This window comes from Myxococcus sp. RHSTA-1-4, assembly GCF_020037125.1.
In the GTDB taxonomy this organism is placed as follows: Bacteria; Myxococcota; Myxococcia; order Myxococcales; family Myxococcaceae; genus Myxococcus.
The window spans coordinates 1-115343 of record NZ_JAIQDG010000008.1; the positions used below are offsets into that span (position 1 = coordinate 1).

Here is a 115343-nt window from a genome sequence, read left to right on the forward strand (position 1 = left end):
GCGGAGGGACGGGCGGCCCAGGTGCAGCAGGGAGCCCTTTACCTCGCTCCTTGCCCGTTACAGCAACACGCTCCTAGCGGACAGCGCGGCGGAGCACGGGGGCAAGCTCGCTCCGGCACGCCTCGTCGCACTCGGGGAACTGGGTGAGGAAGTCCGCATGCTGCTGGCAGCGCTTCTCGAAGCCGCGCTTCACGCCCGCGTCGGTGAGGCACACCAACCGGACCTCGTCCCACGTCTCCTTGTAGAAGGCCGCCCGCTGAGCGGGGGACATGGCGTTCAGCGCCCGGTTCTCTCCTCCCTGGAGGTACAGCCACACGGTGCCCAGCATCAGCAGCACCACGCCCAGCACCAGTGCCTGACGGAGCCGCTTGTCACCGCTCGGGGGCGCCAGGTCCCTCGAGAAGATGTTGTCCTCGCCACCATCCCCGGGCGGAGAGCCGCCGGCCATCATCCCGTTCAGACGCATATCCCTCCGTTTCACTGCAACACGGGGCCCCATGCCAGCACGACCTTTCCCCGGTGTACACGAGCCGTCACCCACCACGCCCGGGTTGCAGCCTGCAATGTCTGGGGGCCCTGCCGGTTGCGCGATGCGGTGAGCGCGGCGCGTGCCGGCGCGCGGGATGGCCCGGTGGCGCCCATTCCCCCGCGGGACGCCGGGCCCGGCGCGCGGGATGCACCTAGGATTGAGCCATATGGATGCACGGCTGGACACGGCCCCGGTCGCCGGGGAGCGCCCGATGCGGGTGCTGGTGGTGGACGACGAGCGCAACATCCGCGCCACGCTGCGGGTGTGCCTGGAGGGCTTCGGCTGCGAGGTCCGCGAGGCGGCCACCCCCGAGGCGGCCCTGGCGGCGCTCGCCCAGGGGCCTGCCGACCTGGCGTTCGTGGACCTGCGGCTGGGCACCCATAGCGGACTGGAGCTGCTGCCGAAGCTGCTCGCCGAGTCCCCCAACCTGGACGTGGTGCTCATCACCGCGTACGCCACCTTCGACACGGCGGTGGAGGCGGTGCGGCGCGGCGCGCGCGACTACCTGCCCAAGCCCTTCACCCCGGCGCAGATTCGCCACGTGCTGGACCGGGCGCGGGCACACCGGGAGCTGTCCTCGCAGCTGGGGAACCTGGAGGGACAGCTCGCGCAGGCCGTGCCGGAGGCCACGCTGGAGACGGCCTCTCCGGTGATGCACGCCGCGCTGGGGTTGATGGCGCGCGCGGCCGCGTCCGACGCGGCGGTGCTGCTGCGAGGCGAGAGCGGCACCGGCAAGGGCGTGCTGGCGCGGGCGCTGCACTCCATGAGCGCGCGGCGGCGCCGGCCCTTCGTCACCGTCAACTGCCCCACGCTGTCCGAGCAACTCCTGGCGAGCGAGCTGTTCGGCCACATGCGCGGCGCCTTCACCGGCGCGGTGAAGGACCAGCCCGGGCGCGTGGAGCAGGCGGAGGGCGGCACGCTCTTCCTGGACGAAATCGCGGAGATGAGCCCGGCGCTCCAGGCGCAGCTCCTTCGCTTCCTCCAGGAGAAGCAGTTCGAGCGGCTGGGCGAGGGGCGCACACGCAAGGCGGACGTGCGGGTGGTGGCGGCCACCAACCGGGATTTGGAGAAGGACGTGGCCGAGGGGCGCTTCCGCGAGGACCTGCTCTACCGGCTCAACGTCATCGAGGTGAAGCTGCCCGCCCTGAGGGAGCGGCCGGAGGACCTGCTGCCGCTGGCCCGGCGCTTCGTGGCCTTCTTCGCGCGCGCGGCGCAGCGGCCGCCGCCGGAGCTGTCACCCGCGACGGAGAAGATGCTGCTGGCGTATTCCTGGCCGGGCAACGTGCGCGAGCTGCGCAACGCCATGGAGCGGGCGCTCATCGTCTGGCCGGCGGAGGTGCTGGAGCCGCAGGCCTTCCCGGACCGCATCGCCGCGGCGGGCGGCTCGGTGGTGGCGCTCGGAGGGCCGCATACGCTGGAAGAAGTGGAGCGAGAGCACATCCTGCGTGTCATGGCCTCGGCCCCCACGCTGGACGAGGCGGCGCGGATTCTCGGCATCGATGCGTCCACGCTGTGGCGCAAGCGGAAGAAGTACGAGTCGGGCTCCCCCGGAGAGGGGTGAAGTCCCAGGGTGCACCGGGCAGGCAGCCGAGACGGGGCTCTCTCTGGCGGCCGGGTTGCCTGGAGGCAGCGGGACTGGCGGGAGCCACCACGTCTCCGGAGTGAGGAGCGCGCGAGGCCCCGCGCGGCCGGGCCGGTGATTGCGACGCCCCGCGGGCGTGCGGACCGTTCGGAGGCAAGGACCCGAGACAAGGAGCGCACCGTGGACGTCATTGACCTGTTGATTCAGCAGCACCGCGAAGCCGACGCGTTGTTCGAGGCATTCCGGAACGCACAGGACGACACGAGCAAGAAGGAGTTGTGCATCCAGCTCGCGGAGGCGCTCACGTTGCACGACACCATCGAGACGCGGTGGATCTACCCCGTCGCGCGCCGCGTGGTGGGCGATGACAAGATAAACCACTCGGAGGAGGAGCACGGTGAGATGAGGCGGCTCATCGCCGACATGCTCCGCTCCCGGAACGACGCGAACGCCATGGCGTCGAAGGTGGGCGAGCTGGAGAAGCTGGTGAAGAGCCACATCTCGGACGAGGAGCAGAACGTGCTGCCGCAGTTCGGGCAGAAGGTCACCGAGAAGGACATCGGCATGTCCTGCAACGACATCGTCCGCACCGCCTCGGATGTCCGCCGCGAGGAGATGAGCAAGCTGGAGGGACAGGCCACCCTCTGACGGCCTTCTATGTCTCCATCCGCCCTGCCGCGCCCGGCTGCGGCAGGGTGAACCAGAACGTGCTGCCCTGGCCCGGCGCGCTCACCACGCCGATGTCCCCGCCGTGCGCCTGCACGATGTCCCTGGCAATCGACAGCCCCAGCCCGGCCCCACCGGCCGGCGCGCCCGGCGCCCGGTAGAACTTCTCGAAGATGCGCGCCTGCTGCTCCGGCGCAATCCCCTCCCCCGTGTCCCGCACCTCGAAGCGCACCCGCGCGCCCTCGCGCGACACGCGCAGCTCCACCTCGCCTCCCGCCGGCGTGTGTTTCACCCCGTTGCCCACCAGGTTGCCCAGCACCAGCCCCAGCCGGTCCGGGTCCACCTCCACCGCCTCCACGTCCAGCGCCACCTGCCTCGACAGCCGCACCCCTCGCTCCTCCGCCACCGCCCGCTGCGAGTCCAGCGCCGCGTCCGCCAGCTCCTCCGCCGTCACCCGCCGCACCTCCAGTTGGAGCTGCCCCGCCTGGATGCGCGACAGGTCCAGCAGGTCGTCCACGATGCCTTGCAGCCGCTCGCAGTCCTCGCGCGCCGCGAAGAGCAGGTCCGCCTGCTTCTCCGTCACCGGCCCCACCACCCCCTCCGCCACCAGGTGCACCGCCATGCGCAGCGACGTGAGCGGCGTGCGGAACTCGTGCGCCACCGTGGCCACCAAATCGTTCTTCAGCTCGTCGAAGCGCCGCAGCCGCGTCACGTCCTGGAGGATGACGGTGGCCCCCACCACCTCGCCCGTCTCGCCGTACACCGGGCTCCCCCGGGGCAACAGCCACCGGTCCCCTTCCGGCAACCCCACCCGCACCGCCTCCTCGTAGCCCCTCGGTTGATACGCGCCCCGGCCCCCCAGCACGTGCCCGCGCACCCGCTCCAGCACCTCGCGCGCCTCGGGCGCCACGCGCCCCAGCACGTCCCCGCCCTCCTCCAGCGACAGCCGCAGCACGTCCTCCGCCGAGCGATTCACGTTGAGCAGCCCGCCCCCCGCGCCGAACACCACCACCGGGTCCGGCAGGCTGTCGATGGCCGCCTGCGACGCGGCCTGCGCCTGGAGCAGCTCGCCCAGGCTGCTCCGCCGGTACTGCTGGAGCGCCTCCGCCATGGCGTTGAAATCCCGGCCGAGCTGCGCGATTTCGTCCCGCCCCTCCACCACCGCCCGTGTCGCGTAGTCCCCCTTCCCCAGCCGCTGCACGGCCTGCGACAGCACCGCCACCGGCCGCAGCGCCCGGTGCATCAGCGACGTGGAGGCGAACAGCCCCGACACGAAGGCCGCCAGCACCGCCGTCACCATCAGCGTGTTCACCCGGGTGCTCTGCCGCCGCAGCGCCTCGCTCTTGCGCACCATGGCGTCCTGGTTGAGCGCGAGAATCGCCGCCGCCGCCGCCTTCGCCTCGGTGAAGGCCGGCTCCAGCGCCCGGAAGTACGCGCCGCGCGCGGCTTCCGGAGAAGGCAGCGCGAGGAAGGCGTCGTACTCCGCCACGTAGCCCCGCCACGCCTCGCGCAGCCGCGTGGTGGCCTCCACCTCGCCCGGCTCGGTGACGTTGCCCTCCTGCACCCGCAGCTCCTCTTCCAGCGCCGGCCGCTGCGCCGCCTGCTGCGCCGCGCCCCGCTCCCGCTCGCCCGCGACGATGAAGAGCGCGGCGCTGTCCATGCGCTCGAGCTGCTCCGTCATCCGCTGCATGGCCAGCACGCTGCGGTAGTTGTCCTGGAGGATTTCCTGCCCCGACCGCCCCAGGCGAGACAGCGTGAGGACGGCCACCACGCCCACCAGCACCAGGGCGAGCGCCAGCGGCGCCTGCGCCAGCAACAACCGGCCCCGCAGCGTCATGGGCGGCGCTCCTCGTGGGGAGGCTCGAAGGCCACCACGTGGATGTCGAAGCCCTCGCCCTCGCGCAGGAGCCGCACGTCCGCCGCGCGCCCCAGCATCCGCTTCCACCACGGCTGGTGCGAGCGGCCGACGATGATGTGGCCCACCCCGTGCGAGCGCGCGAAGTCGAGAATCGCCTCCACCGGGTCCTTCGCGCGCAGCCGCACCACCTCCGCGCCCAGCTCCTTCGCCTTCTCGATGTTGGCCAGCAGGTGCCGCTGCGCCTCCGAGTCGATGAGGTGCGGCGCCTCGCGCGGCGTCTCCACGTAGACGACGAACCAGTCCGTGTTGAGCCGGCCCGCCATGCGCGAGCCCCGGCGCAGCAGCGTGGCCGCGCGCGGCGGGTAGCTGGACAGCGCCACCAGCACCCGGCCCCACGCCGCGCCCTTCTGCAGGGACTCGTCCCCCGCGCGCGAGGGCTGCCCGGCGGTGGCCCGGTCCAGGCTCTCCGCCACCTCGCGCAGCGCCAGCTCCCGCAGCGTGGACAGGTTCTCCCCCTTGAAGAAGCGCTCCAGCGCGTGGGGCACCTTGTCCTCCGCGTAGATTTTGCCCGCCTTGAGCCGCTCGTGCAGGTCCTCCACCGCCAGGTCCAGGTTCACCACCTGGTCGGCCCCCTTGAGGAAGCTGTCCGGAATCGTCTCGCGCACGGTGACGCCGGTGGTGCGCTCCACCAAATCGTTGAGGCTCTCCAGGTGCTGCACGTTGAAGGCGCCGATGACGTTGATGCCCGCGTCCAGCAGCTCCTGCACGTCCTGGTAGCGCTTGCGGTGGCGGCACACGGGGAGGTTGGTGTGGGCCAGCTCGTCCACCACCGCCACCTGGGGCCTGCGGGCGAGGACGGCGTCCAGGTCCAGCTCCTCCACGGTGACGTCGCGGTAGGTGTACGGCTTGCGCGGCACCGCCTCCAGGCCTTCCACCAGCGCCTGCGTCTCCTCGCGGCCATGCGTCTCCACGAAGCCGAGCACCACGTCCACCCCGCGCCGCTTCAGCGCGTGGGCCTCCTCCAGCATGCGGTACGTCTTGCCCACGCCGGCCGCGAAGCCGATGTAGAGCTTGAGCCGGCCGCGCCGGCCCCGCTCCACCAGCTCCAGGAAGTCCTCCGCGCGCGTGCGCCGCGTCATCGTCATCCCCGGGCCTTCCAGCGGCGGTCCCGGCTCAGGATGCCCACGAAGCGGACAGAATGCATGGGAAGAGTGGCCCGGCCCATACCGCGTCCTCCATCCTCCGCTGGCACGGGCAGCGTCGCGCCAGGATGAACCTCCACCCGCACACCCTCAGCCGGAGGGCCCCCACCACGGTGAACCCACGGGCTCACGGCGCCCCCGGGCCCACGGGCGCCGCGACGCCCCTGGCATCCGCGCCCGTGCCGCCCGAGGGCTCCGCCGGGAGCCGGCCGAACTGACGGTCCATCGCCAGGTTCAGGAGCAGCACGTTGACGCGCGGCTCACCCAGCACGCCCAGGGTGCGGCCCTCTACCTGCGAGTCCAGCAGCGCCAGCACCCGCTCGGGCGCCACGCCTCGCGCCCTCGCCACCCGCGGCGCCTGCCAGCGCGCCGCCTCCGGGGACAGGTGCGGGTCCAGGCCGGACGCCGACGCCGTGACGAGCTCGCCCGGCACCGGGCCCGGCGCGTCCGGGTTCTCCCGGCGCAGGCGCTCTGCGTCGGCGGCCACACGCGCCTTCAGCTTCTGGGACGTGGGGCCCAGGTTGCTGCCCGAAGACGCCGCGCCGTCGTAGCCGCTGCCCGCCGCGGACGGGCGCGGCTGGAAGTAGCCCGCGCGGCTGAAGCCCTGGCCGATGAGCGCGCTGCCCACCACGCGGCCCCGCTCGTCCTTCACCAGCGAGCCGTTGGCCTCGCCGGGAAAGAGGAGCTGCGCCACTCCGGTGACGGCCAGCGGGTACAGCAGGCCCGTGAGCACCAGGGTGACGACACAGGCGCGCAGGGCGGTGACGAGGTGGGAGACCATGATGGATTCCTTTCAGACCAGGCCCACGGCGCCGAGCAGCACGTCGATGACCTTGATGCCCACGAAGGGGACGATGACGCCGCCCACCCCGTAGAGGAGCAGGCTGCGCCGCAGGAGCGCCGCCGCGCCCAGCGGCCGGTACCGCACGCCGCGCAGCGCCAGGGGGATGAGCGCGATGATGATGAGCGCGTTGAAGATGACCGCGGAGAGGATGGCGCTGAAGGGCGACGCCAGTCCCATGACGTTGAGGGGGGCCATCTCCGGGAACACGCCCATGAAGAGCGCCGGGAGGATGGCGAAGTACTTCGCCACGTCGTTGGCGATGGAGAACGTGGTGAGCGTGCCGCGCGTCATCAGGAGCTGCTTGCCCACCTCCACCACCTCCAGCAGCTTGGTGGGGTTGGAGTCGAGGTCCACCATGTTCCCCGCCTCCTTCGCCGCCTGGGTGCCGGTGTTCATCGCCACGCCCACGTCCGCCTGGGCCAGCGCGGGCGCGTCGTTGGTGCCGTCACCCGTCATGGCCACCAGCTTGCCCCTGCCCTGCTCGGTGCGGATGAGGGCCAGCTTCGCCTCGGGCGTCGCCTCCGCCAGGAAGTCGTCCACGCCGGCCTCGCGGGCGATGGCCGCCGCCGTGCGCGGGTTGTCGCCCGTAATCATGACGGTGCGGATGCCCATGGCGCGGAAGCGGTCGAAGCGCTCCTTGATGCCGCCCTTCACCACGTCCTTGAGGTGGATGATGCCCAGCAGCCGCGCCCCGTCCGACACCGCCAGCGGCGTGCCGCCCGCGTCGCCGATGCGGCCCGCCGCCTGCACCAGCTCCGCCGGCACCGCGCCGCCCTGCGCCTGCACGTGCTTCACGATGGCGTCCACCGCGCCCTTGCGGATGCCGCGCGGGTGCGGGTCGACGAGGTCGCAGCCGCTCATGCGCGTCTGCGCGGTGAAGGGCACGAAGGTGGCGTGGTGCGCCTGCAGCTCGTGCGGGCGCATCTTGTAGGTGTCCTTCACCAGCGTGACGATGGAGCGCCCCTCGGGCGTCTCGTCCGCGAGGCTCGCGAGCTGCGACGCCTCCGCCAGCTCCTCCATGCGGATGCCCGGCATGGGCAACAGCTCCGTGGCCATGCGGTTGCCCAGGGTGATGGTCCCCGTCTTGTCCAGGAGCAGCGTGTCCACGTCACCCGCCGCCTCCACGGCGCGGCCGCTCATGGCCAGCACGTTCTTGCGCAGCAGCCGGTCCATGCCGGCGATGCCGATGGCGCTCAGCAGGCCGCCAATCGTCGTGGGGATGAGGCACACCAGCAGCGCCACCACCGCCGTGCCCGACAGCGGCACACCCGAGTAGAGCGCCAGCGGCACCAGCGTCACGCACGCCAGCAGGAAGACAATCGTCAGGCCCACCAGCAGGATGTGGAGGGCAATCTCGTTGGGTGTCTTCTGCCGCGCCGCGCCCTCCACCAGGCCAATCATCCGGTCCAGGAAGGACTCGCCCGGGTTGACGGAGATGCGCACCACAATCCGGTCCGACAGCACCTTCGTCCCGCCTGTCACCGCCGAGCGGTCTCCACCGGACTCGCGGATGACGGGGGCGGACTCGCCGGTAATCGCGGACTCGTCCACGCTGGCGATGCCCTCCACCACCTCGCCGTCGCCGGGGATGAGGTCGCCCGCCTCGCACGCCACCAGGTCGCCCTTGCGCAAATCAGGGGCGGGCACGCGCTCCTCGCGCCCGTCCACCATCCGGCGCGCGGTGGTGTCCTTGCGCATCTTCCGCAGGGCGCCGGCCTGGGCCTTGCCGCGTCCCTCCGCCACGGCCTCCGCGAAGTTGGCGAAGAGGACGGTGAACCACAGCCACAGCGTCACCGACACGGTGAACCACAGGGGCGCGGCGTCCGGGCGGGGCGCCACGAGGTCCTTCACCACCAGCACCGTGGTGAGGAGGCTGCCGGCCCACACCACGAACATGACGGGGTTGCGGGCCACGTCGCGCGGGTGGAGCTTCTTCAGACTGTCCCGCAGCGCGGGCTTGAGAAGCGACACGTCGAGGAGCGACGCCGGCTTGGAAGCTGCGGGGCTCATGGTCAGTAGACCTTTCCGGCCCCGGCGAGGAAGTGCTCGACGATGGGACCGAGGGAGAGGACGGGAAAGAACGTGAGCGCGCCGACGATGACGACCACGCTCACCAGCAGGCCGGTGAAGAGGGTGCCGTTGGTTGGGAAGGTGCCCGGGCCGGCCGGCACCACCTTCTTGCCCACCATCGAGCCCGCGAGGGCCAGCGCGGGGACAATCATCAGGAAGCGCCCGCCGAGCATCGCCAGGCCCAGGGTGATGTTCCAGAAGGGCGTGTTGGCGTTGAGGCCCGCGAAGGCGCTGCCGTTGTTGGCCGTGCCGCTGGTGTACGCGTAGAGGATTTCCGACAGGCCGTGCGGCCCCGCGTCGTTGAGCGAGGACACGCCCTGGGGAATCACCGCCGCCACCGCCGCCAGCCCGAGGATGAACAGCGGGAAGATGAGCACGTACAGCATGGCGAGCTTCATCTCCTTCGCTTCAATCTTCTTGCCCAGGTACTCGGGCGTGCGGCCCACCATGAGGCCGGCGATGAAGACGGAGAGCACCACCATGATGAGGATGCCGTAGAGGCCGGCGCCCACCCCGCCGAAGATGACCTCGCCGAGCTGCATGTTGACGAGCGGCACCAGCCCGCCCAGCGGGTTGAAGCTGTCGTGCATGGAGTTGACGGCGCCACACGACGCGTCCGTCGTCACCGTGGCGAAGAGGGCGGACGCGGAGAGGCCGTAGCGCACCTCCTTGCCCTCCATGTTCCCGGCCCGCGCCACCTGGGCGGCGGAGGCCACGGCCGCGTTGGGCTGGGTCTCCGCGGCGTAGGCGGTGGCCACGCCCGCGAAGAAGAGGACGGACATGGCGGCGAAGAGGGCCCAGCCCTGCTTCGTGTCCCCGGCCATCTTCCCGTACGTGTGCGTGAGGGCGGCGGGGATGGCGAAGATGGAGAACATCTGCACCAGGTTGGTGAGCGGCGTGGGGTTCTCGAAGGGGTGGGCGCTGTTGGCGTTGAAGAAGCCGCCGCCGTTGGTGCCCAGCATCTTGATGGCCTCCTGCGAGGCCACCGGACCCATGGCCAGCGTCTGCCTGCCGCCCTCCAGCGTCACCAACTCCGGGTACGCGGAGAAGTTCTGCAGCACGCCCTGGGACACCAGGAAGAGCGCGTAGACGAAGCAGACGGGCAGCAGCACGTAGAGGGTGCCGCGGATGAGGTCCACCCAGAAGTTGCCCAGCGTCTTCTGCCCCTCCGGCCCCGGCCGGCGGGTGAAGCCGCGCGCCAGCGCCAGCGCCACGCCGATGCCGGCCGCCGCGGAGACGAAGTTCTGCCACGCCAGCCCCGCCATCTGGCTGAGGTAGCTCAGGGTGGACTCACCACCGTAGGACTGCCAGTTGGTGTTGGTGGTGAAGCTGGCCGCCGTGTTGAAGGCCAGCTCCGGGCCCACCGCGCCCAGTCCCTGGGGGTTGAGCGGCAGCAGGTGCTGCAGGCGCTGCAGGAGGTAGACGCTGAGGACGCTGAAGAGGCTGAAGGCCAGCAGCGCCAGGGAGTACCGCACCCAGGTCTGCTCGCGCCTGTCCGCCGCGCCACACAGGCGCAACAGCACGCGCTCCACCGGGCCGAGCACCCGGGGCAGCGGCTGCGAGTCCCCCTCGAAGACGCGGAAGAGATACGTGCCCAGCGGCTTCGTCACCGCGAGCACCAGTCCGAAGAACAGCAGTATCTGCGACCAACCGATGAGCGTCATGGCGGGCCCCTAGAACCGCTCCGGGCGGAGCAGGGCGTAGACGAGGTAGACGGTGAGCAGCACGGACAGCAGCGCTCCGGCGGCGTATTCGAAGGTCATTGCGGGTGCCTCACAGGCGCTCGCAGCCGTGGGTGTAGGCCCACCCGAGCGCGAAGAAACCGACGGTGACGAGGACGAGGACAAGGTCCATTCAGGGCTCCAGCGAGCACGGCGCGGCCACGCCCCCCCGGTGGGAGCGGCTGCACCGCGCGAAAGGGTCAGAAGTAGGCGACGGCCCCGAGCACCACGAGCGTCTCGGAGTCCACGAGGACCGGCGAGCCGTCGGCCTGCGTGTCGTGGCCGGAGAAGACGTCCGCCGTGGAGCGGTCGTGCCGCGCCTCCAGCTTGAGGGTGAGGGGCTCCGCGGGCTTCACCTCCAGGGTGAGGGTGCCCCCGGTGAGCGTCTGCTCCACGCCGGTGATGAGGCCGTCGTCGTCGCGGTAGGCCTCCACGCGGGCGGCCACGGCCACGGGCCCGGTGAGCTGCACACGGGCGTTGAGCCCGGCGGCATACCAGAGCGCCGAGCCGTCCTCGGGAAGGTCCTGGGTGCCCACGTCCGCCGTGGCCGCCAGGCTGAGGGCCTCCGTCACCTTGAAGGTGGCCACCACGTCCGCGAAGAGGCGCAGGCCGTCGCTGCCCTCGGTGCCCTCCTCGCCGATGAAGGTGTTGAAGGCCGCGGACAGCCGCTCGCCCGCGTAGGCCACCTGCGTGCCCAGCGCCTTGCCGCGGTTGTTCTCGCCAATCGTCTGCCAGCCGTTGAGGAGGTGGAGCTGCGCGCTCCACGCGTCATTGAACTTCCAGGTGCCCTTGAGGCCGGCCTGGTAGTAGGGCGACAGCTCGCCCATCCACGAGCGCGTGTACGTCCAGTTGAGCTGTGACTGGAAGGACTCCAGGCCGATGTGGCTGGGATAGAGGCCCGCCTCCAGCGTCAGCGGGCCCGTGACGTAGAACAGCGAGGCCTGCTGGTGGAAGCGCCACACGTCCGGCCCCACCGCGGGGCCCTCGGGCTCGGCCAGGTGCAGCACGTCCACGGAGGTGCCGAAGCCCAGCAGCACCCGGAAGCCCACCGGCCCTGGCTCCAGTCTCACGCCCAGCGTGGCCAGGTTGATGGATGCCTCGTTGTGCCGCTTCGCCGTGGTGCCGGTGCCGGAGATGAAGTTGGCGGAGTCCGCGGGGCGGTTGAAGTTGTAGCCGTAGTAGGTGTCCACCCCGCCCTCAACCCTCAGACGGGAGAGGAGGCTCGGGGACTCGGACCCGGTGGCCTGCTTGGAGGGAGACTCGGCTGGCGCGGTCTGGGCCAGGAGCAGGGCGGACAGCAGGGAGGGAAGCTCGGCGAGGACCATGGCCCTTGCTCCAAGAGCACTCGCTGTACCAAGCCGGGTGAGGTCCAGCTCCCTGGAGTTGCGCGGGGTTGGCCATCCCTCCCACCTTCGCGTGGTTGCAACCTGCACGAAGCGCTTCAAGCGCCCCGTGCGCGGTGAAAGCCCGCCATGCCGCGTTCAACGCGTGCGGGGAGACGGCCCTCCTGGAAGCGGGCTCACCGGCCTCCAGGAGGGGAAGCGGAGAAGCTCAGTCGTTGAGGTCCCGGCAGCAGAGCACTCCGCCGAACTTGGAGCCCGTCTTGGTGACCGTGTAGGCCTCGCACAGGCCGTTGTCGTCCGCGTCCGTCGCGGCGTCGCACGACCACGGGGAGCCCACGCTCGCGAGCCCCGAGCACAGGTTCTCCGAGAACTGGTTGAGGGGTCCGCAGGTGGCCTCGGCCCCGAAGTTGCCGCAGCCGAAGAAGTCGTTCGACGTCAGCGCGGTCTGCTGGCAGCCCTCGGAACAGCTCGCGGAATCGCACTCCGGGCCCGTCGAGGTGCCGTTGGCGCACACGGCGCAGCCATTGGTGCTCTGGCGGGTGGCGAAGAAGAGGGGATTGTCCGTCGGCCGGGTCGCGCCCTCGCAGCCGGTCGGGGAGCGCGCCGCCACCTCGGCGTCACTCGTGCAGACGTGCCATCCAACGGCGCAGAGGTCGGCCACGTTGCACCCGGCGCCTCCCGGACGCGGGCCGTCGTCTCCTCCCTGGCGGTCACAGGCGGGGGTCTGGGTGTCGTAGGTGGCGAGGCCAGGACAGGCCGGGGCCTCTCCCGGGTTCTCCGTGTGAATGCCGGGAATGCGCCAGGCGCCGGCACACCCCGCGATGTCCGGCCAGCGAGAGATGTCACGGAAGCCTTCCCGTTGACGGTCCGCGCAGCCGCTGTCGTCGGATGGGTGGGCGAACCCGGATGGGGCCACCGCCAGAATCCCGCCCGCGACAAGGCCGCCAACCAGCAACACTCTTCGTAACGTTCTCATGAGTCCCCCGTTCGGGCGGGCCTCAAGCCCGCGCCGTGTTTTTTGGGCGCGGCGGAGGATGAGACGCGGGCACGGTCCCCACAACCGCCCCTGGAAGCCGTGTCATCCACCCGGTGGAGGACAGTCACGGCCGCCTTCGGCGAACCCTACTCCACCGTCTGCGCCTGCGACACGCTCACACCGTCCCCCGTCACCGACACCGTCACGGCTCCCGCCTGGATGGCCCGGAAGTAGAACACCGCCTCCTGGTGCGGCGCCTCCAGCGTCAGCGCCCTGCTCTCCCCCGAGACCGGCAGCTCCTCCGTGCACGCGTCATCCCGGTAGAACGTCACGCCCGCGCTCTCGCTCCGCACCACCAACGCGGACGACGCCAGCGCGGACAGGTTGCCCGTCGCGTCCTGGCTCTGCACCACCAGCGCCCCCGAGCACGCCCCTACCGCCACCCGACGCTCCGGCGTGAGGAAGGCCACCCGCGACGCGGCCTCCGCCAGCACGTCCACGTCGAACGTGACGCCCGGCTGGGTTGCCCGGTCGTACCCCGCGCCGCTGATGCGGTTGCGGCTGATGATGTTCGCTCCGCCGTAGTCCGCGATGGCCGCCTGATACGGATAGCCGTTCGTCACCGCCTCGCTGTTCAGCATGTTCTCCACCACCTGGATGCGCGTGGGCTCCGGCGGCGCCCCGGTGCCGTCCGCCGACGACTGCGACAGGTTGATGCCCACGTCGTTGCCCTCCAGCGTGTTACCCCGGATGACGACGTCCTTGCTCAGCGGCGTGCCGCCGTTCGGCCCTCCCACCACCAGGATGCCGGAGGCGACGGTGCCCGGCCCCGTGTACGAGTGTCCCCGCACCGTGTTGCCCGAAACCCGCCCCGTGGCGCCGGAGCCCACCAGGATGCCATTGCGCGCGATGGCGGCCACCGGACCACCGCCGTCCACCGTGTTGCCCTCCACCATCACCTCCACCTTGCCCGAGGCCACGATGCCGCCCTTCTGGTAGCCCGCCACGCTGTTGCGCAGCACGTCCACTCGCACCGAGTCCGCCGCATCCACCGCGTTCCGCACCTCGATGGCCGTGCCCTCCTGGCAACCACCCGTCGAGCCCTGCTGGTGCAGGTCCACCACCTCGCTGTCGGTGATGGAGCCGCTCGCGCCCTCAAGCCGGATGCCGCTCAGCGCGTTGGCGCCATCGTCACACAGCGAGCCCGCCAGCCCGCGCGCCTCCACCCTCGCGTTGCTCACGTGAGCCGTCGCACCCCGGTTGCGCAGCACCGCGCCCTGGAAGCGGCCTCCTTCCGGGTCCACCGCCGTGAGCACATGCCCCGCCCCGTCGAACGTGTGCCCGTCCGGGATGAACACCGTGCTCTCCGTCGTGCAGTCCGCATCCAGCGCCACCCTCGCGTCCGCCAGCGTGACGGAGCACGGAGGGAACTGGCCGCACCGCCGGTCTCCCCAGTCCACCGTGAAGGTATGCGTGGCGCTCAGCCCCGAGGCATTCGTCACCGTGAGCCGCACCGTGGGCGCCACGTCCGCCGGGACGCAGGACAGCGCCGCCCAGTCCACCTCGCCCGAGCCCCCGGCGCGCTCCGGCGCACCGAGCAGTCCCGTGTTCGCCGTCCACGTGAAGGTCAGCTGTTCATTCTGCGGGTCCTCCGCCGTGGCCGTCAGCCGCACCAGCTCCGCCGCCCGCGCGCCCGGTGCCGACTGCGAGGTGGACACGATGACCGGCGGCAGCTTGCGCACCACGCACAGGTCCACCGTGCCCTCGCGCTGACCGCCGAACCCGTCACTCACCAACAACGAGAGCCGGCAGTTGTTGCACGCTCCCTCGGGAAGCGCCGTCGGCGTGAAGCTCGCCTGCGCCACCGACGCATCATCGAAGTCACCCTCGCACGTGGCCGTCCAGGCGTAGGTGAGCGCGTCACCGTCGTCATCCACGCCCACCGCCTGGAGCGCCACCGGCGAGCCCACGCTCACCTCCGGCGCGGGCCGTGCCCCCAGCTCCGCCAGCGAGGGCCAGCGGTTGAAGACGGCCTGCCCTTCGCTCTCGCCACCCACCGGCACCGTGAAGTCCAGCGTGGCCGCCGCGCCCCGCGCATCCGTCACCTGGAGTGTCAGCGTCACCGCGCCCCGCTCCGCCGGCGGCGTCCACACCGGAGCGGCAAGCGTGGCGTCGGAGAAGCTCCCCGCCGGAGCCCGCCATGCGTACGTGAGGGCCTCGCCCGGGTTGGGGTCATGCGCCACGGCGCGCAGCGCCAGCTCCACCCCGGGCCGAGCCACCGCGTCCGAGGCCACCACCGCGTCGATGAAGGGCGCCGCGTTGCCCACGGGCTCTCCGGCGGAGGGGGCCTGGGGCACCAGGACCACGAGCGCCGGCCTGAACCGCACCAGCTCCACGCCCTGGACTTCCCCCCGCGCCACTTCCGCGCCCTGCGCGTCGAGCACCGTGGCCCGCAGCGTGGCGTCCCCGCCCGACGGCATCCCACGCACCGAGCCCTGCCACTGTGAGCCCTGGCCGGACAGCTCCTGGCCGGAGGAGTCCCCCTCGCCGGGCAAGGCCACCACCTGCACATGCGCCACCGACGCGGCGGGCAGCGAGCGCGGCAGCGCCACCACCATCCGCGCCGACGCGAAGGGCTCCAGGTCGATGCCGGGCTCTTCATCCAGATGACAGCCCGCCGCCAGCAACAGGGCTCCAGCCATCAGCGCCAGGCGCGTCGTGTCCGCTCGATGCATGTCACCGTCCTCCGTGCGGGGCCGAGTCACGCCACGATACCGGCAAGCGCCCATCCCCCCAAGGAACCGGCCCCAGCCCGCTCGCCCTCCAGGGCCGCCTCGCGTTGGCCGGGCGACGCTCACGGGCCTCGTGCTGTCCGCCATGTGCACGTGCGCGCGGGTGCGAGCCTCACGGCACTCCACGGGCGTGTCTCCGGTGCTCTCCTGTACGGCCGTGCGCGACCTCGAACATCGCCGGCCCCAGCCCTGGCCCATCCGCGTGGCCCACTGGGTCAACGTGCCGCTGCTCGCCATCATGGCCGCCAGCGGGCTGCAGATTCTCGCCGCGTACCCCATGCTCGGACCGCAGGGCCGTCCCTACGGGTGGTACCCCTTCCAGGGCACGCCGCCGCCCGAGTGGAGCCGGCTCGGAGACTGGCTCGCCGGCGCACGGCACTGGCACTTCGCCTTCGGCTGGTTCCTCACCCTCAACGGCGTGGCGTACGTGCTCTACCTCGCCCTCAGCGGCGAGTGGCGCCGCCGCCTCTTCCTCCCCCGCCGCGACACACGCAACGCGCTGGCCACGCTCGCCTTCTACCTGCGCCTGCGCGGACACGCGCCCGAGCAGGGCCTCTACAACGGACTCCAGCGGCTGGCCTACACGGGCACGCTGGTGCTGGGCGCCCTCTCCATCCTCTCCGGCCTCGCCCTCTACAAGCCCGTGCAGCTGCGAGCGCTCGCCAGCCTGCTCGGCGGTTATGACCCGGCGCGCGCCCTCCACCTCATCGTGCTGGCCCTGTTCGCCCTCTTCACCGTGGGCCACATCCTCATGGTGCTCCTCCACCCGCGCACGCTGGGGGAGATGGTGACGGGCGGGAGGAAACCCGATGCCTAGACTCCTCCGGCCCGCGCGCGGGCTCCTCACCCGGCGCACCGCCCTGCTCGGCGCCGCGGCGCTGACGGCCGGCGCGTGTGACAGCAGCCGCCCTCGCGCCGGCTTCCTCGGCGCCATGGAGCGCTTCAACGCGCGCGTCCAGGGTGCCCTCTTCGACGAGGCTCGGCTCGCCCCGGAGCTGCCGGCCTCGGAGGCCACCCCGCCGGGGGCCTTCCCGCAGTACTACGTCTCCGACAGCGTGCCGCGCGCTCCCGCGGGCTGGGCACTCAAGGTGGGCGGGCTGGTGGAACGCCCGGGCGTGCTGTCCCTGGAGGACCTCCAGCGCCTGCCGCGCACGGAGTACCGCATCCGCCACCACTGCGTGGAGGGCTGGAGCGCGGTGGCCTCCTGGCACGGCGTGCGCCTGCGCGACCTGGCCGGGCACGTGGGCGCGGACGCTCGCGCCGGCTACGTGGAGTTCCGCTCGTTCGACTCCGGCTACCACTCGTCCTGGGACAGGCCGAGCGCCTTCCACGCACAGACGATGCTGGCCTACGGGATGAACGGACAGCCGCTGACGCCGGAGCACGGCGCGCCGCTGCGCCTCTACGCGGCGGTGAAGCTCGGCTACAAGATGGTGAAGTACCTCACCGAGGTGAACTTCCTGCCCGAGCCCACCGGTGGCTACTGGGAGGACCGCGGCTATGAGTGGTACGCGGGCGTGTAGCGCGCCCGCGTCACGCCTTGCTGCCGGCGAAGCCTCCACCAAAGGGCGAGAAGCCCCGCTTGCGCAGCGCCTCGCGCTCGGCCTTCAGCGCGGCCAGGGCCTCGTCGCGGTTGTTGTAGTGGTTCACCGCCGCGCCGTTGATGGCCCCGCTGGTGAGCACGAACATGCGCGTCATCTCGTCCCCGCCGTAGCGGTACGAGCGGTGCGTGTAGCGCTCCAGCACCTCGCGGCGCTCCCGCCCGAAGACGCGGCCGGCGGTGAACTTCACCACCAGCCCGTCCAGGTTGATGAGCAGGTCCACCTTGCCGGGGTACTTCGAGAGGTGCTCCTCCACCTCCCGCCGCCAGCGCAGGACGTCCGCCTCGTTCGTCAGGATGCAGTCCGTGAAGTGAGCGGTGACGACGTCGTTCTGGGCGTCGTACTCGAAGTTCATGCTCCAGGCCATCGCTACTGCCTCCTCCTCGTGCCTCGGATGGCGCTCAAGCCGGCGAGGAGCCGGCGAGGAACGCGGAGACGAGCGCCGCCATCTCCACCGGACGCTCCACCTGCGGGTAGTGACCGGGGCCCGGCAGGTACGTCAGGCGCGCGCGGCGGATGGGCTTCACCACGGCGTCACGCAGGAAGGCCGGGGGCAGGAAGGCGTCGTCCGTGGCCACCACCAGCGTGGGCGCCGTAATCGCGGAGAGCTTGTCCGCGAAGCCACCCGCGGTCCACGCGTCGAAGATGCCCTCGAGGGCCGGCGCGCTCGTGTTGGCCGCGTCCTTCAGCATCTCCTCCACCATCTCCGGCGTGGCCTGCTTGCAGGAGAGATTGATGATGGTGGTCTGCTTCTCGCGGTTGCCCGCCGACGTGCGGAACAGCCCCGCAGCGTCCGGGGGCAGCGGCAGGCCCGCCGCCGGCACCGTGTTCACCAGCATCAGGGCCTCCACCCGCTCGGGCGCCTGCGCCGCCACCCACTGCGCGAGCTGGCCGCCCATGCTGTGGCCCACCACCGTGAAGCGCTTCGCCCCGGCCGCGTCCGCCACCGCGAGCACGTCCTCCGCCAGGCCCTTCAGCGTGTAGCCACCGGCCGGCTTGCCCGACTGGCCCGTGCCCCGGCTGTCCGGAATCACCAGCCGCAGCCCCGTCAGGTCCAGCCGCTCCACCATGGCGTTCCACACCGCGCCAGACACCATCCACCCGTGCACGAGCACCACCGTGCGCGGTCCATCTCCGATGACTCGATAGTGCAGTGAAGTCCCGTCAGACGCGGAAGTCGTGGGCATAAGGTCTCCTCGGTGGACCAGGATAAAACAGCGGTGAAGAAATGTGCAGATCTGAAAGAAGCAAGCCACGAGTCCGAGACGGGAGCCAAGGGAGGACATGTAGGAGCCCGCTCCAGGTGAAGCAACCCGCACGGAGGAGGCGGGAGCGGGCGCGGGAATGACGCGGGCGCCCATGAGGAAACCTGGATGTGGCCGGGCCCCACCCGGGCCGCGGCTCTGGCAGAGTCCGCGCCCTCATGACGGATGAATGGGACGGGACGGGCGGCGCTCCGCCAGGAGGGCCCCGGCGCACGGTGTACTGCGAGGACGCGCTGGCGTGGCTGGAGGCGCGGCCGGTGCTGGAGGGGTGCTCGGCCATCGCGTCGCTGCCGGACGTGTCCGAGTTCCCCTCGCTGACGCTGGCGGAGTGGAAGGCGTGGTTCAAACGCGCGGCGGGGCTCGTCGTCTCGCGTGTGCCGGCGGACGGCGTGGCGCTCTTCTACCAGACGGACGTGAAGCAGGAGGGCGTCTGGGTGGACAAGGGCTACCTGGTGGCGCGCGCGGCGGAGGAGGCCGGGTGCGAGCTGCTCTTCCACAAGGTGGTGTGCCGCCGCGCGCCCGGGACGGTGACGTTCGGCCGGCCGGCGTACTCGCACCTGCTGTGCTTCTCGCGAGGCGTGCGCGCGGACATGGCGAAGTCCACGGCGGACGTGCTGCCGGAGGCGGGCGAGGTGACGTGGACGCGCGGCATGGGCGTGGAGGCCTGCCTCGTCGCGTGCCGCTTCATCCTGGAGCAGACCGCCACGCGCACCGTGGTGGACCCGTTCTGCGGCCACGGCACCGTGCTGGCCGTGGCCAACGCGCTCGGGCTGGACGCGGTGGGCGTGGAGCTGAGCCGCAAGCGGGCTCGCAAGGCGCGCAACCTGCGCGGCGAGTGGAAGGAGGGGAAGCTCGTGCTCGCCGGAGCGGGAGGCACCGGAGCCTCGGAGGACTCCGGCGCGGAGTGAGCACGTCGACGCCGGCCGTGAGCGCGGTGGGCCCCCGCTCGTGACGAGGCGCTACTTCGCCGGCTGAGCCAGCCGTGCCGGGACACCCGCGTCCGACGCGAGGGCCGGCGAGAGCAGCGCGTCCTGGGACACCGCCCCCGGCTCGCGGGCGACGGCCGCCTCCAGCTCGCCAATGAAGGCGCCGAAGAGGCGCTCCTCCAGCGCCAGGGCGTCATCCAGCGAGGCGCCCAGGGCGGTCAGGCGCGCCACGCACGCGTCCTCGATGCTGCGCCGGTGGCTCTGCTCCTCGGTGACGACGCGGCCCAGCTCCTCGCGCACGCTCGGGTGCCGGGAGGCGGCCTTGTAGAGCGGGTAGAGCACCATGGCGCGGCGCTCGATGGCCGTCGTGGTGAGCAGGTAGTGCAGGTACACGTCCGGCGCGCCCGTGCGGGACGTGGCCCAGGCGGCCAGCTCGTGGTCCAGCGCCTGGAAGTAGCGGACCGCGGCCTCCGGGCAGAGCAGGCCCGGAGTCTCCGTTCCGGCCAACTCCACCGCCAGGCGCTTGAAGGCGAAGGCATGGCGCGTCTCGTCCGCGAGGTGGCCCAGCACCTCCAGCGAGGGATGACGGTCCGCCACGGTGCGCGAAATCTTCCGCGCTCCGATGAACTCCATGAGGGACACGGTGTGCAGCCAGCGCGCCTCCACCTGCGGCGTCTGGGCAATCTGGCGAAGCACGGTCTGGATTCGGTCACGCATGGCGCCGCCGTCTAGCGCGCCGCCCGGCCTCACGCGAGCACGAAGACGCGTGTCTGCCCGCCCCAGGGGCAGGGACGGGCGTTTTCACTCCTCGCGAATCAGGGGAGCGGCTGCCGGGCCGCTCGTGTGCGCATGAGGCTCCGGTGTCGGGGTGTTGCGTGCTTGCCTCCCGGGCCCGGTGCTACACAGGGCCTGCTCGCCACGCGGTGCCGGTGCGGACCCGGTGTCCCCCGCGCGACCGCGGCTTCGAGAGGGAACGACCTCATGCTCACGCTGCCCACCACCCTCCTGCTGCTCGCCGCCGCTCCCGCCGCGGGCGGCTCCCTCCGTCTCCACGAGGGCCTGCCCGCGGGCTTCCAGGCCGATGGGAAGCTCGAGGAGTGGAAGCAGCCGCCCTCGCTCACGCTGGGCGCGGCGAACCAGGTGGCGGGCGCGATGAAGGTGGCCTCGCCCGCGGACCTGTCCGCGAAGGTGTGGGTGGCCATGGATGCGCGGGGCCTCGCGATTGCCGGTGAGGTGCTCGACGACAAGGTGCAGCTCACGAATCCGAAGCGGGACATCAACGCGGACCATGTCGAGGTGTGGCTCGCGCTGCCGCGGCCGGCGATGCCGCCGCTGGCCTTCGTCAGCCACCTGGACGAGCACCGCGTCGAGAAGGAGTCCGACTGCGAGAAGGCGGCCCCGGAGGACCCGGCGAAGTGCAAGGCATGGTGGAAGCAGCAGACCGCGCGGCGCAAGCAGCTGCAGTCCGAGCTGGTGGCGCAGTACGGCGTGACGCCGAAGGGCGTGGTGCGCTTCGGTCCGGACAGCACCGTGGGGCAGGCGCGTTATGAGCCCTTCCCTGGCGGCTACCGCTTCGAGGCGCTCATTCCCGTGAGCGCCTTCCCGCGCACGGCCCAGGCGCCGCTGCGCGACGTGCGCGTGCTGGTGGACCTGGTGGACAGCGACGAGGGGGGCGTGAAGCAGGAGACGTTCCTGTCCTCGTCTCCGAAGCGGAAGTTCGGTGATGCGTCCACGTTCCACGCGGTGACGCTGACGAAGCCGCTGCGCTTCGGGAAGTGGCCGGAGCTGCTGGAGTGGTCTCTGAAGGGGCAGCCGGGCGCCTCGTACGCGCCGGGCCCGGACGCGGATGCGCTCGAGGTGTGGGTGAACCCGGCGCAGGCCTACCAGTACGTGCCCGAGACTCCGAGCCCCGACGTGTCCCATGTGAACCTGGCCGACGTGAAGAGCCTGGGGAAGGTGGGCGACGTGGAGCTGGTGTCCGTGCCGGCGAAGGTGGACGACATGGGCAACGTGGAGCGCTGGCTGGTGTCTCGCAAGGGACAGACGATTCTGGACACGCGGGGCGTGGGCGGAGACGCGGTGAAGGTGACGCGGCGGGCGCCGGGGATGCACGTGCTCCAGGTGTACGACGGCCCCAGCAACCCGCTGGGCAGCGGCGCGTGCGGCGCGTGCCCGGTGGTGTACTTCACGCACTTCTCGATGGATGCACAGGGGAAGTTCTCCAAGCCGGACGGCCTGGAGGGCACGGGCGGCCGGACGGGATACCCGGTGGAGTGGACGGTGGACGAGGCCCTCACGCGCATCGAGGCGTTCGACGTGGAGGAGGACGAGGACGGCAAGCACGGCGCGAAGCGGCTCGCCGTGCGCCACACGTTCGATGCGAAGACGGGGAAGTTCACGACGGAGACGTTCGCCGCGCCCGAGGCTCCGGGCATGTCGGAAGACCAGCCGTGACGAGCTGAAGTCGCGCGCTCACGGTGGCGGCAGGGACGCGGATGCCCGCTCCACCGCCTCCGCGGGCGCCTCCACGCCGAGGAACCGGAACAGCTCCGTGGCCACCATGTGCGGCGCGTCCCACATGACGAAGTGCTTCGCGCCCGGCACCTTCACGTACCTCGCTCCGGGGATGTCCCACGCGAGCCGCTCGCCGTACTTCGGTGGCAGGAAGCCATCGTCCTCGCCCCAGAGAATCAGCACCGGCACGCCGAGGTGTCCCAGCCTCGGCGCCACCTCCAGCGTGTGGTTCGTGTTCAGCGACACCGCGTTGCGCACCAGCGACACCTTCCCCACCTCCGTCGCGTACGGCGCCAGCAGCCCCTCAATCACCCCGTCCGGCGGCGCCCTCGCGAAGCCCCCCCTGCGCATGCCCAGCTTCAACAACCGCTGCACCGCCTCCGCCGACAGCTTTCTCACCGCGCCCGGGTGCCCGAGCTGCAGCATCAACTCCAGCGGCCACGCGTCGTAACAGACGCTGTCCATCAGACACAGCCGGCCCACCCTGCGCGGGAAGCGCACCGCGAGGTGCTGCGCCACGCCGCCCCCGACGTCGTGCGCCACCACCACCGCGTCCACCACGCCCAGCCGGTCCATCCACGCGTCCACCACCTCCGCCTGCCGCGACACCGAGCGGTCGAAGCAGTCCCGCCGGTCCGAATACCCGTAGCCCAGCAGGTCCGGCACCAGCACCCGGTGCGTCAGCGCCAGCGCCGGCGCCAGCGCGCTCCACAGGAAGCTCCACGTCGGAATCCCGTGCAGCATCACCACCGGCCGCCCCGTGCCCAGGTCCACGTAGCTCAGGAAGCGGTCTCCCAGCTCCACCACCGCTTGCCGGGCCTGCCACTCGCGCCAGTTCATCGCAGCTCCCCCGCGGCCACCCAGTCCGGTACCAGCCGTGACGCCGCCGGCACCGGGCGCCGCTCCACCTCCGGCGCGTCCAGCGTGAGCTGCGCCAGGTTCAACAGCAGCATCGGCAGCCGCCGCTCCAGCGCGTCCGTCACCCGGAACACCGCCGCCGCGGCCTCGCCCTGTGACGCCACCCACTCGCGGCTCAGCGTCACCCCGTACGGCAGCGCCCTCGCCTCCCGCCGCGCGGACCTTCCCAGCGCCTCGGCCGCGTGGACGAAATCATCCTCGGCCATGCGCGGCTTCAGCCGGCTCCAGGCCGCTTCCAGGTACTCCGGCCACAGCGCCAGCGCGCGGTACTCGCCCGGCACTCCCGGCTGCCCCACCGTCTTCACGATGTCCGCGAACAGCGAGCGCAGCAGCGCGTCGTCGGGCCGCTCGGACACCCACTCCATCGCCGCCATCCTCGCGGGCGCCCCCCGCTCCACCCTTTCCGCCGCACCCGGGACGGCATTCCGCCCCACCGGCTCGGCCACCAGGGCCAGCCGCACCGCCGAGGCCAGGAGCAGCACCTTCGGCTGCAAGGCCCCATACAGCTCCAGCACGCCCCGCACGTGGAAGCGCTGGCTCGGCCCCAGCGTCACCGCGTCCCACGCCCCGAGTTCCTCCCACTCGGCCGCGGCGTCGAGCGCCTCGTCGCGCAGGCGGTCCGCCGCCTCCTCGAAGGCCCGCGTCTCCACGTTCGGCTCCATTGCTTCCCACATCGAAGCGAAGAAGCGCGGGAAGGCCGCCCACAGGCGCAGCGACACGTCCACGCCCGTCACTCGCAGTACCTGCCGCAGCTCGTGGTAGACGCGCTCGACGTCGCCGTCCGCGTCGCGCTCGCTCACCTGCTTTGCTCGGGCCATGCCGGATACCCCCGGCAACGGTGGGCCCGGCACACCCGCGCGGACATCCACCATGCCTGGCTCGCCTGCCCTGGAGGCCGGACGTCAGGCGCACGCATGCACCGCCACGCACCTCACTGCGTCAGGACACCGCCTCCGGCGCCGCCGCCACGCCCGGCTTCGACGTCGCGGCGCTGCCCGCGGACGCGAGGATGACGCAGCCGATGGCCGCCCACTGAATGAGCGTGAGCTGCTCGCGCAGGAACACCAGCCCCGAGAGCGCCGCCAGCGCCGGCTCCAGGCTCATCAGGATGCCGAACGTCCGCGCCGGAAGCCGCTTGAGGGCAATCATCTCCAGCGAATACGGCAGCGCGCTCGACATCACGGCCACGCCCAGCGCCATGGGCAGCAGCGACACGTCCAGCAGCCCGCGCCCCGCATGGGCCACTCCCAATGGACACACGAGCACCGCCGCCATGGCCATGCCCAGCGACGTGGCCGTGCCTCCATGCACGGACGCGCCGGCCCGCTGGCCGAAAAGGATGTACAGCGCCCAGCACGTGCCCGCCACCAGCGCCCAGAAGACGCCCATCCAGTCGAGCGCCTTCGACGTCTCCGAGAGCGGCAGAATCAGCAGGATTCCCGCCATGGCGAGGAACGCCCAGACGAAGTCGATGGGCCGCCGCGTCGACAGGAGCGCCACCGCGAGCGGGCCGGTGAACTCGATGGCCACCGCGATGCCGAGCGGAATGCGCTCCAGCGCCAGGTAGAAGGTCAGGTTCATCCCCCCGAGCGCCGCGCCGTAGACGGCCACCGCGAGCAGCTCCTTGCGGGTGAGCGTCTGCCTCCACGGGCGCCAGAAGGCCAGCAGCATCAGCGCCGCGAAGAACAGCCGGAGCGCCGTCGCCCCCTGCGCGCCGACCAGCGGGAACAGGCGCTTCGCCACCGACGCCCCCGCCTGGATGGAGCTCATCGCGACCAGAAGTGTCAGCACCGCGACACTCACCGGGCTCAACATCGTCCGGACTCGAGACATTGCGCGCACCTTCGCACATCCCGACCGCCCGCCCCATCTCCCTCTCCCTGCTCGGGAAAACCCGGCGCGGCCCCCGCACATGTCCACAGCCCGTCACTCCCCGGCCCCACCGGGTATGCGGAAGACGCTGGACAACACTCCCGCCCCCCCGGGGAGACGACTCGGCTCGGGAGAACCTTGTACAACCCCGAGAGGGGCCACGTGACGGCTCCGTGGGGGGATATCTCAATGGACGGCGGCAACGACATTCACGGAGCGCGCATCGTCAACGTCACCCTGGCCAGCTCGCTGGGGGCCTATCTCCTGCGCACGCAGGAACTGGGCGTGGTGGAGGGCACGGTGGGCGCGCTGGTGCTCAACCCGGCCATCCAGCCGGTGCTGGAGGCGCTGCACCACGTGCTCGCCGGCGGAGAGGTGGAGGTGCGCGTCGTGCGCGCCGGCAACCCGGACATCGTCGAGGAGCTGGGCCGGCGCGCCGCGCAGGCCACCCAGGAAGCCAACGCCCTCAACCAGGCAGCGGGCTTCTATCTCACCGGCACGGTATGAGCCGGCGCAACGCCGTCACGTCGTCGTTCCGCCGCTGGACTCGCTCGCAGGACGCGGCCGAGGTGCTGGCCGCGTCCGGCCTGGGCGCGTGGCTGGTGCTCACCGTGTTCGTGGTGGGCCTGCTGGCCATGGCCGCGTGGGCACCGGGCGCGCGCCTCTTCTTCGGCATTCCCTTCGGCACCGGGCTTCTATGCGCCGCGCCCATGCTGGCCAGTGGCCTGCTCTTCTCCGCCGTCCACCGGCGCCGCCAGCGAATCGAGCCGTGGGGCTGGCTGTGGCTGGCCTTCGGCGTCGCGGCCGTGCACTTCTTCGTCGCCGCCCTCATGGCGCTGTCCGCGCTGCCGGGCGCCACCGTCGTCGCCTCCCTCCTCCTCTTCACCGCCGCCTTCCATGGCCGGCTGCACCGGGTGACGCCGCGTCAGCCCTTCCTCGCCCTGGGCACCGCGCTGGCGCTGTTCGGGGCCCTGCGGCTCCGCGAGAGCGACGAGCACCTGGCCCTCTTCGGCGTCATCGGCCCCGCCGCGCTCACCGCCGAGCTGTACCTGGGTGCCTTCGCCGTGCAGCACGACAAGGCCCGCGCGGACGCGGAGCGCCTGCGCGCCGCCGTGCACGCGCAGCTCCTGGAGCAGCAGGAGCGGGACGTGGGCCGGATGTCCCAGGCGCTGGGCGAAATCCTCGGCTACCACCATGACCTCGACAACGCCCTGCTGAGCGCGAGCAGCGCGGCGGACATGCTGACCGTCATGGGCGTGCAGCGCCACGCGCTCGCGCGCGCCGACCACGAGGAGCTGGTGAAGAAGCTCCACGACAGCCTGGCGCAAATCAAGGAGATGGTGACGGAGATACGCGCCAAGGGCCGGCGCCATGCCGGCACGGACCCGGAGCCCGTGGACCTGCCGCCGGTGCTGGAGTCGGTGCAGGCCAGCGTGGGCCTGCGCTTCCCCGACGTGGACATCCACGTCGAGGTGGAGCCCAACCCGCCGCCCCGGGTGTTGATGCGCGGCGGCGCCCCCACGCTGCGCCGTGTGGTGGAGAACCTGGTGCTCAACGCGTGCGAGGGCGACGGCGAGCACGGCGCCGAGCAGGTGCGCATCCGCGCGCGCGTGGAGCCGCTCAGCGGCCGGCTGGAGGTCGTCATCTCCGACGACGGCCCGGGCTTCCCGGCGGACCACCTCGCCGGCCCCGCCCGGGAGCTGCACACCACCAAGCCCCAGGGCACCGGCCTGGGCCTCTACACCAGCGAGTGCCTGCTGCGCGCCAGCGGCGGCATGTTGCACCGGCAGAACGCGCCCGGCGGCGGCGCCCTGCTGCGCGTGGTCCTTCCCCGGGAGTACCCATGAGCGCCGGAGCCCTCTACCAGGAAGCGCTGCGGGTGCTCCGCCGCATGGAGCTGCCGGAGGTGTCCGAGCGGGACGTGCTCGCCACGCTGGAGGCGGGCCAGCCCGGGCCGCTGTCCCTCTTCTACGAGGCGGGCGCGGAGGCCGGCCTGCCCCGGCGGGTGCTGCTCACGCGCGGCACCGGACTCTTCTTCAGCTTCTGCGCGGGCAACCTCGCGGACGACCTCATCGACGGCGACTGCACCTACCACGCGCAGCCCCTCCGGGTGGGGCCCTTCGTACAGTTCCTCCTGCAGAACCTGGCCTTCGCCACGCTGGCGGGCGAGGACGCCCAGGTGCCGGCGCCGGTGCTGTCGGAGGCCACGCGCACGCTGGCGCTCGCGGCCGGGCCGCAGGCGCTGGAGGTGCGCGCCCGCCAGTGGACGGCCCCCCTGTTCCGCCAGGTCGCCGAGGGCATCGCCGGCCAGCAGTGGGAGGCGTACCTGCGCGTGCTGTGGGCGGGCACGGTGCTGGAGCCACGCGCCGCGGAGGCCGGCCGCGCGCTGGGGGTGGCCGCGCACGTGGTGGAGGACATCCGCTCGCGCGACGTGCGCTTCACCAGCATGCCGCCCGAGGACCGCGACGTGGTGGTGGGCTGGGCCCGCGGCGCCGTGCAGGCGCTGCGCCGGCACGACCTGCGGTGCCTGGACGCGGCGCTGCGCCGCATCGAACCGATTCTCCCGGAGGTGGAGTCATGAGGGCCGAAGCCCCGAAGACCGAGGCGTGGCGCGACGAGGTGACCGGGTACTACGAGGAGAAGACGGAGCGGATTCTCCGCCGCTACGGCCCCGGGCCGCGCGTGCACTACCACTCCGGGCTGGTGGACGCGGTGCCTCCGCCGGGCGGGCCGGAGGAGCAGGTGCGCGCCCAGGTGCACGCCGCCCAGGAGTCACTGCTGGCGGAGCTGGCGCGCGCGGTGGGCCGCTTCCCGGACGGCGGTGACGTGCTGGACGTGGGCTGCGGCCTGGGCGGCGGCGCGCTCTACTGGGCCATGGAGCACCACGCGCGGGTGACGGCGGTGACGAACGTGCCCTCGCACGTGGAGCTGGCGCGGAGCTTCGCGGAGGCCGCGGGCGTGGGCTCGCGGGTGAGGCCGCTGCTGTGTGACGCGCTGGCGGTGCCGGGCCGCGCCTGCTTCGACGCGGTGGTGGCGGTGGAGAGCGCGTGCTACCTGCCGCGCACCGACTGGTTCCGCCGCGTGCGCGCGCTGCTCAAGCCCCGGGGCGTGCTGGCCATCGCCGACTGCTTCCTCGGGAGGCCGGAGCTGGCCGGGCCCTTCGACCGGTACTGGCGCACGTGCATCGGCACGCTCGACGAATACCTGTCCGCCGCGCACGACGCGGGACTGGAACTGGAGGTGCGCGACGACGTGTCCTCGCGCGTGGTGGGCTTCTGGTCCCTCACGCTGGAGCTGATGGCGCACGAGCGGGCGGCCGCCAGCGGCCCGCACCCGCCGCGCGCCCTCTCCGTGGCTGGCCGCGGCGAGTCCAGCCGCGAGCACCTGCGGCTCCAGCAGGCGCTGATGGACGGCGGGCTGGAGTACGGCCTGCTCGTGCTGCGCCGCGTGGGCTGAGGCGCGCGGCGCACCTCTCCCGGAAGGCGGCGCTCGCACGCCCGGCCGGTGACAGGACGGGCGGAAGCTGGGAGGCATCCCGTACAGATGCCGCATGGCGGCACCGCCCCCAGCCTTGGGCCAGTCATTCCACGGGAGGTGGACTGCATGAAGGCACTCAAGCATTGGATGGTGCTCGGGGCCGCCGCGGCGGCCATGACGGTGACGGGATGCCAGAACCGCGGGCAGGAGGAAGGCACCGGCGGCGCGGGCATGGAGGGCACCGAGGGCACCGAAACCCAGGGCACGGGCGGCGCCGGCCAGATGATGGGCACCGACGCGGGCACCGGCGGCGCCGGCATGGGCACGGACGCGGGCACTGGCGGCTCCGGCGTGCTGCAGCAGGATGAGACGGGTGGCACGGGCGCCATCGAAGACGAGACGGAGCCCGGCGCGGGCACCACGGAGCAGCCCCAGCAGTAATCCACTCCGGTCCACGTGAAGCCCGAGGCGCCAGGGTCCGGGAGGTTCCCGGGCCCCGGCGTCCTCGCACGTGCCGTGTCTACAGCAGCGGGGCCAGGGCGGTGAGCAGCCGGTCCACGTCCTCGGGCGTGTTGTAGAGGTGCGGCGACACGCGCAGGTTTTCACCGCGCACACTGACGTGGATGTCCTGTTCCGCCAGGCGCCGCGCCACCGTGGGCGCGTACCCGCCCCGTCGCCGCAGGCCGATGAGGTGCCCCACGCGGTGTGCCTCGGGAGTGACCTCCAGGTGCAACCCGGTGGCGCCCCGGGCAATCCGGTCCGTCAGCGCGCGAAGCGTGCGCTGGACGTCCTCCACGCCCCACGCCAGCAGTTGCTCCAGCGCGGCCGCGGCCATGGGCACGAGCTGGAAGTTGCTGCGCTCGCCCACGTCGAAGCGGCGGGCCCCGGGCTGGTACGCGTCGCGGTAGTCCACCAGCCGCGAGAAGTCCTCGCTGCCCTGGCGGAGGAGCCAGTTCTGCTCCAGCGGCACGCCCTCGCGGTGCTGGGGCGCCACGTAGAGGTAGCCCAGGCTGTAGGGCCCCATCAGCCACTTGTACCCGGCGGCCACCAGGAAGTCCGGCCGCACCGTGCCCACGTCCAGCTGCAGCGCGCCCACCGACTGCGTGCCGTCCACCACCAGCGCCGCGCCCACCTCTCGCGCCCGCGCGCCCACGCGCACCAGGTCCACGTAGGAGCCGTCCGTCCAGTGGCAGTGCGGCACGGCCACCACCGCGCAGCGCGCGTCCACCTCCGCCAGCACCGCGCGCGTCCAGTCCCCGTCCTCCGGGCGGGCCACGGTGACGACCTCGGCCCGCTCGCGCCGCGCCAGCTCGCGCCAGGGATAGACGTTGGAGGGAAACTCCTCCGCCAGCACCACCATCCGCTGGCCCTCGCGCACGCGCAGGTTGGCCGCCGCCACCGCCGTGCCGTAGCTCGCCGACGGCACCAGCGCCACGCCGTCCGTGTCCGCGCCCACCAGCCGCGCGAAGAGCCCGCGCAGCGCCTCCGAGCCGGTGAAGAAGTCCTCCGGCTTCACGCGCCAGGGCCGCGCCTTGAGCCCGAGCGCCGCCTCACCCGCCGCGCGCACGGAGCGGAGCTGCGGGGACATGTACGCGCAGTTGAGGTACGTGACGCCGTCGGGCAACTCGAAGAGGTGACGCTGGCTGGGGATGGGCATGGCGGGCGCGGAGTCTATGGCCGCGCGCACCTGTCTCCCACCCCTGCTAGCGTGTCGCGTCCGGGGCAACAAAGGCGGGAAGCAGCGTGAGCACGCGTCGGTGGATATCGGGGCTGGCTGTCATGGGAGTGCTCGCGCTCCTGGCGTGGGGACTGCTTCGAGGAGGCCGGGGGACCGGAACGCCCACCACTCCCAGGACGGCCCGTACCTCGGGAGCCATGCCCACGGCCCGCGCTTCCGCGGCCCCCGCCGCCCTGCGTTCCGGCGCCGGCCTGAGCATCCGTGGCACCGTGGTGGACTCCCGCGGCGCGCCCGTGGCCGGGGTGTACGTCTCCGCCTCGTCGCCCGAGCCCGGGCAGACGCTGTCCGAGCTGCCCTGCCCCGAAGGCTCGCAGGAGGACTACGAGGACCCGAGGGACCCGCGCATCCGGGACCGGAAGCTCCCCATGTGCATGAACAAGGCGTCCCACCTCGTCATGGAGCTCGTCGGCGCGCGTGAGGGCGAAGCCCCCATCCAGGCCGAGACCACCACCGGCGCGGACGGCACCTTCGTCCTCGAAGGGCTTCCCGCGGGTCCCCAGGCGCTGTGGGCGCTCGGCGAGCACGGCGCGATGGCGCACTCGGGCATTCCCGCCGGCTCCGAGGGCGTGGAGCTGGTGCTGGACGAGGGCTTCCTGCTGAGCAGCACCGTCATGGGCGAGGGAGCCCCCCTGGCCGGCGCCTCCGTGACGCTGCTGAGCATCGAGCCCACGCGCTTCTTCGACACGACCACCGGCACGGACGGCACCTTCCGCTTCGGCCCCCTGCCGCGCGGCAGCTACTTCGTCTTCGCCGCGAAGGACGGCTGGCTCCCGGCGCTCACCCCGTTTGATTCGGAGGGGGTGACGCTCCACCGCCCGAGCCGGCTCTCCGGACGCGTGCTCTCCAACGGAGCCCCGGTGCCGGGCGCCGAGGTGCTCATGGCGCCGGGCGAGGCCATCCCGGGAGACGACGCGCGCAGGCTCACCGCGGACGCGGAGGGCCGCTTCAGCGTCGTGCTCCCCGCAATCGCTCACACGTTCAGTGCCTCGCTCGACGGGCGCTACGCGCTCGCCCAGGTGGCGGCGGGCACCGCCTGGCCGGAGGTGGTGCTGGAGCTGGGCAGCGCCCCCTGCGTCGAGGGCACCGTGTCCGACGACTCGGGGCGGCCCGTGGCGGGAGCCAGCGTGCTCATGTACCCGCCACGGACCTACGACACGAAGCTGCGGACCGTCACCGGCGCGGACGGGCACTACCGCCTGGGCCCCGTGGAGCCCGGGACCTGGGCCCTCACGGCGGAGGCTCCCGGATACCTCGACCTGCCACAGGCCGAGGAGCTGGAGCTCGGCCCGGGCTCGGGCCGGGTGGACCTCACGCTCGAGCGCGCGGTCTCCGTCACCGGACGCGTCACCGACGCCGAGGGCCGTCCCCTCGCCGGCATCCAGCTCGAATTCGTTCGCCCCCTCGCTTACGACTCGGTGGACCTCGACGAGCCGCAGGAGGGCACCTGGACGGATGAAGACGGCCGCTTCGTCGTGGACGCCCCCGAGCCCGGGGACTACCGCATCGACGTCCTCTACGCGCCCCTCCTCGAAGCGTCCTTCCCGGTCCGCGCTCCCTCGCGGGACGTCCACCTCACGCTGCGGCCGGGCGCCTCGGTGGAGGGGACGGTGGTGGATGCGCGCGGCCTGCCGCTGGAGGGCTTCTACGTGGAGCCGCAGGACCCGGAGGGCGAGGAGGACCTGGAGCTTCGGCGCGGCGCGCACACCGACGCGAAGGGCCGCTTCCACCTCCGGGGCGTGAAGCCCGGCCGCTACCTGCTGCTGGCGTCGCGGGAGACGTCAGGGCTCACCCTCCGGGCCTCCCTCCTGGTGGAGCTGGCCGAGGGTGTCCGGACCGATGTGGAGCTACGGATGGCGCCGGAGCGCATGCTGTCCGGAGTCGTCGTGGACGGGTCGGGCCAGCCCGTGGAAGGCGCCTTCGTCCGGGTCCGGCCGCCCCAGGCGGACGCGCCGGTCTGGAAGCGGGAGGGCCGCCACGGCCGGCATGGACCACCAAAGGGCGTCGAGACGGGTCCGGACGGCCGCTTCACCCTGCGCGGCCTGACGGAGGCCGAGTACGACGTCAGCGCGTGGAAGCCCGGCCATCTCCTCGCTCCCGAGCGCTCGACGGGAGGCACCCCGCGGGCGGAAGGGCACCTGCTCCGAATCGGCGCGGACACGGCGGAGGTGCGCCTCGTCCTCGCGCGAAAGGACCACATCGTCGGCCGGCTCGTGGACCCCGGCGGCGCGCCCGTCACCTCCTTCCAGGTGAACCGCCTCCCGGTGGAGGACCCGGGCGGCGCCTTCGCCGTGCCCCGCGACGCCATGGGGGACGAGCCGCTCGTCTTCGAAGCGGACGGCCTGAGCCCGCGGGTGCTCCGGCGGGAGTCCCGTGAAGGAAGTGACGGGGACCTGGACCTGGGCGTGGTGCGGATGAGCCGGGGCCGCAAGCTCCGCGGCCGGGTGGTGGACGCCGAGACGTCCGAGCCCGTCTCGGACGCCAGCCTCCTGCCCCATACCCGCCCCACCGGCCCGGAGGGGCGTTCCCTCTCCCTGCTTCCCATCGGCACGGCGGAGGACGGCACCTTCGAGATTCCCGCCCTGGACCTGGAAGCCTTCACGCTTACCGTGAGCGCTCCGGAGTACCGCGAGCAACAACTCACCCTGGCGCCGGAGCAGGAGGAAGTCACGGTGCGGCTGGACCCGGGCGCCCGGGTGGAGGTGACGGTGAAGGACCGTCAGGGCCGCCCCCGCGCCGCGAGCGTCGAGTTCGATACGGAGAACGGTCCCGGTGCGTCGGCCATCGCCCACAAGGGCCGGCTCGTCCTGCGCGGCCTGGAGCCGGGGCTCTACACGGTGCGGCTGGAACCCGAGAGTCCCCTGGTGCACCGGTTTCCCACCTTCCTTCCCCAGCGCGTGACGGTGCCCGCGAGTGGACACGTCCAGGTCCACTTCCAGGAGCAGGAGGCAGGCGCCGCCAGGTAGGAGGGGTGTGCTGTCACCCCCGCTACACCCGGTGTGGCGTCCATTCGACTCCGGGAGGCAGCCGGGGGCGGGCCGCTGTCGTCCATCCATCGGTGTTGGGGGCTGGAAAATCGGGCGCGCGGACGGCTTCGGGTACGGTGGATGACGCGCCATGCCCTTCAAGTTCGTCCACGCAGCGGACCTGCACCTGGATACGCCGTTCCGGGGGGTGTCCGCACAGGGGCCGCTGCCCGGCCGCTTCCAGGAGTCCACCTTCCGTGCCCTCGCCCGCATCGTCGACCTGTGCCTGCGAGAGCGCGTGGCCTTCCTGCTGCTCGCGGGGGATTTGTTCGACGTGAAGGACCGCTCGGTGCGCGCGCGCCTGGCGCTGCGGCGCGAACTGGCCCGGCTGGACTCGGCGGGCGTGCAGTCCTTCATCGTCCACGGCAACCATGACCCGCTGAGCGGCGACACCGGCACGCTGGGCCTGCCCGCGTCGGTGAAGGTGTTCGGCCCGGACTGGGAAGAGGCGGAGGTGGTGCGCGAGGGCCGGCGCCTGTGCCGGGTGCAGGGCATCTCCTACCCGGACGTGGAGGTGCGGGAGGACTTGTCCGCGCGCTTCCGCCGCACCGGCGACGGCTTCTCGGTGGGGCTGCTGCACGCCAACCTGGGCGGCGCGGAGGGCCACGCCAACTACGCGCCCTGCACGGCGGCGGGCCTGGGCGCGCGCGGGCTGGACTACTGGGCGCTGGGCCACGTGCACACCCGGGCCGAACATGCGCTGCCCGGTGGCGGCGTGGCGGTGTACCCGGGCAACCCGCAGGGCCGGCACGCCAACGAGTCCGGCGAGCGCGGCTGCGTGCTGGTGGAGGTGGAGGACGGCGGCATGCGGCGGCGCTTCGTCCCGGTGGACGCCGTGCGCTGGCACCGGCTGGAGCTGCCGCTGTCCGGCGTGGGCACGCTGGACGGGCTGCTGGCCATGGCGGTGGAAGCGGTGGAGTCGCGGTGCGCGGCGGAGCTGGACGGCCACGCGGTGCGGCTCACCCTCACCGGCCGCGGCCCGCTGCACCGGGAATTGGCCAGGCCCGGCGCGCTGGCACAGGTGGAGACGGACCTGCGCGAGCGGCTGGCCCGGAGCCACCCGCCGGTGCTGTTGGAGTCGCTGCGGGACGGCACCCGGCCGGAGCTGGACTTGGAGGCGGTGCGGGCCGGGGGCGGCTTCGCGCGCACGCTGCTGGAGGAGGCGCGCTTCCTGGCGGAGAGCCCGGAGGAGCTGGCGCGGCTCTGGGAGCAGGAGACGCTGGGCAGCCTGGGCCAACGGCTGAAGCGGCTGGGCGTGGACGTGCTGGAGGCGCCCCGGCCAGAGTGGGTGGTGGGCGCGGGCCTGCACGGCGTGGAGTCGCTGCACGAGGAGGAGGCATCATGAAGCCGGGGCTGCGCATCGACTCGCTGCGCGTGCTGGGCTTCGGCCGCTTCTCCGGCGTGACGCGCGAGCTGGGCCCGGGGCTGCACCTGTTGTACGGACCGAACGAGGCGGGCAAGAGCACGCTGCTGGCCTTCCTGCGCAGCATGCTGTTCGGCTTCGAGAAGAACGGACACCCGGAGCGGTACGAGCCGAAGGGTGGCGGCCCCTTCGGCGGCGAGCTGCGGCTGACCACCGAGGCGGGGGCCCTGCTGGTGCGGCGCGTGGCGGCGGGGCGGCGCTCCAAGGGTGAGCTGAGCGTGCTGGGCCCGGATGGACAGCTCCTTCCGTCCGAGCGGCTGGAGGACGCGCTGGGGCACGTGTCCCGCGAGCTGTTCTTCGACGTCTTCGCCTTCCGCCTGGACGAGCTGGCCGGCTTCGAGCGGCTCACCGAGCAGCGCGGCGCGTCCGAGGCGCTCGTGGCCGCGAGCATGCGAGGCGCGCGCAGGCTGCCGGAGGTGGTGGCGCGGCTGCAGAAGAGCGCGGACGAGCTCTACAAGCCGAACGGTACGAAGCCCCTGCTCAACGAGACGCTGAAGGCCCTGGAGGAGGTCCAGTCCCGGCTGCGCGAGATGGGCGACCGGCCGGCGCGGTACTTCGCGGAGAAGGAGCGGCTGGGCGCGCTGGGCGAGGAGCAGCGGGTGCTGGAGGCGGAGCTGCTCGTGGTGGGCCGTGAGGTGGAGCGCCTGACGCGGCTGGAAGCGGCGCTGGGCGACCTCGTCGCGCTGGCGGAGGCCCGCGCCGAGCTGGAGTCACTGCCCGCGCTGGAGCACTTCCCCGAGGGCGGCGAGGCCCGGCTGGAGGATGCGCTGCACCGGCGCAAGAGCTACCGCGCGGAGGGGGCGAGGCTGGCGGAGCGGCTCGCGGACGTGGAATCGGGACTGGAGCGGCTGTCCGCGCCCTCGCGGGTACGGGGGCGGGAGGAGGCGCTGCGGCTGGCACTGGCCGCGTACCAGGAGCGCTCGGGGTTGATACGGACGCTTCCTGCCCGGCGCGCGGCGACGGTGGAGAAGCGCCGGCAGGTGGAGCGCGAGCTGAAGGAGCTGGGGCTGCCGGTGGACGGGCCCGGGCTGCTGGCGCTGGACCTGAGCGCGAGCGTGCGCACGGCGCTGGAGGAGCTGGCCACGCGGCTCGGCGCGGCGGAGTCGGCGTGCCGGGAGGCCTCGAGTGTTCGAGGCCGGGCGCGCCTGGAGCGGGAGCGGCTGGACGGCGAGGTGGCTCGCGTCGAGACGGAGCTGGCGGGGCTGCCGGAGACGCGGCCGGCGCAGGTGCGCCAGCAGCAGGCGGGCCTGGGGCGGCTGCGCGGGGTGCGCGCGGAGCTGGAGCGGCTGGGCGAGCAGCGCACCGAGCTGCGGCGCCAGTTCGAGGGGGCTCGCACACAGGTGGAGCCGCCGCCCGTGGAGGTGGTGCTGCCCGTGTGGTGGGTGCCGGCCGTCGCGGCGGTGGTGGTGGTGCTCTCGGTGGTGGCGTGGCTGCTGGCGGGGACGGAGGTGGCGGCGCTGTGCCTCACGGGTGGGCTGCTGCTGACGGGAGTGCTGGAGATGGCGCGGCGACGCGTGGAGGCCGCGCGCGCCGCGACGCTGGAGGCCCATGCCGCGCGCCAGCGTGGACGGCAGCAGGAGGAGGAGCGGCTGCGCTCGGCGCTGGCGGGACTGGCGGCACGGGAGGAGTTGCTGCACCGCGAGCTGCTGGCCTCGGCCGCCGAGGCCGGGATGGCTCCGGTGGTGACGGCGGCGGACATGGCGGCGAGGGAGGCCGCGCTGGCGGAGGCGCTGGAGCAGGCAGGGAGGAGGGAGGAGCTGCGGCGGGAGCGGGAGAAGCTGGGCGCGGAGCAGGGACGCGCGCGGCGGGAGGAGCTGCTCGCGGACGAGGCGCTGCGCGAAGCCCAGAGGCGCCAGGGAGCGCTCGCGGGAGAGCTGGCGGGGCACCTCGCCTCGCGGAGCTTCCCGCTGACGATTCCCGCCTCGGCCGCGCTGGCGCTGTGGAGGGATGCCGCGGCGCTCAAGCAGCGGCTGCTGGACGTGGGGACGGAGGAAGCGGCGCTGGCGGCGGATGAGCGGGACTGCGAGCCGGTGCTCACCCGCCTGTGGGAGGAAGCGGCCGATACGATTCTGACCTCGGACACGGAGTGGACGACCGGCTCGCCTGGAAGCGCCGCGGACTCCGGGACGGCGATGCGGTCCTCGGGAACCGTTCGAGTCGTGCCGGGCGCGGCACGCTTCGCGAACACAGCGGACCTGCCTCCGGGCTTCATGGAGGATGTGTCCGCGCGCGTGGCCTCCGCGCTGGAAACCGCGCGCAAGCAGAAGACCGAGAGACAGACCCTGGACGAGCGCCGGCGCGAGCTGCTGGCGGAGAAGGCTCGGCTGGACGGGCTGTGCCACGAGGAGGAGACAGCCATCACGGCCCTGCTGGCCGACGGCGGCGGCACCGACGAGGAGTCCTTCCGCCGACGGGCCGCACAGGCGCGCCGGTACGCGGAGCTCATCCACCGCGCGCGAGAGCTGTCCCTGCGCCTCGAAGCGCGCACGGGAATGTCCGAGCCGCTGGCGAGAGGAGCCCTCCGCGAGACAGGCGGCGAGGAGGGCCTGCGCTCCGCGCTGGAGTCGCGGCGAGCACGACAGGCGGAGGCACAGCAGCGTCAGAAGGACGTGCTCACCGAGCTGGGCGCCCTCCAGCAACTGCTCGAACAATGGGAGAACGATGGCGAGCTGGCGCGGCTCCGCATCCAGGAGGAGGCGCTGAAGGCCCGCGCCGCGGAGCTGGCCACGCGGTACGCGGCGGACCGGCTGGCACTGGCCCTGCTGTCGCGAGCGCGCCGCCGCTTCGAGGAGGAGCAACAGCCCCGCGTGGTGCAGCTCGCCTCCGAGCACTTCTCCGCCCTCACGGGAGGCCGCTACCGCCGCGTCTTCATCCCCACCGGCGAGGAGCGCGAGCTGCGCGTCAGCGACGGTGAGCACGACTGGAGCGCGGCCTCGCTCTCCCGGGGCACGCGCGAGCAGCTCTACCTGGCCTTCCGCCTCGCCGTGGTGCGCGACTTCGGTGAGACACGGGGCGCGCTGCCGCTCATCGTGGACGACGTGCTGGTGAACTTCGACCCGGAGCGGGCGCGTAGCGCCATCCGCCTGTTCGCCCGGCTCTCCGCGCAGCAGCAGGTGATTGCCTTCACCTGCCACCCCTGGCTGCGCGAGGCCTTCGAGGCCGAGGGCGCCCGCGTGCAGGAGCTGGACTCCGGCGCGAGCGCGTCCCAGCAAGCCTCCGCCGCCGTGCTCCAGGCGGGCTGAACCTCCACCAGGGCGGGAAGGCCCCCACCAGGCCCGGTGAACCCAGGCCCCGGGAAGCGCGGCGGCCGGAACGGTCCCTCCTGCCACCACCCGCCGTGAACACCACGGCACGTGACACGCGTCGCGCCTCGACGCGCCCGCGTCCCCGCGCGACGCTGCTCCACTGCGGTGCCAGCGTCGCCCGCGTACGCTCCCGCGTCCTCCGGAAACGCGGCCCGGCACCGGCCGGCGTGTCGGTTCCCGACGCGTCGGTGTCGCCGGTGTACGCACCCGCGTCCCCTCCCGACGCGGACCGGCCGCACCGGTTGTCCGATTCCCCACACCGGCGGCGCGCTTCCCCTCGGAAGCCCCGCTCCGTGCCTTCGGGTTACAGCCCGCGCGGCCCCTGGCAGCGCGATTGCAAACGGTGGCGGCAAGCAGAAACGAGAGGAGCCGCCATGCCCCGTATCGCGAGCACCGAGGTCGTCGTCCCGAAGTCCCTGTCCGTGGAAGAGCGCCAGCGCCTGACGGACGCGCTGTACGCCGTCCACCAGCAGATCTTCGACGGCGTCGAGCGGGAGTCGTTCGCGAAGTACGTGGTGGAGTCCAAGGCGGAGCAGACGTGGATCCAGGTCCACAAGAACGACGAGGGCGACATCGTGGGCTACTTCGCGATGCACGTCTTCGAGAAGCCGCTGAACGGGGTGAAGACGGCGGTGTTCCGGGCCGAGGCGGGCTCGCTGCGGGCGTACCGGGGGGCCAACACCAACACGCGCTTCGGGCTGGCGCTGGTGCTGAAGTACCTGCTGCGGAACCCGGGCCGGCCGACGTACTACATGGGCTCGCTGGTGCACCCGTCCAGCTACTCGCTGCTGGCCAAGTACTGCGGCGACATCTGGCCGCGGCGCGAGCAGCCGGTGCCGCCGGAGCTGCTGGCCTTCATGGACGGGCTGGCCACGGAGTTCGGCCTGGAGAAGGTGGACGCGGCCAACCCGCTGCTGCGGCAGGTGGGCTGGCGCACGCGCGAGTCCGAGGTGGAGCGCGACTACTGGCGGCAGTGCGACAAGCCGTCGGCGCGCTTCTTCGTGGAAGCCAACCCGGGCTACGTGGACGGGCACGGGCTGGTGACGCTGGTGCCGGCGACGGTGGCCAACATCCTGAGCGTGATGCGCGTGCTGGGCGGGCGCACGCTGCGCAAGCCGGTGGACGGCGCGCTGTCGCTGGCGCGGCGGCTGCCGGGCGGCGCGAGGCTGCGGCGCTCGGAGGTGGCCCGGCGGCTGAAGGCGTCGCCGCTGTTCGCGCGCTTCGACACGAAGGCGCTGGAGTCCCTGGCCGCGCGCGCCCAGGTGATGGAGCTGCCGGCGGGCCGCTACGTCTTCCGCAAGGGTGACACGAGCGACGAGCTGTACCTCCTGGCGCGCGGCGCGGCCTACGTGCTGGCGGAGGACGGCGGCGAGGACGAGGTGGTGAACCAGCTCGGCAGCGGGACGGTGTTCGGCGAGATTGGGATGCTGGCGGGTGAGCGCCGCTCGGCCTCGGTGCGCACGGCGGCGGCGTCCACGGTGGTGCGGATTCCTCGCGCCGCGCTGCTGCCGCTGCTGGAGGCGGACGCGGAGCTGCGACGCGGCGTGTGGAGCACGTTCGCGGAGCGGCGCTTCGACGACCTGGTGCGGGGGATGGACCGCTACGCGCACCTGGGCCGCAAGGCGCGGCTCGCGTGGCTGCTCCGGGGCGAGCAGGTGGAGCTGGCGGCGGGAGAGGAGCGGGCGCTGGAGCCGGGCTCGCACCTGCTGATGCTGACGGGCGCGGTGGAGCTGTCGCACGCCGCGCCGAGGATGACGGTGCGGGGCACGCTGCTGCTGGAGGTGGAGCGCCCGCTGCGCGTGGTGGCCCAGGAGGGCACGCGGCTGGTCGTCCTGCCGCGCCTCTCGTCTCCGGAGCTGCTCCGCGCGGTGGAGGCGGGCGACGCCGAGGTCTTCTCGCTGTCCATGGCACCGGTGCGGGTGCCCCGCGCGGCGGCGTGAGCCCTCACCCCCACAGCCGCCGCGTTATCACCTCTTCCAGGTTCCGCTGGTGGAAGACCTCCTCGAAGTCACTGGTCCGCACGTCCGCCGGCAGGCAGTCGTCGAGGGAAATCGCCCGCACCCGCTCCGGCTCCCCGCGCGCCTCGCGCACCGCCGCCTCCAGGGCCCGCAGGTAGTGGCGCGCGGAGCTCAGCGTGCGCGGTGACACCACGCCGCCGTGCCCCTGGATGACGCGCGAGCGGCCCCTCGCCTCCGAGCACGCCAGCGCCGCGTCAATCGCCTCCGGCGCACCGTAGGCGAAGTACGCCATGTTCCCCACGGCGGTATCCGCGGAGAACAGCAGGTCCAGCGAGGGCACGTCGATGTTCAGCGTGCTCGTCGTGTGCCCCGTGTTGGGGAACACCTCCAGCGCGTGCCGCCCCCACTGGAGGTGCAGCGGCCCGGCGGAGACCCGCAGCTCCGGCGCGCGGAAGAACCCCGCCTCCTCCTCCGACTGGTAGCGCTCCGCCCGGAAGGTGTCCTCGATGCGCTCGTGCGCCAGCACCAGCGCCTCCGGGAACGCCTGGAGCGCCGCCAGGTGGTCGCTGAACCCGTGCGTGCAGACGGCCAGTCGCACCCGGGCGTGCAGCTCGTCCTGGACGAAGCGCCGCAGCGCCTCCGCGTCCGCGCGGCTGCCGAGCGCATCCACCATCAGCACGTCGGGGCCGTTCAGGAACAGGGTGGTGTTGGAGGCATAGGCGTCCCCGGTGACAACGAGGACATCCGGAGCAAGGGAGCAGGTCTTCAAGCTCATGAGGCGGACTTGTCCCCAAGTTCTCCACATGAGTCCAACGCATCGTCCGCATGAATCCATGCAAGAATCGAATCGATGATTCTGGACGTGAGGCACCTGAGGCTGGTGGCGGCGGTGGTGGACACGGGCTCCGTGACGGCAGCCGCGCGCGTGCTGCACCTGTCGCAGCCGGCGCTGAGCCACCAGCTCCGCGACGTGGAGGAGCGCCTGGGCGCCGAGCTCTTCCAGCGCCAGGGCCGGCGCATGGTCCTCACCGGCCCCGGGAAGCGGGTGCTCGAGGCCGCGCGCAAGGTGGTGGCGGAGGTGGACGCCGCCGAGGTGGAAATCTCCCGGCTCGCCCGGTCCTCCCAGGGCCTGCTGCGGCTGGCCACCGAGTGCTACACGGCCTACCACTGGCTGCCCGGAGTCCTGCGGCGCTTCTCCGCGAAGCACCCGGGCGTGGAGGTGCGCATCGCCGTGGACGCGACGCGCAGGCCGGTGGAGGCGCTGCTGTCCGGAGAGCTGGACCTGGGCATCGTCAGCACGCCGGTGCGGCACCGCCGGCTCGCGGGCGCGCCCCTCTTCGAGGACGAGCTCCTGGCCGTCATGGCGCCGGACCACCCACTGGCGAAGAAGCGCGCGCTGCACGCGGCGGACTTCGCGAACGAGCACGTGCTGCTCTACAGCATCCCCCTCACGGAGAGCACCCTGTTCCAGGAGGTGCTGGTGCCCGCGGGGGTGACGCCGGCGCGCGTGTCCCGCGTGGAGTTGACGGAGGCCATGGTGGAGATGGCGAAGGCCGGTCTGGGCGTGGGCCTGCTGGCGCGCTGGGCGGTGGCGCCGGAATTGGCGCGCGGGACGCTGGCCGCCGTGCGGGTGACGAAGCATGGGCTGCGCCGCCACTGGCACGCGGCCTGGCCGCGCACGGTGCGCCCCGCGCCCTACCTCACCGCTTTCGTGGAATTGCTGGCGAAGGCCGGGCCGCCGGGACGTTGAGTCACGAACTCCGCTTCCCTCCGGCGCGCCGGGCTGTGGCAGACTCGCCGCGCCATTCGACTCCTACTGTCCATCCTCTTCTGGTCGTTCCTGGCCGTCTCCAGCACGGTGCTCTTCGTGGGCGCCGTGCTCATCTGGCTCGTCACGCTCCCGTTCGACCGGAACGGCCTGGTGCTGCACCTGTACTCGTGCTTCTGGGCGCAGCTCTACTTCTACGTCAACCCGCTGTGGCACCTGAAGGTGGACGGGCGCGAGCGCCTGCCGTGGAAGGGACCGGCGGTGCTGGTGTCCAACCACGAGTCGCTGGGCGACATCCTCGTCCTCTTCGGCCTCTACCGCCCCTTCAAGTGGGTCTCCAAGGCGGAGAACTTCCGGCTGCCCCTCATCGGCTGGAACATGCGGCTCAACCGCTACGTGCCACTGGTGCGCGGGGACAAGGCCAGCATCGCGAAGATGATGGCCGACTGTGAGTACTGGCTGGCGCGCGGCGTGCCCATCCTCATGTTCCCGGAGGGCACGCGCTCCTTCGACGGGAAGGTGAAGCCCTTCAAGGACGGCGCCTTCGCGCTGGCCATGAAGATGAAGGTCCCCGTCATCCCCGTGGTCCTCACCGGCACGGCGCGCACGCTGCCCAAGCACGGCCTGGTGCTGAACGCCACGTCCAACTGCCACGTGCAGGTGATGCCCCCGGTGGACCCGGCCACGTTCCCCGACGTGGCCACCCTGCGCGAGCACGTGAGGGACCTCATCGTCGCGGAGAAGGCCCGACTGGAGGCCGGCCTGCCCGCCACCGCGCCGGCGTAGGCCCCCCGAAGACCCGGGCCTCCACGCCCTGCTACCGTGCGGCGGATGCGGTCGGCGGCGGTCGTCACACTCGGAGTGCTGGCGCTGGGCGCCGTCATCGCACTCGTCTCCCCGTGGCTCCAGGCTCCGGAGTCGCCAGCCCGCGTGGCGCGTGCTCCGGCCCGGACGCTGCCCGGCCCCAGCACGCCCACGCCGCCCCCGCGCGGTGCCCTGTCCCTCCGGGGCCGCGTGCTGGATGCGCAGCGCGCTCCCGTCGCGGGCGTCGAGGTGTCCGCCACGCGCGTCATGCCCGGCGAGTCCCTGTCCCGGCTCCCCTGCGACGCGGAGAGCCCCGAGCTGCCGCTGTCCTCCCTGGAGTGCGCCGACGTGGCGGGGAACGTGCTGATGGAGCTCATCGAGGTGGGACGCGGCGGCGCTCCCGTGCTCGCCCGGACCACCACCGCGGCGGACGGCACCTTCCAGTTCGACGGGCTGCCCACGGGCACCGTGACGCTCTGGGCGATGGATGCCCGGGGCTCCACCCTGAAGCCGAACGTCCCCACCGGAAGCGAAGGCGTGGAGCTGCTGCTCGCGAAAGGCGCAACCCTTGCGGGCCGTGTCGTGGACGAGTCCAGCGCGCCCGTGGCCGGCGCGAAGGTGACGCTCTTCGACGTCGAGGGCTCGCGCTACTTCGAGCTGAGCACGGGCGCGGACGGCCGCTTCGCCTTCCCCCACCTGCCGGACATCCCCTATGGCCTCGTCGCCTCCAGCCCCGGCCTGATGCCGCACTACCTGCCGGACGTCGTCGCGAAGGATTCCGGACTGAGCATCCTCCTCCACGCGCCCCGGCGGCTCGTCGGACGGGTGCTCGCCGGGGACAGGCCCGTCGCGGGCGCCCAGGTGCGGGTGCAGGGCACCTCCCATGTCACCACGACGGGCGCGGAGGGCCGGTTCGCCTTCGAGCCGCTCGCCCCGGAGGAGTACGCGGTGGAGGCGGAGCATGAGGGCCAGCACGGCCTGACGTTCGCGCTCATCGCGGAGCCTGGGGAGACGGAGGCCACCGTGTACCTGGGCCTCCTCTTCTTCGTCGAGGGAGCCGTCCGTGACGAGGCGGGCGGCCCCGTCGCGGGCGCCACCGTCTCCGTCATGCCCCGGAACGACGGCAAGCCAAGGACGCCCTCCCCGTCCGCCACCACCGCGGCGGACGGCCGCTTCCGGCTCGGGCCCCTGAGGCCCGGACGGACCCGCTTCGTCGTGGAGGCCGAGCAGTACCTGGACCTCCAGGAGGTGGTGGACCTGACCTCTTCCAGCCCTCCCCCCACCTTCACCCTCGCCCGTGCAGTCACCCTCGAGGGTGTCGTCACCGATGCCGAGGGCCAGCCCCTGGAGGACGTGCGGCTCGACGCCGCGCCGAAGCAGGAGGAGAAGCCGGCCCCGGAGCCGGAGGAGGACTCCGACACGGACTGGGAGCCGGAGATGGATTGGAATGGGAGCGACCCGTTCTTCGCGAGCTCGGATGCGGCGGGCCGCTTCCGCCTCAAGGTCGACAAGCCCGGACGCTATGTCCTCACCGTCGGCGGCGGCGACCACGTCTCCACGCGGCTGGAGGTGGACGCCCCCGCCACGGGGCTCCGGCTCGCGCTGCGCGGAGGCGGCTCGGTGAAGGGCTCGGTGGTGGACTCGCGCGGCGAGCCACTGGCCGAGGTGAGCCTCCACGTGCGGCTCGGAACCGGGAGCACCGCCCAGACACTGGACACTGTGAGCGACGAGGAGGGGAACTTCCTCCTGGAGGGGCTGCCCCCGGGCCCCCACATGCTGGAGGCCTCGCTAAAGCTCGCGGGCGCCATCCATCGCGCCTCGCGCACCGTGGAAGTACCGGGCCCCGGCACCGTGGAAGCCGTCGTCCGGATGGACACGGGACAGTCCGTGTCCGGCATCGTCGTGGACGAGCAGGGGCGCCCCGTTCCCGACGCCGAGGTGGAGGCCTTCACCTTCTTCGAGAAGTGGGAGTACCCGGGCGGCTCCCCCGCCACGGCGAAGACGGGGCCGGATGGACGCTTCACCGTGCACCACCTGCCGGAGGGCCGGTGCGTGCTGTCCGTCTCGAAGCCCGGGTACACGCAGGACGCGCGCGAGGAAGAATCCCGGCCGAGCTTCCCGGACTCCGCCCGCACCGGGGCCCGCGACGTGCGGCTCACGCTGCGCTACCAGGGCAGCGTGTCGGGACGCGTGCTGCACCCGGACGGAAGGCCCGTGGCCCACTTCTCCGTATACGGAGAGCAGCAGGTCACCCGGGGGACCGATGGCGACTTCCGCCTGCCCGTGGAGCGGCCGGGCCGCCACCACCTGCGCATCATTGCCCCGGGGCTCGGGTCGGCCTACCGGGAGGTGGAGGTCGCGCCCGGCCAGGACTTGGACCTGGGTAAGGTGCGGCTGGACCCCGGACGCCGGGTAAGCGGCCGGGTGGTGGACGCGGAGACCTCCGCGCCCGTGGTCGGAGCCGTGGCGCGGGTGTACCTGTCGGAGGAGCCCCCCGACGCGGAGGACCCGGAGGCGCGGGTCGCGATGCATATCACCTCCTTCGACGGCACCTTCACGTTCGTCATGCTGGAGTCACGCCCCCTGCGGCTGGAGGTGCGGCGAGAGGGCTACCTCCCCCTGCTCCAGCAGCTTGGCGCGGGTGACGAGAAACTGGAGCTGCGGCTGTCGCCCGGGTGGAGGGCACGGTGAGAGACCGCGAGAGCCGGCCCGTGGAGACCCAGGTCCGCCTTCCTCGTGCTCATCCTGGAGAAAGGCGCCCGCTGCCTGGCCTGGAGCGAGGAGCTGGACGTCCCCGCGGAAGGAGAGGTCACCCGCGAGCTGAAGCCGGTACCGCGCCCCGTGCCCGCCACGCGCTGAGCCCGGCGGAGCCCCCACCTTGCGCGGAGGGGCGAAGCAGCGTCAGGCTGGGAGCCATGAGCAACAAACCCAACCTCGCGAACACCGAGGAGCTGGAGCTGGACTGGGGCAGCCGTGAGCAGCGCGCGCCGGCGCAGGGGGGCGAAATCGCCGTCGCGAACGCCGCGCAGCTCACGGAGGTGCCCCCGGCCCAGCCCGGCAAGGGAGCGCCGGGAGACCCGCGCTACATGAGCCACGAGATGCGCGCGCAGCTCTCGGGCCTGCTGGAAGGCCCCTCGCTGCGCATGCGGCAGATGCGCGAGCTGGCGGAGGTGCTCATCGGCTGGGAGTCGAGGAACCAGTACGAGGTGTGCGACGAGACGGGCCGGGTGACGGTGTACGTGGGTGAGTCCGGCGACGGCTGGGGCTCGGCACTGAAGCGGAACTTCTGGCCCTTCTACAAGGCGCGGCTGGAGTGCATGACGCAGGGCGGCTCGGTGGCGCTCGCCCTGGAGCGCCCGTGGAGCTTCTTCTTCGCGAAGGCGAACCTCGAGGCGTGGGATGGCCGGCTCCTGGGCACCCTCCAGCAGCGCTTCACCTTCTTCGGGCGCCGGCTGGAGCTGCTGTCCCCGGGGGGCGCGGTCATCGCCACGGCGGAGGGGCCCCTCTTCAAGCCCTGGACGTTCCGCATCATGCAGCGCGGCGTGGAGGTGGCCGTCGTCCGCAAGCGGTGGAGCGGGCTCTTGCAGGAGGCCTTCACCGACGCGGACACCTTCACCCTGGAGTTCTCGCCGGAGTGCACGGACGGCCGCCTGCGGCAGATGATTCTGGGCCTCGCGCTGCTGGTGGACCTGACGTACTTCGACAACCGGAAGGACAGCTCCCCCGTGGGACCGGGCCTGCAGCTCCTGGACTGGCTGAACCCCTGGTCCTGAAGCCCCCCTGAGCGGAGCCTGCCCGGGCCCCCCGGCCTGTGCTAAATCCCCCGGCCATGTCCACGAGCGATGCGCTGAGCGCAGCAGACCTCGAGCGGCTGGTCCGGGCCGAGGCGCCCGACCTGGCCGAGGCCGTCCTCACCTTCCTGGCCCAGCCGGAGAAGGCGCCCGAGACGCCTCTGCCGAAGGATGCCTTCACCTTCGACAAGCTGCTCCAGACGCTCAACCAGGCCCAGGCGCGCTACGACGCGGAGGGGCGCCGCACCGCCTCCACCGAGGCCTGGCAGCGCTTCCTCTCGCAGAAGGACGTGCCGCTGCCGCCGCGGCTGTCCCTGGCCGGCCTGCTCGTCGGCCTCTACGAGAAGGACACCGACGCGTCCCGCGCGGCCCTCATCGACATCATCCGCCGCTCGGACCTGCGCTTCGGCCTGTGGGGCGGCCTCAAGCGCATCTACAAGCTGGCCGAGGCCCGCCACGACGCGGAGATTTTCGGCGTGCTCGCCTGGCGCTTCGACGTGGAGCGCGGCCGCGGAGGCCACCGCCGCGAGGTCTCCGGCGGCACCCTCACCTACCTGCGCCGCCGCGCGTGGCGCTACCTGCGCCACCTGGGCACCGCCGTGCCGGAGCTGTACCCCCAGTTCGCCGTGGAGGTGCTCCGCCACTACGAGCAGGACCCGTCCTGGTACTCCGTCTGGGTGGCCCACCACATCTGGGCCCACGGCAGCGGCAACTACACGGCCACGTCCTTCCCCATGCAGCCGCCCGCGGACATGGTGAAGCACCGCGCCTTCCCGGACGCGTGGAAGCGCTCGCCGGACGCGCTGATGCGCCTCCTGGACACCTGCCAGTCGGACCCGGCCGCGCGCTTCGCCATTCAGGGCCTGCGCAAGGACCACCCGGAGGTGCTGCGCAAGGTGACACCCGCGTGGCTGGACCGGCTCGCCCGCCGCCCGCTGGCCAGCGCCCATGACTTCCTCGTGGAGACGCTGCAGGGCTCGCCCGAGTTCCACCAGGGCCGGCTGCGCGCGCTCGGCCTGCACGAGGCGGTGCTCGCGCTGCTGATGTCCCCCAGCGACAAGGCCCGCGCGTACGCCATCGAGTACGCCCGTGCCCACGCGCAGGACCTGCCCGCCGAGCGGCTCGCGGAGCTGGTGTCCCAGGGCGCCAACGACGTGAAGTCCTTCGCCGCCGCCACGCTGGAGAAGCGCAACCCGCGCGAGCTGGGCCTGGAGCTGCTGGGCCGGCTGCTGTCGTCCAAGCCCACGAATGCCTTCGCGGCCCGCTCGCTGGAGCAGTCCTTCGACCGCGCGGAGCTGCCCGCCGCCTTCCTGAGGGATTTGTACCTGGGCACCAACGAGCAGCTCAACTGGGTGAAGGGCTTCGTCGCGTCCAAGTACGCCGCCACGGAGCTGCCCGCGTCCTTCTGGAAGGAGCTGCTGGAGGACCCGCGCCTGGAGAAGAAGCCGCACCCGGTGGAGGGGCTCGTGGTGAAGGCGCTGGGTGCGTACCCGCCCGCGGCCATCGGCCCGGAGTGGCTGCTGGACAAGGCGTCGCACCCGCGCATCGGCGGCACGGTGAGCAACTGGCTGATGCGCGCGGACAGCCTGCCCGGGCTGGACGTGGAGCGGGTGAAGGGGCTCGTCTTCAGCACGAAGCACCGGAACGTGGCGCTGGCGCTGCTGGGCAACCGCAAGCTGTTCACCGCGCGCCAGCTCACCGTGCCCTGGCTGCTGGCGCTGGCCCGCCGCGCGGACCCGCAGCTCCACGGCTTCGCGCACCGCTACCTGCTGGAGCACGTGGCCCCGGCGGACTTCAGCGACTCGGGCGACGCCGCCGCGGGCCTGGAGCGCCTGTTCGAGCTGGCGCTGGGCGCGAAGCAGCCCGTGCAGGTGCGCGGCTTCGCGCAGACGTACCTGCGCTGCCACCACCCCGTCATCGGCCCGGAGCAGCCGGAGTCCAAGTCCTACGAGCTGAAGCCGCGCGCGCCTCGCAAGGCGTACACGCCGGAGAAGCTGTGGCCCGCGCTGTCCGACACGCGCGACGACGTGCGCCGCTTCGCCCTGGCGATAACTCGCGCGGAGCTGCGCGCCTGGGGCTGGCACACGCGCGTGTACGAGCTGGCCGACGCCGAGGCGAAGGAGGTCCGCAACCTCGCCTATGACGCCCTGCTGAAGGCGGGCGAGGAGGGCGCGGACGCGCGGCACGTGTTGCAGCCGGAGGAGCTGGACCCGGTGAAGGTGTTCTCGCTCACGGAGAGCACGAAGCGCAGCACGCGCGAGGTGGCGGTGGAGCTGATTCGCCGGCACTACGCGCGGCTGGGCGGCGCCGAGCGGCTCGCGTGGCTGATGCAGAGCGCGGACCGCGAGGTGGGCCTGTTCGCCGTGCGGCTGCTCTGGGAGAAGCACCGCCCCACGCACCTGCCGGAGGGTTGGAGGCCCGCGGGCGCGGAGGAAGCGCCCGTCGCCGGCACGGAGCGCTTCGCCAACGTGGACGCGCTGCGCACCTTCCTCCGGAAGATGCTCTTCGGCCTGCCGCCGGGGCGCGCGAAGGAGGCCCGCGAGGGCGAGGTGCAGCGCCGCCTGTCCGCCAGCGTGGCCAAGCGCCGCGTCATCGAGCTGGTGCGCGACCTGGGCCTGGAGGACGAGGCCTTCGCCCGCGTGGTGGCGCCCGTGCTGGGCGAGTTCACCGGCTCGATGGCCAAGGGCGAGTGGCAGAGCTGCCTCGCCTCGCTGGTGCGGCTCCGCGCCGCGCATCCGGAGGCGCAGCTCGGCGGACTGTGAGGAGCCCGCCTCTCGTGTGAGGCCGCGCAGTTGCCGCAGAATGTGCGGGTCCTGGAAGTCGGGGAGATGCGCCCATGAGAGTGGTTGCGGTAGGGATGAGCTCGAGCCTTGGCCCGGCGACGACCGCCTGCGCCGCATTCCGGGCGGGCATCGTCCGGCCAAGGCCCTCGGAAGAGGTGGCCACCTTCGCCCCTGGTGACCGTGAGCCGCAGCCTGTCTTCGTTCGCGAACTGCGGGGGTCGACCTTCGGATTCTCGGGTGTGGGCCGGCTCGTGGCCATCACCCTGGAGGCGCTGGAGGACCTGGGCACCCGCGTGCCGCTGGATACGCTCGGCCGCGAGGCGGGCGTCTTCCTGGCGCTGCCCGGCTTCGTGGATGGCTCGGGAGTGGCGGCGACCGAGCGGCTGGGACGCCAGGTTCTCGGGAGGGCGCTGGAGGCGCTCGGCGTGTCGTGGCCGGAAGAGCGATGGCGGTTCTTCGGTGGTGGCTCCGCGGGCTTCGCACTCGCGCTGGACGCTGCTCGTCAGGGAATGGAGCGCGGCACCTTCGAGACCTGCGTCGTGGGTGGGGTCGACTCGCGGACGGAGCCGGGCCACCTGCGCTACCTGCTGGCGGAGCGCCGGCTCAAGACGGCGGACAACCCGGTGGGCCTCGTGCCCGGCGAGGCCGGTGCGTTTGTCGTGCTCCGCTCCCGAGGTCCGAAGTCAGCGCGGGGAGCAACGCCCGCGGTGGACATCTCTGCTGTCCGGCTCGGGCACGAGCCACGGCATCGGGGCACCGATATGCGCCCGGATGGTGTGGCGCTCTCCACGTGCGTCCAGTCGGTGCTTGGCGGTCAGCCCTCGGGAAAGGGAGATGTCCTGTTCGTCACGGACCTCAATGGCGAGGAGGTGCGCGCCTGGGAGTGGGGCTGTGCGCTGATACGCCTGCGGAGCGACGGGGTGCTGAAAGGGGATGTCCCTTTCTGGGTGCCAGCCACGGGGTTCGGTGACGTGGGGGCGGCGGCCGGCGCGGTGGGGGCCTGTATCGCCAACCACGCCTTCTGGCGCCGCTACTCGCCGGCCTCCCGGATTGTCGTGGTCATGCAGTCGGACTCGGGAGAGCGCGCCGCGTTCACCGTGTCCTCCAGTGGAACCCCGGAACGAGGAGTCCGTGCATGAGCAGGCCAGGCAGAGGCAGGGGGAATGGCCCGGTGACGCTCCAGGGGCTCGTGCAGGGCCCCTTCGAGCTGTACGGAAAGCCCGTCTCCGACGGGCGACCCAACCTGCGTGACTTCGGCTCCACGCCTCGCGGCACGGGCGAGATGAAGCGCAACGAGCCCCGCAGGAAGCAGGTGAAGGAGACGAGGAAGAACCGCAAGCGGGATGACGGCTCGCGGGAGGCCGCTCCACACGTGGACCCCGGCAATCCGAAGCGAGCCATCCTCGCCAAGGGCAGCAGCTATGCGAGGAATGGAGCAGCATACATCCGCGGCACCCGTCCCTCGGAATACAGCACCTTCCCGCACCTGGGCCCCGCGGCGTTCCAGGCGGATGTGCAGTCACGGGCCAGCATCAGCCAGCCATCCAACTTCAACCCCGAGCTGACCGGACAATCCCTGCCCTACCCGTGGCGCGCCCACCACCTGATTCCGGGCGAGGCTTTCTATACGGAGGATTCCGAAGGCGAGCTCATTTTCGACAAGGAAGAGAACTTCGACATCGTGCTGCAGACGCCCTACGACATCGACCATGGGCACAACCTGATTCTGCTCCCGTCCCTCGCATGGGCCGTGCCCGTCCATGCGCTGATGCAGCATCCCAACAATCACAATGGCTACACGAAGGACGTGATGCACCGGATGAAGAGCATCGACAACCAAGTCGACACTCTGCGCGGAAAGCGCCTGGAGCATGCAGCCATCGTGGCCAACGTGTTCGAGGAATTGAAGAGCCTGGAGTCGGACCTATGGGACGAGCTCCTCGACGAGTCACGGGCAGCCGTCCGTGGAGCCGCTGAGGGCCGACTCCATGATGGCCCCTGGTGCCGGTGGAAGACACAGGAAGGCAGGGAGTATGTCTGGCCTTCACTCTGGTAGCGTCACAACAGGAGGACCGGTGAGCTTCTCGCTACTCTGCGACCGGAATGATGGGGCCGTCCTCGACGCCTATCCGAAAGGAGGCCCGGAAGGGTGGCGCTATCTGGTATCGGAGCGCCTGACGGCCGAGTATCCCTCCGGCGGCCTCCTCACGGGGTTCTCACCCAACTTCCCGGACCTGCGGAAGCTCTACGACTTCGTCGACAACATCCTGGACATTCGCGTCGTCTCAAACCGGGTGCGGCGCGTCATCCTGGAACTGGCGCCCGACGACGTGGAGTTCCTGCCCCTCACCCTGGTCGACCATCAGCGGGACGTCGTCTCCCGTGATTACTTCATCATGAACGTGGTCGCCGACCGGAACGTCATCGACCTCGAGAGCTCCAAGGTCCGGATGAGCCACATCCTCCCGGAGGAGATCAGCCGCGTGTGGCAACTGACGCTCAAGGACGACATTCCTCCCGAAGGCCCCAAGGTCTTCCGCCCCACGCATCTGCGCGGCTACACGATGGTCGACTCCACCATCGCAACCGCGCTGACCCGCGCCGGAGTCACGGGGGTGAAGCTCCTCCCCGCCAACGGCTGGAACGGGAAGTTCCGCTGAGGCCCCCATGGAAATCGACTTCGCCCTTCTCCGGGAGAACGCTGGAGCCGCGGTACCCGTCCTCATCTCGCACATCGCCCCGGACACGGAGCGCGACCGGCTGGTCGAGGAGGTGCGCGAGCTGTGCCGCTGCTTCGTCAACATCGCGGCGGCCACGCTGCTCCTGGAGGGCCGCTCGCAGCCCTTCTTCCTCAACCTCTGCCGGGCGGCGGAGAACTGGCGCCGGCTCCTCGTCCACCTGGAGCAGCGCCAACAGCCGCCCCCGCCTGCCTCGTGGGGCCTCACGCCGCTGGCCGGCGTGGTGGCCGCGGGCCACTGGGAGCTGGCCACGCGGGTGGCGGAGCGGCTGTCGGCGCACAGGCGGAAGGAGGAGGGAGAGTACGCCGTGGAGTTCGCCTGGGCCTCCGCGCTCGGCGGCCTGGTCCTGCACGCGGCGAGAGGAGAGGACCCCACCTCCCGGATTCAGGAACTGGCCCGCGTCTCCAGGGAAGAATGCTGGCCCACGCTGGCGCGGGCCCTCGTGGACGGGGACTCGGCCGCCTTCCTTCCCGCCTTCGCTGACGCCCATGCACTCCACGAAGCCCGCACCGAGAAGCTGGCACGCGGCTTCACCCAGCGGGAGGACCGCTTCGCCGCGCATCGCTATTTGTGGTTCGAGGGACTGGCCCTGCTCCGGCTGGCCCGGAAGCGCGGGCTCGACCTGCCCGCCGAGCGTCACCACTACTGCCCACCCCTGGCCCAGGCGCCCATGACGGAGCCGTACCAGGGAGACTGGGTGGCACGTCTCGGCCAGTCCTCCGTCACCTGATGCTCAGCCCCCACACCTGTCACCACGAGCCCCTGAACCCGCCGGGTGCGGCTACGCTGGCGCCCCATGCTGCTCGATGAACTGTTGAACGACTTCCCCCGCGAGCGCTTCCTGCGGGAGCACTACCAGCGCCGTCCCTACTCCGGCCGGGCCGCGGCGGAGCGCCTGCTCCAGCTCGGCACGTGGGACACCATCGACGAGCTCATCGAGCGCACGGAGTGCGACGTGCTCCTGGCGCGCCAGGACGTGCCCTACACCGGTGAGCGCCCCAGGACGGCGCGAGAGGCCCGGGAGCTGTTCGCGCAGGGCTACACACTCGCCCTCCGCCAGCCGGACCAGCACCACGCCGGGCTGGCACAGCTCGCGCGCACCTTCAGCGCGGAGCTGCACGGCCGCATCAACCTGCACATCTACTGCACGCCCGCCGGCCACCACGGCTTCGGCTGGCACTGCGACCCGGAGGAGGTCTTCATCCTCCAGACCACCGGCCGCAAGGACTACCTGCTGCGGGAGAACACGCTCCACCCCGTGCCCCTCCCGGAGGCCCTGCCGAGCGGCGCCCTGGCCGCGAAGGAGACGACGCCGGTGGAGACGCGCTCGCTGAGCGCCGGGGACTTCATCTACATCCCCGCCGGACACTGGCACATGGCCCAGGCCCCCGAGGAGGCCATCTCCATCTCCATCGGGCTGATGGCGCCCACGCCGCTGGACGTGCTCGACATGGTGCGCGCCACGCTCGCCAGCAACCCCGTCTGGCGCCGGCGCCTTCCCGCCCTGGGGCACGCGTCCGGCCTGGACGACGCGCGCAAGCTGGAGCTGCTCCGCACGCTCTTCACGGAGCTGGGCGGCGAATTGCAACGCGCCCTCTCGGACCCGGGGCTCCCCCTGCGCTTCCTCGCGCAGACCGCCCGGTTCTACCTCCGCGCCGCGGGAATCCGGGGCAGCGGGCGCTGACACCGGGACGGGCGGTACGCGCCCCACGAGGCTCGAGCCGCCACGGCGAAGTTCTTCGAGCGCTGGAGCACATGGACGCCCGAGCTGCACGACACACTCGCCGCCCGCATCCGCGAGGCCCAGGGCGCGCGCTTCCGGCGGGTGCGCTACGGAGCGCTGGGCGAGAAGTGACGGTGGCCCGTCACGCGCGCGCCAGCTGCTCCCGCACCAGGGCCCGCAGCACGTCCGCGGCCAGCGGTTTGAAGAAGCACCGGCCGGGAGGCAGGCTCTCCAGGAAGGCGCGGGCCTCGGGGGTGAAGGCGCCGCCGGTGATGAAGACGACGCGCTCGCGCTGGTCCGGGGCCACCTCCGCCAGCCGCTCGAAGAAGGCCGCGCCGCTCATCTCCGGCATCATCACGTCGCAGAGCATCAGGTCGAACCGCTCGCCATGAGACAGGCGCTCCAGCGCCTCCTGGGCGCTCGACGTGCTCTCCGCGACGTACTCACCCGCGAGGATGCGGGCCACGCCGCGCGCCACCAGCGGCTCGTCGTCCAGCACCAGCAGCCGCGCCCGCCGGGGCGCGGGCGCCAGCGCCTTCGGGGGGGGCACCCGCCTGGCTTCCTCCGCCCCCTCGGGCGCGGGCGGGAGCACCACCCGGAAGCGCGTGCCCTTCCCCAGCTCGCTCTCCACCTGGATGTCGCCCCCGAGCACGCTGATGATGCCGTGGCAGATGGACAGCCCCAGCCCCGTGCCCACGCCCACCGGCTTGGTGGTGAAGAAGGGGTCGAAGATGCGCTTCAGGTGCTCCGGCGCGATTCCGCTCCCCGTGTCCGCCACCTCCACCACCGCGCGGCCCTCCGCGTCCGTGAAGGAGGAGAGGGCTATTTCATGGCGCTCCGCGTGTCCGTCGGGAATCGCCTGCGCGGCGTTGACGAGCAGGTTGACGAACACCTGGCCCAGCCGGGCCTCGTTGGCCATCACCCTCGGCACGTCCCCCAGCGACAGGCGGATTCGCGCCCGGTGCCGCACCTCGTTGTGGCAGATGGACACCGCGCTCTCCAGGACGCGCCGCACGTCCAGCGGGTGGGTGGTCTCCTCGTCACCTCGGCTGAAGGTCTTCAAGTCCCGGACGATGTGGCGCACCCGGCCCGCGCCCTCGCTCGCGTCGCGCAGCGCCTCGGCCAGCGACTGCAGGAACGACACCTGCACCTGCGTCACCTCGCCGTTCGCCTCCGCCAGCAGGGGCTCCAGCCGCTCCAGCACGAACTGCTGGTTGCCGATGACGTAGGAGAGCGGGTTGTTGATTTCGTGCGCCACGCCGGCCGCCAGGGTGCCCACGCCGGACATCCGGTCCGCCAGCCGCAGGCGCTCCTCCATGCGCCGGGCCTCCGTCACGTCGCGCGCCACGGAGACGGACGCCACGCGTCCTCCGAAGCGCAGCATCACCCCGCACACCTCGGCGAGCGCCACCGAGCCGTCGCGCCGGACGATTCGGGCCAGGCGCTCCGGGAGCAGCTCGCCCCGCAGCACCGCGTCCCGCCGCTCGTTCCACAGGGTGCGCTCCTCTTCCGGCATGTGGGCGGCCATCGGCTTGCCGGCCAGCTCCTCGAAGCGCTCGTAGCCCAGCAGCTTGAGCGAGGCCTCGTTGGCGTAGACGGCGCGGTCGTCGTGGAAGATGGTGATGGCGACGGGCAGCCGGTCGATGAGCCGCCGCAGGCTGCGCTCCGCCTCGGCGGACGTATCCAGCGCCGACTTCAGCTCCGCGTTGGCGGTGGCCAGCTCCCGCGTGCGCTCCTCCACCCGCGCGCTCAGCTCCAGCGCGCGTGCCCGCAGCCGCCCCACCCGCCAGCGGTACGTGCCCAGCGCGCCGCCCGCCACCACCAGCCCCACCGTCATCAGGAAGCCCGGCGCCTCGAAGAAGCGCGCGGGGCGGACCAGCACCACGCCCGTCTCCACGGGGCCCCAGCGCCGGTCGGTGGACTCCGCCCTGACGCGGAAGCGGTACTCGCCCGGCGGAAGGTTCGTGTAGTTCATCGAGCGCCGCGTCCCCGCCTCCGTCCAGCCCGGCTCGAAGCCCTCCAGCCAGTAGTGGTAGCGCACCTTCTCGGGCGCCACGAAGGTGAGCGCCGCCCAGCGCAGCTCCACGTCCAGCACTCCCGGCGGCAGGCCGTGGGTGATGTCCACCGGCTTCCCGCGCGACAGCACCTCGGTGACGTGCAGCGGCGGAGGGGTGCGGGCCCGGGGCTCGGACGAGACGGGCACGCGCACCGCGCCCACCACCGTGGGGAACCAGACCTCGCCCGCGCGGGTGCGCAGGCTGGCGGCGTTGGAGTAGCTGTTGCACTCCACGCTGCGCATCCCCTCCGAGCGGCCATATGTCACCGCATGGACGCGGCTCACCCTGCCGGCGAAGAACTCCGCCAGCTCCGCCTTGTCCACGCGGAAGATGCCGCGGTTGCTGCCCATCCACAGGCGGCCGCGGCCGTCGTCCACCACGGACAGCAGGTTGTTGGCCGGCAGCCCGTCCCGGCTGCGCACCCGGGCCACGCCGCCGGCACTCACACGCGCCAGGCCGTCATCGGTCGCCACCCACAGCGTCCCCGGGTCCTTCGAGTCCAGCTCCAGCCCGCTCACGTCACGCCCCGCGAGCGCCCGCTCCGGCCCGTCCTTGCGCAGCACCCCGCTCTCGTCCAGGAAGTCCAGCCCCGAGGCCGAGCCCAGCCACAGCCCGCCCCCGGGCGCCTCGCGCATGTTGGTGATGTTGTCCCTGGCGAGCCCGTCCTGTGACGTGAAGACGCGCCACTGGCCGTCGCGGCGCCGGGCCAGTCCGGCCCGCGTGCCGAACCACATGGCGCCCGTGCGGTCCTGGAGGAGGGAGTACACGCTGTCGCTCGGCAGTCCCTCGGCGGTGGTGAGCCGCTCGAAGCGCCCCTGGTGGAAGCGGGCCGCGCCCACGCTGGTGGCCAGCCACAGCGCCCCCTCCCGGTCCTGGAAGATGTCGGAGATGCGGCCCGGCGGGGCGCCCTCGGCCGCGCCGTACACGGTGAGCTGCCCGTCCTTCCACCGGTGGAGCCCGCCGCCGGAGGTGCCAATCCACACCGCCTCCTCGCGGTCCTCGTAGACGCTCCACACGAAGTCGTCGACGAGGCCCTCGGGCTTGCCCACCACCTCCAGCTCGGGGCGGCGCAACTGGTGGAGGCTGGCGGAGAAGGTGCCCACCCAGAGGCTGCCCTCGACGTCCTCGAGGAAGGACACGACGTGGGCGTTGGTGGGGACGCCCCGCGCCGGCGTGTAGCGCCCGCGCTTCAGGCGGCCGAAGCCCTCCGCCTCGGAGCCCACCCACAGGCCTCCGTGGCGGGACGCGCGCAGGGCGGTGATGCGGACGGGCGCCTCGGGGGGCGCGGGCTCGAAGCTCCCGGCGGCGGTGCGGCGCCACAGCCCGCCCGCCTGCGTGCCCACCCACACCGCGCCCTCGCCGTCCGGCGCGAGCGCCATGACATGGTCCAGGGGACCGGGGGGACTCATGCGCTCGGCCAGGCCCGCTCGCACCCGCCACAGCCCCGCCGTGCGGGTACCCACCCAGACGCCGCCCTCCGCGGGCGCCAGCGCGCTGATGTCCTGGTTGCCGAGCGCGTCCACGTAGACCAGCCGGAGGCCGTTCCCGGTGCCCGCCACGTAGGCGAGGCCATGGTCGGTGCCCACCCACAGCGTGCCGTCCGGAGTGCGCTCCAGGGCGGAGACGCGGTCCCCGCGGAGCCCGGAGCGGGTGGGCAGGTGGGAGAAGGTTCCGTGGGAGATGCGCACGAGGCCGCAGCCGCCGGTGCCCGCCCACACGGTGCCGTCCGGCGCGGCGGCCAGGGCCATTATCTCCTCGCACGGCAGGCCCACGGACTGGTCCAGCACCGTCCAGGTATTGCCGTCGAAGCGGGCCAGGCCCTCCTGGGTGCCCACGAAGAGGTGCCCGTCGGGCGCCTGCGCCAGCGCCAGCGCCGAGCTCTGCGGGAGCCCGTCATCCAGGCCCCAGACGCGATGGAGCGCGCCGGAGAGCGGCACGTCCGCCTCCTCGGCCCGGGACGCAGGCGCCAGCAGCGCCGCGAGCATGGCGAGTGTCACGAGGTGACGCGGCGTCACCTTCGACCTGTGTTGCGCGAGCAAGGAGTGCGGCCCCCAACGGACAAACGCGGGGAGCCTACCCCATCCCGGGGGCGCCCACCCGTGACCGCCCGTGTCATACGCGCGGCGGGGGACCTCCAGCGTGGGAAGGAGGTGGGCCGGGGTGCATGGCTCCCGCTTCGCCTGCTTCGGCCTCGACCTCCTTCTCCACCGCACGCCTCACAGTGCTAAGAAGGGCCTCCCGTAAGGAGCGTCATGCCCGTCCTCGCCATCGGCAACATCGAGAAGGTCCGTGCGCTCGCGGCCAACGCCCGCATGCTGCTGGTGGGCGGGGCGCGTGCCTCCGCCGCCAGCCGTGTCACCGCGTACGAGCCGGGCTCCAACAAGGTGCTCTGGAGCACCGAGCTGCCCTCCGCCGTGCTCGCCCTCGCCCTCTCCGGCGAGCGCTGGGCCGCCGCCGGCGCCGACGGCTCCCTGCACTTCGGCACCCTCTCGGACGGCAAGGCCGACTTCCAGCTCCACGGCGTGCACCCCGGCGGCGCCACCGCGCTCGCCTCCAGCGCGGACGGGAAGCTCCTCTTCAGCGCCGGCGCGGACGGCTCGGTGCGCGCCTGGGACTGGGAGTCCACGCGCAAGGTGCATGACTGGAAGGCCTCGCCCCAGCCGCTGCGCGCCGTGGCGGTGGACCCCTCCGGTACGTACGCCGCATGCGGCGGTGACGACGGCGTGGTGCGCTCCTTCACCGTGGCCACCGGCGCCCGGCGCGACATGCCCGGCCACGAGGGCGCCGTGCGCGCGCTCGCCTTCACCCCTCGCGACGGGCGCCTGGTGTCCGGCGGCGACGACGGGAAGCTGCGCATCTGGTACCTCGTCGGCGCGGTGGAGTTCGAGGTGCGCGGCGACAAGGACTCCGGCCATGCCGGCTCCGTGCTCGCCCTCCTCTTCCCGCCCACCCCCGCCGCCGAGCCCGGAGGCGAGGAGCCCTCCGACCGCATCTGGTCCGCCGGCAGCGACGGCAAGGTGAAGGCGTGGCGCCTGGACGAGCGCCGCAAGCCGCGCACGCTGGACTGCGGCAGCAAGCCCGTGGGCGCGCTCGCCTTCATGCCTCCCGCCAACGCGCGGCAGGCGAAGCAGATGCTGGGCTCCGTCTTCGCGGCCGGCGAGGACCGGCGCACGCACCGCTTCGGCATCGCCGTGGACGGCAAGCCCACGGACGACCACGACACCTCCCAGCACGGCTTCGACCTGCTGACCGAGTCCCTCAAGGCGGGCCGCCCCAAGCGCGAGTCCGCCGTGCGGGAGGCCGCCGCGCTGGAGGAGACCGAGGCGCTCGACTTCGTGCTCCAGGTGCTCGGCTCGGACAAGGACGCCGAGGTGCGCCGACTGGCCGCGCAGGAGCTGGCCGCGAAGGGCCGCACCGCCGCCCGCCCCAAGCTGCGCGAGCGGCTCAACGACGACCACCCCATGGTGCGCAGGGCCGCGCTGGAGGCCCTGGAGAAGCTGGAGACCGAGTCGCCCCTGGCCGCCCCGCGCGCCGCGCTGGACTCGCGCTTCGCGGACATCCGCGTGGCGGGCCTGGAGCGGCTGGCGAAGCTGGGGGGCGTGTCCCCGCTGGTGCCGGGCCTCATCGCCGGGAAGCTCGCGGACGGCGAGGCCGCCGTGGGGCTGGCCGCGCTCGACGCCCTCTCCGAGGTGACGCCCGGAGGCAGCACCGAGCCGCTGCGCACCGCCTTCGAGCGCGGCCCCGCGCACCTCGAGGTGGAGGTGCTCATCCGCGCCGCCGGGGCCGGCCTGCTGGGCCACCCGCAGCTGCAGCCGCTGGCGGCCCGCGCGCTGGATGACTCGGACGCGGACGTGCGCCGCGTGGCCTTCACGGTGCGCGTGCTGGAGCGCCGCGCCCTGGCCCACGCGCTGGAGTCGCGCGACGAGGACTTCGCCCGCGCCACCAAGGACGTGGCCCGCCGGCTGGCCCAGCGCGCGCGCCGTGCCCAGGGTGTCACCGGCAACACGCCCCTGACTGACGCGGAGGTGCAGACCGCCCGGGACCTGCTGCCCGCGCAGGGCGCCGTCGGTGGCCCGCTGGCCGAGTCCGACCTGGAACCCCTGCTGGCCGCCATGGCCTGCCGCACGCCGGACACGGCGGTGCGGGGGGCTCGCGGCCTGGCGCAGCTCGGAGACGCGCGGGCGCTGGGCGCGCTGCTCCAGCTCTCCCGCGAGCCGGACGCCGCCATCCGCCGTCAGGCCGCCACCGCCCTCCAGGCCCTCCAGGACCCTCGTGCCCGCGAGCGGCTGGTGTGGATGCTGGACGACGCGGACGCGGACGTGCGCGCCGCGGCGCTGGAAGCCGTGGTGGCGCTGGACACGGACGCGCCCCTGTCCGCCGCCGAGGCCGCGCTGCGCTCCGGCCACGAGGACGTGCGCGTGCGCGGCCTGGACCGGCTGGTGAAGCTGGGCGCGGCGACGCAGGGCGCGGAGCCGCTGCTGGGTGACGCGCTGGAGGACGAGTCCTCCAAGGTGCGCGGCGAGGCCTTCCGCACGCTGTGGGCGTGGAACGAGAAGGAGCCCCAGAAGGCGCTGGACCGCGCGCTGGCCGGCCGCTTCCCGGACCTGCGTGGCCGCGCGGTGGAGGTGCTCTCGCAGCGCGGCACCGAGGACTGGGCGCTGGAGCGGCTGCGCAAGTCCGTGGAGGACCGCGACGCGGGCGTGGCCATGTCCGCGTACGACGCGTGGGTGAAGCTCGCCGGCAAGGAGAAGCCGGAGCCGCACCTCGCGGCGATTGCCTCCACGCACCCGTCCCTTCGCATCGCCGGCGCGAGGGGCTCCGTCCACGCGCCCGTCGAGACACTGCGCTCGCCGCTGCTGAAGCTCGTCCAGGACGAGAACGTCGAGGCCGCCGTCGCCGCGCTGGAGGCGCTCGACAAGCTGGTGCCGAAGGAGAACGGCCCCCTGCTGGCGGGCATCGCCTCGGCGTCGCTGCTCGTGCGCGTGCGCGCCGCGGAGCTGCTGGCCCCGCGCGGCGCCGAGGACATCATCGAGCCGATGCGGGTCCTCATCACCGACAAGGACCTGGAGCGCCTCTACCCGCCCGCCCTCCTCAACCCGCTGCGCATCCGCGCCTCGCGGGCGCTGGCCTCGCTGGGCTCGCGGCGGCTGCTCAACTTCTTCGCCACCGTGCTGCTGCCGCACGACCTGGGCGACATCCAGGAGCAGGGCGCCCGGGGCCTCGCCACCGCCAGCCGCCGGGGTGACGAGGGCTACCTGCTGGACGCGCTGGGCCACGCCAACGTGGCGGTGCGCTCATGGGCCGCGGACGGCCTGTCGCGCCTGGGTGACACGCGCGCCCTGCCCGTCCTCACCGGCAACCTCCGCAACGACCACCTGCCCATCCGCCTCGGCGCCATCCTCTCCTTCGCGGCCCTGGGCTCCGAGGGTGACGGCGGCCTGCTGCACGGCCTGGAGGACCGCGCCCGCGAGGTGCAGGAGATGGTGTTCGCCATCGTCCTCGCCCGCGACTTGCGCGCCAGCCGCCGGGGCGAGCCGCCCGACCTGCTCACCAGCGCCCTCTCCAGCGGCAGGCCGGAGGTGCGCTACGCCGCCGCCCGCGCGCTGGAATTGCGCACGGAGGCGGACGCGTACCGCGCCCACCTGGTGGAGGCCCTGCTGCCGCCGCGCCCGGAGAAGGCCGGAGACATGAAGGAGTGGCCCGCCGAGGAGGACCGCGCGAAGCGCATGGTGGGGCTCGCCGAGGCCCTCTCCAGCGACCAGCCCGAGCAGCGCTACGCGGCGGCCCAGGTGCTGCTGCTGCGCAACAAGCCGCTGGACTACTTCCGCGAGGCCCAGAAGGTGGCCCGCCCGCGCACGCTGGAGGCCCCGTGGAAGCCGGAGACGGCGCCCGCCGCCTCGCCCGTGCAGGCCACGCCCGCGAAGAGCTGGCTGCGCCGCCTCTTCTCCGCCGTGAAGCCGGGTGTGCCGGAAGCCTCGCCCGAGGCGGCCGCCACCGCCGAGCGGCAGCACCTGCGCCGGCTCGCCTTCGGCGCCTACGTGGGCCTCTTGCGGCAGGTGTCCGCGGGTGATGATGAAGGCCACCGCGTGCGCCGCGACGCGGTGGACCGCGTGGTGAAGCTGACGCAGGAGGGTCATGCCGGCACACCCGCCGCCGTGGCCGCCCTGCTGCGCGCCCTGGAGGACCCGCACCAGCTGGTGCGCAAGGCGGCGCTGGCCGGCCTCAAGGAGCTGTTCCCCGCCGGCAGCGACGAGCCGCTGTCCCTCGCCCTGGCCTCGCTGTCCCCGGACGTGGCCCGCGCCGCGCTGGACGAGCTGACGGAACGCGGAGACGTGGCGAAGCCGCGCATCACCGCCGCGCTCAACTCGCCGCTGGCGGACGTGCGCCGCTATGCCTTCGAATTGCTGGAGAAGCTCAGCCCGCCCGGCAGCCTGGAGCCGCTGCTGGCCGCGCTGGGCAGCGAGCACGCCGACCTGCGCGTGGGCGTGATTGAGCGGCTGGCCGGTGCCAATGACCCGCGAGTCACCGAGGCGCTGGGCCGGGCCATGGCCAGCGAGCACGAGGACCTGCGGCTGCGCGCCTCGGAGCTGCTGGCGTGGCGCGGGGATGACCGCGCGGTGGAGGTGCTCGCCGCCTTCTTGCGCTCGGAGAACGCGGCCGCCGCGAAGCGCGCCATGGAGGCCCTGGCCCGGCTGGCCACGCCCGCCGCCGTGGGCGCCCTGTCCGCCCGGCTCCAGGCCGCCCCGGATGCCAACGAGCGGCAGCGGCTGGTGGTGGCGCTCGGCAATACCCGCCGCGCCGAGGCCCTGGACGTGCTGGCCCGCCGGTGCCTGGAGGACGAGTCCCCCGCCGTGCGCGGCACCTGCGTCACCGCCGCCATGAATGTCGCCGGCGCGGACGTGAAGAAGCGCGACGCGGCGCTCGCGGTGCGCTTCCTGCGGCAGGCGGTGAAGAGCCAGGACGTGGCGGTGCGGCAGGCCGCCGTGCGCGAGCTGGAGTACGGCACCGAGGCCGGCCAGTCCGAGGCGCTGGTGGGCCTCTTCGCGGACCGCGACGTCACGGTGCGCGCGGAGGCGGTGGCCCGCTACGCGAAGCGCGTCATCGAGCACGGCGCCAGCGTGGAGCCCCTGGAGGAGGTGCTGCGCGGCGGCGCCCGCGAGCTGATGCTGCCGGCCGCCGAGGGCGTGGCGCACCAGGGACGCGCCAGCGCGCTGCGGCCCCTGCTGCTGTACGCCCGCGCGGGCGAGGACGGCCAGCGCGAGCGCGCCCTGCTCGCCCTGGGCACGCTGGGCGACGCGCGCGCCCTCTCCGAGCTGGAGACGGTGGCCGCGGGCGGCACGCCGGAGGCCCCGACGGAGCCCTCCATGATGGCCGCCGCCATCGAGGGCCTCGGGCGCCTCGCCTCGAAGCTGCCGGACGGTGAGGACCGCCGCCGCGTCGAGGAGAAGGTGGAGGCCGCCGCGGTGGAGGGCACCAGCCTGGACCTGCAAGCGGCCGGCATCCGGGGCCTGCGCGCCATCGGCGGCGAGCGCGCCCGGGTGAAGCTGGAGGCGCTGCTGGGTGACTCGGGCACGCACCTGTACGTGCGCACGGCCGCGGTGCAGGAGCTGGCGAAGCTGAAGGACCCGGAGTCGGAGACCGCCCTCGCGCTCACCCTGGACGCCCCCGAGCAGGACCTGCGCCGCGAGGCCCGCAAGGCGCTGGACGTGCTCTTCCCCAGGGAGCGCACGCGGGTGGAGTTCCACGCCGTGGCCAGCCGCTTCCCGGACATCTCCGAGCCGGCCGCCGCCTACCTGTCCGACGAGGGAGACCCGGCGCTGCTGGTGCCCCGGCTGGCCACGCTGTCCAACGTGGGCCTGCGGCTGCGGCTGCGGCGGGGACTCGCCCGGCGCGGCGCCCTGCCCGTCCCCGAGGCCGTGGCGCTGCTGGGCCACGACAAGCCGGAGGCCCGCGAGGAGGCCGCGCTGCTGGTGGGCACCTGGACGGGTGAGGCCCGCGAGCCGGGCGCGGTGGACGTGGCCGCGCTGTCCCGCGCGCTGGTGACGGCCGAGCGCCGCACCGCCACCGAGTGGGCCGCCGCGCCCGCCCCGAAGCGCGCCCCGCTGTCCGCCGCCTGGGAGCGCCTGCTGTGGGCCGGCTCCCGGCTGGGCGCCGCCGCCCTGTCGGACTCCGCGCGCACCCTCCTCCAGGGTGGCGAGGCCGGAGCCCCCGCCCGCGTGCGCCAGGAGGCCGCGCGTGTGCTGGGCCGGCTGGGCACCGTGGAGGGCACGCTGCAACCGAAGGGTGCCGCTCCGGCCGGGCCCGTGCTGTCCCATGACAAGGAGCGCGCCGCGGCGGCCGAGACGCTGCGCGCGGCGCTGGGCGACCCGGACGCGCGGGTGCGCGCGGCGGTGGCGGACGCGCTGGCGAAGCTCGCCCCCGAGCGCGCCGCGGCCTGGGCGCTGGAGGTAAAGCCCTTCGACCCGGTGGCCCTGGGCCCCACGGGTGACAGGCCGGCGCCGGACGCGCTCACCACGTCCGAGGGCCGCCGCCTCGCGGTGCCCGCGCTGCTGGGCACCCGCGCCGAGGAGCCGCTGCTGGCCCTGGCCCGGAGCGCGAAGGCCGACGTGAAGCCGGACGCCTATGCCGCGCTGGGCCGGCTGGGCACGGACACGGCGGCGAAGCTGCTGCACGACGCCGCCTTCGACAACTCGCAACCCGTGGAGCTGCGCAAGGCCGCCTGGCGCGCCCACAAACGTGCACGCCGCGCCGCCGAGCGCGCCCGGAAGGAAGGAACCCCGTCGTGACGACCGCCACCCGTCACCCCGTCGAGCTGCGCTACGCCACCGCGAGCGACGTGGAGGCCGCGCCGGACGCCTCGCGTGTGCTGCTGGCCCTGGAGGGCTCTCGCGGCACCGTGGGCGTGCGCGGCCGAGTGCGCGACGCCGCCCTCTTCCGCGACGTGCTCGCCGCCACCTTCGGCATCCTCGCGTCCGACTTGCGCTACCGGGGCAAGGACCGCACCGCGTACCTCGCGTATCTGATGAAGCAGGGGAAGCGGGCCAGCGCGCAAATCTGGGAGGCGCAGAAGGCCTTCCTCGACAACGCGCTGGAGGGTGAGGAGAAGAAGGACGCGGTGCTGGACCCCGTCCTCACCGTGGACCCGGACAGCGTGTCCCTGGAGGTCTTCTCCCGCGACGAGAGCGCCTACGCGCGCCTGTCCCTCGACAACGCCCTCTTCGAGGGCCGCGAGGCCGCGCACGGCTCCACCTTCCTGGACGTGCCCCCGGAGCTGCCCGCCCGCGTGGACCGGCTGCGCACCTACATGCCCGTGTCGCTGGAGGCCCACGTGGCCCTGCCCGCGCGCCCCTCGCAGCCTGGCCGCGAGCCTCGCAACGTGGAGGTGCCGCACGCGTGGCTGCGCGGCTTCCTCCAGGTGCAGTCCGCCGCCACGTTGCCGGCGAGCACGTGCCGGCTGGCGCCCATCGACCTCTACAACCTCCTCTTCGCGCTGCGCACGCGCAAGGCGAAGAAGGCCCCGCGCGCCCTGCGCTTCGAGCTGGTCCCCGGCGCCCCGCCCCGGCTGGTGCTGGAGCCGTGGGAGCTGGTGCTGGAGTGCCACGGCGGCACGTACACGGGCAGCGCGCCCGCGGTGGTGCGCACCTTCGGCCGCCAGCGGCTCGCCGCGCTCGCGCGCCTGCTGCCCCACGCGCACTCGGTGCGGGTGCAGCTCCTGGGCCCGGGTCTGCCGGTGTTCTGGGTCATCGACATGGGCGCGGCCACGCTGACGCTGGGCCTCACCGGGTGGACGGAGAGCGGCTGGTCCTCGGCCGCCGCCTTCGACGCCCTCATGCCCCGCGCCGTGCCGGATGGGCTGGCGGAGAAGCTGCGCGGCCGGCTGCTCGCGGAGGGGCCCCTCTCCTTCGACACGCTCGTCGCCGGAGCCGGAGCGCCGAAGGAGTCCGTGCGCGCCGCGCTCCAGCTGGAGTGCCTGCGCGGGCGCGTCCTCTTCGACCTCGCCCGGGGGGAGTACCGCCCCCGCGAGCTGATGGCGGCGCCGGTGGACGAGGCCGTCATCCGCTACGGCAGCGAGCGCGAGGCGCGGGCCCACCGCCTGCTGGGCGACGGCGGCCCGGGCGCGGGCGAGGTGAAGCTGACGAAGGTGCACGAAGTCGTGGGCGAGGGCACCCGCATCCACGGCGAGGTGGTGGACCGGGAGGCGGTGCGCAGCTTCTTCCCCAGCTTCATGCTGGACGTGGAGGGCCGGCTGAAGGACGCCTCCTGCGGCTGCCCGCACCACCGCCGCTCCGGGCTGCGCGAGGGCCCCTGCGAGCACCTGCTGGCGCTGCGCCTGGCGTACGGGCGCCGCCGCGCGGAGGAAGAGGCGCTGCGCAAGACGCCCGAGGGCCGCAAGCTCATCCGGGCGGAGACGCGCTCCTACGTGCGCCGCGACGCGGAGAGCGGCCTGGAGACGGTGTACCGGGTGTCCCTGGACGGGCAGGTGGTGGCGGTGGAATGGGGTCCGCGCACCGGCGAGTCCCGCCACCAGCGGCTCTGGTTCGACACGGATACGGAGGCGCGCACGGCCTACTTCGCGCGCCTGGAGAAGCTGGCGGCCGACGGCTACATCGACGCGGCCTCGGCCTTGGTGTAAACCTCTCACTCACGGCCCGGCCGCCTCGGCGCGGCCGGCAGGACAGGAGCGACGGAACGACGACGGAATGCGCTTCACGCGCGAGCAGCCGAGAGAGGTCTGGAGTGCATCAGCCTGAGCGCCTCGAGCGCGGGAGCGGTGTTGCGCCGCTCCGGTTGGAATGCAGGACACTCTCCGCAAGGTAGCCTGTTCTTGGCTCTCTCCCTCCTAGGCACTGCGCCCGGGGTGGGTAGCTGAGCCAACGACGCGAACGCCGTTTACCCACCCCGGGCGCAGTGCCTAGGAGGGGAGAGCCGGTGAGGCTACCGTGCCCCAGGTGAGATGGTGGTGCCTTCCCGGCCTCCCTCGACTGCTCGCGCCACGCCCCGTCCCATGCCGCCGCCCCCGCCTCAGGTACTGACATGACCGCCAGGCTGGAGTCGTTCGTCCCCGCAGCTTCGCCGCAGGCCGTCTCCACTCCCGCGCCCTCGGCCCCCGCCGCCAACGCCGTCTCCCAGCGCGAGGTGCGCCGCGCCGCCCACGAGGCGCTGCTCACCCGCTGGAAGGCCATTGCCGACGCCGGTGGCGCCGACTCCTGGGTGCAGGGGCAGCTCGTCTCCCGAGGCCTCGCGGTGGCGGACCTCGACTTCTCCCGCGCGTCGGAGAAGGAGAAGACGGCCTGGAAGGAGAAGAAGAAGGCCGAGGCCACCGAGCGCCGCGCGCTGGAGCGCCAGTCCCACGAGGCGTGGAAGGCCACGCACGTCTCGCACCTGGGCGCGGGCGTGCACTGGGAAGAGGACGCGGGCGCCGACAAGTTCGACGTCGCGGCCCGCGAGGAGCGCGCGAAGGCGAACGGCCTGCCCGAGCTGGGCTCGACGGAGGCGCTGGCGAAGGCGCTGGGGCTGAGCGTGTCCAAGCTGCGCTGGTTCGCGTTCCACCGCGAGGTGGACACGGGCACGCACTACGTGAGCTGGAAGATTCCGAAGCGGGACGGCGGCTCGCGCACGATTACGTCCCCCAAGCCGGAGCTGAAGGAAGCGCAGCGCTGGGTGCTGGCGAACGTGGTGGAGAGGCTGCCGGTGCACGGGGCGGCGCACGGCTTCGTGGCGGGGCGCTCCATCCTCACCAACGCGCTGGCACACCAGGGCGCGGACGTGGTGGTGAAGGTGGACCTGAAGGACTTCTTCCCCTCCGTGACGTGGCGGCGGGTGAAGGGCCTGTTGCGCAAGGGTGGACTTCCGGAGAGCGCGTCCACGCTGCTGGCGCTGATGGCCACCGAGGCGCCTCGCGAGGCGGTGCAGTTCCGCGGCAAGCTGCTGTACGTGGCGAAGGGCCCGCGCGCGCTGCCGCAGGGGGCGCCGACGTCGCCGGGAATCACGAATGCGCTGTGCCTGCGGCTGGACAAGCGGCTCTCCGCGCTGTCGAAGCGGCTGGGCTTCACGTACACGCGCTACGCGGACGACCTGACCTTCTCGTGGACGAAGGCGAAGCAGCCGAAGGCGAAGCGCTCGCAGCGTCCGCCGGTGGCCGTGTTGCTGTCGCGGGTGCAGGGCGTGGTGGAGGCCGAGGGCTTCCGCCTGCACCCGGACAAGACGCGGGTGGCGCGCAAGGGCACGCGCCAGCGGGTGACGGGGCTGGTGGTGAATGAAGTGGCCGACGGCAAGCCCGCGGCGCGAGTGCCGCGCGACGTGGTGCGCCGGCTGCGCGCCGCCATCCACAACCGGGAGCAGGGCAAGCCGGGCCGCGAGGGCGAGTCGCTGGACCAGCTCAAGGGCATGGCCGCCTTCATCCACATGACGGACCCGGCGAAGGGCCGCGCCTTCATGGAGCGGCTGTCGAAGCTGGAAGCGAAGGAGCAGCAGCAGCCCCCGGCGGCGTGACGCTCAGGGCGTTGCCGGAGCCTCCGTCTCCTGCTTCAGCAGCGCCTCGTCCAGGAAGGCCCGAAGCCTGCGCGGGTACTCCTCGGGCTCCGTGGCGACGAAGTTCCCGTGTCCCGCGCCTTGGATTCGCCACGTCCGCGCGTACTCGCGCACCTTGGCGAACAGCTCATCCGCGAGCGGCTGCCCGGACTCCTCCGTCCCCATGACGATGAACAGCGGCCGGGGACGGATGCGCTCCACCGCGTCGATGGTCCTCACCTCGTCAATGGCAATCCCGCGCCGCCAGAACGGCACCAGCGCCCCGGACTGCGACACGAAGCCGAAGCGCCGGAAGTCGTACGCCGCCGCCAGCCACAGCGTGTTGAACGGCGACAGCAGCACCACCGCGCGCACGCCCGGGTCCTTCGCCGCCACCTCCGCCACCGCGGCCGAACCAATCGAGAAGCCGAGCGCCCCCACCCTCTCCGGGTCCACGTCCGGCTGCGCCCGCACGAACTCCAGCGCCGCCGCCACGTCCTTGCGCTCCTGGTCCCCCCACGTGGACGTCTGCCCCTCGCTCTCCCCGTGGGCGCGCAGGTCGAAAAGCAGCACGCCGTAGCCCGCGTCCTTCAGGATGCGCGCCTCCGGCAGCAGGTCCGCGCGAGTCTGCGACAGCCCGTGCGCCATCACCACCGCCGCCCGGTTCCGGGACGGCACGTACCAGCCTCGCAGCGCCAGCCCGTCCGGCGTGCGCAGCGTCACGTCCCGGGCCTCCGCGAAGTCCGCCGGCTTCACCGCCCGCGGCTTCGGGTAGTGGAAGTACGCCTCCGAGTGCCGCAGCGCCCGGACGAACACGGCCGAGGCCCCCAGCAGCCCCAGCGCCAGCACCCCACCCAGGACCCACCGCCACTTCATGTCCGCCTGCCCTCCATGACACGGCGCACGGCCGTCCGTCCGCTCCGGGCGCCATTGGTCAACGTCGTGCAACCCAGTTTACACTTCGCCCGAACTTTCACAGGGCCGGCAAAGGACCGGCATACCAGGGGTGCTGTGGGGAACTCCAAGACGGTTTACGACGCGGTGGTGGTGGGCTCGGGGGCATGCGGCGGTTGGGCCTGTAAGCAGCTCACGGAGGCGGGACTCCGGGTCCTCGTGCTCGAAGCCGGCCGAGGCCTCCGCGCGGACAAGGCGCTCTGGATAATGCACCGGCTGCGCCAGACGCTGCTCCGCTACCACACGGAGTCGGACACGCGGCGCAAGGAGCGCCAGCAAATCCAGTCCACCACCTTCGCGTGGCCCTTCCACCCACACGCCTTCGTGGACGACGTGGACAACCCCTACACCACGCCGGAGGGCCAGCCCTTCACCTGGATTCGCGCGAGGCAGGTGGGCGGACGCACCTCGGTGCGGGCGCATGGGCGCCAGTTCTACCGGCTGTCCGACTTCGACTTCAAAGCGGGCAGCCGCGACGGGCAGGGCCCGGACTGGCCGCTGACGCTGGCGGACCTCGCGCCGCACTACGAGACGGTGGAGCGGTGGATGGGCATCCGCGGCAACACGGACGGGCTCCCCAACCTGCCCGACTCCATCTTCGCCGAGCCCATTCCCCTGACGCCCGCGGAGCTGCGGCTGAAGGAGCGCGTGGAGCGCCGCTGGCCCGACCGCCGCGTCGTCGCCCGCCGCACCGCCAGCGCCCCCGTCACCATGCCCGCCGCGCTGAAGACGGGCCGCCTCACGCTGCGCACGCACGCGGTGGTGAACCAGATTCTCCACGACGCGAAGACGGGCCGCGTCACCGGCGTGAGCTACCTCGACGCGGAGTCGGGCAAGTCGTACGAGGCCCACGGCCGCATCGTCGTGCTCGCCGCGGGCACCATCGAGTCCGCCCGCCTGCTGCTCCACTCGCGCAGCAGCGCGTTCCCTGACGGGCTGGCGAACTCCTCGGGGCTGGTGGGCCGCAACCTGATGGACCACACGTACCTGCTGGGCATCGAGGCGAAGATGAACCTGCCTCCCGAGCAGCAGCGCAAGGAGCACAGCTGGGCGTACATCCCCCAGTTCCGCAACGTCACCACGCGGGAGCAGGGCTTCGTGCGCGGCTATGGCGTGCAGGTCTTCACCTTCGACGACAACTGCCACTTCGTCCCCTTCGGGGAGATGGTGCCGCGCGCGGAGAACCGCGTGACGCTGAGCCCCACCGTGAAGGACCGCTGGGGCATCCCCGCCGCGCACATCGAGTGCAAGCACTCGGCGAACGAAGTGAAGATGGTCGAGGACTCGGTCGCCGCGTGCCAGGAGATGATGAAGGAAGCCGGCTTCACGGTGGAGAGGGTCAACGACACCATGTCCACGCCGGGCATGGCCATCCACGAAGTGGGCACCGCGCGCATGGGCACGGACCCGAAGACGTCCGTGCTCAACGCGCACAACCAGAGCTGGGACGTGCCCAACCTCTTCGTCACGGACGGCTCCTGCTTCCCGTCGCAGGGCTCGCAGAACCCCACGCTGACGATGATGGCCATCACCGTGCGCGCCTGCGCGTACATGGTGCGGGAGCTCAAGGCCGGACGGCTGTAATCGCCTCGGCCATGGCACTGGCAGCGGACACCCCCGCTGCCGGGCCGCGCTCAGCGCCGGGTGAGCACCGCGCTCACCATCAACCCCGTGGCGAGCAGAAGTGCCACGGGCCCGAGCCAGTCCCCCCAGGCAAGCGCGAGTGACGTCATCGGCGCGGTGACGGGCACCCGCATCACGAGCCCCGAGCGCTGGTTGTCGTCCACCTCGGCCACCACCGCGCCCGTCGCGTCGATGAGCGCGGACACGCCCGAGTTCGTCACGCGCACCTGGGACCGGCGCGTCTCGATGCTGCGAAAGGCCGCGTGCGCCAGGTGCAGCCGGGGGGCGGGCGTGCCGGAGAACCACGAGTCATTGGACAGGGTGAGCAGCAACTCCGCGCCCTGGCGCACGCCCTCCGCGACGAACGAGGGGAAGATGGACTCGTAGCAGATGAGCGGCGCCACCGTGAGCGAGCGCCCGTCGCGCAGCCTGAAGCTCACGGCCTTCGGTCCGGGGCCGCGCTTCCAGCGCCCCGTCCACGGCAGCCACTCGCGCAGCGTCGGCGTGTCGATGGCGTCCGGCACCCACTCCGTCAGCGGGAAGAGCATCGTCTTGCGGTACGCCGTGCGCTCCAGCCTGTCACCGCGAGCCGAGGGCCCCAGGAACATGGCGGCGTTGAACTCGCGCTCGCCCTCCAGGTCATACGCGCCGAAGACGAGCGGCACGCCGCGCTGGGCGACATAGCCGGCAATCTCGGCGTCCAACTCCGCGCCCGCCTCGCTGCGGGGCGAGCCGAAGGTGGTGGGGTACACCGTCTCCGGCCACACCAGCAGGTCCACCGGCCCGCCGCGCAGCAACCCGTCCGACATTTCATAGTGCGTGTCGAGAATCATCCGCACCACGTCGTACGTACCGCGCTCGGCCTTGAGCTTCTCGTATTGGGTGATGTTGGCCTGCACCGCGCCCACCACCAGCCCGCCCTCGCGGCGCGTCGCCTCCATCACCCGCGAGTGACGGAAGGCGCCATACCCCGTCAGCGCGAGCACCAGTGCCGTCCCCACCGCCGCCGGCCCCACGGCGCGCCGCCGCTCGGAAGGGACTCGCAGGGAGCGCAGCGCCGCGAGCACGCACTCGTTGACGAGCAGGAGCAGCAGCGTGAGCCCGGGAGCCCCCGCCACGTCCGCGCCCTGCCGCTGCCACTCCAGGGTGACCAGGCCGAGCCCGAGCGTGTCCGCGAACAACTTCGGCGCGAACCACTCCACGCCCACGTACACGAGCGCGGTCACCAACGGAGGCAGCCACGCCAGACGAGACCCGGCCCCCGTCCCCACCGCGCGCCTCGCGAGGTACCGCGCCAGCGCCGCCGCCGGGAACTGCAACTGGACCACGGGCGACATCAGCAGCAGCGCCACCCAGCACACCCACAGCGGGGCCTGCGAGTACGCCTGGACGGCCCCCGGGAACCAGCCAAACACCGCCGAGGAGAACACCGCCGCGAGCGCCAGCCCCAGCCCCAGCGCCTCACGCGGCGAGCGCGCCCGGTCCACCACCACGAGCCACGGCACCAGCGCCACCCAGCCGAGCAGCGTCCACGGCATGCGCAGCCGGGAGAACAGCGCCAGCATCGCGGTGGTCGCCAGTACCCCCAGCAGCGCCACGGCGAGGCGCCGCGCGCGTCCCGCCTCCGCTCGCGAGTCCGTCACGGCTCGGCCCCGTCCTTCGCGCGCCTGGGGGACCGCGGCATCTCGAGGGCCTGTCCCGGAGGCACCGTCTTCGCGGGCACCACGCGCGAGTCCGTCACGGCGCGGCTCCAGCCTCGGTCCCCTCGGGAAGCCGCGGCATCTCCACGCGCCCCGCTCGCGAGTCCGTCACGGCGCGGCCCCGGCCTCGGCGCCCTCGGGGAGCTGCAGCATCTCGATGGGCAGGCCCGGAGGCGCCATCTCCGCGGGCACCACGCGATTCTCGGGCAGGGGAATGGGCTGGCCGCTCTCGTCCTTCGGCGCGTAGTCCGGATGGAACATCAGGATGGCGGCCACGCGCTCACCGTTGTCGGTGGACTGGTAGTGGCGCACGAAGCCGGGCGGCAGTGGGAAGTCCTCGGGCACGACGATGCCGCGCTTGAGCGGCTTGGTGCCGGGCCGGTAGAGCTGCGTGCCGGTGGGCCCCGTGTACGGCGCCTCGTCCGCTGGAGGAGGCACCGCTTCCTCCACGACAGGCGCGGCCACGGGCTGGGGCGCCGGAGCCACGGGGCGCGGCCTCACCACGGGCGCCTGGGCCACCATCGGTGGAGGCTGCTCGGCCACGGGCGCGGGGGGAAGCTCGGCCATCGGCTCCACCTCCACGTCCGAGGAGAGCCACCAGGCGCTCAGCGCGACGCTGAGGATTGTGAAGATGAGCGCGCCGCCCACGAGCCACAGGCCCACGCCGCTGCTGGAGCGCGAGGGAGCGACGTGCGTGACGCCGTCACCATCGACGCGCCGTTCTGGAGCTGGATGCTGCGGCCTCATGCTCGCCCGCGGACCTCCGAGCCGCGTATGCTACGGAGCCACTCCCGCCGAGGCAATCCGGCCGCCTCCGGTCGAAGCGCCCCCCCATGAGCACCCCCTCCGCCGCCCTCGTCGAGCCCTCCGGCCCGTCCTCCTCCCTCACGCCTCCCGAGCCCGCCCCCGAGCGCTTCGCGGTGCACGCCGTGTCCCTGCCCCTGCGGGGACTCGGACTGGCGGCGCGGCTCACGGCGTATGGCTGCCTGCTCTTCTTCAGCGCCTGGCTCGTCCTGGACATCCTCGCGAACCAGCAGAGCCTCCAGCCCCGGCCGCTGGTGCTCGGCCTGGCACTCGGAGTGCCACTGCCGCTGGCACTCGCCGCGCTGCTGCGGTGGCTCACCCGCGCGACGGTGGACGTGGAGACCACCCGCCTGGTGCTCACCCTCCGCGGCGGCGCGCGGATGGAGATTCCCCACGACGCCGTGGAGTCCGTGCGTCCCTGGAAGCTGCCGCTGCCCGGCCCCGGGCTCTCCCTGCGCATGAAGTCGGGGCGCGCCTTCAGCCACGGGCTGGAGGTGGAGGACGCGGCGCCGCTGCTCGAGGCGCTCGGCCGGCACGGACCGCTGGGGGCGGCGCAGTCACATCCGCTGGTGCGCTACGCGCAGGCGAGGCACGCGCTGTGGCGCCGGCGCTGGTACCACCTGCTGGGCAAGCTCGTCCTGTTCCCCATGCTGCCCGCGGGCATCATGTTCCAGTTGCACCAGCGCATCGCCTTCGGGAGTGTCCTCGGCGAGTACCAGATGTACGGGCTTGGGGCGTGGCTGCTCTCGTTCAGCCGCGTCTACGAGCAGGTGTTCCTGAACTTCATGCTCTGCGCCTGCTTCCTGCGCCTGCTGGTGGAGGCCGTGTCCCTCGCGGCGGCGTGGCTCACGCCGTCCCGCGCGCGGGGCGTGCGGCGCGGCGCGGAGTGGTTCGGCAGGCTCACGTATTACCTGGGACTGATGGCGCTCCTCGCCGCGCGGCTCCTGGGGAACTGAAACACGCGGCGGCGCGGGGCCCTGGAAAGACGAGGGCCCCCGACCCGTGTTGAGAAGGTCGGAGGCCCCGGCGCCCGAGCTCACCCGCGTTCAGCGGGCGCGGGCATCACGGCGTGGCGGGATTGAACTTCGCGGACTCCCAGCCCATCTTGTCGTGGCCGTTCTTGTTCCACTCGGGGTTCTTGCCGCCAGGCATCTGCGCGTCGGTGAACTGCGGCGCGCCCGTGCCGGAGCCGGAGCCGCTGAAGATGCTCACGCCGATGGTGGAGCCGTAGTAGGTCGGGTGCGTGTTGTCCGACTGGATGTAGTCGTAGCTGGTGCTCGAGTTGACGAAGTGCGTGTTCGCATCGCGCAGCGTGGAGCGCAGCGTGGTGGTGATGCGGGTGACGTACGCGTCCTCGGTCTCACCGGCGCGGTAGCGGATGGCGTCCGAGTCAATCTGCCCGTCGCCGTTGGAGTCGTACTCGCCGGCCATCATCTCCGCGAACGAGTCCGCGCACTGGAAGCCGTAACGCGCGGCCAGGTTGCACGCCCGCCAGTTGCTGCGAGCCAGCAGCGGCAGGAACTTGGTCTGCTTGTTGACGGTCGCGCCCGTCACCGCGTCCTTGCAGCTCGTCTGCACGTTGTCGGCGGCATAGCCCGGGTAATAGATGTTGGAGATGATCTTCACCTTGGCCGTCGTCGCGTACTGGTTGATGGCCTGCATCGCCTTCTCCATGAAGGTGGTGCAGGAGGCCAGCGCGCTCTCCAGGCCGGCGTAGCTGCATGTGCCCGTCTGGTCCGAGAAGGCACTGCGGGCCTGCAGGTAGTCGTTGCCGCACATCTCGAACATCACGACGCGCGTGTTGCTCGCCTGCATGTACGAGCGCTCGGAGATGATCTTGTTGTTGAAGATGTCGTCCGCCTTCGCGCCGGACTTGGTGCGGCGGATGACCTCCATGTCCGTGTTCCACGTCTGCGCCAGGTACTCGCCCTGGACGACGGGCGCCGCGCGGCGGGCCACGGCGGTGAGGCTGCCGTTGTAGCCGGCGTAGATGGAGTCGCCGTACGCCACCACGCGGTACTTCGTCGTGGAGGTGGACCGGTCGATGGTCCACGACGTGTTCTGGTTGATGGTGCTCGCCATCGCGCTACCGCTCACCGTGAAGGCCGCGCACATGGCAACGAAGGACATCCCGCTGCGACGGAAGGACATGCCCCGCTCCTTTGGGGTTTTAGGGGGAGCCGGGACGCTACACGCAGTTGATTCGACAATCACCCTGAATCAGGAATAACGCGCCATGTTAGAAATAACGGGTGTAGACAGACCCACCCTTTGTCGCGGGAGTGTGTCCTGTTTCTGACGCAGCGCGATGTTTGACGCGTTGTTTCATCATGTCTCACGGGGGCCTAGAGTGCGTGGCCGTGAACGTGTCCCGGGGAGCGCGAGCGCTGGCGCAGTGGCTGCTGCTGGGTGGGGTGGTGGGGGGGGTGTGCGGCGTGGCGTCGGCGGTGTTCCTGTACCTGCTGGACGAGGCCACCCGCTTCCGCGAGGCGCACCCGTGGCTCGTCTACGCGCTGCCGCTGGTGGGGCTGGTGCTGGGGGCGGTGTACGGGAAGTGGGGCGCGCCGATTCGCGGCGGCAACAACCTGGTGCTCGATGCGGTGCACGAGGGTGACGCGCAGGTACCGCTACGCATGGCGCCCATGGTGCTGGTGGGCACGGTGCTGACGCACCTGTTCGGCGGCAGCGCGGGCCGCGAGGGCACGGCGGTGCAGATGGGCGGCAGCCTCGCGGACGCGGTGGCGCGGCGGTTCCGCGTCAGTGCGGACACGCGGCGCGAGCTGCTGGCGGCGGGAATCGCCGGCGGGTTCGGCTCGGTGTTCGGGACGCCGGTGGCGGGCGCGGTGTTCGGGCTGGAGGTCGTGGTGGTGGGGCGCCTGGGCTACGAGGCGCTGCTGCCCGCGCTGGTGGCGTCGGTGGTGGGGGACCTGGTGACTCGGGGGCTGGGCATCGAGCACACGGTGTATCCGGTGCCGGGGGCCCTGCCGCTGACGGCGTGGGTGCTGGCGAAGTGGCTGGTGTTCGCGGTGGCGGTGGCGGTGGTGGCGGTGGCGTTCGTGGAGCTCACGCACGGACTGAAGAAGGTGTCGGAGAAGCGCGTGCCGTGGCTGCCGGTACGGATGGCGCTGGGCGGCGTGGCGGTGGTGGCGCTGTGGAAGCTGGCGGGGACGGATGCGTACCTGGGCCTGGGCGTGCCGGGGATTCTGCGGGCCTTCGAGGACCCGGCGCTCCCCATGTCCGCGTTCGCGTGGAAGCTGGTGTTCACGGCGGTGACGCTGGGCGCGGGGTTCCTCGGTGGCGAGGTGACGCCGCTGTTCTTCATTGGAGCCGCGCTGGGGAACGTGCTGGCGAGGTTGCTGGGGTTGCCGGTGGACCTGGGCGCGGCGGTGGGGCTCGCGGCGCTGTTCGCGGCGGCGGCGAATACCCCGCTGGCGCTGTCCATCATGGCGGTGGAGCTGCTGGGCGCGAGCGTGCTGCCGCACGTGGTGATTGTCGCCACGGTGGCGTACCTGCTCACGGGGCACCGGGGCATCTACCCGGCGCAGCGGATTGCCCGGTTGAAGCACGGCGGGCCGCTGCTGCGCAGGTTGGTGCCGCTGCGGGAGCTGCCTGGAGAGGAGGCCGCGGGACGCGAGCCCCCGGGCCCCACGGGCCCGGGGAGCGGAGGCTGAGGGTTACGGCTCCGGGTAGTGGTAGACGGAGCCGCCCGCGCCCACCACCCAGAAGTCCCCCGTTGAGGTCATCGCGATGTCGTACAGGGGATTGTTCGTCGTGGGGAGCTTCGGACCGGCCGCCCAGCCGAACGACGTCCGCCGGTAGAGGTTTCCGTTGGCCCCCTTGTCGACGATGTACGCGTCGTTATTGGGCAACATCACCACGCTGCTGAAATTGGCCGGCACTCCCGGAGGCGGCGTCACCAGCACCCAGCTCGCCCCCGCGTTCGGCAGCCCGTTCCACCTCCACACCGCGCCCCCGTCGCCCACCGCGTAGGCCTGGTTGGACGCCCCCATCCACACCGCATTCATGTTGTTGGCCACAGAGGTATTGCTGAGTCCATGCTCCACGGCGGTGGTCAGATCTGAGCCCAGATAGGCATGGATGCGCTGGTTGCTAGAGGCTCGGCCCGCCACGAGCAGCAGACTCGGGTCCAAGGCATGGATGCCATTGTAGACGCTAACGGTGTCGTCCTGCTGCACCGGGGCATTACCGGGCACCCAGGTGAACAGGCGCCCATCGGCGTTGACGAAGTAGAGCGTGGTCGTCCCGCCCGACTCGAAGCCCACCATGCCCGTAATCGTGTTCGTATTGGGTGCGGTGACCTGATTGATGCAGGCCGCCCCCGTGTGCACGGCCAGCTTGCCGCCCGCGCCCCCCAGGTACACATGGCCGTTGGAACCCACCCACGCCGCGTGCCAGTCCACGTTGCCGCAGTTGTTCGGGTCGGGGTCCGTCGCCGAATAACTGAAGCTCTTGAGAGCCGCTCCCACCGCGTCGCGCAGCAGAATCTTCCCGCCAATGCCCGCAATCCACACGGGTAGCCCACTGGCCCCCACCGCCACCGTCCTGAAGTCGTGGCCCGGGCCAATGAAGAAACTTTCCACCTTCTTCAGAGTTCCACCGCAGCTGAGCCCCTCGTCCGCAGCGCCCGAGCAGTTGTTGTCCACCGCGTCGCAGACCTCGGTCCCTCCCAACCGCGCACTCGGGTCCACGTCATCACAGTCGGTGGCATTAGCCACCGTCCCGGTTGGCGGCGCAGTGGAAGCACAGACCTTGGTGCCTGTGCTCCCAGCGGCGCCCTGGCCGTCCCCATCCGCATCCGGGTGGTAGCTCACCGGCGCTGGCGCATCGCACACGGTGCCGTCCTGCGCCGTGTTGCAGATGAACCGTCCCGAGCAGACATCGTTGTTGCAGACATTCCCCTTGTTCGAGAAGGGCTCATCGATGCCATTGGCACAGTTGTTATCCACGCCGTCACACAGCTCCGCCCTACCGGGCGCACGGACGGGGTTATCGTCCGCGCAGTCGAACGGCTGGGCGTTCCTGGGGGCATAACCCGCGCCCGGGGACTCGCACTGGGTGACCAGGGTGGTCTGCCCCTGGGTACCGTCGCCATCCAGGTCGAGATACCAGTCCTTGTCGAACCCCTCGTCCACGCCGCCAGAGCAGTCGTTGTCCTTGTTGTCGCAGACCTCCGCCTTGCCGGGCGTCCGCGCGGGGTCGTTGTCCTGACAGTCGCCTCCCACGGCCACGTAGCCCGCGGGCGCCACGCAATCCAACGTGGGAGCTCCCGCGCCTACCCCATCACCGTCCGCGTCGCGGAAGTACTCCGTCACCACCACTCCCTCGTCCGCGCCGCCAGCGCAGTTGTTGTCCAGCCCATCACAGACCTCCGGCAGGCCAGGAGCCCGGTCTGGATTGTCGTCGTCACAGTCATTGCTGGAGGCTGAGTAGCCGGGAATCGGCCCGCATCTCAGCGTGGGAGTACCCGCGCCCACGCCGTCGCCGTCCCCATCCCGGAAGACCTCGGTGAAGGGAAGTCCATCATCGGCACCCAGCCGGCAATCGTTGTCCAGGCCGTCACAGACCTCGACGCGCCCCGGCCCCGGACGCGCCTCGGCGTGAGCATCGTCACAGTCAGTCCCCCCATTCACGGGGGAGACATATCCGTCACCATCGGCATCCCGGGCGCTCAGCGAAAAGGCGAGCGACTGTCCACCTCCTTTGCTCAGAGTGACCTCCGCCCGGGCTCGTGCCACCTCGGGGCCGGAACAGGACTGTTCGTGTGCGGTGGAGATGATTTCGGTGGTCTGGCTCCAGTCGCCTTCCCGGAAGATGGAGACCGACACCTTCCTCGCCGAAACCTCCCGGTCGAGCACCAGAATCTGCTCCTGGACCTGCTTGTCCACGGCCGCCGCATCCCGGGCGAGCACGATGATGCAGCCCGCGTTGAAATCGAAGGCGACGTCGACCTTGATGGTGCGCTCTCCTTTGAGTTCTTCCAGGCTGGGCACCGTGCACCCGGCAAGCACCAGCGCCATGCTCCACGGCAACAAGCGCCTCATCGCGCACCTCCCTCCGCCGTGAGCGTCTCCGACTCCCCCATGAGGAGCCACGTCACCACCGCCCCGGCCACCGCCACGCCCGCCGTGCCGAACAAGACGTTGGCCGTCGTCGCGCTGCGCTGCGCCTGCCCATGCCGCTCCTCCAGCTCGTTGAAGAACCGCGCCTCTCGGGCCTCGTTGATCTGGCGCCGGGAAGACAGGCCGAAATACGTCCCCGCGCCTCCAGCGGCGACTCCCGCGCCCAGCAGCACCATGCTCACCACCGGCACACGCTGCATCCACGGCCTCTCCTCCGCCATTTGAGTGGCGAGTTCTTCAGGACGAGAGGGCACCAGGTCCGGCCGCGCCACCTGCTCACGGGATTCCGCCGACGCTGATGTTACCTGGGCAGGCTCCTCGAGAGGCACGCCCCCCGGCATCGGAGCCACGGGACGTGACTCCGCGACCTTCGGCGTGTCCGTGCGCTTCCGGGCCAGCTCCGACTGGAGCTTCCTGCGCTGGGCCTCGAACTCCGCCGTCACCTTGGGAGAGACGCGGAGCGGCAGCCGGGCATCGGGCTTGAGCACGAGCGCGGACCGGAAACCGGCACGGGCCGCCTCCCATCTGCCCAGGTCGGCGCTGATGATGGCCTTGTAGAGAGAGAGGGTGACCTCTTCCTCCGTGCCGTGTGGCACCTTGCCGGCGCGCTCGAGCTTCTCCAACGCCAGCTCATATTCGAGGTCGTCGTAGAGGCGCACGGCCTCGGCGATATGACGTTCGAACTCGCCTTCCGCCCGAGCCGCGAGCGGTGGAAGAACCACCGACAGGCACACGGCGAGCGTCAGGCATCTCCCCCGCAAACGAACCTTGGACATACCTGGACTGTAAGGCATCCCGCGAACCCAGGAGAAATGCCTTACAGCCCTCGCTCGCGGCGTGTCCGCGCCGTCACCGCTCCCGAACCGTGGAGGCCCAGGAGCGGTACATCGAAGGAGGGTTACGGCTCCGGGTAGTGGTAGACGGAGCCACCCGCGCCCACCACCCAGAAGTCCCCCGCCGAGGTCACAGCGATGTCGTACATGGGCTGGTTCGTCGTGGGGAGCTTCGGACCGGCTGCCCAGCCGAACGACGTCCGCCGGTAGAGGTTTCCGTTGGTCCCCTTGTCGACGATGTACGCGTCGTTATTGGGCAACATCACCACGCTGCTGAAGTTGGCCGTCACTCCCGGAGGCGGCGTCTGCAGCGTCCAGCTCGCCCCCGCGTTCGGCAGCCCGTTCCACCTCCACACCGCCCCCCCGTCCCCCACCGCGTAGGCCTGGTTGGACGCCCCCATCCACACCGCATTCATGTTGTTGGCCACAGAAGTACTGCTGAGTCCATGCTCCACGGCGGTGGTCAGGTCTGCGCCCTGATAGGCATAGATGCGCTGGTTGCTAGAGGCTCGGCCCGCCACGAGGAACAAACTCGAGTCCAGGGCATGGATGCCATTGTAGACGCTACCGGTGTCGTCCCGCTGCACCGGGGCATTACCAGGCACCCAGGTGAACAGGCGCCCATTGTCGTTGACGAAGTAGAGCGTGGTCGTCCCGCCCGACTCGACTCCGACAATGCCCGTAATCGTGGCCGTATTGGATGCGGTGACCTGATTGATGCAGGCCGCCCCCGTGTGCTCGGCCAGCTTGCCGCCCGCGCCCCCCAGGTACACATGGCCGTTGGAACCCACCCACGCCGCGTGCCAGTCCACATTGCCGCAGTTGTTGGGGTCGGGAGCCGTTGCATCGTAGCTGAAGCTCTTGAGCGCCGCCCCCACCGCGTCGCGTAGCAGAATCTTCCCGCCCATGCCCGCGATCCACACGGGCAACCCACTGGCCCCCACCGCCACCGTCCTCAAGTCATGGCCCGGGCCAATGTAGAAATCGACGACCTTCTTCAGACTGCCACCGCAGCTGAGCCCCTCGTCCGCGGCGCCCGAGCAGTTGTTGTCCACCGCGTCGCAGACCTCGTTTCCACCCAGCTTGGCCCCCGGGTCCACGTCATCACAGTCGGTGGCATTGGCCACCGTCCCGGCTGGCGGCGCAGTGGGAGCACAGACCTTGGTTCCAGCGCTCCCCGAGGCGCCCTGGCCGTCCCCATCCACGTCCGGGTGGTAGCTCACCGGCGCTGGCGCATCGCACACGGTTCCATTCTGAGCAGTGTTGCAGATGAACCGTCCCGAGCAGACATCGTTGGTGCAGACATTCCCCTTGTTCGCGAAGGTCTCATCGATGCCATTGGCACAGTTGTTATCCACGCCGTCACACAGCTCCGCCTTGCCGGGCGTACGGACAGGGTCATTGTCCGCGCAATCGAACGCCTGGGCGTTCCTCTGGGTATAGTCAGCGCCCGGGGACGCACACTGGGTGACCAGGGTGGTCTCATCCTGGGCACCGTCACCATCAGCGTCGCGGTACCACCTCTTCTCGAACTCCTCGTCCACGCCGCCAGCGCAGTTGTTGTCCTTGTCGTCGCAGACCTCCTGCTTGCCGGGCATCCGGTCGGGGTCCCCATCGTCGCAGTCACCATCCATGGCCGCGTACCCGGGAATCGGGCCACAGTTCTGCCTGGCATTGCCCGCGCCCACCCCGTCACCGTCCTCATCCAGGTAGACATCAACGAGGGCCAGCCCTTCATCCACCTGCGTGTCGCAATCGTTGTCCCGGCCGTCGCAGACCTCCGTCGCCCCGAGGTACGTCTGCGCGCCCGTCTCTGCCGAATCGTCGCAGTCCGTCCCGCCCCCGTTCCCGCCCTGCTCCGTGGCCACGTAGCCGTCCCCATCCGCGTCGGGCGTCACCAGCGCCACCCTCTGGTCGGGCTTCTTGCCCGTCCCGCTCAAGTCGAGGTCCACCTGCTCCTCGTCCACCAGGCGCCCCTCGCAGGTCTGCTCGTGCGCCGTGACGCGGAGCCGGAGTTGCGGGCCCCACCCTTCCTTGCGAACGACGGCCACCGCGAGCGGCGGCTCCTGTTGGTCCAGATTGGTAACGACCTTGGACTCCAGCTCCACCTCCGGGCTCGCCGCATCGAAGACCTTCACGGCGATGCAGCCCTTCTTGAAGCTGGAGGTGTACTCGACCAGGACCTTGACGCCGGCCTGTTCTTCCTTGTTACAGGCCAGGACCAGCAGACTCAGAACGGAGAGGGCAATGTGACGCATGGAGCGGAGTCTACCGCAGCCCTCCGTCCGGGCGCCGCTCGGAAGCCCTCTTCCTGGAGCCCCCCTCCCTCCTGCCCAGGAGGGCATCCATTTGCCGCCCTGACGACATCCAACAGCCCGGTTGAAGGGAGCGAGCTGCTCCCCACCCGGGCTTCCTGGAAATCCCGGGCCCAGCAGCGAGCCGTCCGCCTACATCTCACGCCCAGGTGAACGACCCGCGGCACCGGCCCGACAGGCACTCGCCGTCAGCCGAGCAGGCCCCGCGGTCCTTCTCGTGTGCCCCTACCGCGCGGGCCGTGCGGGCCTGCCGCCCTCCGCCACCGGGCCGGCGCCGCCCGTGCCGGGCAGCCCGCGGGCCTCGCGCTGGCGCAGCTCGGGAGAGGCCACGGCGAAGCCCTCGGGCAGCATGCGGAGGATGCGCTCGCGCCGGTGCTGGGAGCTGACCCGCCGCCGCTCCAGCATCGCCTTCTCCGCGCGAGCCGCCTTGTCCAGCGGCTCGGGCCGGGCCGCCAGCGCGGCGAGCCGCTCCTCCACCGCCTCCAGCTCCCGGTCGATGAGCACCGGCTGGATGTTGCGCAACTCCTTGCGCGCGCGGCCCACGGCGTTGTTCTCAATCCACACCGGCAGCACGGCCACGTCCTCCAGCGCCACGGGCGCGCCGGGCGCGGGCCGCGCCAGCGTCACTCGCAGCAGCATGGAGTCCCGCTTGTCTCCCTCCGCGCCCTTCCTTCCGGGCACGTGGCGGTAGAAGCGGTCCTGGTTCGCCACCAGGTTGCCCAGCGAGTACGCGATGAGCCCGCGCCTCCCGTCCGCCGTGGGGTGGGCCTCCAGCGGCTGGAGCACGTGCGGGTGGTGGCCGATGACGGCCTTCGCTCCCGCCTCCAGCAGCGCGCGGCCCAGCTCGCGGTCATCCGGGTGCGGCGTGTCCTTGTACTCGGTGCCCCAGTGCACCAGGACGATGAGCGCGTCGCACCGGGCCGCCGCCGCGCGCACGGCCTCGGCGGCCTCCTCGGGCTTGAGGCCCCGGTGGTGGCGGTGCTCCGGGTAGGGCACGAAGGCGACGTGGGCGCCCTCCTCCGTCTTCGGGTTGCTGAAGCCGTTGAGCCAGCGCGTGAAGGACAGGAAGCCCACCTTCACCCCGCGCACGTCCAGGAAGACGGGCTCCCACGCGGCGGACTTCGACGGCCCGGTGCCCGCGTGGCGGATGCCGGCCGCGTCCAGGTGGCGCAGCGTCTCCAGCAGGCCCGCGGGGTGCTGGTCCCTCGCGTGGTTGTTGGCGGTGGACACCACCTTCACCCCGGCCGACGCGAGCGCGTACGCCATGGCCGACGGCGCGTTGAAGAGCAGCTCGCGGGTGACGGCCTTCTTGTTGTCGGTGACGGGCGTCTCCAGATTCACCACGCCCACGTCCGCGGTGCGCAGCACGTCGGTGATGGGGCCGAAGACATGGTCCCAGCCCTCGTGGTTGAGCGAGGGCGCCGCGCCGCCGTCCGCCGGCTTCGCGCCGGTGCGCGCGTGCAGCTCCGCCACCGTCTTCACCTCGCCGTGGGGAATCACGTCCCCACCGAACACGAGCTCCACGCGCGTGGGCGTGGTGGCGCACAGCAGGGGCACGAGGAGCAGCGCGGGAAGAGTCACCTGGCGGACATTAGTCCAGCCACCTGACCCGGGAGGAAGTCCCCTCCCCCGGGTTCCACCGGCCCCGGTGACTCACCGCGGCAGGTCCGCTCACATCGCCAGCGCCGTGCCCATCCACCGCTGCGCGGCCCAGCCCAGGGCGCTGAGCGCGGCGACGAGGAAGCCGTACTCCACGGTGGCGCGGGTGTCGCCCTCCTCGGCTCCGGGCATGGCCACGGCCTGGAACCCGGCGCCGAGCAGCAGCAGCACCAGCAGCCCCTCGGCGGTGAGGAACCAGCAGGCGCCGATGACCGCCACCGCCAGCCAGCGCTGCTTCCGCGACAGGGCACGGAACCCGCGGCCTCCGTCGAGCTGCCAGACGGGGAGGAGGTTGAAGAGGTTGAGCCACGCGGCGGCGTGGGCAATGGCGCCCAGGCTCTTCCACCCGGTGACGAGCGCGGCGCCGAACAGCACCACCGCCGCGCCGAAGCCCCAGATGGGCCCCGCGAGCCCCACCCGTGCGTCCTCGCGTGCATCCACCGGCGTCTGCTTGAGCCGCACGAAGGCGCCGAGGCCGGGGATGAACATGGGCGCGCTGGCCTGCATGCCGAAGCGGCGCAGCGCCGCCACGTGCCCCATCTCGTGCACGTAGATGGAGGCAATCAACCCGAGCGCGAACACCCAGCCCCACGCGGCCCAGTACACGCTCAGCGCGAGCAGCATGGAGAACAGCGTGCTCGCCTTCGTCAGCCCGAGCAGCAGCAGCTTGCCCTTGCCCAGGAGGAAGACGAGCACGAACTTGAACTTCCACATGAGCAGCCCGAGCGTCCCCAGCGCGGCGAGCACCTTGGGCATGTTCGACTTCTGTCCCGCCTGCGTCCCCGCCGACACGGCGCCGAGGAGTCCGGGCGCATCCACCTTCCGGCTCAGCGCCTCCACCCGGGCGGTGACCTGCGCGTGCTGGCTGGAGCCCGGCGGCAGCAATTCCAGGGCGCGGCGCCAGGTCTCCAGCGCCACGGCCGGCTCATCGCGCGCGGTGGCGGCCTCGGCCTCGCTCGCGAGCCGCTGGAGCTCCTTCGCGTACACCAGCCGGTGACAGGACGGACAGGTGAGCAACCGGGGGCCCAGCTCTGAGCCGCACCCCTCGCAGCGCGTGACGGCGGCGACGGCTTCAGCCAACGGACTGCTCCTGGGCCTTGCCCTCGGACTCGGGCGCCGGTGCTTCGCCAGCGGGAGCGAGCTGGAAGGGCCCGTCAATCTTCAGCACGGCGCGGGTATTCCTTCGCCACGCCTCCCACAGGGCGAAGCCGTAGATGAGCAGGGAGATGGGGCTCTCCATGCCCACGAGGACGGGCGCCGCCAGCGAGAGGATGCCCGACACGATGACCCGGAACACGACGGGCATCTCTTCCGGCGCGGCCCCATCGGTGGCCTCGGCATCCGAGGCCGAGGAGAAGCCCTCGTAGACATCCGGCGCGAGCGAGCCGCAAACGGACAGGTAGGTCAGCAGCACGGCGAGCACCTGGTAGAAGCGGCCCCCGCGCCCGTCCGAGCCCTTCCGCACGGCGGCACCCACGCCCCAGCCCACGGCGATGGCGATGAGGCCGAGGTTGTAGCCGGTCAGCGCGGAGACGCCGAAGTACAGCACCGCGCCCGCAATCGCCGCACCCGTGCCGAAGGCGAGCGCACGGAAGAACCGGCCCGACTTCGAGCCGCCCGTCATCGACGCCTCCACGGCGTCCTTGCACGACGGGCAGAGGAGCTGACCATTCGCCTCGAAGTACGTACCGGTGATGGCGCGCTGGCACAGCGCGCACTTCGGAGCCGCACGCGGCTCGGTGAACTCGGCGCGCTCGAACTGGAGCGGCGCGTCCGAGGGAGCCGCGGGAGAGGCTGGGTCTGTCATGGGTAGGAATTGGGGTGAGAGGCGGTCGCGAGACTAGCTGATGCGCCCCGGCTCACGGCAACCCGTCCTGCCGGGCAGGCTGGCCCCCCGTGCCTGGCCCGTATCCGGACCCAAGGCCTGGCTGGTAGAGGGTGACCTCGTGAGCGAGGCGCCCCCACCAGCGGCCGTGACGTACTTCGAGCCCCGACCGGCTCCGGCCGAGGTGCCTGCACGGCTCGCCAGCCCGTTCGACCCGCGCCCTCCGCATCCGCTCGCGCGCCGCGCCGCCGAGGAGCTGCAAGCACTCCTGCGCGCTGGAGACGTCCCGGCGGGCTTCGACCCGGGCGTCCTCGAGGCGCCCGGGGGCGGGAAGATGTTCGGAGTGCTGGTCGTCGCGGCGGAGGACGGCCGCATCGGCTACCTGCGGGGCTTCTCCGGCATGCTGGGTGGACACTGGCACGTCGAGGGCTTCGCGCCCCCGCTGTTCGACCCCGTCGCGCGCGACACGTTCTGGCCCGGTGGGCAGGCAGAGCTGCGCACGCTCGAGCTGCGCCATGCGGACCCACGAGAGCCTGGCGCAAGCCGCGCCGAGATTGAACACCTGCGAGCGGAGCGCTCACGCCAGCTCTGGCGGCAGCTCACCGACAGCTACGTCCTCCCGAATGCGCGCGGGGAGCGCCAGTCCCTCACGGCCCTGTTCGAGCCCGAGGCGCCTCCCGGTGGCGCGGGTGACTGCGCCGCACCCAAGCTCTTCGCCTGGGCCTATGCGCACCACCTGCGGCCCCTGGCGCTCGCGGAGTTCTGGTGGGGCGCGCCGCCCACGAAGGGAGAGCGGCGCGCGGGCGAGTACTACCCGGCCTGTCAGGGCAAGTGCGGGAGGGTGCTGCCGTACATGCTCGAAGGACTGAGCGTGGAACCCGCGCCGCCCGGCAGCACGGCGCCCACCTCGCGAGAGGAGCCACGCGTGTTGTTCGAGGATCCGTGGCTGCTCGTCGTGGACAAGCCGTACGGCCTCCTGTCCGCGCCCGGCCGTCATGCGCGCCAACGTGACTCGGTCCTCGTCCGGCTCCAGCGGAAGGAATTGAATCTCCTGGTCGTGCATGCGCTCGACACGGAAGCCTCCGGGCTCCTGCTCCTGGCGAAGGACCCGGAGACACAGGCGGCGCTCCGCCGGCAGCTCGCGCGCCGTGAGGCGGACCTCCGTCACGTCGCCTGGCTCGAAGGCACCGTGGCAGGTGACCACGGCGTCATCGAGCTGCCGCTCCGTGCCGACGCGGACGAACGGCTCCGCCAGCAGGTGGACCCGGTCCACGGCAAGCGCGCCGTCTCGGAGTGGCGCGTCACTCAGCGGACCGGCACCCGGACCCGCGTCTCGTTCCTGCCCCGCACCCGGCACGCGCACCAGCTGCGGCTCCACGCCGCGCATCCGCTCGGGCTCGGCGCGGCCATCGCCGGTGACGCGCTGTACGGCCAGGCCGGCCCCCGGCTGCTGCTCCACGCCGAGGCCCTGACGTTCACCCACCCACGGACCGGCGAGCGCCTCGCATTCGAGAGCCGCCCGCCGTTCTGAGACCCCGGCGATGCGCCGGCCGCGGAATGGAAGCTCCGTTCCGCGCTACTTCGTGCCGAAGAGCCGGTCTCCCGCGTCACCCAGGCCCGGGATGATGTAGCCGTGCTCGTCGAGCCGCTCGTCGATGGCCGCGGTGTACACGTGCACGTCCGGGTGGTGCTCGCGCAGGTTCGTCAGCCCTTCCGGGCTCGCCAGCAGGCACACGAAGCGCACGGAGCCGGGCTTGTTCCGCTTCAGCCGCTGGAGGGCCGCCACCGCCGAGTTGCCCGTGGCCAGCATCGGGTCACACACCACCACGTCGCGGTCCGCGAGCTGCCCCGGCACCCGGTAGTAGTACTCCACCGCCGCCAGCGTCTCCGGGTCGCGGTACAGGCCGATGTGCCCCACGCGCGCGGACGGCACGAGTTGCAGCATGCCGTCGAGGATGCCCTGCCCCGCGCGGAGGATGGCCACCAGCACCAGCTTCTTCCCGTCCAGCACCGGCGCCACCGTCTTCGCCATCGGCGTCTGGATTTCCTCGTCGCGCAGCTTGAGGTCGCGGAAGGCCTCGTACGCCAGCAGCAACGAGATTTCCTGGAGCAGCGCGCGGAAGGAGGCGGTGCTCGTCTCCGCCCGCCGCATCAGCGTCAGCTTGTGCTTCACCAGCGGATGGTCCACCACCGTGCAGTTCGGGAACTCCATTGCATCCTCCCTCGGTCAGAACACCGTGCCGTCACTGTCCACGCGGATGGGCGGCACGCCACCGGGGCGCAGCTCCGCCGCCACCCGCCGCCCCGCCGTCCACGTCCCCCCTTGCAGCACCTTCGCCAGCGGCAACTCCTCCGCGTTCATCCCCAGCCGGCCGCGCACCAGCGCCGCCACCCTGTCCAGCAGCGCCACCGTCAGCGCGCGCCACTCCACGATGGGCTCGTCCCCCGGGTGCAGCGCCACGGTGGTGATTTTCGTGTCACGGGGCACCAGCACGCCCAGGTCCACGAAGAGGCCGCCGTTGCGGTACTCGGGCAGGCCGGTGAGGCCGTCCAGCTCCGTCACCACCACGCCGGCCTCGGCCAGCGGCTCCACCAGCGAGTACGTCAGCCACTGCGACAGCTTGTGGAAGGGCACCAGCGCCTCCACGCTCTCCACCGGGCCCAGCGCCGAGTGCGGCCACACGTCGCCCAGGTTCACCGCGTCCACCATGACGCGGCCCGGCCAGATGGGGCCCAGCACCTCCAGCACCAGCCCCAGCAGCTCCGCGGCCCGCACGGAGCGCCGCTGCGCGGTGATGATGTCGAAGAGCGCTCCCGGCCGGGGCAGCACCTTCGCCAGCCCATGCATCAGGTGCAGCCGCCCGTCCAGCCCGTCCAGCGGGTTGGAGTCCGACACCTGCATCCCCCGCGCGAGCGCCTCGCGGGTGAGCCGGCCCAGCGCCTCCGCGTCCGCGCGCAGCGGCCGGTCCGGGTCCGACGAGAAGACGCCATCCATGAACATCCGGAAGCTGGCGACGGCCAGTCCCTCCGAGCGCGCCCACGTGCCGCCGCCCCGCTCGCGGTAGCGCCACTTCGGCCCGCTGCCCGCGTCCAGCAGCACGCTCACCACCACGAGGTCCAGCTTGGCCCGCGCCCGCTCCTGCGGCGTCGCGTCCTTCAGCCGCTCGTTCAACTCCTCCACGCGCGCCACGCCGCCCGCGTCGAAGTGGCCCCAGCGGCTGTGCAGCGGAATCTCCAGCGTGGGGTAGCACTCGCGTGTCACCTGCAGCACCGTGTCCACCACCGTGGGCAGCCGCGAGGGCTCCACGCGGAAGTGCGCCAGCCGGCCCGCCAGTCCCAGGTCCAGCAACTGGTGGCACCGCTCGCGGATGGCGGACGGCGTGCGCAGCCACGCCACGGCGGGAGAGACGTCGGACCTTGCCAGTGAGGTGTCAGACATCGAGGTCCCGTCCCTTGACCTGGGCCAGCGCCGTCGCGTCCGCCACCGGGCCCTTCGTGAAGTAGCCGGCCGCCTTCTTCGCCTCCATCTCCACCTTCGCGTCGGCGGGGATGAGCTCGTCCGGAATGGGAACCCGCTCCAGGATTTCGATGCCCGAGCGGACGATGGCGTCGTGCTTCATGTCGCTCATGGACACGAAGCGGTGGATGCGGGTGATGCCCAGCCAGTGCAGCACGTCCGGCATCAATTCCTGGAAGCGCATGTCCTGCACGCCGGCCACGCACTCGGTGCGCTGGAAGTAGGTGGCCGCCGAGTCGCCGCCCTCCTGCCGCTTGCGCGCGTTGTAGACGAGGAACTTCGTCACCTCGCCCAGCGCGCGGCCCTCCTTGCGCAGGTAGACGATGAGGCCCGAGCCCCCATTCTGCGCCATGCGCACGCACTCCTCGATGCCGTGCGCCAGGTACGGCCGGCACGTGCAGATGTCGCTGCCGAACACGTCCGAGCCGTTGCACTCGTCATGCACGCGCACCGCCAGCGGCGTGTCCCGGTCCGCCAGCGCCTCGACGTGGCCGAAGGCATACAGCGTGAGCCCGCCGATGGGCGGCAGGAAGACGTGCAGGTCCGGGCGGGTAATCAGCTCCGGGAACATGCCGCCCGTGTGCTCGAAGAGGCCGCGGCGCAGCGCGCTCTCCGTCATCCCGAAGCGCTTCGCGATGCCCGGCAGGTACCACACCGGCTCCACCGCGGCCTTCGTCACCTTGATGTCGCCGTTGGCCTGGAGCAAATCGCCATCCGGCTTCAGGCGCCCGGCGATGACGGCGTCGCGCAGCTCGGGCAGGTTGATGTGGGCCTTGGTGACGGCGATGGTGGGCCGGAAGTCGATGTCCTGCTCCGCGTAGGCGCGGAAGACCTGGGGGGCCACCGCGCCCCACGGGTCCAACGAGACGATGCGCTCCGGGTCGCTCCAGGACGGGTACGGGCCAATCTGCGCGGCGGGCGAGGTGTTCTTCAGGTCCGCCCGGTGGTCCTGCGGCAGCTTGCCCGCGGCCACGGCGAGCGCGCGGTACACCGCGTACGCGCCGGAGTGCGTGCCGATGACGTTGCGGTGCGCGGGCTCGGTGAGGGTGGCCACCACGGGGCCGCGGCGCAGGGGCTCGGGGTCGCCCCAGCGGATGGGGACACCCGGAGTCTCACCATCCGGATGGGAGGTGAGGCGGATGTGATTGACGGGCTTCTTGTCTGCCATGGGACGCCCTCCTTGCGGGCGCGGGGAATGTCGAGCGCGAGGACCGGAAGCGGATCAGCTCATCCACGAGCCGTCGGTGCGGGCCGACCACTTGCGGGTGACCTTCTTCAGCGCCGTCCAGAAGTCGAGGCTGGACGGGCCGGTGATGTCGCCATGGCCGAAGCGCGAGTCACCGGTGCCACCAAACGAGAAGGGCTCGCGCGGCACGGGGACGCCCACGTTGACGCCCACCATGCCGGCGCGCACGCCCTCCACCACGGCCTGCGCCACCGCGCCATTCGTCGTGAAGATGGAGGCCGCGTTGCCGTAGGGCGACGCGTTCTCCACCTCCAGCGCCGCGGACAGCGTGGGCACGCGGATGATGGAGAGCACCGGGCCGAACAGCTCGCGCCGCGCGGCCTCCATCTCCGGGCGCACGCCGTCCAGCAGCGTGGGCCCCAGCCAGTTGCCGCCGGCCCACGCGTCTCCGGCGGGCCGCTTCCCGCGCCCGTCGAGCAGCACCTTCGCGCCCTCGGCTTCCGCGCGGGCAATCGCCGTCTCCAGCCGGTCCACCGCGCCGCGGTCGATGAGGGCGCCCATGCCGGGGCCCACCTCCAGCCGGGCCGCGCGGCGGGAAACTTCCTGGATGAGGGGCTCCACGTCGCCGACGGCGAGCAGCACGCTGGCGGCCATGCAGCGCTGGCCCGCGCAGCCGGTGAAGGAGTCGACCACGGCCTGCGGCGTCAGCTCGGGGTCCGCGTCGGGGACGATGATGACGTGGTTCTTCGCGCTGCCCAGCGCGAGCACGCGCTTGCCGCGCTTGCAGCCCTCCGCGTACACGTGGCGCGCGACGGCGGACGAGCCCACGAAGCCCAGCGCCTGCACCTCCGGGTGCGCCACCAGCGCGTCCACGGCCTCCTTGCCGCCGTGCACGACGGAGAAGACACCGGGCGGATAGCCGGCCTCGCACATCAGCTCGCCGAGCGCGCACGCGGTGAGGGGCACCTTCTCGGAAGGCTTGAGGATGAAGGCGTTGCCCAGCGTGACGGCGATGGGGAACATCCACATCGGCACCATCGCCGGGAAGTTGAAGGGCGTGATTCCGGCGACGATGCCGAGCGGCTCGCGGCGGAACTCACAGGTGACGCCGCGGCTGACCTCCATGTGGCCACCGGTGTCGAGGTTCTGGAGGGACAGGGCGAAGTCGCAGACCTCCAGGCCCTTGAGGAGCCCGGCGCGTCCCTCCGCCACCGTCTTGCCGGCCTCGCTGGCGGCGAGGTTCGCGAGCCGCTCCAGGTCGCGCTCCACGAGCTGGCGGAAGCGGAAGAGGAACTGGGTGCGCTCGCGCAGCGGCAGGGTGCGCCAGAGCGCGGCGGCGGGCCGGGCGGCCTCCACCGCCCGCGCCACGCCCGCGGTGGGCGTGAGCGGCACCCGGCCGATGACGGTGCCCGTGTACGGACTGCGTACGTCGAGGAGGCTCGCGCCCGAGGGCATCTGCCACTCGCCCCCCACCAGGTTGCGACACGGAACGACGCTCTCAGGAAGCTGGATGAAGGACACGCGCACCCCCCAGGCGTAGCGTGAACGAGGTGCGCTCCATCATAACCGCGAGCGATGACAGCCCGGCAACCCGGGCCAGGAGCGGGTCATCCTTGAATCAGTGGACTGTCACGTATCCAGACAGCCGGAGTGCTGGAAACCGGCCAATGCAGAGCGTCATTTCATGAATGGAAGACACTAGCGAGACGGCTCACCGAAGGTTCGCGGGCCGGCGCGCCAGTCGCTTTCCACGTCATTGTCCAGAGGGCCGCCGGGTCCCCACTTCCGGCCCATTGTCTGTGGGGCCAACGGAAGCGGCACCGGCGAGGGCGTGTCCTCGGTGAAGTCGCCTCCAATCGAGGGCCGTGGCCGGCCCCCCAGCAGGAGCACGTCATCGACGGACTGGCGGACGTGGAACAGGCCGGCGATACCACCCGGGCCTCTCGTGACGCCTGAAATCCGCAACGAGGTGCTGGCCCCGCCCAGGTTCCAGCCAAAGAACCCCTCCGCCACCTTGATTCCGGGGACCTGTCGCGCGGTGACGGGGTCGGTATAGGTGCTGGAGACCGGAGGGCCGCTGTAGCCGAACTCCTCGAAGATGACGAGATAGCTCCCGCCCGACATCGTCCCCAGGAGCCCCGCCTGGTTGGCGTAGTCGGGCTCGTCGACGTTGGGGTTCAGGTCCTGGCGGGCACGGACCTGGATGGAGAAGGGAGACAGGTCCAGGGTCTCGCTCGCCGGCTCATCCAGGTAGAGCTCCACCACTTCCGGAAACCACTCGGTGATGACCAGCCCGCGCCGCTGGGTGCAACCGGCCAGGGCGACCAGGAGGAGGACTCCCACCGCGCGAAGGAGAAAGGGACTCGTCATGACTCGCACCACAGCTCGACTTCGTTCGAAACCAGGGTGGGATGGCTCGCGTTTCCTGGCCGCCCCACCCTCGCCTTGATGTCCGCCGGGTTGCGGGGACCAATCGCCGGGTTGTGCCCTTCGCCGGTGCCGTCCAACCGCCCCACCACCTTGTTGTCTGCGTCACAGGTCAGGGTGAACGTGAGGGTGCCCTCATGTGGCCCCGGCGAGAGGTTGCGCGCGTCCACCACGAGCTGTCCCCGGTCCACCACGTCGTCCGCGTTGAGGGCGCCGTCATCGTCGAACACCTGGACCGCGGGCGCGACGTTGCCTCCGGGCTGGTGGAGCTCGTAGGCGATGCGAACCGTCACGACCCCGGCGCCGGGCTGCGGAGGCGGAGGAAGGATGCTGACCTGGGTGAGGGTGTAGTCCGCGTCATCCACCACTCCCACGCCGATGCGGATGGGGCCGCTGGCACACCCGCTGCTCACGGCGACGAGCAGGGCGGCCAGTTCCAGCCAGACATGACGCCGACACATCTTCGCCTCCTCTCGCGCGTCACCGTGGGTTGATGGTCATCTTCGGCGGCTCCAGCTCGAGCGGCGCCCACTGGCCGAGCTCCGTCCCGGGCACGCCGAGACACAGCAGGCTGTAGTTGACGGCCCCGAACCAGGGGTCGTCGTGGTTGTCGTCGGACAGGAAGAACCGGATGCTGAGGTCCGCCAGCTGCGTCGGTGGCTGCGTGGCGGTGTTGGGCGGATGAATTCGGACCACGGAGACCTCGACGTTGCCCAGGCCCCAGTGGTGGTCTTCCGAATCCCAGTCGAGCCTCGCGTCGGGCGCGCCGGGGTTCGGCTGGGCGGTGCCATAACCGAGCCCCCACCCGGTGAGTGACGGGAGGATGACCGCGGTCCCCACCGGCACCTCCACCGTCGCCTCGACGAAGTGGGAATCGGCGGCCTCTGGAATATTCCCGCTCGTCGTCGTCAGGCGCAGCAGGCCCAGGACTTCGAGCCGCCGGGCGATGACGCCGTGGGTCACGGGGCCTTCGACCGTCGTAATCGTCTCGGGGCGGGTGGCCGCACAGCCGCCCAGCAGCATCGTCAGCAGCCCACCCACGGCCCAGACGATGGCGAGTCCATGCCTCCCCGACATGCGCGCTCCCCCCTTGGTGACACGTTCAATATCCGCATCACGTGTCCACCTGCCGGTGAGGCGCCGCGAGACGCCGGGAGGGCTGCTCGTTCAGCCGCGAGCGTCCAGGCCCAGGGCCGAGCGGAGTCTCGCGAGGGTGGCGGTGTCCTCCGCGTCGGGAGGAAGGCCCTGGCTCCGGGCCTCGACGTACAGCGCGAGCGCGTACTGGAAGCGGGAGGAGGCGGTGGAGGCGTCGCCCTGCTGCTGGAGCAGCTCGCCGTCCTCGGCCACCAGCCGGGCGAGGACCTTCACGCGAGCGGGGTCCCCGAGCAGCCGCGCGGTGGACGCGGGGTCCGCGAGCAGCAGGGCGCCGTACTCCATGCCGAGCGAGGAGAGCGCCGTGTCCTGGATGAGCTGCCGCGCGTCCGTGAAGCGCTGTTCCCGCCGGGCCTTGAGGATGCGGGCGAGCGCGGCGGCGAACTCCTCGATGAGACGCTCGATATAGTCCTTGCGGATGGACATGGCGGGTGGAGGGTAGGCCCCGCGGCCTGGGCCGGCCACCCCATTCTGAAACGCCCGCCCGGCGCGCTAACGTAGCCGCCCTCCACGAACCAGGCGGGAACGGTCCATGAGTCAGAGCGGAAGCAGTCCAGAAGGAGCACGCGTGCGGTGGCTGGTGGCGGGAACCTTCTCCCCCGCTCCCTCCGGCCGGCGCTTCCATCTCACCCCCGAGTCCTTCGGCGCCGAGCTCGCGCGCGCCGCCAGCGGGCTGCGCGTCACCGTCCCCGACCGGCTCGGCGCCAGTGACTCCCGCACCGTCGAGCTGTCCTTCGACCGGCTCCGCGCCTTCGGCCTCGCCGACCTCATCACCACCGTCCCCGTACTGCGTGCCCTCCACGCCCTGCGCGAGGAGCTCGCCGGCTCCGACCCGCTCCGCCCGCTGAGCCCCGAGGAGGCCGCCTCCCGCGTCGCCAGCATCACCGGCCCCGGGCGCCTCCCCGACGCCGTCGCCGAGGCCCTCCGCGCCGCCGCGCCTCCCCTCCCCGACGCACCTCCGCCGCCTCCCGCCACGTCCGGAGACGAATTGGTGGAGGCCCTCCTCAACCGCGCCGAGGCGGGCTCCCCCGCCGCCGCGTCCCGCGCCGTGGACGCCTTCCTGCGCGCCATCAATCCCCGCGCTCCCGCCTCCCCGTCGTCCTCGCCTCCGCCGCCCGCCGCCTCGCGCAAGACGGCCCGCGACGTCATCGAGGAGGCCCTCCTCCTCACCGCGAAGGACCTCCTCGCCGCCGAGCCCGTCGCCCACCTCGAGTCCGCGTGGCGCGGCCTCAAGTGGCTGCTGGACCAGTGCCCCAAGTCCTCCGGCCTCGCCGTGGAGGTGCTCGACGTGAGCCACCCCTGGCTCCTCGACTCCCTCCAGGCCGTGCTCGCGGCCGACCCCTTCGACCGGCCCGACGCCGTCTTCGTCGTGGACGCGAGCGATGACGTCGCCCTGCTGGGCAGGCTCGCGGCGCTGGGCGAGCGCGCCCAGGTCCCCGTCGTTGCCGCGGTGCCTCCGTCGCTGCTGGGCCTCACCCCGGGCGAGCTGGCCCTGGGCCTGGAAGAGGAGCGGGACACCATCTCCGAGGCGTGGGCGGAGCTGCGCCAGGACGAGTCCGCGCGCTGGCTGTGCGCCGTCCTCAACCGCGCGGTGGTGGCCAGCGAGGGCCGTGGCGTGGCGAAGCGCGTGAGCTTCACCAGCCCCGCGCTCGCGGTGGCGGCGATGCTCGCGGCCAGCTTCCGCGACACCGGCGCCTTCGCGCGCATCATGGGCCAGCCCGGCGGGCTGCGCGCCCCGGCCATGTGGGAGCTGCCCTCCGGCCGCGACAAGGGCCTCGCCATCCCCACCGAGCTGTTCCTCCCCATCCGCGCCCAGTCTCGCCTGGAGGAGCGAGGCATCCTCGGCCTGGGCAGCGGGCGCAACGCGGACGCGGTGCTGCTGGCCGCCGCGCCCACCGTGTACGGCGGCGGCTACTCGGTACCGTTGCCCGCGCAGCTCCTCACCGGCCGCATCGTCCGCTTCGCCACCTGGGTGAGGGACCAGCTCCCACCCGGCTCCGCCGGAGAAGAGGTCTCCGACATCTTCTCCCAGGCCGCCGAGGTCTTCCTCTTCCGCGGCGCCACCGAGAACGGCCAGCTCCGCGCCGAGGTCGTCTCCACCGACGAAGGCCGCGGAGTCCAGGTCACCGCCACCGTCCGCCCGGAGCACGCCGGCACGCGCTTCCAGCTCGGCTTCGTCCTGCCGCTGCGAGGCTGAGCGCGGCGGGCCCCGGCGCCGGAGCGCGGCCGTCCCGCGGGCCGCCTCCCGGCGGCCTCCCGGGCGCCACACGTGGAAGGAACGTTCATTCCACGGTGCCCGGCTCGATGGGCCCCGGCGTCAGCCCTGGAGGCGCAGCACGTACGCCTCCAGGTACACCGTGGGCAGCGGCATGTCTCCCTCCGGCTCGCGCACGTAGCCGCGCTTCATGTACATGCCCGCCACGCCCACCGCGCCCCTGCGCACGTGGAGGCACACCGCGTCCACGCCCCAGCGCCGGGCCAGGGCCTCGGCCGCGTCCAGCAGGGGCCGGCCCAGCCCGGTGCCGTGGTAGCGCACCGAGGTGGCCAGACCGCGCAGGTCCGCCGCGTTCGGCAGCCACGCCTCCGAGCCCGGCGCGCCCGGCGGGAAGAGGGCCACCGTGCCGGCGACCTCGCCGTCCACCTCCGCCACCAGCACCGAGGCCACCTTCCGGCGCGAGGCCACGTCGCGCAGCTCGCGCCTGCGCTCCTCGGTGTAGACGACGTCCGGCAGCTTCTTCGCGTACTGGGTGAGGAAGGCCTCGACCAGCAGCTCGCCGACGACCGCGTCATCCTCGGGCCGCGCCTCGCGGATGACGGCCCGGCCCACCACGTCCTGGTTGCTCATGCGCCGCGCTCTAACACACGAGGCCCGCGCCGTTCACAGGTAGTCGCCGATGAGCAGGGAGAGCTGCTCCCCCAGCTTCTGCAGGAGTCCCCGCCGCTTCCACCCGCTCCAGTGGATTTCGCGCGAGTGGCCCAGGTCCTTCTCGAAAGTCTCCGCGAGCCGCGCGGCCAGCTCCGCGTCCTCCACCACCACGGAGCCCTCCTCCGAGCCGGCCAGCGCCAGCGGGTCCAGGTTGGTGGAGCCGACGACGGACAGCGAGTCATCCACGAGCATCGTCTTGGAGTGCAGCATGGACAGCTCGTACTCCCAGATACGCACGCCCCCTTCGAGCAGCCGCGCGTAGGTGGCACGCTGCGCCGACTGCACGGGGGCGATGTCATGGTACCGCCCGGGCACGATGACACGCACGTCCACGCCCTGCTTCACCTTCTCGATGAGCATGTCGCTGATGGCTTCCGAGGGGATGAAGTACGCGTTGGCAATCCACAGCCGCTCCCGCGCCGCGGCGATGGTGAGCAGCGTCATCCGCCGCGCGTCGGACAGGAAGCGGTGGCCGGTGCTGGCGACGAAGCCGGCGCGGGCTCCGCCCACCGCGGGCAGCTCCGGGAAGTCGCTGGCCGGGAGGAAGTCTCCGCCGGCCTCCTGCCAGTTCTGGGCGAAGGCCACCTGCATGTCGCGCACGGTGGGGCCCTCGACGCGGACGTTCATGTCGCGCCAGTACTCCGCCCCCTGCGCGTTGCCGAGCCAGCTCTTCCAGATGCCCCAGCCCCCGGTGATTCCCACCCTGCCGTCACGCACCACGATTTTGCGGTGCATGCGCGCCTTGATGCGGGAGGCGTCGAACGAGGAGATGGAGCCCTGGATGGGGCGGAAGACGCGCACGTCGCAGCCGGCCTCGACCAGGGAGGGAGACACGGCCTCGAAGTTGACACTGCCGAGCGGGTCCACGAGCACGCGGCAGACGGTGCCGGGCTGGCGCTCGCGCAGGGCCTGGACCAGCCGGTCCGACGGCTCGCCCGGGCGCCAGATGTAGCTGGCGATGTGGATGCTGGAGCGCGCGGCGCGAATCTCCTCCTCGATGGCCTCGAAGATGTGGCCGTTCTCCACCAGTTCCACGCGGTGGCCGGGCTCCAGCGCCACGCCGAGCGATTGGAAGTACGCGAGCGAGCGCGCCTCGGGGCCGCCCTCCGGCAGCGCACGGATGCGCAGGTCGTGCCGGTGATTGGGATGGGGGCACCCGGCGACCAGCAGCGCGACGAGCACGAGCGGGGCCAGCTTCACCTCCGGAAGCTAATCGCCCTGGAGCCGGAGTGCATCTGCCCTCCATGACGCTCCGGTCTGACACCAGCGTCCGCCCGCGAACATCCGGCCCCGGCGCCGCTGTGCGCTGGAGGGCACCCTGTCCGGGAGAGGGTGGCCGCCTCCACGCGTGATGCGCACCGTTCCCCGCCACCGCGCTCCAGGCCGGAGGACGGGTGGCCCCAGTGTGCCCATGTCCCTGCCCTGCCCCGCGCCGCGCGTGTCGTTCACCGTGTCCCTGCTCCTGGGGTGCCTGCTGGCACCAGTGGCATCCGCGGCCTCGGACGCGCCCCTGCGGCAGGACGAGGAGTCCCGCGACGCACCCGCCGGGCCCGCCTCCCCGGACACGGGCGGCACGCGGCTGCCGGGGATGAGCGGCGTGCCGCTGGGCTCGGACGGTGAGGACGTACCGCTCACGGCGGAGGCGCGGGTGGCGCATGGCGGGCTGGCGCTGCTTCCGCTCGGAGGCAGCTGGGGTGCGACGCGCGTGGGCGGTGACACCCGGCTGGGGGCCACGGCGTCGGAGACGGCGGCGGGCATGCTCCTGGGCGCGATGCCGTCGCGGCTCCTCTTCTTCCGGCCCAAGGCGTACAACCGCTCGCGCTGGGTGGAGATGGAAGTGGTGGCGTTCGGCGCGGGGCTCGTGCTGACGCCGCCACTGACGGCGCTCGGCACGTGGGGGCTGGGAGAGCTGGCGTTCGGAAGGAGCCGCGACCCGGGTGACGCGTACCTGGGGGCGCTCGGTGGCGCGGCGGTGGGCGCGCTGCTCGGCGTCGTCGTCCACGAGGTGCTGGTGAAGCTGGCCGGCCCGAGCTCCCACCTGAAGACGGCACGTCAGCTCATCGCGCTGGGAGTCATCGGCGCGGGTGCGACGGTGGGCTACCAGTGGGCGGGAGGCGGACCTCGCCCCGACAGGAACACGCCGTAGTTCCTCGCATGGCGCATGCGAACGATTCGAGCGGCACAGCCGGGCTCCCCCCGTCGGGACTCGTGGGTAACTGCCTTGCACCTCCATCCAGCCATCCCGGTGGGATGGACAGTGACGGCTCGCCCCATGTCGCTCCCACGGGCGGCGTCAGCCCCGACGCCTCAGCGTCCACGGGCGTGCCCGCGTCAGGCTCTTCCACGACGGGACGGGCCTCGGGCTCGCCATCGAAGATGCGCCGGAGAATACGGCCGTCCTCTCGAATGGCGTATTCCACTCCCGAGTCCAGCGGGAGGACCTTGCGGTCACATGCCGAGGGGTCCACGTCGATCCGGACAAAGATGATGTCGGCCCTGCGGATGACACGATACCTGTGGGCGGCTCGCCGCTCCCAACAGGGGCCTTCCCTGGCGTCCACGGGAAGAAAGTCCTCGGAGGCCACCTTGATGGCCTGGAGCGTCGCTCCATCCAGTTCGTAGATGCTCCCGGGTACGCCGACCTGCTGTGCGTGTTGCTCGTGGAACTCCGGGAAGATGATGGACCGGTCCTCTTCCAGCATCGCCATACGAGGAGCCGGGTTCCTCGGACATCCCGATGCGAGCAGGAGCATCACGCAGAGCAGCCTCCTCATGGCGTCCCTCCGAAGCAGGGCCCCGTGGCGGTCTTGATGGCGAAGTCCATTCCATCGCCGCTCCACTCCACCCTTCCCGTCTGCTCACAGCTCCATCGGCCTCGCGTCTGGGTCCAGCGCATGAGCTGCCCCGTCACCGGTACATATTGATGGAATCCATCACAGGTGGGGTTCGCCACGTCGTGGGAGAAGAACGCAACGATGGAGAGCCGGACAACCCCTTCCCGGGTCTGGCTTTCGAACCCATGCATGGCACCCTCTTGAACGATGAACCGGATGTCGCTCTTCGAGAGAGCGCTCCCATAGGGATGGTTGTGGAGTGCGTAGACGTACTTGATGCTGCTGGCCGGGTAGCGCGAATCCTCGACCTGCGAAGGAAGCAGGCAGGTCCTGGTCCGATGCAGTGGATCGATCTTCGACTGGTCCGTCAGCTTGCTCACGAAGTACTGGTCGTCCGGCGTGTAGTAGACTCAGGCGCAGTACTCGCTGGAGACCCGCCAGAACGTTCCGGACTCCTGATGCCCCGGGCGTCCCGCGCTCGCGTGCGGCTTCGAGAGAATCTTCCCGCACGCCGCGAGCAACGCATCCGAGTAGGCGTCAAAGGGCCCCAGCATCGGCCCTGGCAACTTCTCCAGGATGGGCTGCCCGGAGCCGGGCCTGACGATGTCAGGGTCCGCCGTGCGGGATGACGCACATCCCATGGCGGCGAGCAGGGTGAGTTGGAAGGAGCCCCGCCATCCAGGAGTCATCGAGCCAACCTACCATGCGCCCGTGGGCCCACGCGCCCCCTACTCCGTCCGCATCGCCTCCACGGGGTCCAGCTTCGCCGCGCGAGCGGCCGGGTAGATGCCGAAGCCCAGGCCGACTCCGCAGCTCATGGCCAGCGACAGCGCCACCGCCCAGCCGGGCACTTCCGTGGGCAGGCCCATCACCCACCGCGCCAGGTGTGCCAGCGCCACGCCCAGCGCCACGCCCAGCACTCCGCCCACCAGCGACAGCACCACCGCCTCCAGCGCGAACTGCGCCAGGATGCGCCGCTTCTTCGCCCCCAGCGCCTTGCGGATTCCTATCTCCCGCGTCCGCTCCGTCACCGCCACCAGCATGATGTTCAGGATGCCGATGCCGCCCACCAGCAGCGACAGCAGGCACACCCCGAAGCTGGCCACCGAGATGACGGTGGAGATGTTGTTGAACATCTCCGTGGCGCTCTCGTTGGAGTAGACGAAGAAGTCGTCCTCCTCGTGCGGCTTCAGCGCATGGCGCCGCCGCATCAGCATCGTCACCTCGTCCTGAGCCCGCGGCAGCAGCTCCGCCGAGCGCGCCTGGATGCTCACCCGCAGGTCCCTCGCCCCGAAGAGCTGGCGGAACACCGTCAGCGGCATCATCACGTTGTTGTCCTGGCCGCCCCCGCCCAGGAAGCCGCCCCGGCGCTTGAGCGTGCCCACCACCAGGAAGCTCCGCCCCTGGATGCGGACCGACTGCCCCACCGCCTCCAGGCCGGGGAACAGCGTGTCCGCCAGGTCCGGCCCAATCACCACCACGCGCCGGCCGTCCATGTACTCCGTGTCCGTGAAGGCCCGCCCGTTCTCCACCGTCACCGAGTTCGTCTGGAAGTACTCCGGCGAGCCCGCCCAGATGTTCACACTGGCGCGCGACTCACGCTGCGCCGTGGACACCTTCACGCCCCCCTTCGAGTCCTCCGCCGCCGCCCGCAGCACCAACGGCTGCTCGCGGATGGCTCTCAGGTCGTCGTCGCTCAGCCGGGGCCGCCTCGCCAGCTCCGCCGGGGACAGCGGCCCGCCGAAGGGCAGCCGCTGCACCTGGAAGCAGTCGGGGCCCAGGTCGGACAGGCTCTCGTTCACCTGGTTCCGCAGCCCCTGGATGATGCCCATCATCGCCACCACCGTGGTGGCGCCGATGACGATGCCCAGCAGCGTCAGGAAGGAGCGCAGCGGGTTCGAGACGAACGTCCCGAACGCCAGCCGCAGGGTGTCCCACAAGGCCATCATCGCCGCCGTCTCCCGTCAGTCGTGGCGGAGTGCTTCCACCGGGTCCAGGTTCGCCGCCCGCGCCGCCGGCCAGATGCCGAACAGCAGCCCCACCATCGCCGCGAAGCCCACGCCGAGGACCACCGTCAACGGCTGCACCGACGCCGCCAGCGGCGTAATCAGCGACACCGTGTACGCCAGCCCCAGGCCCGCCAGGGTCCCCAGGGTGCCGCCCAGCGCGGACACGCTCGAGGCCTCCATCAGGAACTGGAGGATGATGGTGCGCTTGCGCGCCCCCAGCGCCCGCCGCACGCCAATCTCCCGCGTCCGCTCCCGCACGGACACCAGCATGATGTTCATGATGCCGATGCCGCCCACCAGCAGGGTAATCAGGCCCACCCCCGTGGCCGCGCCGTAGAGCGCGCCGGTGAGCTGGGCGTAGATGTTGGCGAGCTGCTCGGGGCGGTTGATGGCGAAGTCGTCCGGGATGCCGGGCGGCGTGCCGCGCTCGCGGCGCAGCACGGCGGTGAGCTGGTCCTGCGCGTCCAGGATGTTGTCCGGCGAGTCCAGCGCCACCGCGATGTTCGGCGAGCGCCGCTTGCCGTAGTACCCGAGGAAGGTGGTGTACGGCACCAGCACCACGATGTCCTGGTTCTCCCCGAGGATGCTGCCCTTGGCCTCCAGCGTCCCCACCACGCGGAAGGGCTTGTCATCCAGGTAGATGCGCTGCCCCAGCGGGTTGACGCCGGTGAAGAGCGTGCGGACCATCTCCGCGCCGATGACGGCCACCGGCGTGCGGCTCTCCACGTCCGCCTCGGTGAGGAAGCGGCCGCTCTCCACGTTGAAGGACGACACGGTGCCGTACTCGGGCGTGGTCCCCACCAGCGTCACCGCGTTCATCTTCCTGTCCAGCCAGCGGCCCTCGCCCCGGTCGAAGTAGAACGGCGCGACGGCAATCACGTGCTCGGAGGCCTGGCGGATGGGCTCCACCAGCGCCGGGGTGAGGTCCTTCCGGTTGCGGTACTCCCACCAGTTCCCCTGCATCGTCCACGGGAACTTGGAAATCTGGAGGGTGTTGGCACCGATGCCCGCGAGCTGATCCGCGAAGGATTGGTTGATGCCCTGGATGATGCCGACGATGGCCAGCAGCGTGCACACCCCCACGCCGATGCCCACCGTCGTCAGGACCGTCCTCAAGCGGTTGGAGTGCAGTGAGAACAGGGCGATTCGCCCGCCCTCCCACACGTCGACCCGAAAACTCACGTGATGACCTCTCCGCCGCCAGGCAGGCGCATGGCCCATGCGGGCACCCTGGCTACGCGCCAGGAACCCAGTGATTGCACGAGGCATTTCCGAGGGCAAATGCCCACCGTCCGGGTCCGCTTCACGGAGCGAGAGGCCCCACACCCGGCAGGTGGCGCCACCCCCACGTCACGCGCCCCTCAGCGGCCCGCCACCCGCCGCCACGCCCGGACCAGCGCCTCCGCCGCCCGGTCCACCTCCGCCTCGGTGGTGTCCGGCCCCAGCGACAGGCGCACCGCGCCCAGGGCCTCGGCCTCGGGGAGGCCCATGGCGCGCAGCACCGGAGAGGCGGACTCACCGCCCTCGTGGCAGGCCGAGCCGGTGGAGGCCGCCACCTCCGGCGCCGCCGCCAGCACCTCGCTGCCACGCACACCCGGGAAGCGCACGTTGAGGGTGTTGGGCAGCCGCTCCGTGGGGTGGCCGTTCAACGCCAGCCCGGGCACCTCCGCGCGAAGGCGCTCCCATAGCCGCTCGCGCAGGGCGACGAGAGACGCGGTGCCCCGCTCCAGCCGCGCGCGGGCCCGCTCGCACGCGGTGCCCAGCGCCACCGCGTAGGGAACATTCTCCGTCCCCGGCCGCAGGCCCCGCTCCTGGCCGCCGCCCAGCACGAAGGGCCGCAGCGGCGTGCCCGGGCGCACGTACAGCGCGCCCACGCCCTTGGGCGCGCGCAGCTTGTGGCCCACCAGCGTCAGCAGGTCCACGCCGAGCGCCTCCACGTCCACCGGCACCTTGCCCACCGACTGCGCCGCGTCCGTGTGCACGGTGGCGCCGTGACGGTGGGCGAGCGCCGCCACCTCGGCCACCGGCTGCAGGACGCCCGTCTCGTTGTTGGCGTGCATCAGCGTCACCAGCGCGGTGTCCTCGCCCGCCGCGTCCAGCGCCCGCGCGGCGTCCTCCACGCGCACCCGGCCGTCCGGGTCCACGGGCAGCCACGTCACCTCCCAACCCCGCCACTCCAGCGTGTCGCACGGCAGCTTCGTGGCCGGGTGCTCGATGACGGAGGTGACGACATGGCGCCGCTCGGCGCGGGCCTCGGTGGTGCCGCGGATGGCCAGGTTGTTGGCCTCCGTGCCGCCGGAGGTGAAGAGGATGTCGCCGGGCTTCGCGCCGATGAGGGCCGCCACCTTCGCGCGCGCCTCCTCCAGCGCGGCGCGGGCCCGCCGCCCATAGGGGTGTCCGCTGGAGGGGTTGCCGAACTCCTCGCGGAGGTACGGCAGCATCGCGTCCACCACCTCGGGGTCGATGGGGGTGGTGGCGTTATGGTCCAGGTACAGGGGACGCTCGGGGTGGCTCATACGCGCCGCAGGATGGCGGAAGGACGGGGCCGTGTCGCCCTCCCGCGTCATCCACTGTCCGGACCCGGGCACGCGCGGACGGCTTCCGCGGCGCCCGGGAAGCGGCTCAGCCGCCGTGCCTCACGGCAGCACGGTGACGGTGTTGCCGTCGATGCGCACGTTCAGCTTCGCCTCGTTGGGATGCGTGGAGGCCTCCTCGATGATGTCCTGCTCGTCCACGCCGACGCGGAGCGTGTACGTGCCGTCCGAGAGGTCGGTGATGTCAATCCACTGGCAGGGGATGTCGGCGACGTAGATGTCCGACCAGCCGGCGGAGATGCCCATGCGCTCGGAGTAGGCGAAGTAGGGCGCGGCGTCCGAGCACTGGCGGTGGTAGTCCACCAGGTAGAAGCCCTGCTTGCGGCCCTGGACCACGTCGTTGCCCTGCGCGTCGCGCAGCGCGTACCCGGCGAAGTGGGTGAGGTGGTCGTGCCTGTGGCACGCGTCGTAGACGTAGAGGTCCGGCCGCTCCTGGGCATTGGGAACGGAGGCCGCCGCGGCGCCCAGGTTGACGATGGAGGTGCTGAAGCGCAGCAGGCGCCGCTCGCCCGCGGCCGGCACGCAGCCCTCGAGCACCTCGCACGCGCCGGCGGCGAAGGTGCGGCGCTCCACGTACAGCGAGCGCGCCAGCACGTCCGCGTCCACGGTGAGGTCCGGCTTGCCATTCACGGGGTCCAGCCCCAGGTTGCACGAGGCCTCCTCGGGCAGGTACGGCGGGGCCGTGGGCGTCGCGGGCACCGCGCCACCGGCGAAGATGGCGACGCGTCCCCCGGGCCCGGAGATGAGGCCGTTCGGAGGCGACATGCCCACCACCAGGTCGTCGAAGCCGTTGCCGTCCAGGTCCCCGGGCGCCAGCACGGCGAAGCGATGGAAGCCCTCGTACTGCGGGGGCAGCGAGTCGGCCCTGGGCCAGGCCCACGAGGGCTTCAGCTCCGAGGAGACCGCCTGACCGGGGGAGTAGTAGTAGAGGCGGCCCAACGAGCTCATCACGAAGTCCAGGCGGTGGCCGTCTCCGTCCACGTCTCCCACCGGCAGGGGCCCGCCGAGCAGCGCGAACACCGGGTCCTCCATCAACGACCAGACCGGCGTGGCGGAGTAGCCACCCTCCGCCTGGGCATCGGACAGGTGCAGACGCAGCGAGCCGCCGCCGGGGCCCTGGAAGCGCTCCGGCCGGCCGTCCCCGTTGAGGTCGGGAAGGAGATGCAGCGTCTGCGAGCTCACCGTCCACACGGGCTGCGCCGTCAGCGCGCCGTCACACACCAGCTCGGTGCCCGCCTTGCACCCGAGGTAGAGGCGGTGCTCGCTATTATTCTCGGTACTGCTGCTCACGAGGAGGTCCTGCGCGCCGTCGCCGTTGACGTCGCCCGCGCGCCTCGCGGAGGTGCCGGACAGGGTCTCCGTGCGAGCCACCAGGGCGAAGGGCTCCCCCACGACGCCCGCCTGAGCCCGGAACACGGACACCGAGGCCAGCCTCACGCTGACGAGGTCATCCAGCCCGTCCCCGGTGACGTCCGCGAGCACGGCGTTGTTGTAGATGCCGCTTCCCGGCGCCCGGAACAGCACCTCCGAGAGCACCTCTCCCAGGGCAGGCCGCCCCTTGAAGACGAGCGCGCCATAGGCGCCGGAGACGAGCAGGTCCGCGTACGAGTCCCCATCCACGTTGCCAATGGACACCACCATGTTGCTGCCGCGGGTGCGCGTGGAGGTGTTGCGCCAGTCCATCACCTGGGTGACGGCCTGCTTCGAGAAGTACGTGCCCTCGCCGGCGAAGAAGGACACCCGGCCCGGGTCCTGCGTGGTGGGCAGGCACGGCGACGCCACGACGGCCAGGTCCTTGCGGCCATCGCCGTTCAGGTCCCCCATGGCGAGGGAGCGGCCGAAGCAGCCCACGGTGTAGGCCGGGTCGTACTCCACCTCCCACACCGGCGTCTCGGACAGCACCGTGCCCGCGTCACCGGGCCCCGCGTCCGGGGCACCGGCGTCTGGCTCGCCGGCATCCGTCCCGGCGTCGGGGGTGGGGTCGGGGTCGTCACAGGCGCAGAACGTCACGGCCATGAGGGCGGAAAGGGACAGCGCTCGAAACAATCGCATTCGGAGGCTCCTCGAACAGCGCGCGTGTGGGGGGACCGCGTCCAGGCCTCGCGGCCTTCTGGAGGCACGGTGGACGTCAAGGTTACACGCGGGACCGACAACCCTTGCCAGCTGCTTGCCGGATGAAAGGATTCAACTCCCGACACGTGTGCACCTCCGTGCCGGTGTGAACGGTCCAGAGGGCGACGCCGGACGGGCGGACCGGAGGCACGGGTGACTGGCCATGGGAAGGGAGCATCCCCACCCTGGCCGGCGGCGCCTGCGTCACCGGCGCGACCACCGTGAGCCATGGCCCCGTCCGCCGCCCCAGCCACCGCCGACGTCCTGACCGCCGCCTTCCCCGCGTTCACCCGCCCACAGAAGGTCTTCACGATGCTGGGGGCGCTGCTGGGCGTCCTGCTGGCGGCGCTGGACCAGACGATTGTCGCGACGGCGGGGCCGGCCATCCAGGCGGACCTGCGCATTCCCGCGTCGCTCTACCCGTGGCTCACCACGTCGTACTCGATGGCGTCCGCGATGATGGTGCCCATCTGGGGGAAGCTGTCGGACCTGGTGGGCCGGCGGGCGGTGCTGGCGTCGGGCATCCTCGTCTTCCTCACGGGCAGCTTCCTGTGCGGCGTGTCCCGCTCCACGCTGGCGCTCATCGTCTTCCGCGCGGTGCAGGGGCTGGGCAGCGCGGCGCTGTTCACCGCGGCGCTGGCGGTGGTGGCGGACCTCTTCGAGCCTCGCGAGCGAGGCAAATACCAGGGGCTGTTCGGCGCGGTGTTCGGCCTGTCCAGCGTGGTGGGCCCGCTGGCCGGAGGCTTCCTCACCGACAACCTGGGCTGGCACTGGGTGTTCTTCATCAACCTGCCGGTAGGGGTGGTGGCGCTGGCGCTCGTCTTCCTGCGCATGCCGAAGCTGCGGCCCCACGGGGTGGGACGCGGAGGGCTGGACCTTCCGGGCGCGGCGGCGCTGGCGGTGGCGGTGGTGCCGCTGCTGCTCGCGCTCAGCCAGGGACGCGCTGACGGTGGCGCGTGGGCGTGGAGCTCGTGGCGGATTCTCGGCCTGTTCGCGCTGGCCGCGGTGGGCACGGCGCTCTTCCTCTTCGTGGAGACCCACGCCCGGGAGCCGCTGCTGGACTTGAAGATGTTCCGCCTGCGCGCCTTCAGCGCGGGCAACGCGGCGGTGTTCATCATTGGCGCGGTGTTCCTGTCGGGTGTCGTCTTCCTGCCCCTCTTCATGGTGAACGTGGTGGGGCTGTCGGCGACGCGCTCGGGGTTGACCATCATGCCGCTGACGCTGGGCGTGGTGGCGGGCAACGTGCTGAGCGGGCAGCTCGTGTCGAAGCTGGGGCGGTTCAAGGAGCTGATGCTGGGCTCGCTGGTGCTGCTGATGGTGGGCTTCGCGGTGATGGGCTTCACGCTCACGCCGCAGTCCACGCAGGCGGAAGTCACGGCGAAGATGGTGCTGGTGGGGCTCGGGCTGGGGCCGACGATTCCGCTCTACACACTGGCCATCCAGAACGCGGTGCCGCCCCAGCGCATCGGCGTGGCCACGTCGGCGGCCACCTTCTTCCGGCAGCTCGGGATGACCGTGGGCGTGGCGCTGCTGGGCACGGTGTTCGCGGCGGCGCTGTCCGGGACGATGGAGGCCCGGCTGCCCCAGGCCACCGAGGGGCTGCCCGAATCGGCGCGGGCCCGGGTGCGGGTGGCATCGCCGGACACGAGCGCGGAGGGACCCCCCGCGGGTGAGACGTTCCGGGCCCGGGAGGTGAAGGAGCGCCTGCGCGCGGAGTTCGAGGCGGAACGGCGAAGGGTGGCGGCGGGGCGCGATGCCGCCGGGGCTCTCGCGAGGCTGGAGGCGGAGGAGCGGCGCGCGCTGGAGTCCGTGGACCGGGTGGACCTGGTCATCAAGGAGTCCTTCACGCGCGGCGTGGCGGCGGTGTACCGCGTCGCCCTCCTCATCGCGCTGGCGGCGCTGCTGGTGACCTTCTTCCTGCCGGAGCAGCCGATGCGGCGGAAACAGGGCCCCGCGCCGGCGAAGTGAGCACCACGCCTCAGGCGGCGGTGAGCGCCTGGGGACGGGTTCCGGCCTGGGATGCCAGCGTATAGATGCGCACGGGCATGCCCACGCCCTTGAGCACATGCTCGCCCAGGTCCTTCGTGTCGCCCTGGTAGTGGGAGACGAAGGCCTCGGACAGGAGCACGGGCTCGTTGAGCGCGGCGCACAGGCCGCCGATGCGGCTCGCCAGGTTGACGGCCGGGCCGATGACGGTGAAGTCCAGCCGGTCCGTGGCGCCGATGTTGCCGTACATGACGTCGCCCACGTGGAGCGCGGCACCGAACTCGTACGTGGGCAAGCCCTGGCGGCGGCGCTCCACGTTGTCGCGGGTGGCGGCGGCCACCGCCTCGCGGACGGTGCGCGCCGCGGCCTCGCAGCGCTCCTCCACCGGCGAGCCCGCGTCGATGCGGAAGATGGCGAGCACCGCGTCGCCCATGAACTTGAGCACCTCCGCGCCGTGCGCGTGGAAGGCGCCCACCATGGTCTCGAAGTACGCGTTGAGCAGCTCCAGCAGCGCGTCGCGCGGGAGCGCGTCCGACAGCGCGGTGAAGCTGCGCAAGTCACTCAGGCAGATGACGGCGGACGTCGTCTCACCGTCGCCCCGGCGAATCTGTCCCTGGAGGATGCGCCGGCCGGTGTCGCGCCCCAGGTACGTGTCCAGCAGCACGCCCGTCATGTCCTTGCGCGCGAGGACCTCCAGCACGAGCTGGAGCAGCGGGTGCAGGCCGTGGAGCAGCGCGAGCTGCGCGTCCGAGAAGCCCCCGGGTGCGTCGGTGGCCCAGGACACGGCATGGCGCGCGCCGTCGCTGAAGCACACGGGCAGCGCGAGATAGTCGGTGAGCCCGTCCGCGCGCAGCTCGTCGAACATGGGGAAGTCGCCTGGAGCGGACGGCGCCTCCAGGCGGCGGTGGATTCCGGGCGAGCCGTCGAGCAGCGCCTTGAAGGGGCTGAGCGCGAAGCCGGGCAGGTGCTGGAGGCCGTGCGGGTGGACCTCCGTGGAGACGCCCTGCCCGGGACGCCAGCGGAAGCTGCGGCCGTGCAGCAGCGGGTGCAGGGTGAAGAGGGAGATGGACGCGCGGGCCAGCGGGACCCCCTGCGCTTGCAGGCGCTGGCAGAGCGCCTCCAGCAGCGGGGCCGGGCTTTCCACGCTCCTCGCCTCGGACACGAGCCATCCCGCGACGTCCGGACCCGTCCCGGGCGGCTGCTGTCCGCGGCTCATCCGCGAGTCTCCGGCATTCACACTCACTGGCGCTCATTCCTGGCGGAAGGCCGCCGCCAGGGGTGTCTCATTGTTTCACCGAACCCGCCCCCGGGCGAGGGGAAGGTCCACTCGCGAGGGCAGCCAGGCAGGCGGGGGACTCCCGCGCCCGCCTGGTCCCAGGGCTCACGGCGCGCAGCGGATCTGCACGGGGTAGCTCTCCAGCACCACGCACTCGCCCCGGGCGCACTGGAGGCGCTCGCAGACGGCCCGGGTGTCCACGCACAGCGCCTTGCGGCCCGTGTCCAGGTCCAGGCTCGCGCACGTCAGGCCCTCGGGGCAGGCGGGCGCCTCCACGCCACACTCCTGCCCGTCGAGCACCGAGCCGTCCCTCAGGGTCAGCTTGCCGTCATCGGTGGCGCCATTCGGCTCCGGCGCCGACGCACAGCCGGCGAGGACGGACAGGACCACCAGCAGGACCGGAAACCGCGTTCCGCGCTTCATGGGACACCCTCCTTGTCAGCGAGAAGCCTGCCCACCCGGACGTCACTGCCCGGAGGCCTTGGACTGCGGAACGAGCGCGGGCGGACCGGGCGGCGTCGCCGGTGCTTCCGGACGCGCGAGCGTGCCCGGCATCTCCGCCATCGCGTACGTCATCCACGCCACGGCGGCGGTGCTGCGCGCCAAATCTTGCGGGTCCACCTTGTCCAGCGTGTCCGCCATGGTGTGGTGGTAGTCGAAGTAACGGGTGACATCCACCTGCACGCCGAAGAAGGGCACGCGCGCGGGAATCATGGGGGTCAGGTCCGCGCCGCCCGCCTCGCGCTCGTGGAAGGTCCCCGCGCCCAGCGCCACCAGCGGGGGAAGCCACGGGCGCACCAGCTCCTGGCCGCCCGCGCCCGCGCGCAGGTTGATGCCAATGGGACGGAAGCCGCCCGAGTCCATCTCCATCGCGGCCACGTGCCGGGACAACTCGGCGGCGTGGGCCTCCGCGTAGGCGCGCGCGCCGTGCAGGCCGTGCTCCTCGTTCATGAAGAGCACCACGCGCACGGTGCGGCGCGGCGCCTGGGGCAGCTTCGCGATGAGGCGCGCCGCCTCCATCACCATGGCCACGCCCGCGCCGTCGTCATGCGCGCCGGTGCCCACGTCCCACGAGTCCAGGTGCGCGCTGATGAGCACGATTTCCTGGGGCTTCTCCCGGCCGCGCACCTCGGCGACGACGTTGTGGGACTCGACCTCGGGCAGCTCGGAGCAGCCGAGCACCACCTTCACGCGCACGGGGCCACGGGCGAGCATCCGGTGGAGCAGGTCCGCGTCCTCGGTGGACACCGCGGCGGCGGGAATCCTCGGGCCGCCGGCCTCGAAGCGCGTGGAGCCCGTGTGCGGCGTGCGAAGGGACGCGGTCGCCAGCGAGCGCACCAGCGCGCCCGCGGCCCCGGCCTTCGCGGCGGCGGCGGGCCCGCGCCCGCGCAGCCCGGCGAAGCGGCCGTAGTCCGCCGGCACGGACATGGTGTGGTTGAAGAAGACAATCTTCCCCTTCACCGAGTCGCCGAGCGCCGCCAGCGCCTCGAGCGAATCCACCTCCACCACCTCGGCGGTGAGGCCGTCCGGGGCGGTGGGAGCGCTCCCCCCCAGCGCGATGAGCGAGAGCGGGTGCCCGCGCGTGCGCTCGGAGGCGAGCACCTCGCCGCGCTCCTCTCCGCGCACCCAGCGCGGCACCTTGACGGGCTCGGTCCATCCCTTGACGCCGTCTGCCTTGAAGCCGCGCAGCGCCCACTGCACGGCGGCCTCGGCGCCCGCGGAGCCGGACAGGCGCGGGCCGATGCCGTCGGTCAGCTCGGCGAGGCGCGCATAGGCGTGGCCCTCGGTGAGCGCGGGGCCGATGAGCTTCTCCGCGACGGCCTGCGAGTACGCGGGGGACACCGCCTTCACCGTGGCTGCGGGAGCAGTGGCGGGCTTCGCCGCGGGCGCGGCGCCCGAGAGAAGCTGGAGCGCGAGCGAGGCGGGCAGGACGAAGGTGGCTGCGGGCAAGGAGACCTCCGGGGAGGGCGCCCACTCTCCGCAGTTCACCGGGGGCTCGCAAGCACGATGCTCGGCACGCACGGTGAAGCCGTGTGCGGGTGCTCGTGAGCCCTGGGAGCGAGGAGCCGGAGAGAAATCCCAGGGGCCACCGCGCGCCGAGAGGGGGAACGCGGCGCGCGGGGCTCAACTGGGACTTCCACGGCGGTGCTGCTTTTGGGGGAGGCAATCACCGCCGCCACGTCTCACTCCGAAGAGGAAACGTGGGAGGCACTCTGAAGGTCCTTGACGCCCGCGTCAAGCGCGGTCCCTCCACGGGCATACAAACGAACACTTTCGGTTCCAAGCGACGGGAACTTTTCACTGGGAGTGTTCATTGCAACTCAAAATCAGAGTCAACGAGGAGTCTGCGTCGACTCCATCCCCCTTCAGACTCAAGGAACCCGGATGAACCCCGACGCCTTCTTCGCCCTCTACCGCGACCTGCCCCAGCTCGGCCCTGGCAGTGATGTCTGTACGCGCGAGGCCCTGAAGCGGTTGCCTCCGCTTCCGCCGTCACCGCGCGTGGTGGACATGGGCTGCGGCGTCGGCAGACAGACGTTGGTGCTCGCCGAGACGCTGCGCACGCGCGTGCTCGCGGTCGATTTGCACCCCCTCTATCTCGACCAGCTCGAGCGCGAGGCGCGAGCCCGCAACCTGTCAGCCTTCATCGAGCCCCGGCGCGCGGACATGGGTGCGCTGGACCTCCCCGCCGGCTCGGTGGACCTGCTCTGGTCCGAGGGCGCCATCTACCACCTGGGCTTCGGCCCGGGCCTGCACCGCTGGCGGCCGATGCTCGCACCCTCGGGGCTCGCCGCCGTCACCGAATGCTCCTGGCTCACCGACGGCCGTCCCGCCGAGGCCGTCCGCTTCTGGAGCGAGGCCTATCCCAGCATGGGCACCGTGCCGGAGAACCGCGCCACCGCCGAGCGCGAGGGCTACGAGGTGCTCGACACCTTCACCCTCCCCGCCTCCGCCTGGTGGGACTACTACACGCCGCTGCTCCAGCGCATCGAGCGCATGCGCCCCACGGCCGATGCCAGCCTGCGCGAGGTCATCCAGGAGACCGAGCGGGAGATTGCCCTCTACCGGGACCACGGCCACAGCTACGGCTACGTGTTCTACCTGCTGCGCGTGCAATGACTCTCAGAGTCTCAATTCTTTGCACCGCTGCGCCCCCGCGGCATGTGGTGCGTGGGCGGTCCACCACGCACAGCAGCCGCCACGGCATCGAACGTCGAATTCTGGACATGCAATTTTTCCGTAAATGGTGTCTATGTCGGGGTTGACGTTGTTGCCATCCAAGCCCCCCCGCATGTCCTGAACCGGCCTCCCCGAGGCCGGCGCTGGCGGCGCCCTGCCTCGTAGGGATGCATGTTGATAGAGCAGTGGGCTCACCGCTTCTTCGAGCTCTCCACGGAACCCTTCGTCGTGATGGACTCCGACGGACGGATTCTCCAGGCCAACGCCGCCTGGAGCAGTCTGGTGGACTGGCCCCTCGACTCGCTGCGGCACCAGAACTACCGCGGCTTCGTCCATCCGGAAGACGTCGGCACCATGGAAGCCCACCTGCGAGGGCTCGTGGGGAAGAACGGACGCGCGGACTTCTCCTGCCGGTGGCGGGGTCAGGATGGCACCTGGCGCGCGCTGTCCTGGAGCGTGGCCTCGGGGGTGGAGGACCCGCTCTACTGCACGGTGCGCCCGCATGAGCCGCCACCCTCCGTCGAGCAGGCCCTGCTGCGCTCGGAGCAGAACTTCCGCCGGCTCATCGACACCGCGCCCGAGGGCATCTTCGTCCACCGCCATCAGCGCTTCATCTACGTCAACCCCACCGTGCTCAAGGCGCTGGGCTATGAGCACGCGAGCGAGCTGCTCGGCCAGCCCATCTGGAGCATCGTCCACCCGGATGACCTGGAGCTCGTCCGGCAGCGCGTGCACACCGCCGTCGGCGGTGAGCTGGCCCCGCTGCGGGAGATTCGCTACCTGCGGCGCGACGGCACCTGGTACGACGCGGAGAGCGTGGGCATTCCCGTCGAGTTCGACGGCGAGCAGGCCGTGGTGGTGATGTCGCGCGACGTCACCGAGCGCAAGCGCGTCCAGTCCCAGCTCCTGCAGAACGACCGCATGGTGCTGGCGGGCACGCTCGCCGCCGGCGTGGGCCACGAAATCAACAACCCGCTCACCTACGTCATGGCCAACCTCGACTCGGCCATGGAGGCCATGTCCCGGCTCGGCGACGAGCTGTCGCGCTGCGTGCCGGACGGCCCCGGCACCGTGGCGTGGAGCACCGTCCTGCGCGAGACGGAGGGGCTGCTCAAGGAGGCCCAGGAGGGCGCCACGCGCGTGCGCAACATCGTGCGCGACCTCAAGTTCATCTCCCGCCAGGACGAGGAGCGCCGCGAGCCGGTGGACGTGCGCGAGCCGCTCGACTTCTCCATCAACATGGCCTCCAGCGCGCTGCGCGCCCGCGCCCGGCTCATCAAGAAGTACGAGCCCGTCCCGCACATCCACGCCGACGCGTCCCGCCTGGGGCAGGTCTTCCTCAACCTGCTGGTGAACGCGGCGCAGGCCATTCCCGAGGGCAACGCCGAGGACCACCACATCACCGTCTGGCTCCGTCCCGCGCCCTCCGGCGGCGTGGCCGTGGACGTGAGCGACTCCGGCGCCGGCATGACGCCGGCGGTGCTGGCGCGCATCTTCGACCCGTTCTTCACCACCAAGCCGGTGGGCACCGGCACGGGGCTGGGGCTGTCCATCTGCCACAGCCTCGTGCGCAACCTCGGCGGCGACATCACCGTGCGCAGCCAGCCCGGCCGGGGGACGACGTTCACCGTCACCCTGCCCGGCATGCCCGAGAGCGCCCGCGCCACCCCCTCGGCCCCCGCGGCTCCCGCACCGCGCACCGGGCAGCGGGGACAGGTGCTGGTGATTGACGATGAGCCCCCCGTCGGGCGCTCCCTGGCGCGCATCATCGGCCCCCAGCACCAGGTGAAGGTGGTGACCAGCGGAGAGGAGGCGCTCGCGGCGCTCACCTCCGGGACGGCCTGGGACGCCGTCTTCTGCGACCTGATGATGCCCGGCATCACCGGCATGGACGTCTACGAGCGGGTGCGCGAGTCCGCGCCCGACCTCTCGAAGCGCTTCATCTTCATCACCGGCGGCTCGTACACCGCCCGCGCCCGCCAGTTCCTGGAGCGGGTGCCCAACCGGCAAATCGAGAAGCCCTTCGACGTGGAGTTGATTCACCGGTTTCTGGGAGAGGTCCTGGGCACGCCGTCCGGCGCCCGTGACGCCTCGCAGTGAAGTGCACCGGCGCCGGATGTCCCGGCGCGGCCTTGAAAGGAATGCCTGTGATTGGCGGCACCTTCGTCATCGATGCGGTAACGCACGCGTACAACCTCCACCCCTCCAACTACCGCGCCGGCCGGTATGCCGAGTCGCTCGCGCAGCTCATCTGGGGCCTCCACAGCGGCCTCTCCGGAGAGAGCCACCGCGTCAACAAGGCGGAGGGCTTCCTCAAGAACTGGTCCGTCCAGGAGCTGGCCCACATCCTCTTCGTGGAGAGCTGCATCGACCTGGCCGTGCACCACGTGCTGCCGCTCCAGACGCTCTACACGGACGGGCTGTGCTCGTACGAGAAGACGCTCGAAATCAAGAAGCGCTACCCGGACCGCTTCCTCGTTTATGCCGGCGTGGACCCGCTGCGCGGCACCGCGG

The 115343-nt window shown here is 72.0% G+C and carries 87 protein-coding genes (1 of these 87 running past the window's edge); 39 read left to right on the forward strand and 48 right to left on the reverse strand.

The window, feature by feature from the left end:
* Positions 1-73: 73 nt before the first annotated feature.
* The gene (locus K8638_RS13250; protein ID WP_223754865.1) at positions 74-466 is read right to left on the reverse strand and encodes a hypothetical protein; all 393 of its coding nucleotides are present in this window, start codon (positions 464-466) and stop codon (positions 74-76) included.
* Positions 467-740: 274 nt separating this feature from the next.
* On the opposite strand from K8638_RS13250, the gene K8638_RS13255 reads away from it, so the two are divergent.
* Positions 741-2090, forward strand: a complete 1350-nt coding sequence (locus K8638_RS13255; protein WP_223755082.1) for a sigma-54 dependent transcriptional regulator — start codon at positions 741-743, stop codon at positions 2088-2090.
* Between the two features lie 201 nt (positions 2091-2291).
* Positions 2292-2759, forward strand: a complete 468-nt coding sequence (locus K8638_RS13260; protein WP_223754866.1) for a hemerythrin domain-containing protein — start codon at positions 2292-2294, stop codon at positions 2757-2759.
* 7 nt (positions 2760-2766) lie between these two features.
* On the opposite strand, the gene K8638_RS13265 is transcribed toward K8638_RS13260, so the two are convergent.
* The 9 genes from K8638_RS13265 to K8638_RS13305 all read right to left on the reverse strand — a co-directional run bounded on the left by K8638_RS13265 (position 2767) and on the right by K8638_RS13305 (position 15526).
* Positions 2767-4614: an ATP-binding protein gene (locus tag K8638_RS13265; protein ID WP_223754867.1), complete on the reverse strand. Its 1848-nt coding sequence runs from the start codon at positions 4612-4614 to the stop codon at positions 2767-2769.
* On the reverse strand, positions 4611-5780 hold the full coding sequence (locus K8638_RS13270; RefSeq protein ID WP_223754868.1) for a sensor protein KdpD: 1170 nt from the start codon (positions 5778-5780) through the stop codon (positions 4611-4613). The genes K8638_RS13265 and K8638_RS13270 overlap by 4 nt, the downstream gene beginning before the upstream one ends.
* 184 nt (positions 5781-5964) lie before the next feature.
* Complete coding sequence (kdpC, locus tag K8638_RS13275) at positions 5965-6618, reverse strand: potassium-transporting ATPase subunit KdpC (RefSeq protein ID WP_223754869.1); 654 nt, start codon at positions 6616-6618, stop codon at positions 5965-5967.
* Positions 6619-6630: 12 nt separating this feature from the next.
* Positions 6631-8691, reverse strand: a complete 2061-nt coding sequence (kdpB, locus tag K8638_RS13280) for a potassium-transporting ATPase subunit KdpB (RefSeq protein WP_223754870.1) — start codon at positions 8689-8691, stop codon at positions 6631-6633.
* A gap of 2 nt (positions 8692-8693) precedes the next feature.
* A complete protein-coding gene (gene kdpA, locus K8638_RS13285) occupies positions 8694-10415 on the reverse strand; it encodes a potassium-transporting ATPase subunit KdpA (RefSeq protein ID WP_223754871.1) in 1722 nt (573 codons plus the stop codon).
* Positions 10416-10424: 9 nt separating this feature from the next.
* Positions 10425-10514 (reverse strand): K(+)-transporting ATPase subunit F, encoded by a 90-nt coding sequence (gene kdpF, locus K8638_RS13290; RefSeq protein WP_163993749.1) that lies wholly within the window; start codon positions 10512-10514, stop codon positions 10425-10427.
* 158 nt (positions 10515-10672) lie between these two features.
* A complete protein-coding gene (locus K8638_RS13295) occupies positions 10673-11797 on the reverse strand; it encodes a porin (RefSeq protein ID WP_223754872.1) in 1125 nt (374 codons plus the stop codon).
* 226 nt (positions 11798-12023) lie between these two features.
* On the reverse strand, positions 12024-12476 hold the full coding sequence (locus tag K8638_RS13300; protein ID WP_223754873.1) for a hypothetical protein: 453 nt from the start codon (positions 12474-12476) through the stop codon (positions 12024-12026).
* A gap of 461 nt (positions 12477-12937) precedes the next feature.
* The gene (locus K8638_RS13305) at positions 12938-15526 is read right to left on the reverse strand and encodes a right-handed parallel beta-helix repeat-containing protein (RefSeq protein WP_223754874.1); all 2589 of its coding nucleotides are present in this window, start codon (positions 15524-15526) and stop codon (positions 12938-12940) included.
* A gap of 214 nt (positions 15527-15740) precedes the next feature.
* Here K8638_RS13305 and K8638_RS13310 point away from each other — a divergent pair, with 214 nt between their 5' ends.
* Together K8638_RS13310 and K8638_RS13315 are read left to right on the forward strand one after the other, a co-directional pair.
* Entirely contained in the window at positions 15741-16400 is a 660-nt protein-coding gene (locus K8638_RS13310; RefSeq protein ID WP_370643966.1) for a cytochrome b/b6 domain-containing protein, read from the forward strand.
* The gene (locus K8638_RS13315) at positions 16393-17106 is read left to right on the forward strand and encodes a molybdopterin-dependent oxidoreductase (protein WP_223754876.1); all 714 of its coding nucleotides are present in this window, start codon (positions 16393-16395) and stop codon (positions 17104-17106) included. Before K8638_RS13310 ends, K8638_RS13315 begins: the two co-directional genes overlap by 8 nt.
* Positions 17107-17116: 10 nt before the next feature.
* On the opposite strand, the gene K8638_RS13320 is transcribed toward K8638_RS13315, so the two are convergent.
* Both K8638_RS13320 and K8638_RS13325 read right to left on the reverse strand, forming a co-directional pair.
* Positions 17117-17551 carry a hypothetical protein gene (locus K8638_RS13320; protein ID WP_223754877.1) on the reverse strand — a complete coding sequence of 145 codons (435 nt, stop codon included), beginning with the start codon at positions 17549-17551 and terminating at the stop codon, positions 17117-17119.
* Positions 17552-17585: 34 nt separating this feature from the next.
* The gene (locus tag K8638_RS13325; RefSeq protein WP_223754878.1) at positions 17586-18371 is read right to left on the reverse strand and encodes an alpha/beta fold hydrolase; all 786 of its coding nucleotides are present in this window, start codon (positions 18369-18371) and stop codon (positions 17586-17588) included.
* A gap of 236 nt (positions 18372-18607) precedes the next feature.
* Between K8638_RS13325 and K8638_RS13330 the strand changes: the two genes are divergently transcribed.
* Positions 18608-19357 carry a site-specific DNA-methyltransferase gene (locus K8638_RS13330; RefSeq protein ID WP_223754879.1) on the forward strand — a complete coding sequence of 250 codons (750 nt, stop codon included), beginning with the start codon at positions 18608-18610 and terminating at the stop codon, positions 19355-19357.
* A 51-nt stretch (positions 19358-19408) separates the two neighbouring features.
* Here the strand turns inward: K8638_RS13330 and K8638_RS13335 are convergent, their stop codons facing one another.
* Complete coding sequence (locus K8638_RS13335) at positions 19409-20092, reverse strand: hypothetical protein (RefSeq protein ID WP_223754880.1); 684 nt, start codon at positions 20090-20092, stop codon at positions 19409-19411.
* A gap of 264 nt (positions 20093-20356) precedes the next feature.
* On the opposite strand from K8638_RS13335, the gene K8638_RS13340 reads away from it, so the two are divergent.
* Positions 20357-21829: a hypothetical protein gene (locus K8638_RS13340; protein ID WP_223754881.1), complete on the forward strand. Its 1473-nt coding sequence runs from the start codon at positions 20357-20359 to the stop codon at positions 21827-21829.
* An 18-nt stretch (positions 21830-21847) separates the two neighbouring features.
* Here the strand turns inward: K8638_RS13340 and K8638_RS13345 are convergent, their stop codons facing one another.
* From K8638_RS13345 to rhtA, 3 genes are all read right to left on the reverse strand, one after another.
* Positions 21848-22729: an alpha/beta fold hydrolase gene (locus K8638_RS13345; RefSeq protein ID WP_223754882.1), complete on the reverse strand. Its 882-nt coding sequence runs from the start codon at positions 22727-22729 to the stop codon at positions 21848-21850.
* Positions 22726-23625 (reverse strand): halocarboxylic acid dehydrogenase DehI family protein, encoded by a 900-nt coding sequence (locus K8638_RS44850; protein ID WP_305071161.1) that lies wholly within the window; start codon positions 23623-23625, stop codon positions 22726-22728. Before K8638_RS44850 ends, K8638_RS13345 begins: the two co-directional genes overlap by 4 nt.
* A 121-nt stretch (positions 23626-23746) precedes the next feature.
* A complete protein-coding gene (gene rhtA / locus K8638_RS13355) occupies positions 23747-24640 on the reverse strand; it encodes a threonine/homoserine exporter RhtA (RefSeq protein ID WP_223754883.1) in 894 nt (297 codons plus the stop codon).
* 228 nt (positions 24641-24868) lie between these two features.
* On the opposite strand from rhtA, the gene K8638_RS13360 reads away from it, so the two are divergent.
* The 5 genes from K8638_RS13360 (at position 24869) to K8638_RS13380 (ending at position 28597) form a co-directional block, all read left to right on the forward strand.
* Positions 24869-25186, forward strand: coding sequence for a hypothetical protein (locus K8638_RS13360; RefSeq protein ID WP_223754884.1), 318 nt, complete (start codon positions 24869-24871; stop codon positions 25184-25186).
* The gene (locus tag K8638_RS13365; RefSeq protein ID WP_223754885.1) at positions 25183-26526 is read left to right on the forward strand and encodes an ATP-binding protein; all 1344 of its coding nucleotides are present in this window, start codon (positions 25183-25185) and stop codon (positions 26524-26526) included. The genes K8638_RS13360 and K8638_RS13365 overlap by 4 nt, the downstream gene beginning before the upstream one ends.
* A complete protein-coding gene (locus K8638_RS13370; RefSeq protein WP_223754886.1) occupies positions 26523-27260 on the forward strand; it encodes a hypothetical protein in 738 nt (245 codons plus the stop codon). The genes K8638_RS13365 and K8638_RS13370 overlap by 4 nt, the downstream gene beginning before the upstream one ends.
* Positions 27257-28135 carry a methyltransferase domain-containing protein gene (locus K8638_RS13375; RefSeq protein ID WP_223754887.1) on the forward strand — a complete coding sequence of 293 codons (879 nt, stop codon included), beginning with the start codon at positions 27257-27259 and terminating at the stop codon, positions 28133-28135. Before K8638_RS13370 ends, K8638_RS13375 begins: the two co-directional genes overlap by 4 nt.
* A 147-nt stretch (positions 28136-28282) precedes the next feature.
* Positions 28283-28597 (forward strand): hypothetical protein, encoded by a 315-nt coding sequence (locus tag K8638_RS13380; RefSeq protein ID WP_223754888.1) that lies wholly within the window; start codon positions 28283-28285, stop codon positions 28595-28597.
* Between the two features lie 79 nt (positions 28598-28676).
* Here K8638_RS13380 and K8638_RS13385 read toward each other — a convergent pair whose 3' ends face one another.
* Positions 28677-29813 carry an aminotransferase class V-fold PLP-dependent enzyme gene (locus K8638_RS13385; protein WP_223754889.1) on the reverse strand — a complete coding sequence of 379 codons (1137 nt, stop codon included), beginning with the start codon at positions 29811-29813 and terminating at the stop codon, positions 28677-28679.
* Between the two features lie 218 nt (positions 29814-30031).
* Between K8638_RS13385 and K8638_RS13390 the strand changes: the two genes are divergently transcribed.
* From K8638_RS13390 to K8638_RS13405, 4 genes are all read left to right on the forward strand, one after another.
* Positions 30032-32857, forward strand: a complete 2826-nt coding sequence (locus tag K8638_RS13390; RefSeq protein ID WP_223754890.1) for a carboxypeptidase-like regulatory domain-containing protein — start codon at positions 30032-30034, stop codon at positions 32855-32857.
* Positions 32858-33008: 151 nt separating this feature from the next.
* On the forward strand, positions 33009-34262 hold the full coding sequence (locus tag K8638_RS13395; protein WP_223754891.1) for a DNA repair exonuclease: 1254 nt from the start codon (positions 33009-33011) through the stop codon (positions 34260-34262).
* A complete protein-coding gene (locus tag K8638_RS13400; RefSeq protein ID WP_223754892.1) occupies positions 34259-37582 on the forward strand; it encodes an AAA family ATPase in 3324 nt (1107 codons plus the stop codon). Before K8638_RS13395 ends, K8638_RS13400 begins: the two co-directional genes overlap by 4 nt.
* A 437-nt stretch (positions 37583-38019) precedes the next feature.
* The gene (locus K8638_RS13405; RefSeq protein ID WP_223754893.1) at positions 38020-39585 is read left to right on the forward strand and encodes a cyclic nucleotide-binding domain-containing protein; all 1566 of its coding nucleotides are present in this window, start codon (positions 38020-38022) and stop codon (positions 39583-39585) included.
* 4 nt (positions 39586-39589) lie between these two features.
* Here K8638_RS13405 and K8638_RS13410 read toward each other — a convergent pair whose 3' ends face one another.
* Positions 39590-40378 carry an MBL fold metallo-hydrolase gene (locus tag K8638_RS13410; protein WP_223754894.1) on the reverse strand — a complete coding sequence of 263 codons (789 nt, stop codon included), beginning with the start codon at positions 40376-40378 and terminating at the stop codon, positions 39590-39592.
* A 75-nt stretch (positions 40379-40453) separates the two neighbouring features.
* Between K8638_RS13410 and K8638_RS13415 the strand changes: the two genes are divergently transcribed.
* From K8638_RS13415 to K8638_RS13460, 11 genes are all read left to right on the forward strand, one after another.
* The gene (locus K8638_RS13415; RefSeq protein WP_223754895.1) at positions 40454-41353 is read left to right on the forward strand and encodes a LysR family transcriptional regulator; all 900 of its coding nucleotides are present in this window, start codon (positions 40454-40456) and stop codon (positions 41351-41353) included.
* A gap of 108 nt (positions 41354-41461) precedes the next feature.
* Positions 41462-42157, forward strand: a complete 696-nt coding sequence (locus K8638_RS13420; protein WP_223754896.1) for a lysophospholipid acyltransferase family protein — start codon at positions 41462-41464, stop codon at positions 42155-42157.
* Between the two features lie 45 nt (positions 42158-42202).
* Positions 42203-44866 (forward strand): carboxypeptidase-like regulatory domain-containing protein, encoded by a 2664-nt coding sequence (locus K8638_RS13425; RefSeq protein WP_223754897.1) that lies wholly within the window; start codon positions 42203-42205, stop codon positions 44864-44866.
* Positions 44867-44911: 45 nt separating this feature from the next.
* The gene (locus tag K8638_RS44550) at positions 44912-45034 is read left to right on the forward strand and encodes a hypothetical protein (protein WP_255662651.1); all 123 of its coding nucleotides are present in this window, start codon (positions 44912-44914) and stop codon (positions 45032-45034) included.
* Positions 45035-45090: 56 nt separating this feature from the next.
* The gene (locus K8638_RS13430; protein ID WP_223754898.1) at positions 45091-45948 is read left to right on the forward strand and encodes a phospholipid scramblase-related protein; all 858 of its coding nucleotides are present in this window, start codon (positions 45091-45093) and stop codon (positions 45946-45948) included.
* A 56-nt stretch (positions 45949-46004) separates the two neighbouring features.
* Positions 46005-48728 (forward strand): hypothetical protein, encoded by a 2724-nt coding sequence (locus K8638_RS13435; RefSeq protein WP_223754899.1) that lies wholly within the window; start codon positions 46005-46007, stop codon positions 48726-48728.
* A gap of 95 nt (positions 48729-48823) precedes the next feature.
* Positions 48824-49888, forward strand: coding sequence for a hypothetical protein (locus K8638_RS13440; protein ID WP_223754900.1), 1065 nt, complete (start codon positions 48824-48826; stop codon positions 49886-49888).
* Entirely contained in the window at positions 49885-50805 is a 921-nt protein-coding gene (locus K8638_RS13445) for an AHH domain-containing protein (RefSeq protein WP_223754901.1), read from the forward strand. The genes K8638_RS13440 and K8638_RS13445 overlap by 4 nt, the downstream gene beginning before the upstream one ends.
* A gap of 19 nt (positions 50806-50824) precedes the next feature.
* Positions 50825-51409: an imm11 family protein gene (locus K8638_RS13450; RefSeq protein WP_223754902.1), complete on the forward strand. Its 585-nt coding sequence runs from the start codon at positions 50825-50827 to the stop codon at positions 51407-51409.
* 7 nt (positions 51410-51416) lie between these two features.
* Positions 51417-52217 carry an immunity 49 family protein gene (locus K8638_RS13455; RefSeq protein WP_223754903.1) on the forward strand — a complete coding sequence of 267 codons (801 nt, stop codon included), beginning with the start codon at positions 51417-51419 and terminating at the stop codon, positions 52215-52217.
* 66 nt (positions 52218-52283) lie between these two features.
* Entirely contained in the window at positions 52284-53171 is an 888-nt protein-coding gene (locus K8638_RS13460) for a cupin domain-containing protein (protein WP_223754904.1), read from the forward strand.
* Between the two features lie 181 nt (positions 53172-53352).
* On the opposite strand, the gene K8638_RS45185 is transcribed toward K8638_RS13460, so the two are convergent.
* The gene (locus K8638_RS45185) at positions 53353-57264 is read right to left on the reverse strand and encodes a two-component regulator propeller domain-containing protein (protein WP_223754905.1); all 3912 of its coding nucleotides are present in this window, start codon (positions 57262-57264) and stop codon (positions 53353-53355) included.
* A 255-nt stretch (positions 57265-57519) separates the two neighbouring features.
* On the opposite strand from K8638_RS45185, the gene K8638_RS13470 reads away from it, so the two are divergent.
* The 3 genes from K8638_RS13470 to K8638_RS13480 all read left to right on the forward strand — a co-directional run bounded on the left by K8638_RS13470 (position 57520) and on the right by K8638_RS13480 (position 67759).
* A complete protein-coding gene (locus K8638_RS13470) occupies positions 57520-64053 on the forward strand; it encodes a HEAT repeat domain-containing protein (RefSeq protein ID WP_223754906.1) in 6534 nt (2177 codons plus the stop codon).
* Complete coding sequence (locus tag K8638_RS13475) at positions 64050-65900, forward strand: SWIM zinc finger family protein (protein WP_223754907.1); 1851 nt, start codon at positions 64050-64052, stop codon at positions 65898-65900. Before K8638_RS13470 ends, K8638_RS13475 begins: the two co-directional genes overlap by 4 nt.
* Before the next feature lie 401 nt (positions 65901-66301).
* A complete protein-coding gene (locus tag K8638_RS13480; RefSeq protein ID WP_223754908.1) occupies positions 66302-67759 on the forward strand; it encodes a reverse transcriptase family protein in 1458 nt (485 codons plus the stop codon).
* A gap of 3 nt (positions 67760-67762) precedes the next feature.
* On the opposite strand, the gene K8638_RS13485 is transcribed toward K8638_RS13480, so the two are convergent.
* Complete coding sequence (locus K8638_RS13485; protein WP_223754909.1) at positions 67763-68653, reverse strand: alpha/beta hydrolase; 891 nt, start codon at positions 68651-68653, stop codon at positions 67763-67765.
* Positions 68654-68788: 135 nt separating this feature from the next.
* Between K8638_RS13485 and K8638_RS13490 the strand changes: the two genes are divergently transcribed.
* Positions 68789-70315, forward strand: coding sequence for a GMC family oxidoreductase (locus K8638_RS13490; protein WP_223754910.1), 1527 nt, complete (start codon positions 68789-68791; stop codon positions 70313-70315).
* A 50-nt stretch (positions 70316-70365) separates the two neighbouring features.
* Here the strand turns inward: K8638_RS13490 and lnt are convergent, their stop codons facing one another.
* Together lnt and K8638_RS13500 are read right to left on the reverse strand one after the other, a co-directional pair.
* Positions 70366-71997, reverse strand: a complete 1632-nt coding sequence (gene lnt / locus K8638_RS13495) for an apolipoprotein N-acyltransferase (RefSeq protein WP_370643967.1) — start codon at positions 71995-71997, stop codon at positions 70366-70368.
* A gap of 165 nt (positions 71998-72162) precedes the next feature.
* The gene (locus K8638_RS13500; protein ID WP_223754911.1) at positions 72163-72801 is read right to left on the reverse strand and encodes a hypothetical protein; all 639 of its coding nucleotides are present in this window, start codon (positions 72799-72801) and stop codon (positions 72163-72165) included.
* An 86-nt stretch (positions 72802-72887) separates the two neighbouring features.
* Here K8638_RS13500 and K8638_RS13505 point away from each other — a divergent pair, with 86 nt between their 5' ends.
* Positions 72888-73814, forward strand: coding sequence for a hypothetical protein (locus K8638_RS13505; RefSeq protein ID WP_223754912.1), 927 nt, complete (start codon positions 72888-72890; stop codon positions 73812-73814).
* A gap of 106 nt (positions 73815-73920) precedes the next feature.
* On the opposite strand, the gene K8638_RS13510 is transcribed toward K8638_RS13505, so the two are convergent.
* Complete coding sequence (locus K8638_RS13510) at positions 73921-75009, reverse strand: SGNH/GDSL hydrolase family protein (RefSeq protein WP_223754913.1); 1089 nt, start codon at positions 75007-75009, stop codon at positions 73921-73923.
* A gap of 209 nt (positions 75010-75218) precedes the next feature.
* On the opposite strand from K8638_RS13510, the gene K8638_RS13515 reads away from it, so the two are divergent.
* Positions 75219-76529: a chloride channel protein gene (locus tag K8638_RS13515; RefSeq protein ID WP_223754914.1), complete on the forward strand. Its 1311-nt coding sequence runs from the start codon at positions 75219-75221 to the stop codon at positions 76527-76529.
* 3 nt (positions 76530-76532) lie between these two features.
* Here the strand turns inward: K8638_RS13515 and K8638_RS13520 are convergent, their stop codons facing one another.
* The 6 genes from K8638_RS13520 to K8638_RS13545 form a co-directional block, all read right to left on the reverse strand.
* Positions 76533-78920 (reverse strand): putative metal-binding motif-containing protein, encoded by a 2388-nt coding sequence (locus K8638_RS13520; RefSeq protein ID WP_223754915.1) that lies wholly within the window; start codon positions 78918-78920, stop codon positions 76533-76535.
* A complete protein-coding gene (locus K8638_RS13525) occupies positions 78917-79774 on the reverse strand; it encodes a hypothetical protein (RefSeq protein WP_223754916.1) in 858 nt (285 codons plus the stop codon). The genes K8638_RS13520 and K8638_RS13525 overlap by 4 nt, the downstream gene beginning before the upstream one ends.
* A 122-nt stretch (positions 79775-79896) precedes the next feature.
* Complete coding sequence (locus K8638_RS13530) at positions 79897-82089, reverse strand: putative metal-binding motif-containing protein (protein WP_223754917.1); 2193 nt, start codon at positions 82087-82089, stop codon at positions 79897-79899.
* A gap of 282 nt (positions 82090-82371) precedes the next feature.
* Positions 82372-83727, reverse strand: a complete 1356-nt coding sequence (locus tag K8638_RS13535; protein WP_223754918.1) for a CapA family protein — start codon at positions 83725-83727, stop codon at positions 82372-82374.
* 90 nt (positions 83728-83817) lie between these two features.
* Complete coding sequence (locus tag K8638_RS13540; protein WP_223754919.1) at positions 83818-84885, reverse strand: site-2 protease family protein; 1068 nt, start codon at positions 84883-84885, stop codon at positions 83818-83820.
* Positions 84878-85612: a hypothetical protein gene (locus K8638_RS13545; protein ID WP_223754920.1), complete on the reverse strand. Its 735-nt coding sequence runs from the start codon at positions 85610-85612 to the stop codon at positions 84878-84880. The genes K8638_RS13540 and K8638_RS13545 overlap by 8 nt, the downstream gene beginning before the upstream one ends.
* A 139-nt stretch (positions 85613-85751) precedes the next feature.
* Between K8638_RS13545 and K8638_RS13550 the strand changes: the two genes are divergently transcribed.
* Complete coding sequence (locus K8638_RS13550) at positions 85752-87161, forward strand: RluA family pseudouridine synthase (protein ID WP_223754921.1); 1410 nt, start codon at positions 85752-85754, stop codon at positions 87159-87161.
* Positions 87162-87206: 45 nt separating this feature from the next.
* Here the strand turns inward: K8638_RS13550 and upp are convergent, their stop codons facing one another.
* The 8 genes from upp to K8638_RS13590 all read right to left on the reverse strand — a co-directional run bounded on the left by upp (position 87207) and on the right by K8638_RS13590 (position 94338).
* Complete coding sequence (upp, locus tag K8638_RS13555) at positions 87207-87842, reverse strand: uracil phosphoribosyltransferase (RefSeq protein WP_223754922.1); 636 nt, start codon at positions 87840-87842, stop codon at positions 87207-87209.
* Between the two features lie 15 nt (positions 87843-87857).
* A complete protein-coding gene (locus tag K8638_RS13560; protein WP_223754923.1) occupies positions 87858-89069 on the reverse strand; it encodes a DUF1688 family protein in 1212 nt (403 codons plus the stop codon).
* On the reverse strand, positions 89062-90315 hold the full coding sequence (locus K8638_RS13565; RefSeq protein WP_223754924.1) for a GTP cyclohydrolase II: 1254 nt from the start codon (positions 90313-90315) through the stop codon (positions 89062-89064). The genes K8638_RS13560 and K8638_RS13565 overlap by 8 nt, the downstream gene beginning before the upstream one ends.
* A gap of 54 nt (positions 90316-90369) precedes the next feature.
* Positions 90370-91854, reverse strand: a complete 1485-nt coding sequence (gene mmsA / locus K8638_RS13570; RefSeq protein ID WP_223754925.1) for a CoA-acylating methylmalonate-semialdehyde dehydrogenase — start codon at positions 91852-91854, stop codon at positions 90370-90372.
* Between the two features lie 177 nt (positions 91855-92031).
* Positions 92032-92703: a hypothetical protein gene (locus K8638_RS13575; protein ID WP_223754926.1), complete on the reverse strand. Its 672-nt coding sequence runs from the start codon at positions 92701-92703 to the stop codon at positions 92032-92034.
* The gene (locus K8638_RS13580) at positions 92700-93221 is read right to left on the reverse strand and encodes a hypothetical protein (protein ID WP_223754927.1); all 522 of its coding nucleotides are present in this window, start codon (positions 93219-93221) and stop codon (positions 92700-92702) included. Before K8638_RS13580 ends, K8638_RS13575 begins: the two co-directional genes overlap by 4 nt.
* Positions 93222-93240: 19 nt before the next feature.
* Positions 93241-93837, reverse strand: coding sequence for a hypothetical protein (locus tag K8638_RS13585; protein ID WP_223754928.1), 597 nt, complete (start codon positions 93835-93837; stop codon positions 93241-93243).
* A 90-nt stretch (positions 93838-93927) separates the two neighbouring features.
* Positions 93928-94338, reverse strand: coding sequence for a hypothetical protein (locus tag K8638_RS13590; RefSeq protein ID WP_223754929.1), 411 nt, complete (start codon positions 94336-94338; stop codon positions 93928-93930).
* A gap of 142 nt (positions 94339-94480) precedes the next feature.
* On the opposite strand from K8638_RS13590, the gene K8638_RS13595 reads away from it, so the two are divergent.
* On the forward strand, positions 94481-96109 hold the full coding sequence (locus tag K8638_RS13595; RefSeq protein WP_223754930.1) for a type VI secretion system contractile sheath domain-containing protein: 1629 nt from the start codon (positions 94481-94483) through the stop codon (positions 96107-96109).
* Between the two features lie 120 nt (positions 96110-96229).
* Here the strand turns inward: K8638_RS13595 and K8638_RS13600 are convergent, their stop codons facing one another.
* Positions 96230-96757 (reverse strand): GNAT family N-acetyltransferase, encoded by a 528-nt coding sequence (locus K8638_RS13600; protein WP_223754931.1) that lies wholly within the window; start codon positions 96755-96757, stop codon positions 96230-96232.
* Positions 96758-96790: 33 nt separating this feature from the next.
* Positions 96791-98038, reverse strand: coding sequence for a phospholipase D-like domain-containing protein (locus K8638_RS13605; protein ID WP_223754932.1), 1248 nt, complete (start codon positions 98036-98038; stop codon positions 96791-96793).
* Positions 98039-98249: 211 nt separating this feature from the next.
* Between K8638_RS13605 and K8638_RS13610 the strand changes: the two genes are divergently transcribed.
* Entirely contained in the window at positions 98250-98984 is a 735-nt protein-coding gene (locus tag K8638_RS13610; RefSeq protein WP_223754933.1) for a hypothetical protein, read from the forward strand.
* A 624-nt stretch (positions 98985-99608) separates the two neighbouring features.
* Here K8638_RS13610 and K8638_RS13615 read toward each other — a convergent pair.
* The 6 genes from K8638_RS13615 to K8638_RS13640 form a co-directional block, all read right to left on the reverse strand.
* On the reverse strand, positions 99609-100052 hold the full coding sequence (locus tag K8638_RS13615) for a hypothetical protein (RefSeq protein WP_223754934.1): 444 nt from the start codon (positions 100050-100052) through the stop codon (positions 99609-99611).
* A 30-nt stretch (positions 100053-100082) separates the two neighbouring features.
* On the reverse strand, positions 100083-100361 hold the full coding sequence (locus tag K8638_RS13620) for a hypothetical protein (RefSeq protein ID WP_223754935.1): 279 nt from the start codon (positions 100359-100361) through the stop codon (positions 100083-100085).
* A 39-nt stretch (positions 100362-100400) separates the two neighbouring features.
* A complete protein-coding gene (locus K8638_RS13625; RefSeq protein WP_223754936.1) occupies positions 100401-101621 on the reverse strand; it encodes an ABC transporter permease in 1221 nt (406 codons plus the stop codon).
* A 15-nt stretch (positions 101622-101636) separates the two neighbouring features.
* Entirely contained in the window at positions 101637-102863 is a 1227-nt protein-coding gene (locus K8638_RS13630; RefSeq protein ID WP_223754937.1) for an ABC transporter permease, read from the reverse strand.
* A 179-nt stretch (positions 102864-103042) separates the two neighbouring features.
* Positions 103043-104197: a cysteine desulfurase family protein gene (locus tag K8638_RS13635; RefSeq protein ID WP_223754938.1), complete on the reverse strand. Its 1155-nt coding sequence runs from the start codon at positions 104195-104197 to the stop codon at positions 103043-103045.
* 120 nt (positions 104198-104317) lie between these two features.
* Positions 104318-106327 carry a lysyl oxidase family protein gene (locus tag K8638_RS13640; RefSeq protein ID WP_223754939.1) on the reverse strand — a complete coding sequence of 670 codons (2010 nt, stop codon included), beginning with the start codon at positions 106325-106327 and terminating at the stop codon, positions 104318-104320.
* A gap of 288 nt (positions 106328-106615) precedes the next feature.
* Between K8638_RS13640 and K8638_RS13645 the strand changes: the two genes are divergently transcribed.
* Complete coding sequence (locus K8638_RS13645) at positions 106616-108355, forward strand: MDR family MFS transporter (protein ID WP_223754940.1); 1740 nt, start codon at positions 106616-106618, stop codon at positions 108353-108355.
* Between the two features lie 10 nt (positions 108356-108365).
* On the opposite strand, the gene K8638_RS13650 is transcribed toward K8638_RS13645, so the two are convergent.
* From K8638_RS13650 to K8638_RS13660, 3 genes are all read right to left on the reverse strand, one after another.
* Complete coding sequence (locus K8638_RS13650) at positions 108366-109589, reverse strand: adenylate/guanylate cyclase domain-containing protein (RefSeq protein WP_223754941.1); 1224 nt, start codon at positions 109587-109589, stop codon at positions 108366-108368.
* 165 nt (positions 109590-109754) lie between these two features.
* Positions 109755-110072 (reverse strand): hypothetical protein, encoded by a 318-nt coding sequence (locus K8638_RS13655; RefSeq protein WP_223754942.1) that lies wholly within the window; start codon positions 110070-110072, stop codon positions 109755-109757.
* A gap of 42 nt (positions 110073-110114) precedes the next feature.
* Positions 110115-111599, reverse strand: a complete 1485-nt coding sequence (locus K8638_RS13660) for a M20/M25/M40 family metallo-hydrolase (protein WP_223754943.1) — start codon at positions 111597-111599, stop codon at positions 110115-110117.
* 435 nt (positions 111600-112034) lie between these two features.
* Between K8638_RS13660 and K8638_RS13665 the strand changes: the two genes are divergently transcribed.
* The 3 genes from K8638_RS13665 to K8638_RS13675 form a co-directional block, all read left to right on the forward strand.
* Complete coding sequence (locus K8638_RS13665) at positions 112035-112769, forward strand: class I SAM-dependent methyltransferase (RefSeq protein ID WP_223754944.1); 735 nt, start codon at positions 112035-112037, stop codon at positions 112767-112769.
* A gap of 231 nt (positions 112770-113000) precedes the next feature.
* Positions 113001-114929 (forward strand): ATP-binding protein, encoded by a 1929-nt coding sequence (locus tag K8638_RS13670; RefSeq protein WP_223754945.1) that lies wholly within the window; start codon positions 113001-113003, stop codon positions 114927-114929.
* 41 nt (positions 114930-114970) lie between these two features.
* Positions 114971-115343 carry the 5' portion of an amidohydrolase family protein gene (locus K8638_RS13675; protein ID WP_223755084.1) on the forward strand. It continues 710 nt past the right edge of the window, so 373 of the gene's 1083 nt are visible here — the first part of the coding sequence; it begins with the start codon at positions 114971-114973; its stop codon lies off the right edge, out of view.

Coding starts and splice junctions, on each gene's coding strand:
- K8638_RS13645 (WP_223754940.1), top strand. CDS start 106,616: ATGGCCCCGTCCGCCGCCCCAGCCACCGCCGACGTCCTGACCGCCGCC.
- K8638_RS13520 (WP_223754915.1), bottom strand. CDS start 78,920: ATGAGGCGCTTGTTGCCGTGGAGCATGGCGCTGGTGCTTGCCGGGTGC.
- K8638_RS13500 (WP_223754911.1), bottom strand. CDS start 72,801: ATGAGGCCGCAGCATCCAGCTCCAGAACGGCGCGTCGATGGTGACGGC.
- kdpA (WP_223754871.1), bottom strand. CDS start 10,415: ATGACGCTCATCGGTTGGTCGCAGATACTGCTGTTCTTCGGACTGGTG.
- K8638_RS13635 (WP_223754938.1), bottom strand. CDS start 104,197: ATGAGCCACCCCGAGCGTCCCCTGTACCTGGACCATAACGCCACCACC.
- K8638_RS13565 (WP_223754924.1), bottom strand. CDS start 90,315: ATGGCAGACAAGAAGCCCGTCAATCACATCCGCCTCACCTCCCATCCG.
- K8638_RS13395 (WP_223754891.1), top strand. CDS start 33,009: ATGCCCTTCAAGTTCGTCCACGCAGCGGACCTGCACCTGGATACGCCG.
- K8638_RS13335 (WP_223754880.1), bottom strand. CDS start 20,092: ATGCGTGACCGAATCCAGACCGTGCTTCGCCAGATTGCCCAGACGCCG.
- K8638_RS13365 (WP_223754885.1), top strand. CDS start 25,183: ATGAGCCGGCGCAACGCCGTCACGTCGTCGTTCCGCCGCTGGACTCGC.
- K8638_RS13400 (WP_223754892.1), top strand. CDS start 34,259: ATGAAGCCGGGGCTGCGCATCGACTCGCTGCGCGTGCTGGGCTTCGGC.
- K8638_RS13650 (WP_223754941.1), bottom strand. CDS start 109,589: ATGAGCCGCGGACAGCAGCCGCCCGGGACGGGTCCGGACGTCGCGGGA.
- K8638_RS13585 (WP_223754928.1), bottom strand. CDS start 93,837: ATGTCGGGGAGGCATGGACTCGCCATCGTCTGGGCCGTGGGTGGGCTG.
- K8638_RS13480 (WP_223754908.1), top strand. CDS start 66,302: ATGACCGCCAGGCTGGAGTCGTTCGTCCCCGCAGCTTCGCCGCAGGCC.
- K8638_RS13315 (WP_223754876.1), top strand. CDS start 16,393: ATGCCTAGACTCCTCCGGCCCGCGCGCGGGCTCCTCACCCGGCGCACC.
- K8638_RS13655 (WP_223754942.1), bottom strand. CDS start 110,072: ATGAAGCGCGGAACGCGGTTTCCGGTCCTGCTGGTGGTCCTGTCCGTC.
- K8638_RS13375 (WP_223754887.1), top strand. CDS start 27,257: ATGAGGGCCGAAGCCCCGAAGACCGAGGCGTGGCGCGACGAGGTGACC.
- K8638_RS13610 (WP_223754933.1), top strand. CDS start 98,250: ATGTCCCTGCCCTGCCCCGCGCCGCGCGTGTCGTTCACCGTGTCCCTG.
- K8638_RS13385 (WP_223754889.1), bottom strand. CDS start 29,813: ATGCCCATCCCCAGCCAGCGTCACCTCTTCGAGTTGCCCGACGGCGTC.
- kdpB (WP_223754870.1), bottom strand. CDS start 8,691: ATGAGCCCCGCAGCTTCCAAGCCGGCGTCGCTCCTCGACGTGTCGCTT.
- K8638_RS13345 (WP_223754882.1), bottom strand. CDS start 22,729: ATGAACTGGCGCGAGTGGCAGGCCCGGCAAGCGGTGGTGGAGCTGGGA.
- K8638_RS13575 (WP_223754926.1), bottom strand. CDS start 92,703: ATGACGAGTCCCTTTCTCCTTCGCGCGGTGGGAGTCCTCCTCCTGGTC.
- K8638_RS13625 (WP_223754936.1), bottom strand. CDS start 101,621: ATGATGGCCTTGTGGGACACCCTGCGGCTGGCGTTCGGGACGTTCGTC.
- K8638_RS13620 (WP_223754935.1), bottom strand. CDS start 100,361: ATGACTCCTGGATGGCGGGGCTCCTTCCAACTCACCCTGCTCGCCGCC.
- K8638_RS13510 (WP_223754913.1), bottom strand. CDS start 75,009: ATGTCCTTCCGTCGCAGCGGGATGTCCTTCGTTGCCATGTGCGCGGCC.
- K8638_RS13590 (WP_223754929.1), bottom strand. CDS start 94,338: ATGTCCATCCGCAAGGACTATATCGAGCGTCTCATCGAGGAGTTCGCC.
- K8638_RS13380 (WP_223754888.1), top strand. CDS start 28,283: ATGAAGGCACTCAAGCATTGGATGGTGCTCGGGGCCGCCGCGGCGGCC.
- K8638_RS13295 (WP_223754872.1), bottom strand. CDS start 11,797: ATGGTCCTCGCCGAGCTTCCCTCCCTGCTGTCCGCCCTGCTCCTGGCC.
- K8638_RS13415 (WP_223754895.1), top strand. CDS start 40,454: ATGATTCTGGACGTGAGGCACCTGAGGCTGGTGGCGGCGGTGGTGGAC.
- K8638_RS13580 (WP_223754927.1), bottom strand. CDS start 93,221: ATGTGTCGGCGTCATGTCTGGCTGGAACTGGCCGCCCTGCTCGTCGCC.
- K8638_RS13255 (WP_223755082.1), top strand. CDS start 741: ATGCGGGTGCTGGTGGTGGACGACGAGCGCAACATCCGCGCCACGCTG.
- kdpF (WP_163993749.1), bottom strand. CDS start 10,514: ATGACCTTCGAATACGCCGCCGGAGCGCTGCTGTCCGTGCTGCTCACC.
- K8638_RS13530 (WP_223754917.1), bottom strand. CDS start 82,089: ATGCGTCACATTGCCCTCTCCGTTCTGAGTCTGCTGGTCCTGGCCTGT.
- K8638_RS13430 (WP_223754898.1), top strand. CDS start 45,091: ATGAGCAACAAACCCAACCTCGCGAACACCGAGGAGCTGGAGCTGGAC.
- K8638_RS13330 (WP_223754879.1), top strand. CDS start 18,608: ATGACGGATGAATGGGACGGGACGGGCGGCGCTCCGCCAGGAGGGCCC.
- K8638_RS13440 (WP_223754900.1), top strand. CDS start 48,824: ATGAGCTCGAGCCTTGGCCCGGCGACGACCGCCTGCGCCGCATTCCGG.
- K8638_RS13360 (WP_223754884.1), top strand. CDS start 24,869: ATGGACGGCGGCAACGACATTCACGGAGCGCGCATCGTCAACGTCACC.
- K8638_RS13325 (WP_223754878.1), bottom strand. CDS start 18,371: ATGCCCACGACTTCCGCGTCTGACGGGACTTCACTGCACTATCGAGTC.
- K8638_RS13265 (WP_223754867.1), bottom strand. CDS start 4,614: ATGACGCTGCGGGGCCGGTTGTTGCTGGCGCAGGCGCCGCTGGCGCTC.
- K8638_RS13525 (WP_223754916.1), bottom strand. CDS start 79,774: ATGTCCAAGGTTCGTTTGCGGGGGAGATGCCTGACGCTCGCCGTGTGC.
- K8638_RS13670 (WP_223754945.1), top strand. CDS start 113,001: ATGTTGATAGAGCAGTGGGCTCACCGCTTCTTCGAGCTCTCCACGGAA.
- K8638_RS13485 (WP_223754909.1), bottom strand. CDS start 68,653: ATGAAGTGGCGGTGGGTCCTGGGTGGGGTGCTGGCGCTGGGGCTGCTG.
- rhtA (WP_223754883.1), bottom strand. CDS start 24,640: ATGTCTCGAGTCCGGACGATGTTGAGCCCGGTGAGTGTCGCGGTGCTG.
- K8638_RS13460 (WP_223754904.1), top strand. CDS start 52,284: ATGCTGCTCGATGAACTGTTGAACGACTTCCCCCGCGAGCGCTTCCTG.
- K8638_RS13560 (WP_223754923.1), bottom strand. CDS start 89,069: ATGTCTGACACCTCACTGGCAAGGTCCGACGTCTCTCCCGCCGTGGCG.
- K8638_RS13545 (WP_223754920.1), bottom strand. CDS start 85,612: ATGACAGACCCAGCCTCTCCCGCGGCTCCCTCGGACGCGCCGCTCCAG.
- K8638_RS13320 (WP_223754877.1), bottom strand. CDS start 17,551: ATGGCCTGGAGCATGAACTTCGAGTACGACGCCCAGAACGACGTCGTC.
- K8638_RS13600 (WP_223754931.1), bottom strand. CDS start 96,757: ATGAGCAACCAGGACGTGGTGGGCCGGGCCGTCATCCGCGAGGCGCGG.
- K8638_RS13640 (WP_223754939.1), bottom strand. CDS start 106,327: ATGCGATTGTTTCGAGCGCTGTCCCTTTCCGCCCTCATGGCCGTGACG.
- K8638_RS13405 (WP_223754893.1), top strand. CDS start 38,020: ATGCCCCGTATCGCGAGCACCGAGGTCGTCGTCCCGAAGTCCCTGTCC.
- K8638_RS13435 (WP_223754899.1), top strand. CDS start 46,005: ATGTCCACGAGCGATGCGCTGAGCGCAGCAGACCTCGAGCGGCTGGTC.
- K8638_RS13445 (WP_223754901.1), top strand. CDS start 49,885: ATGAGCAGGCCAGGCAGAGGCAGGGGGAATGGCCCGGTGACGCTCCAG.
- kdpC (WP_223754869.1), bottom strand. CDS start 6,618: ATGGTCTCCCACCTCGTCACCGCCCTGCGCGCCTGTGTCGTCACCCTG.
- K8638_RS13505 (WP_223754912.1), top strand. CDS start 72,888: ATGAGCACCCCCTCCGCCGCCCTCGTCGAGCCCTCCGGCCCGTCCTCC.
- K8638_RS13410 (WP_223754894.1), bottom strand. CDS start 40,378: ATGAGCTTGAAGACCTGCTCCCTTGCTCCGGATGTCCTCGTTGTCACC.
- K8638_RS13425 (WP_223754897.1), top strand. CDS start 42,203: ATGCGGTCGGCGGCGGTCGTCACACTCGGAGTGCTGGCGCTGGGCGCC.
- K8638_RS13370 (WP_223754886.1), top strand. CDS start 26,523: ATGAGCGCCGGAGCCCTCTACCAGGAAGCGCTGCGGGTGCTCCGCCGC.
- upp (WP_223754922.1), bottom strand. CDS start 87,842: ATGGAGTTCCCGAACTGCACGGTGGTGGACCATCCGCTGGTGAAGCAC.
- K8638_RS13390 (WP_223754890.1), top strand. CDS start 30,032: ATGCCCACGGCCCGCGCTTCCGCGGCCCCCGCCGCCCTGCGTTCCGGC.
- K8638_RS44850 (WP_305071161.1), bottom strand. CDS start 23,625: ATGGCCCGAGCAAAGCAGGTGAGCGAGCGCGACGCGGACGGCGACGTC.
- K8638_RS13270 (WP_223754868.1), bottom strand. CDS start 5,780: ATGACGATGACGCGGCGCACGCGCGCGGAGGACTTCCTGGAGCTGGTG.
- K8638_RS13305 (WP_223754874.1), bottom strand. CDS start 15,526: ATGCATCGAGCGGACACGACGCGCCTGGCGCTGATGGCTGGAGCCCTG.
- K8638_RS13455 (WP_223754903.1), top strand. CDS start 51,417: ATGGAAATCGACTTCGCCCTTCTCCGGGAGAACGCTGGAGCCGCGGTA.
- K8638_RS13340 (WP_223754881.1), top strand. CDS start 20,357: ATGCTCACGCTGCCCACCACCCTCCTGCTGCTCGCCGCCGCTCCCGCC.
- K8638_RS13470 (WP_223754906.1), top strand. CDS start 57,520: ATGCCCGTCCTCGCCATCGGCAACATCGAGAAGGTCCGTGCGCTCGCG.
- K8638_RS13250 (WP_223754865.1), bottom strand. CDS start 466: ATGCGTCTGAACGGGATGATGGCCGGCGGCTCTCCGCCCGGGGATGGT.
- K8638_RS13665 (WP_223754944.1), top strand. CDS start 112,035: ATGAACCCCGACGCCTTCTTCGCCCTCTACCGCGACCTGCCCCAGCTC.